Genomic DNA, 115343 nt, shown 5'->3' with positions numbered 1-115343 from the left:
TTCCCGGCGCCGAATCCGAACAATGAAGGCATCTGGGTTGCCGGATTCTCGAATGCCAAACCGAGCGATCTTCCGGTGGGACATGACATAGCCGTTCTCGGGTATTTCGAATTGGTCGATCCTCAGAACAAGGAGATTGGCGCGATTCACAAGAAGGCGTATCAGGTGACGGGATATTGCATAGCAAATGCTACGTCGCAAATGGGTATTTACGCGACCGAAGGCACGAGCCAATGCCTGCAGTGGCAAAATGGAATGATTCCGACGCTGGCTGTGGATAGTACGCGAATCAAAGCGGTGAAGCCGGTCATCAAGAAGTAGTAGTCGGAATATCAATAGTATGAGAAACGGCGCGAGAATCGCGCCGTTTTTGTTTGTGTGACAAGTCGCAAGTTACATTTTAAGGAAGGTCTCAAAGCCGCCGACGACCATGCGTTTTACGTCGAAGAGCGGTTTGGCTTTCATCATCTTCTGCATTCGCGGATCGGCCATCACTGCCTTGTTGACCTTGTCGCGGTGTTTGCGTGAACTATACTCCACTGCTGACGAGATTAATACTTCGCCCTTCTTGAGTTTGTAGACGTCTGGAAAGCCAAGACAGAAGCTGTTTTTGAGGTCCTCGCCGAGGAACTCACGGTATTCCAATGCGCCGTGATCTTTCATAAGCTTGGCAAAAAGGCTGGCGGTCTTGCGATAGGCGGGCAGATTCTTTTTCGGAATCGCCAAGAGGAAAAGGTCGATGTATCCTTTCATGTTTTCTCCATACCGACTACGCCGGTTGATAGTATAGTTTTATGTTGCCGCATTTGAAGGCGACGGAGTTGACTAGTTTCAAGTTTAGTTTTTCGCTACCGACTTTGAAGAGCGGTTTTCCGGAACCGAGGACTACGGGGTTGACGATTAGTTGGTACTCATCGATCAGTCCGAGGTTCATCAAAGTATGTGCTGCCCTTGCTCCACCAAAGACTACAATGTCTTTGCCACTCTGCAACTTGAGGTGATTGATTTTGCCCGCAATGTCACCATTGAGAATCTGTGAATTCCATATTGGAGTTTGCAGGGTATTGGACAGAATCAGTTTTGGCAGAGTGTTCATTTGCGGTGCGATGCTATCGGTTGCGTTGGGCCAATACGAGATCATCAGTTCATAGGCAACGCGTCCGAAGATCATGGTATCGACGGTAGTGAAGAACTGCGTCATGTGTTGTTCGAGTTCGTCATCCCAGACGTGCCAATCCAATTCCTTGTTAGCGCCTTCGATGTAGCCGTCAACCGAAACCATCATTGAGAGAATTAGTCTTCGCATCTTAGTTCGCTGCCTTGTGATGTGCCAACAATTGCTCCAAGTGTTTAATCATCTGACACCTCAGGTTTGGCTCGGAAGTGACTTGTTGCGGCGGTTCTTGATTAAGCGATCGAGGCTCCAATCACCGCCACCATAGGCCGCCATGAATAAAAAGATGAAGCAGAACAGGACTGCCGGGACACCGTGATTGATTACTGGCCAGGTACCATTCGGGGCATGAAACTGCCAGTATGCGACTGCCATTTCACCGGACAAGATAAACGCAGTAACCCTCGTCCCTAAGCCCAACACTATCAGGATGCCACCGAAGACTTCCATCCAGGCACCGATCCCGATTTGTGACATCAACTCGACGGTCTCGCCCGGTTGGCCCGGCATTCCACCAAACCACGCAAAAGTCTTAACGCAACCTGCTTGAAAGAACAGCAGGCCGGTAACGACGCGGAGCAGCAGGAATGCAATTTGAATTGTATTTTCTCTGTTCATAGTTCCTCGCATAATAAAATTGAATTGCGTTCCAAGGCAAGATTTCGAAGTGCACTCACTTCGATTTCCTTGCTTCATTCTCCTTGATTCGCGCCTTGACCAATTTCTTCACGAGCGCTGTCGGCAATGGATGCTCAGGTGTGAAGTGAAGTGTCGCTTTCGCTGTGCTGAACGGCGCCAATTCTTTCGCGAACTGCTCCATCAAGGGCGGACTCATCACGAAGAATGAGCAGTGCTTGGCAAATGCGGCGTAGGCCACCAGCGAGCCTTGCAGTTTGAAAGTCGGAATCTGATAGCTGATAACCTCGGTTGCAGTAGGCGCGGCTGACTTGATGATGCTGCGCAATTTTTCAAGCGCATCACGCATGGCTTTCGGTTGCGCAGCAAGGTAGGCCTCGACATCTGCAGCTCCGGTTCTCTTGACGCCAGTCTTAGGTTTTGAGACTGCCTTCTTCATATTGATTTCCCTATTGTAGAGCTTCTGCGAACTTATCAAGCGTCTCGTTCCAACCTGCGCCGGCCATGTCGTCCATCTGGCCTGCAGGAAGTCCGGAATGGCGCAAAGTTAACTTGGTTTTGCCACCGAGATCTTCAAAGGTGACGGTGACCAACATCTCGTCCGGCCAATCTTCACCCATGCCGTAAGCTGACGCATGTACGATGTTGCCGTGTTCATCCGAGAAGCTGTCCGTGCAGACGATTCGCTCCATCGGAATGATTTCTTTGTAGGTGCCGGTGCTCCAGTATTCTTTGCCGTCTTCGGCTCTCATGCAGCCGAGGAATTTGCCGCCGACGCGGAAGTCGATTTTGATCACTGGCGCGGTGAAGGCTCTTGGTCCCCACCAACGTTTGACGTGCTCCGGATCGGTCCATGTCTTCCAGACCAACTCGCGCGGCGCGTCGAAGACTCGTGTTATGACGAGGTCAGGTCCTATAGTGATTTTATCACCTTCTGCCACTTTTCCTCCGCTTCGCGGCGACAGTGGTCGTCCGCGACTTCTTGATAAGAGAATTGCTTTTTGTACTCTCTTGCGATTGGAGCTCGCGCAGGTAGTCGTCGAGACGGTCGAAACTCGCCTCCCAGAAGATGCGGTAACGCTCCAGCCAGTCTGAGACTTCTTTCAACGGGCGCGCGCTCAATCGGCACGGTCGCCACTGAGCGGAACGGCTGCGTTCGATGAGACCCGCCCTTTCCAAAACTTTCAGGTGTTTGGAAAATCCCGGAAGGGTCATTGCGTATGGCGCTGCGAGTTTCTGCACCGATGCCTCCCCTGCCATTAACGTGGCGAGTATGCCGCGGCGAGTCGGGTCGGCCAAGGCGGAGAAAGTGGCGCTGAGTCGGTCTTGCGATATCATATATTGAACCTCGTGGTTACTTAACCTGCTGGTAATATACGAGCGAGGCTGTCAAGAGTCAAGCATAAATATGCATAACATGGATTCGTTATGTCTATCACTTTTACAAATTTGGCGGGACACGGATGCCTGCTTGCGTCGAATGACTGGAAATTGCATAATATGTGCTATGCAGAATTTGCTTCTTACAGGAACGAATGTCCGGCTTACCGATATGACAGAGGCGGATGTCATTCAGTTCTATGAGTGGTTTTGGAATTCGCCGCCGGAACGGATGACGTGTTGGCCGGTCGAACCGATGACGCTTGAGGAGACGCTGGAGCGATTTCGGGCACCAGCGATACCCAATGCCCCGAAACGGCTGGCGGTTCGCCGGATTGCGGACGACATCTTCGTTGGCCGTATCAGCTATTTCAATGTCAACACGCGCAACCAGTCTGCAGAGATTGGTTATTTGATTGGTCCCGACTTTCGCGGCAAAGGTTATGCCTCGGAGGCTCTGGGATTGCTGGTGCGGTATCTCTTCGAGGAGCTCAACATGAATCGCATTCATGCCCAAACCGGCGCGTTCAATACGTCATCGATTGCGCTTTTGGAGTCGCACGGTTTTGCGCTGGAGGCGCGGCTGAGACAACACCATAAGGTTGAAGACGTTTTCCATGACGATCTGATTTATGGCATTTTGGCCAGTGAGTATCCACTTCGAAAGAGCAACAAATAGTCACTTCGGAATAAATCACTTCTTAACATTCATCGCTGGTTTTCTGCGGAGTCGGGTGTCCAAGTCTTGTGGTAGGCGCTGGATCACGAACAAGGAGTATTGCCGTATGTTGAAAGTCTTGATGTTGTTGCTGACTCTGCCGTTTTTTGCGAACGCTGTTGCTGAGGATGTGAAGTCGGTTTGGATGCAGGCAGTTCCGACGGTTGACGGCGACGGCGATGAGTGGCGGGATATTGCGTTCAACTATTTTGACGACGATAGGACCGCGATTGCAGTTTCAAATGACTCGGCGGCAATCTACTTGATGATCATTTCGAAGAGCGAGGCGACCATAACCCAACTGGAACGAAGCGGAGTGGTGGTTTGGCTGAACGGAGACGGCAAAAAGAAGCGGGATTATGGGCTCCGGTATCGCGCGGGTCGATTGTCCGATACCGAAAGAAAGATGCCGGAAGGAATGCACTTCGGCGCGGAAATGGAAGATCAGCGCGAAAAGATGAAAGAAGAGCAGGCGCGGTTACGACGGCTGATTACAGTCATTGAGAAGAAGGAATCATCGGAGATACCGTCCAATGGCGACAATGGGCCAGCGGCTGCGGCGACATTCGGCAAAGAGATCTACGCGATTGAATTCAAGGTTCCGATTGTTGAAGAAGCTGGGTCGGGATATGGCATAGCGCCGAAAGCCAACTCCGAGTTGATGATCGGAATTGAAACTGGATATATGTCCGACGCTGATAAGAAGAAGATGCAGGAACGGATGCGTCCGCCGGATGGCGACGGACAAGGCGGAGGAATGGGAGGACCACCTCCCGGTGGCGGAATGGGCGGTGGAATGGGTGCCGGCGGAGGTATGGGAAATCGCGGTGGTGGTAAAGGCGGACCTGGCGGGATGCGCGATTCGGGAAAAAAGGAATTTTGGCTGAAGTTTGAGTTAGCTTCGGCGAAGTCGAGTTGACCTCACAGTGGAGGGCGACATTAGTGTCGCCCTCTTCTTAGTTCTACTGACAATCTCCAAATGGCGCGGCAAGAAGTTCGTGCGCATAAACTACTATTCCCTATTTTGGTGGTACCTACAATCTCTAATCGAAAGGATAGCCGTATGCCGGAAATGTTCGACAAGGCGATTCGCCACCAAAGTCTGATCTTCGTCAGTCCAGAAAGGGTCTATGACACGATAACCTCCGGCGAAGGTTGGAATGCGTTTTTCACCAGCGACAGTGAAGTCGATCCGAAGCCGGGCGGTCGAATCGTGTTCCGGTGGAAGGATTGGGGACCGCAGAACTACACAGTCAGCGCCGAGGGCAAGGTTCATCGCGCTGAACGACCAAATCTTTTCGTGTTCGAGTGGTATCCAGTTGGCAAGGACCACCCGACGGTCATCACTTTTGAGCTGACACCGAAGGACGGTGCGACGGTCGTTGCTGTTTCGGAAGATGGATATCCCAACACTCCAGACGGGCGCGCCATGATTCTCGAATGTGCAACCGGCTGGGGCGAGGCAGTCACACTGCTCAAATTCTATCTCGAGCACGGTGTAACGTATAACCAGGCGCGACCACGGTAAAATTCGTTTACGGATACTCTCTTACGGCCAGCGGTCTGCAACTTCGAGAGGCAGATTGCGTATGATAACTCAATCGCAGTTATTTAGGTAATCACTTACCTAATGAACCGGCCCTTCATCTGAGAGAGGATTCGAGCATGAACTTCAGAAGACATCTGATTATCGCACTAATAGTCGCGTCAATATCGATGCCGTTGATGGCGGCAACTAATCCGGGGGCGAGCATTGACTCGATTTGTGCGCCCTATTCTGCCTCTGGGAGTCCCGGTTGCGTGATTGCAGTAGTGAAAGACGGCAAGACGATCTTTGCCAAGGGTTACGGGTTGGCCGATCTGGACAATGATGTGCCGATGACTGTCAACTCGGTACTTGATATCGGTTCCAATACCAAGCAGTTCACCGTGACTTCGATATTGCTGCTTGAAGAGCAAGGCAAGCTCTCACTTGATGACGACCTACGCAAGCATATCCCAGAATTTCCACAGTATCCGTGGAAGATAACGTTGCGACATCTGGCGCAGCACACTTCCGGTATCCGGGATTATTTTGACCTGTTGACACTCAAGGGCATGGGGATCGGCAACAACTATCCGGATGAGGAGTATTTCAAACTGATCTACAGCCAAAGCGAATTGAACTTCCCGCCCGGCGAACAACACATGTACAGCAATTCAGGGTTTATCCTGCTCGCTGAAGTGGTTCGACGTGTCAGCGGAATGCCGATGGCACAATTCGCGCAGGAAAACATACTCGATGCTCTTGGAATGAAGAACGCGGTTTTCTTCGATGACCCCTATCGCATCGTCAAGCACCGTACTTCGAGTTACGGTCCGTTTCCTGACGGCGGTTACTGGAGCGGCGCTTCAATTGCGACTAATATCGGCGATGGCGGTATACTCTCGGATGTTGGGGATCTGGCAATTTGGGATGCGAACTTCTACGAGAACAAGCTGGGCAAGAAAGATCCCAACTTGATGCGAAAGCTGGAGACACGCACTGTCCTGAACAATGGCGACACTATGGTCTGGGCTCTGGGACTGCGACATGACGAAAACAACGGACATCACGTGATCCGGCACGGTGGAGCATACTTTGGGTTTAGGTCGGAGATTGCGCGGTTTCCCGAACAGCATCTGACTGTCATTGTGCTTGCGAATCTTGCGACCATCGAAGCGACAGGACTTGCCTATCAAGTTGCCGATCTGTACCTGCCGCGAGCTCTACCAAAGGAGTTGGCAGATACGAGTCCGGCAAAATTTGTTACGCTTTCGCGCCCGGCGCTTGAAGCGAAAGCGGGCGCATTTCGAAATCCGAACACTGGGACTATCTGGACGATCACGCCGAATGACACGGCGTTGTCGGTGGCGACGTCGACAGGTTTCAACTTTGACTTAATGCCGATTAGTGACAATGAATTTCTTCCGACCGGAATTGCGCTGCAAGGAACTGTAGCATACCAGAAGTTGCCATCGGGAGAGTTGACGATTGAGTTGGCTATTGCGGGTCAACAAACAGCGCGGTTCCAGCCCTTCAGGGTGGATACGATGCCACCGAATCTCGACCAGTACGTTGGCGAGTATCGATGCAGGGAGCTTGAGCTGACATTCGTGCTATCACTTGAGGGTGATGTATTGCGATTCGCCGAAAAAGGAACAACGGGACAGATTCCGGCGCAACCGACGATCAAGGATGAATTCGTTGCACAGGGCGGGCAGACGCAGATTCGGTTTGAACGGGATGAAAATGATCGCATTCACGCGATGAGGCTGAGTTTGCCAAGAGCGAAGAATATTCTGTTTGAGCGTGCGTCTTCTTGAGGACTACTGATCTGAGAAATTGACGCGATTGTGGCTGCCGTCGCAAAACGGCTTTGCGCCGGAAGCGCCACAACGGCAGAATGCCGGACTATTCGCTTGCGACTTGTTTGCTCCGCTGGAATCGATGATGGTAACGTCGCCGTCGATTAGAAGCGGTCCATTGGGCGAAGGTTGAATTCGCAGTTTGGGATGAATTGCAGGATCATCTGCGTCTTGTTGTACGAACTTGATAGCACCCGAGTCTTTGAAGCCGGACTTGCGGTGCGCGTTGTCACAGAGTGGCTTTGTCTTGGAGGCGCCGCAGCGACACAAAGCGATGCGGGTGTCTTTGAGTATCACTTCCCCGCCGGCGTCGAGAATCTCGAGATCGCCAGTTAGATAAATCGGCCCATCCTTGGCCAGCACTGCAACATTTTCGGACGGGGTTGATTCATCGAGAGCGGTATCGACATGACGGTAATGCAACGCTCCGGTTGGGCAGCGCCGGACAATTTCGGCGACCTTGTCTGATGCGGCGGCATCGGGTAGGACCCAAGGTGTTCGAGACGTATCAAAAACCAGAGGCAATCCACGGACGCACTCGGCTGAGTGAATGCAACGCTTGGCATCGAAAGTGACTTCTATTTCCTTGCCGCGATACTTGTGAAGTTTGTCTGCCATCTGATTCTCCTGTGTGTAGTCCGCTTTGAATTAACAAGAATCGTCCGCTATTGTTCGTGGCCAAAGAAAATATCCTCAATCGGTCTGGCAAACAATCGTGAAATCTTGAATGCAAGCGGCAAACTCGGGTCATACTTGCCGGTCTCAATTGCGTTGATTGTCTGCCGGGAGACGCCGAGCTTTTCGGCTAAGTCGGCCTGAGACCAGTCCCGTTCGGCGCGCAGAACTTTCAGAGTGGTTCTCATTCGTACCTCCGTTTTGCGACGAAGAGGCCGAGGAAATAGAACGCAGGCATGTAGTACCAAAGGTGTTTCAGCCCGAAGTTTTCATAGCTCAAACCGATGGCAATATCGAGCAGTCCGAGGGTCATAAGGAAGACCATCATTACCGGATAGGCAATCGCGAGAGCCTCAAGCTGGATCCTCTTCTGAAGCTCGTCAAGACTGGCGATTCCGGCGATGAATTTCCACAGCATCCAGCAAAAAGGACCAATTGGCAACAGCGCAAGTAACACTCTAGTTGTGTCACTTAAACCATTCTGGTTCAATAGCCCACGAGCAGCTATTGATGCGAGCAAGAACAGCGCGATTGAGATTATCATGGCCCCCCATCCTGATTTTTGGCTGTCTAATTTCATAGAACCTCTCCTGCAGTGATAAGTATGTTTTCCATAAAGTAATCCGTAGTTGGCAATATGTCAAGCAACATTTACATATTGTAACGCACACTTAACAAATTATGTTGCAGATTTTCTCAAGATTTTTCTGGAAAGCGGTGCGGCTGAACAGTAATGCGCTGTACTACAATAATTTAACGCTATCGGTTAACTAAATCCATTCGAGGTTGTCAACCGTCTTTTCATTGGTCACGTTACCGGTGTTGAGAGTTGTCTTTGGCTCAAACAACATGATGTGACATTCCGGTTCCGCTATCGGGTTGTGCTCGACGCCGCGTGGGACAATGAAGAACTCACCTTCATCGAGGATCACGTCGCCGGTTCTAAGCTGCATTCTGAGTCTCCCCTGAACAACCAGAAACAGCTCGTCCTCGTTCTCATGGGAGTGCCAGACGAATGGTCCTTTGAGCTTCGAGAGTTTCACATACTGACCGTTGAGTTCACCTACGATTTTGGGGGATTCGTATTCGTCGATTAGATTGAATTTCTCACGTAGATTGACTTTGCGCATGATTCAGCTCTCCCACTCGTTTCTTCACTTGGTCCATTTCGTTTTAACGGTCGTTGATAGTTCCATTTCTATAGGTTGTACGATAATTTCAGCCGGAGTTGGAATCAAGAGCAAGTTTCGCTTCTTTGGATTTTGCTGTCGCTTAAACAACCAGACGAATTGGCCGATGAATAATAGGTATGGTATCTATCAGAGATAAGCAGGCAGGTTTCACGCTGATTGAGATCGTGATTATCATTGTTGTGTTGGGGATTTTGTCCACCTTTGCGATTGCGAAGTATCAGGATTTGACGCTCGACGCCAGGCGCAGTGCGTGCAAAGCGGCACTGGGCGGCATCCGCGGTGGATTGAGCACCTGGCAGTCGCAGAATATTGTAAAGCGAGGCTCGGCGGCATTTCCTCCGATCGATACGCTTCGTACGGTTGGACGGGTCATGGAGCAAAAGATGCCACCGAATCCATTTCAGACGAATGCTCCAGACTCAATCGTGACTGGTGTCACAAAAGGCGTCGTTGTCGGCACTCGCGGCGGCTGGGCATACAAGGCCTCGACCGGCGAGGTTTGGGCGAATTCGAACACGGTACTTGATGCCGGTTCCGGCTGTTCGGGCAGTGGGACAACTGTCGGCGAAAATTCCTGGTAGCATACCGCAAGACCACGTTACATTTCTCTCTTCCAACTCGTATATTAAGCTCACAGAATTGAGTCGCGGCATATTGCTTTACGCGACATCTACGAAGTCTGGCCATTCACCGAGGAGCAAGTGTAAGTATGAAGGTGCCGATTCGAATCGTTGACGCTTTTGCGGAGAAGGCATTTGGCGGAAATTCCGCCGGCGTGTGTCTACTTGATGCTGCTATTGATGAATCACTGATGCAGAAGATTGCGGCTGAAGTTAACTCGGCGGAGACGGCATTTCTTGTCGGCAGCGGCAATCGCTTTCGTCTTCGCTGGTTCACACCGGCCGTTGAGATCGATTTGTGCGGGCACGCAACACTTGCATCGGCTCATGTGTTGTGGACTGAGAAGCTGGTCCAAGGCGGCGAGACGATTCGATTCGATACCAATAGCGGCGAGTTGACGGCGAAACAACTTGCGGACGGCTGGATTCAGCTCGATTTTCCGGCGATACCTTCGAATCCTTATGAGAATCGAGACCTCGCCAGCGCCATCGGCGCGACTCCGACTTTGGTTGCGATGACACACCACACGATTATTGCTGAATTATCATCGGAACAAGAAGTGCGGGAACTGAAACCTGACATTGCGGCAATTTTGGCTCTTGGAGTACATGGTGTGATCGTCACTGCAAAGGGAGCTGATAAGTACGATTTCGTATCGCGGTTCTTTGCACCCGCGGTCGGGATTAATGAGGATCCAGTGACTGGCTCGGCGCATTGCGCACTTGGACCCTACTGGCAGAAACGGCTTGGGCAGGACACATTCGTCGCGTATCAAGCATCGGCCAGAGGCGGCGTGATGCGAGTGACCGTTGCCGGCAATCGCGCACTGCTTGAAGGCAAGGCGGTGACGACATTGTCGGGGGAGATGAATTTCTAGGTCGACGTCCTTAACTGTCAGGTCGACCCGCTCAACATGGCCAATCCCGGGCTTGTAATTCATCTTTCGCGCCTCGTGTTATGGTGGTTTTGATCAAGACTACCAATCCTACCCGAATCTGGCAACTATCAACCACAACGAGTTGCACGACTATGGGCGTGCCGCGAGTGCAATTTTATCGTCGCTCAAACAATTTACTCAATTTGGGGTCTTCGCGGGTCGATAATATCCACACATGCTACAACAAACATTACCCAAGATATCCCACGCACCCCGAGATCCACATAGCCGGCTGTACGACGATATTGCGCTGCTCGGGCAATTTTTGGAAGAGGTCATTCGCGATCAGGTCGGTGAACAGGCGCTCGATCGAATTGAGACCATCCGAAGCCTGGCAGAGAGTGCACATCGAGATGGCGGCGAAAACGCTGAGCGACTTGTTCGCATTCTAACTGGACTCGCTCCTGATGATCTGCTCATGCTCACTCGCGCTTTTTCTCAATTCTTAAATCTGGCCAACATTGCTGAGCAATATCACCGGATTCGTCGTCGCCGAAGTTACCAGACACTTCTGGAGCCGCGCCCGCAAGGCGGATCGCTCGAGGAGCTTCTACCTCGTTTGACTAAGGCCGGTCACGAGCCATCTGCAATCCTAAATGCATTGAGTGAACTGCGAATTGAATTCGTGTTGACTGCGCATCCGACCGAGGTTTGTCGCCGAACAATCATTAACAAGCATGATGGAATAGCAAAATCGCTTGAGCTGTTGGATCGCAGCGACCTGTCACCGGTTAAACGAAACGAAATTCATCGGCAGCTGCGAAGATTGATCCTGGCAGCGTGGCATACTCCGGATGTTCGCGACACTCAACCGACGCCGCTCGATGAAGCCCGCTGGGGCGCAAATGTCATTGAGCGTTATCTCTGGCAAGCGGTACCGCGTTTTTTGCGAGAGCTTGAGGGCACTGTCCAGCGCAGTACCGGAGAGGCTCTTCCGGTTGGCTGTTCACCCGTACATTTTGCTTCATGGATGGGAGGAGATCGCGACGGGAATCCATACGTTACGGCCGCGGTTACCGAGCGGGTAATCCTGATGAACCGCTGGACGGCAGCAAATCTATTCCTTCGAGACATCGAGCATCTATATGCAGATTTGTCAATGTCAAAATGCAGTTCCGAATTTCGCGCCTATGTCGGCGACTCGAATGAACCTTATCGCACCGTGTTGGCACAGGTTCGTAGCCGTCTTTCGGCAACACGCGACTGGGCTCTGGGTAGACTGCAAGGGCTCTCAGTGGAAGACAGTAATGTCTACACAAATAGCGACGAAATACTTGCACCGCTGATGATGTGCTATCGCTCGTTGGTAGAAAGCAAATTGGGTTCAATAGCAAGAGGTGAGTTGAGCGACACGATTCGCCGACTCGCATGTTTCGGAATATCATTACTGCGGCTTGACATTCGTCAAGAATCAAGCCGACATACCGACGCACTAAGTGCGGTAACCGAACAAATGGGGCTCGGAATTTACCGGGAATGGGATGAGGCGCAGCGGCAATCATTTCTACTACGGTACCTCAGCGTTCCTGAAGATGAACTACCAGCAGTTTCAAGCTCGATTCCGGAGATTGGCGAAGTTTTCGAGACTATGGCCGTAATCGCCAGACAACCGAGTGCATCACTTGGCGCGTACGTAATCTCGATGGCGTCATCACCGTCCGATGTGCTCGCGGTTTACCTGTTACAGCGATTGGCAGGAGTCCGTACACCGATGAGAGTTGTGCCGCTATTCGAGACGCTCACTGATCTTAAAGGCGCCGCAGCGACGATAGAATTGCTATTGCGCGAGGAATCGTACCGACAGCAAATTGGCAATCATCAGGAAGTCATGATTGGCTACTCGGACTCGGCAAAAGATGGCGGCTATTTGGCAGCAGCTTGGGCACTGTACAACACTCAGGAACAGATTGGCGCCGTTTGTAATAAATACGGTGTGACGCTGACCCTATTTCACGGTCGAGGCGGATCTGTCAGTCGCGGCGGCGCTCCGGCTCACAAGGCTCTGCTTTCGCAGCCGCCGGGGACTGTCGGAAACTCCCTGCGTATTACCGCGCAAGGTGAAGTTATTCGCGCGCAATTTGGAATGGTAGGAATTGCTGTCCGTACTATCGAACTGTATACGTCTGCTGTTCTTGAAGCGTCGCTTCTGCCACCGCCGGAACCACAACCGGAATGGCGCAGTGCGATGGATGAATTGGCAGCTGAATCACTGGCGAGCTACCGGTCGACAGTCCGCGACAATGCGACTTTCATAGATTATTTTTCTGCCGCGACTCCAGTTAACGAACTGCAGAAGTTGCCGCTTGGAAGTCGCCCGGCAAGACGCAGGCAGGTAACTTCAATCGATAGTTTGCGCGCAATTCCCTGGGTTTTCGCCTGGGCGCAAGTTCGGTTTCCGCTCACAGCTTGGTTGGGAATTTCCGCTTCGCTTGAGTCCGCACTGCACAATGGACACCGCCAGCGGTTGTTGGAAATGGCGCACGCGTGGCCATTCTTCCGGTCAATTCTCGATATGTTGGAGATGGTGTTGGCAAAAACTGAACCATTGATACTGTCACACTACGAGACAACACTTGTTCCGGAGGAACTACACAACGTCGGCAACAGTCTGCGCGACGAACTTGCGCGAGTTTCGTCAAGCGTGAGACAGCTGACCGGACATTCGGAAATGCTTCAAGAAGATTCGGTCATTGCCCGCTCTTTGAGAGTGAGAACGCCTTACACTTTTCCGTTAAGCTTACTTCAGGTAGAACTACTGCGACGTTCCCGTAATGAGAGTACTCCCGATGCACAATTGGTGCAGGCTCTTATGGGCAGTATTGCTGGCATTGCCGCGGGCATGCGCAATACCGGTTGATCGAATTGCCACGCAACAAATCAAATTGCCGCGACGATTCAGAGAGTCGTCGCGGCGATTTTTTTCTAATCTAAATTCGAGATTACTTCTGCGAATGCAGCGCGACCTTGTTGCCTTCGGAATCAATAAACATCGCGAAGAATCCGATTTCAGGAGTGATTTCGGTTTTGGGAACGATCACCTGACCGCCGGCTTTGCCGATGCGGTCGAGGATTGTCGTGAGATCGGGATTGGCGTTGAGATAGACAGTTGTACCGTCGGCACTCGGTTTCATCATGGCATGATGAGTCACTGCGCCGCCGACTTTGCCTTCATCCATCGGGAAGAAAGCCATCTGGTAGTCGCCCATGGTAGTTGCGTGCAATTCGGCGCCAAGAATGGTCTCGTAGAATTTCTTTGCGCGCTGAAAGTCGCTGGAAGGAATTTCGAACCAATTTAGCGCATTGCGTTTTCCGTCGGACATGATGAAGTCTCCTTTCGATGGTAGCTAAAGTGATTATGGTCAAGGTAGGTATACGATATCAGCACGCGTGAGTTGCGTCAATCACATTTGAAAACTGTCGTGGTGAAATTGGCGAAGAAAGCAAACCGGCAGAGGCTGATTTCCTCTGCCGGAGAGCATTGTAGGAAATCTACTTGGTGTCGGCTTTTGGAGCAGGCATTTTAGCGTACTCCTCGTTGTTCTTCTTTGCCCACTTGTGCATATCAGCAACGAGAGCCGGATCGGAAGAGGTCATCAGCATGACCATGCCTTCCTTGAGCCAGACTTCTTCCATAGCAGCACCGCGCATAAACAGGCCGCCCATGGCTTCGCAGCTACCGCACATGTGAACGGGTTCGCCTTTGCCGGCTTTGGCGCCGATTTCGTTCATCATCGCGCTGGTCTTCTTGAATTCGTCCATGCGCTTCGCCGGGCAAGTCATGACGGTCATGACGCCGGTCTTGGTGGCGACCATTTCGTGGGTCATATCGTTCATGAGACCGGTCGACATCCACGGCTTGCAGAAATCGCAATTGGTGAAGTCGAGCCACGGCTTTTCATCGGCGGCGACGACGAACGCAGTCGTGAGTGCGAGCATTGCAAGGACCACGATTAGTGATAGTTTCTTGATCATTTGTTCTCCTTTCAAGAGATACTTTGCCGGAGCCGCAATACATCAAAATGGAATCATCCTTGATCACAGCACCGACGGATTTGCAGTTACCAACTAGTCATCAATAATAGACAAAGATAGTAGACACAAACTCTGAGCGCAATACCCAAGTTGAAGCGATTGGATTTTCTTGTCGCGCGCTCAACTTTCTTCATTGCAGGAAGTTATCGCGAATATTTGATGCAGTAAATGAGAAGCGACTTGCTTCTCGAGACGGAAAATCTCTTGTAACAGAACTTGGCAAGTAGTAGTTTGCGGAATGGTTGAAACGCCAAAGCCAGAAAGATTCGCATCCAAACGACTCGTTGCGGGTTTCGTCGTAGCCCTAATTGCGGTCGGAGCATATTGGTGGCCGCCATCCTACAGCGAGATTCAAGTGATTCCGAGCTGGTGGGTGTTTGCACTGATATCGGTTGCGGCTGCGATGATTTTTGCCTCACGGGTCCTCAGACAATCGATGATGATCGGCGCTTCGGTTGCGGTTGGAGCGATGGCGGCGATAGTCGTTCGTGTGATTTTCGATGTCATTGCTGATCCCACGAGCCACAATCTGTGGCCATTTGAGTTGGTGATTGCGAGTTTGTTTATCGTTCCGTCGGCGCTGCTTGGCGCGGCAGTCGGCGTTGTTGTTCGTAGACTCGTCCCACGCAACTGATCCAAATTGACGGAGACTCTCCCCTTCACTCACTTTCGACTTGAATGAAACCTTTCATTTGATATTATTGGGTCCATGAAGTCAAGTCGACTCGAAGCATTCAGCGATGGCGTATTGGCCATTATCATTACCATCATGGTTCTTGAGCTCAAGGCACCACACAGCGCCGATATCGATGCGCTGCGGCCTTTGGTGCCATCCCTTTTGACCTATTTGTTAAGTTTCATCTACATCGGCATCTACTGGAATAACCATCATCATTTGCTTCATGCAACTCCGCGAGTCAATGGAGCGATTATGTGGGCGAATTTGAATCTGCTGTTTTGGCTTTCACTGGTGCCGTTCTTTACAGCCTGGCTGGGTGAAAACCACAGCGCTCCGTGGCCGGCTGCACTTTATGGCGGTGTATTGCTGATGGCGGCGATTTCGTACACAATCCTGCAGGCCACGATCGTTGCCCATTTGGGCAGCGATTCCAAGCTGGCGCAATCTCTGGGTTCCGACCTCAAGGGCAGGCTCTCGATTTTGTTGTATATTGCGGGAATTGGATTAGCCTGGCTCCATCCGACAATATCTGACCTTCTATATATCGGCGTTGCTTTGATGTGGGTGATTCCGGATCGACGGGCGCGTGTTGCTGCAGAGGAATAACATGGTAGAAGAGTCCGCATAGTTTGCCATTTCCTACGTCAGTGCCAAGCTTCGGAGTTTACCCACGCCAATGTTTATAACGTTCACGGATGCTGGTAACAACTTAAATCGAAAGTCGCAGGCGATAGAATTTTGTGTCTGCCAACGGATAATCGCCGCCTTCGTATTGGGCGTAGTCGAAATTCAAGTCAACGCGACGCAGGACTTCGCCACGTTGCAGGACATTTCGCGACTCCAGCCATGTCAATAGCCCGCCGAAACTGACTCCGAATCCGAAAGTGTAAGGATGCAATTCGCCCCAGTCATCGTCGAGTTTTCCTAGGCGCGCATAAAATACGTCGTAGAGGCCGAGTTCCACACCACGTCTGTTGGATTTACGGTCATCGTTGTACAGTTCTTTCTCGGACTCGTAGACAAGCAACAATGTAGCAAGAGGCAATTGATCGCGTTTGACGCCGGTTTTCAAGGCGATGCCGGTTTTGCTTGTTGTCGGCAATGACTCATTCACAAATACACCAGAGTATTTAAAACCATCGCCGTCGTTAGCTTTGACGTAGGCGATGGAAGGAGTGAACTCAAACTCGACCGCGCCGGTTTGGGGACTGCCGATATCATCAGTGCGCCTGAGTATCTCCGCAATCGGTAACTCTACAAGAATGCCGTAGTCAGAAACGTCGGCAGTGCCCACCATGCTATAGAATGGTACTGATAGGTCGGATTTTATGGTCTTGTGGGTGTAGCCAAAACCAGCACGAAGGTAGTATTCGAATCCCGCGGCAATGGTGTAGCCGTCGGCCTTGTCGTATTGCGAAGTGGATTGGCTATCGTCAATCGGAAATGTGCCGTAATCGAGCTTGAATCGTGAATAGGCTGCAGCCAAGGCAATTCTCGGGCGATGGAAGTTGGACTTGTCGCCAAAGGAAAGAGCGTAGCCGGCGCTTACGCTGAATTTGGCCAATTCCAAATCCGATGTCGGCATTTCCGGCAGCCACTTTGTGCTGTTGGGAGATGTGACGGCGAAGTACTTGTGCAAATGGAAAATTCCAACTGCCCCGGGGCTGTAGTGCGGAGCTTCCTCATCGACGAGATGTACAACTGCGCCGCCGAGTGCAACTGCTCTGGCGGAGTTAACGATTCGCAGTGATATCACTCCCGCATCGTCAAGGCTCGATGCGCTCAGCGGACTCGCGAGACTGAGTGCCGCCAACAGACAAGCCGCCAGACAAATGAATTTCTGCATTTGTGATCCCTTTCTTGCCGAAGTTTCGGATTTTGTAGAACGATGACTTTGATGCCCACTTTGGTTATACACTTCGGTTCCAAAAGTGGATGGACATCTTTTCCGATCTACGACGAGAGTGTTACCGTGCGCTCTCCAAGAAAGCCTGCAGTGAAATTGGCTCGCATTCGCAATCATGTTTAGCGAGTTCTTCGATCATGCCTTTGGTATGGCCCATGCCAAAGCGGATCAGAATGCAGCCATTCTCGGGAACGATGTATTCGATAGCAGCTTGTGTCATAAGTTCGTTGCGCACGTCGATGATGCCGGATCTGGGTTGGTCCTCTATTCTCTTTTGGAATGCAAGTGTGTCCACGCCAAATTGCGAAAGCATTTTCATCAACCCCTTGTAAACGCCCTCAGGATTGTCAAGAAACTTCTTCATCATCTGTTTGACAACGGCGTTTTGAGGTGAAGCCGGCGCTCCGAGTACGGCGGTAGCGACTTCAAGTCCTTCCTTTTCTGACGGGGTGATTCCCGCGTGAATGCCTGTAGTAGAGTCGATTTGCTCGAGCCAGACGACCGGTATCTCCCGGGCTTCTGCGAGCCGAGATAGTTCTGGTTCCCCGTAACCGATCTGACCAAAGAAATCCCTTCTAGCGTCGCTGTGCTTTTTGAACACCTCTTTTTGTGAAGAATCGACTCCCTCACTCAGAAACAGTCTCGGCTGTAGGATTGCAAGTAGAGTATCGGCATATCGTGAAGTCGGTTTGTTGTAAACGTGGATTTCGCCGACAAGGTAGAATCCCTGCTTGCGGCCATCCTGGTGTGTGCGAGTGCAGTGATGGAGTTCGAGATTGACGCTGTCGAGCCAGGCGTAGTCGATGGCGATTTGAGGCACGGTTGACTGTACCGGAGCCTGCTGAATTGGGGTTGATGTCTGCTTGGTGGCGCACGAGAGAAGCGCAAGTACGGCGAAGATGGCAAGAATTACCGCAATGCGACTGATTGCAGGTGTGATTGATTTGTTGGCGGTCATGGTTTGCAGCCCTCCGACGGTTTGGTTGTGATGAATGTGGAAGAAAGATAATATGTTCAATACGTCGTGTCAAGGGAGCTGCAGTAGAATCACTCGATGACCGCGATTGCTTCGATTTCGATCAGGAAGTCGGGGCTCGCCAATGCCGGCACGCCAATCCAGGTGCTAGTCGGCAGTTTGTCTTCCGGGAAGAATGCGAGTAAACCCTCACGGACGCCGCGCGAATTGTGGATCCACTGGCCAACGATGTAGATGCGTAAAGAGACGACGTCCTCGATCTTGCCGCCGGCGGCCTGAACTGCGATTTCGAGGTTGCGAAGCGCGCCGAGGGTTTGGCCGGCAAGATCGTGCTCTTCGCCGACGTGCTGCTGAACGTCCCAGGCGGTTTGGCCGGAGATATAGACGGTTTTGCCGCCGCTGCTGGTGACTATTTGCGAAAAGCCGAACTGCTGGCTCTGGAACAGTGTGGGCGGGTTGATGTATTCTTTGGGCATGGGCGTTCTCCTGTTGTGACTATCGGCGGCAATGTTCTCATATCAATGCATACGACTCCTATTGTCAAGACGATGGCCTCCGCACGTCTCGCCCAAAGTACGGACTGCGCGTGATTAGCAAGATTACGGAGAATTTCGGGTGAAGACGTCTCAATACAAAATTCTAATTGACAAACATTCAGCCTTCTTAGATTATGGAGTCACATTAACATGAAGAAGAATATTAACATCGGCATGATTGCCCTTGGCGCGATAATTCTGCTTATGGGCGCTGAGATCATTTACCTGACGTATCAGAACCGCCAACTCAAGGCGATGCTTGATGATCCGTCACGTTTCTTTGAAAAGACCTTACAAGCTGGCGATTCGGTTCCTGCGGTGCGCGCCAGGATATCAACGGAAACGAATTCAGCCTGACATATTCTGATACGGCACCGTACACTCTGATTCTGTGGTTCTCCCCTGCTTGCTCGTCATGCGAAGACAACATTGGGCTTTGGAATAATATCTATCGAGCGCATGTCCCGGAAAAGCTTCGCATTGTCGGATTCTGCGCCTGCGCCGCTGCAGAAGGTCGTGAAGCCTTACAGCCAACGCGCTGCAATTCCCTGTACTAGCCGTCACTGAGCAATCCATCGTCGACATGTACAAGGGAAATTTGCTTCCGCAAACCGTACTGATTGCGCCCAGCGGACAGATCATACAGGTTTGGCCCGGAGCTCTCTTGGATAGACAGAAGAATGAAGTCTTAGCGAGTTTGAGATCGATTGGAACCATCAAGATGGAAGGAGGTGAATGATTATGATGGCTTTGCGTAAAATGAAAGCAGTGTTTGTTCTCTTCGCGTTGGCGATTCTGTTGGTCGGTGCTTTCTCGATTGTCTCGACCGATACCGCCACAGCAAAACCAAAATGCTGTATTTGGGTAATGTATTGCACCACCACGCCGCCGATCGTTTGTTGGGCAGTTTGCAAGACTGTTCCCTGCCCGTAGACTCTGCCAGAATTCTGACAACTTAGTTTGTAGGTCCGAACCACTGCGGTTCGGACCTTAACTGTGCGTGATTATCTCGGTATCAATCCCAATTGCTGCATGAATTCGAGGTTGTCGAAGAAGTCCTGCTCTTCGGCAATTTTGTCGCCTTCCATACGGACGAGCGTGACGCCTTCGAGTTTGATGGTTTTGCCGGTGGCTGGTATGCCGAAGAATACACCGGTGTGGATGCCTTCGAACGCCCAATGCTTGGCGATCTTGTTGCCCTGGCCGAAGCAGTCCTTTACAGTGAACTTGATGTTGGAAAAGCCCGTCACGTAGTTGGCGTAATAATCTCTGGCTGCTTTCAGACCGACGACGTCTTGCGGAGCTGTATGAATCACGACATTTGGTGTGAAGTTTGAGTCATTGAAGAGCTCGAGTTTTCCCTTGTTGATAATCTCGTCCCAGACATTGACATACTTCTTGATTTTGGCATCGATGGAATTGTCGGCCTTTTGCGCAAAGCCGGACACGGTCAGAAGCAGGAGTGCGGCGGTTGTCGCCAGCAAGAATTTCATAGACATTATGGTTCCTCGATTACTGGTTTAGGTTTTGGGACAGGATGCGAAAGTTGAGATTGAAGGGCAAGCGGAAAAGCCCGGGAGAAATACGTGTCGGGTTGATCCTGAAAGAGATTGGTGCGTCGTATGAGAGTTTGCATATTGGTCAACCGGATGCTAATTGTCAGAAATGACATTATGAATGGACATGCAGGATGGGTGAAAAGATAGGTCCGATTCGAGTAGCGGTGACTGGAGGGCCGGGCGCCGGCAAGACTTCCCTTCTTCAGGGACTCAAGCAGCGCGGGTACGCAGTGATCCCGGAGGTGGCTCGCGAGATCATCGCTGAACGCAATAGTGAAGGGCTCAGTCCCAGACCCTCGCCGATGGAATTTGCTAAGGCGATCATGGACCGCGATATAGCTCAGTATGAGTTAACGCGAAGTTCCAACGGGATCATTTTCTTCGATCGTAGTTTGCTCGACTCGCTCGGGATGCTGGCCGAGTTGGGTCAGCTCTCTGATATCGAGCGACGAAGGCTACTCGAGCAGTACCCTTATCATTCTACCGCCTTCATCTTGCCGCCGTGGCATGAAATCTACCGCACGGATTCCGAGCGAGACCAGAGTTTCGAGGATGCAGAGCGTGTTTACTTGGCGCTTCGAGATTGGTATACACGGTGTCACTTCAACGTAATCGATGTACCAACTGGGACTATTGATGAACGGTGCGACTTCGTAGTGCTAGAGCTTGGAGAGCGCCTACATTTCTGACGCAGCTGCCAGTTGGCAATTCTATGCATATTGTGACTGAATCAGACTAAGGCAGTAAACAGCAGAGCCGTTGATACGCAGAGTTTCGAAGCTACTCAACCGCTGGATTGAACGTCAGTTATCTTTGGAAGATAAACTCATTTTCTTCAACGATGATTCTGGTTGCGTATTCGGGTGAACAATTCATGGACTTCTAAGTAGTTATTGCATTGCGACGGCTCGTATCATAGATTGCTCTATCCAATATCGGAATTTTCTGACGTGACGACACATACTGGTATTCCTTTACACTTGCTTCTGAGGAGGAGCGTTATGACGTGGAGAGTACTTAGACACCTTTCGACCGCGCTAGCAGTGACAGCGCTTTTGCTGTTTGCCGCAAGTTGCAGCGATGATGACGGAGACGGACCAAACGAACCAACTGTGAGCTGGAGTGAAATGACGAGCGGCACCACTGTTTCGCTTCCTGCTATCTGGGGCAGCTCGGGTAGCAACGTGTTTGCTGTGGGAGACAACGGCACAATTTTGCACTACGACGGAACGGCTTGGAGTGCGATGACGAGTGGCTCGACCACATTTCTTCAAGCTGTTTGGGGTGCTTCCGGAAGCGACGTTTTCTCGGTCGGGTACGGCGTGAACGGAACGATTTTGCATTACAACGGCACGGCCTGGAGTGATATGACACCAGGTACAATTGCCAATGTCATTTGCGTCTGGGGCAGTTCAGGGAGCGATGTCTTTGCCGCCGGCTACAGTGGCACGATTTTGCATTACAATGGTACGGCCTGGAGCCCCATGACCAGTGGATTCACCGGCACGCTTTCTGGAATTTGGGGAAGTTCGGCGAGCGATGTCTTTGTGGTTGGAGATGGTGGCGCCGTCTTGCACTACAACGGCACAAACTGGAGCGCGATGACGAGCGGATCAACTTCCCTGCTCAAGTGCGTGTGGGGCACGGCAAGCAATAATGTCTTCGCGGCGGGAGACAACGGTACGATTCTCCGCTACAACGGCACGGCGTGGAGTGCCATGACGAGCGGTACCACCGCTTCGATTCCCGGACTCTGGGGCAGTTCAGGCAACGATGTCTACGCTGCCGGATACGGCGGCACAGCCGGAACGGTTTTGCACTATGATGGAACAAGTTGGAGCAGTGTAAAGAGCAGTCCCGGCAAGTGGCTATACAGCGTGTGGGGCACATCAGCAAGCAACGTATTTGTGTCTGGCGGCGTAGGAGCGATTCTCCACTACAGCACGTGATGAATACATTGCGTTGAGTTCAAAGGTCCGGAGTGCTACACTTCGGACCTTTTTAATTTGATTCCGTGTACTTTTTGAAGTTGTTCAGGATTGCCTGCCAGCCCTCGCGCTGCATATCGATAGGGTTCTCGGATTCGGCATCGAAGACCGTTACGATTTTGGTGGAGTTGGCGTTCGCTGTGAAAGTGGTGTCGACTTTGCGACCGTCAGACATGGTATAGGCGATCTGTTTGTTGGAGATGACGATGTCATAGACTCCCTCAAAGTCAAAACCGAAGCTTCCGTCTTTGGCTTCCATGCGGATATTGAATCGGCCGCCGACCTTGAGATCGTTTTCGGCGCGGGGTGAATGCCAGTCAGACGAGGCGGCGTTCCATTGTGTAATGTGCTTGGGTGCGGTCCAGTAGTTCCAGACTTTGTCGATTGGCGCGTTGACGGTAGCTTCGATGGTGACGGTTTGGGTGTTGGTTGGCGGCATGATGTGACTCCTTTCGATTTCGATTCGTAGCTTATTGTTGTACGAAAAGATGGGGGATTTTTGTGGAGGAATGAGATTGGCGCGCACACGAGGACGCGTGCCGCGCACTGAATCAAGAGTCCGAACCACAGGGGTTCGGACCTACTCTACTGCACGCCAAGTGCGCGGTGGTCGTCTACGCCCGCCGCGCCCAAACGCGCCCGACGTGGACGGCGGGCGCGCACGATCGTGATTATTCAACAGTCTCAATGCGGTGGGATCGTTGTGAAATCACTTCGTCGTCACGGCGCCTTCCTGGATGCCGAGCTTTTCATATTCGATGTCGTTGGGTTCCCACAGTTCGATCTTGTTGCCCTCAAGATCCATAATGTGAACGAATTTCCCGTAATCATAGGTCTCAATGGTGTCGGTGACAACCACCGAATCTCTTTTCAGTTCTGCAACAAGCGCTTCGAGATCGGCAACGCGGTAGTTGATCATGAACTCCTTTGTTGACGGCTCGAAGTACTTTGTCTTTTCGCCAAACGGACTCCACTGCGAAAAGCCCTTCTTCGTTGAGTCATCAGCCTGCCGCCATTCGAAGACAGTGCCGTATTGATTCACGTTTAATCCCAGATGAGTTTGATACCACGCTCGCACGGCTTTGGGGTCTTTGCATTTGAAGAAGATGCCGCCGATGCCGGTGACTTTCTTGATGGGTGCGCTGCCAGCGGAATCGTCAGCGATTATGGCGTTGAAAGCAAAGCCGAGGAAGAATGATGCTGCGATCACCAGAGTCGTTAGGGCTGTTTTTTTCATAGTGTGTAGCCTTATTGTAAATGAGTTGTTTGCGTGTTCAGATGAAGTAAGATAGTCTAAAGAGAGCGATAATGCAAGATTGTAGGTCGGGTTCCTAGTGAAACGTGGAACCTGGACAGGGGAGATTAGAAATGTCGGGTTCGACGCTCCGCTGCGAACCCGACCTACGAGCCTTTTTTTCATAGTGTATGGCCTTATTGTAAATGAGTTTGTTGCGTGTTGAAGGAGTCAAGTTAGCGTGCTGGAGGTGATTTGGCAAGGGTGTAGGTTTAGACCTGCACTCGGAGGCTGAATCTGGAGTGGAAGATAGCGGGACTATCAGTTACCCACCGTTCCGGTGGGGGACTGGGGCCCCTAATCGAAAACTGGACAGAACACAGTATTAGGAGATCCAGCTCATGACGGAAGACTTGATCTTCCAGCCTTCCCCCTTTCTGCATTAGGTAGTAGGTCCCGGATCCCCGAGTCCTCCGAACTGCCTCTGGTACAGCAAGACTGCAAATTCTTCCGACTTATCGAACCCTACCGGACTTAGCCAAACCAATCCGTCGGCTTCGGGAAACTTCTCATAGAAAGTATTCCATCCGTCCAGATCAAAAATGGCATCCAACTCTCCCTTCGGAATCAATCTGACGTCAAGAGTGCTGTCGAATTTGTCTGCTGCCATTTTACAGTTTGTTGCGTTCTTGTTGTTGTAGTCTTCAACAATCGATTTGTCCGGTAACTTGCCGATCTCCCTCTTGATATATGCAAGTGTACTAGCATCAATCGAATCTTGGGCTACTTCCATCTCCATGATAATGTAGCCGGAGGCGCCACCGCCCAAAGACCGTTCCCACATTGACTGCGCCCATTCACGCACGGAGTCACCGTGGTCTTCGTGTAATTGGGGATCGCCCTTTGTCCACTTCCGTGCTGGAGGACCTTTCCGCCAGCTGTTTCAGGAGAGCGTTGTAGACGACATATTCGTCATTGTTGGGACACTGGCATTGACCAGAAGCAGAAAGGAGTAACGTCACTATGCTGGCAACTGCCAGGAATAGTGTTGGATTTGTCAAAAGTGTCATGATTGCACCTCCTGTTTTGTAGACGCACTAGTCGGCGATACGTTTACAAACATGATCAAATGTTCCGCCATGCGTGAAATACCGGTTCCAATCGTCGGTATTTCAGTTGGTGCAGAGATTAAGCCCGCCGCATACTTCTTCTTCGCGGCTTCAATGCTTTTCTTGACTTTTTCAATTCGTGCTGTTTGGAACGACTTAACAAACTCTTTGTGTTTATCTGGAAGACTCTTCCAGGCGGTCAATATCTTTAGGGATCTCCCAAAGTTCTTCGAGCAAAGTTAGATTCAGGAAGGCCAATCGATCAAGATCGTATCGTTGATAATTTGAAGAATCGCGTGAACGCTCCGGATTTCGAATAATCCCAGAAAACGAGTATGTGGATGCATTGCCGGTTTCAATTCCGGGCGAAGAACATAGAAAATACTTATTGTCTGATCAATTCCAATCGTCTTTATCGAATTTGATCTCAGCATATCCCAATAGAGTCGCCAATTGAAGTCGCTTGGCAGACTCTGTGGCGAAGCGAATAACATCTTAAACTCACTGGCACCGGCATCAAATAACATGCCGAAGCTTTTCTTGGCGATGTAGGATTTGAGCATTAGTTCGACCGAGATCGAGAGATTGCCCAATGCAACCTGAAAGTGTCTTGACCCGATTGACGCTCGTAAAGCAGCTTCATCCCGATTTCAAAGTAGTCGAGGCCAATACTGAGCTAGGCGCGAACTGTACGTATCGATAAGTTCGTCGACTCTTTCTTGAGCTTCTCATTCACGGGACTTGGCCTCGAAATTGAATAAGGTGCTGCGATCGTGAAGGGCTCATAGACAAGTCCGAACAACGACTGTTCAGACGCAGGAACTCTAGCTAATTTCGTTATGTTGTGTCACCGGCTTTCTTAGGAGAACGAATCATTATCGAGCACAAACTCTAGATGAAGATTCTGGTCATGGTTTCTTCTGTACCTCCTTGTCAAGGGAACGAGGATGGGACTACATATCGATCATCCGTGAGTTGGGGGCTTCACAGGCCAAATATGCCCCAATCTTGGTATGTAATTATTTCGTTACATCGATGGTTGGGCACCTCGACAGTAACGACGGTCACGTACACTGCCAATGCCATAGGTCGCCGGGCTTCACTGCAATACTCATCCACAAAGAATCAAGAAATTGCAGGAACCGAGAATCTTCTACCAGATCTTGGGCAATTGCCTTTGATATTCCGGAGATCGCTCGCTAAACTCGCCACGTGCGCCCCTTGTAAGGTGAGGCAACAGAAATTATTGCCCTAATCTTGACGTTTCGTCGGACAGTTTGGTTTGAACCACCATAAGGCGCGCAATCCCTCCCGGCTATGACCGACAATGAATATTCGAACATAGCGATCTAAATACCCCTGGAATTCAGCTGAGCTAGTAGCCAGACGGTCAACTGATCGGTGTGAGACTTCTTCTAAGCTGAAATGTTGGATAGTCCACGGCTGTGAGGTCGCATCTGTTGAATCTTGGGTCACTCAAGAGACTATCGGGAAATGATCCCAGGTGGCCTCGCTAGCCCCTTTCCACCCATGCAACATGCAATTTAGGTCCGTGTTTTCAGGTTTGCTCGCAGTGGTCTCGGCAGATGCAGTCGAGCAGTCCGCGGTATATTCTTCAGGAGTCCAAGAAGATATGAAAATGGTGTTAACAAGATCAGAACCCAACTCACTTGTACTGAGGCAACGGCAATCGGTGAGTGAGTACGAGCTGCACCAGCGGTGCTATGCGACGAACATAAAAATCGAATGCGCGAGCACCCATCGTTAGTTGATCAACGAATCCGCCGAGTGATGTGTACTTTCTGTGGATTGAATTCAGCTCTTCACTTTGGTCCGGCATACCACCTCCAATGTCTGTCTTTCAGGAACGTTGATTAGCATGTCCAGTATAAACACCTGAACGGGAATTTCAACCAACCAAAAAAAATCCCCTGCCATTGCTGACAGGGGACTTTATATCCAAGAAATAGTGTGCTAATTGAGATGCTCGTTTTGTCCTTTGATCTTTGATTTCCGCTTTCGCGGGAATGACAGACTGGTTTCTAAGCCAGATGCCAATCAAAGTAAGATACGTCGACATGGACATGTACAGTATCAAATTTTGCCGTGTGATACTGTAACACTACCGTGCTCCTTAGAAAGGAGGTGATCCAGCCGCAGCTTCCGCTACGGCTACCTTGTTACGACTTAGCCCCAGTCACCGATTTTACCTTAGACGCCATCCTCCTTACGGTTAGATAAACGGCTTCGGGTACCCCCGGCTTCCATGGCTTGACGGGCGGTGTGTACAAGGCCCGGGAACGTATTCACCGCAGCGTGCTGATCTGCGATTACTAGCAATTCCACCTTCATGAAGTCGAGTTGCAGACTTCAATCTGAACTGAGGCCGGTTTTTGGGATTAGCTCCACCTCGCGGTCTTGCAACCTTCTGTACCGACCATTGTAGTACGTGTGTAGCCCTGGATGTAAGGGCCATGAGGACTTGACGTCATCCCCACCTTCCTCCGGGTTGTCCCCGGCAGTCTCCTTAGGGTTCCGCCTTTCGGCATGGCAACTAAGGACGAGGGTTGCGCTCGTTGCGGGACTTAACCCAACACCTCACGGCACGAGCTGACGACAGCCATGCAGCACCTGTGCAGCGGCGACCGAAGCCGAGGCTACATCTCTGTAGCTTTCCCCTGCATGTCAAACCCAGGTAAGGTTCTTCGCGTTGCGTCGAATTAAACCACATACTCCACTGCTTGTGCGGGCCCCCGTCAATTCCTTTGAGTTTCACTCTTGCGAGCGTACTCCCCAGGCGGGATACTTAATGCGTTAGCTGCGGCACTGGAGGAGTCGATACCTCCAACACCTAGTATCCATCGTTTACTGCAAGGACTACCAGGGTATCTAATCCTGTTTGCTCCCCTTGCCTTCGCACATGAGCGTCAGTATCGGGCCAGATGGCCGCCTTCGCCACCGGTGTTCTTCTTGATATCTACGCATTTCACCGCTACACCAAGAATTCCGCCATCCTCTCCCGTACTCAAGAGAAACAGTATCAAATGCAGGCCCAGAGTTAAGCTATGGGTTTTCACATCTGACTTGTCTCCCCGCCTGCGTGCCCTTTACGCCCAGTAAATCCGAACAACGCTCGTTCCCCCCGTATTACCGCGGCTGCTGGCACGGAGTTGGCCGGAACTTCCTCTGCGGGTACAGTCAGGCCCGGGTCATTTCCTACCCGGACGTTTCGTCCCCACTGACAGGATTTTACACTCCAAAAAGCTTCATCATCCACGCGGCGTTGCTGGATCAGGGTTTCCCCCATTGTCCAATATTCCCTACTGCTGCCTCCCGTAGGAGTCTGGGCCGTGTCTCAGTCCCAGTGTGGCCGGTCACCCTCTCAGGTCGGCTACCCATCGGAGCCTTGGTGGTCCATTACACCGCCAACTAGCTAATGGGCCGCGAGACAATCCCTATACGACGGCATAGACTCAACCGCCTTTAATCATCGAACCATGCGATCCAATGACAACATCCGGTATTAGACCCGCTTTCGCAGGCTTATCCCCGATATAGGGGCATGTTCCTCACGTGTTACGCACCCGTGCGCCACTTTACTAACCCAACCGAAGCCGGGCTTTCTCGTTCGACTTGCATGTATGAGGCACGCCGCCAGCGTTCGTTCTGAGCCAGGATCAAACTCTCCAAAAAAAAATTTGATTGCTCAATTTATCGCTAATCTGAAGTTCTACAGCACAAGACTTGTGTCTCGTACTGTGCGTTCGGACTTGCTTTACTTTTTTATGACAGGGCGATTAAACATTTCTGTTTTCTCACCTTGCCCGTATCACAAGCATTTCAATTCTTACACACTATTTACTTGTCAAAGATCATTATGATTCCCTTGCGAGAACCCGAGTCGCCTTGCGGCTACTCTTTTCGCTACCAAGGCTTTTAGTATTTCTTTTGTTAAAGAGCAACTGCCTGAACAGCGGACGACCAATATACGTATGGCAAGTCCTATGTCAAGGGGATTATCGAATTATTTTGAGAAAATTTGCGAATTATTTGGATGTGCCACTTCCCTAACGAATTAGGGGGATTTGGTGAAGGAGTGGGTGAGGAATTGCTGGTTAGGAATGGGAAAGTTAGCCGGATTGTCAGAAACTCACCGTTCCGGTGGGCGACAGAGGCCGCAGCACACCAAATACCCTTGACTAACATAGACGTTTGCATACATTTACAGGACATCATTTTTTCTTAAACGCCAGCATTCCAGAGTCTGACATGGGCATGTCTGATCGTTGAAAGTCAGAGACCAAAGGGAGAGTCTTCGAATACCGTCAAATGATTTCTTCGCGCTGTTAGTCAAGATTTGAGATTGATTGACCTTGATAGGAGGTAACATGAAAAGCAAACTGCTTCTGGCATTGGTTGCCGTTTTTCTTTCGCTGCCGCTGATTACTGCGTTTGGTGAATGCGATGTAGATCCTGGTGTAAGAGACACTGTCCGAATAGGGAAAGTTGTCATTCATGAAGTGGTCCCGGGGCAATTTATCGATATGCCGGTTTATGTATATGCTGATGAAGATTTAGGTGCAGTATCCCTTGGGTTCAAATGGAGCAGTCCCAATATTCGTTACGCCTCTGTTTCACTGAGTCAAGAAGTAATCGACATGGGCTTTACAATACTTTGGCACCGAAAAGACACATTGAAGAACATAATCGGTGTCGGGACTATCAACTTTTCAGGTGGCGCAATTCCCGCGAGTAGTACAGCAAGGCTGATATTCACGATTAGATTCATGACCAAGACCGGTGCTGTGCCGAGCCTGATCACAATTGATTCTACTTTCTTCGGGGTGGCTGGATTGTTTACACTAATTCCGGCCGGTGGTGGAACAGCCGATGGTATTTGCCCGGAGTACGTACATTCGGCTTTTGATATCTCTCTCGGTTTAGTACCCGGAGATGCGGACGGCAGCGGAACAGTCAGTATTACAGACGTTGTGTTTCTGGTTAACTACATCTTCTCAGATGGTCCGTCCCCTACTCCACTTTTGTCTGGCGACGCCGACTGCGGTGGCACAATCAACATTTCGGATGCGGTGTATTTGGTTCGCTACATCTTCGGAGAAGGGGCAGCGCCGTGCGAGTAGGAGGCTGTGTGAAGAGGGAACATAGCTGGAGTCTCAATAACCCACCGTGCCGGTGGGGGAGATTGCGATCATTCAAGGTGGGTAAGTCGCCAAAGGACGTATGCGACAAGGGCAACCATCAGGATTGCTGTTACTGCCGTCTGCTTCCAACCACGTTTGCTACTTTCCGCACTCTGAACTCCAGACAATCTCTGCGATGCGGAGCTGTCAAGCCTGTCAACTCCGATTTTGCTTTGAATCAGCGGCCACAACTGTGCCTCTTCCGACTCGGAAAGCAGGCTCAGGCGCATTATTGTTTTGAGTTTCGTCTGAAGAAGTTTATTCCCCGCCATTGAGGATCATGCAGACACTAATCACTTCGGAATAGAGTGACGATTTCAAGGACAGCATCCAGCTCTTCGTAAGGCGGCTGCCTTGACAATGCTCTCCCGAAAGGAGATAGGCGCCACGGTTGCGGTTGTAATACCAGACGAGAATGCAACTGCCAGAAGCGGCAAAAACGGCGGCAGATACGACGACTCCGATAACTCGCGCCATGCCCGGGTGCCCGCCTGTCTCCACCCCTGTCTGCCTATAAAAGATCAACGCACAACTAAGTACCATTGTCGTGGAAACAATTCCGCCTCCGCGATCAGTGTTGGGCGTGAGGTGAACGTGACAGGTTCCTCATTGTCGGGAATTCTTGAGAAGAATTTCTTACCAATGTAGTCGCTTTGGTGGTTCATCCACTTCCCTTTCGTGAATTGTCATCACAGAATAGTGAACGTGGAGTCTCCGGTCAATATGGAATTTCCGTGCGCAGCATACGATTTGCAGTTCCCCGTAGAGTCTGTGGGCAGCAAACATTCAGAAGGATGTCAGGACTGGGGCTCCTGACCTTTCACCTCCCGCCCATCCTCACCGCCTACACGGCGCGGGACCTCCAGCGAAGATGTATCTGATTAAATAGACAGCGTCCGATATCGTCACTGTTCTTGTGCAGTCGGCGTCGCCGAGGTCAATCGGATCTGGAGACGGTCCGCCAGAGAAAACGTAGTTGATTAGATATACGGCATCAGAGATTGTCAGCTGTCCGTTTCCGTCCGCATCCCCTACTACCGCGACTGGACCCTTCAAGAACCAAACTTTGGAATAGTCGCTCGTCTTGAAGTACTGCTCAAGAAGGTTCGCCACCTTTGCTCTGCCACTTGTGTCGGGATGGGTCCCATCGACAGTGATAAAATCGGAACAGAACCACTGCAGCGAATCGAGAGCCCGCGGAACAACTCCATCGGCCCACAGATAGGGTCCCCAAGCCAACCACGGAGAATTCACTACACCCAGCGCCGGATCAAAGTTGACTGAATCATTGCCGCTGATTTGCGCCTCGATCAGCCAACGCACAGCAAACGCGGATTCATAGGCATAAGGCTCGGGGTTCAGCCCAGTCGAGGCGTACCCGGCGTAAGTTCGCGAAGATGCAAACAACTGTTTGGAATTAGGAAACTTGGACTTGATCACCTGCGCGATCTTAACAAACTCATCACGAAGTATGTTCGCGTGCACCGGAAATGCCGCCGAAGGACTGGCATCAGCTTCTTTGAACCAGATTGCCTGCACCTGTTTGCGCGTGAATCCCGCTGTCGCCAGCTTGGTATCGATGTTGTTCCAGAAGGATGCCGTATCATGCTGAATTTTGAATGCAGTCTGCCCGCCCTGCGCACCGTCGACGATGCGAAGTCTCGGATGCAAGGTTGTATCGCCAACGAGGCCCGCCATAAAAGTCGTGAACTCTTGCGTGCAGTTCGACATGCCTACCGAGAGAAGCACCCACACGCCGTTGACGGGGTCGATAACGCCGGCTGTATCGAGCGGAAGAAACTGTAGCGAAATCGCTTTGCCGGCCGAGTCGTGCGCGGCCGGTGGAACATTTAAGCCCGCCGGATACAGACCGCCGAGTTGGCCGAGATAGGTACCAGTCAGTTCCGTCAGCGGGACAAGTCCCAATGTTGAGTCGGTGCAATCAGAGCCAAATGTTAATCTGTTTGAGCTAACGACTAACAGCATTAGAAATGTGATAACAATTCTGGCGCTCATGAGAATTCCTCCGTTGGCAAACGCTCGTGCCGACTATGATTGTGGTTGGGAGTAAGCTACGATATTGGACCGATTTCGTCAAGGATTAGTGGGGGGAGTTGGCAGGTCTCTGAGGAGACCTGCCCTACGAGACTTGGTAGTTAGAGCAGCGTCAGGTCACAATTTTGCGCTTTGGTGCAGTGATGAATCACTATATCGTTGCAAAGATCGCGCAAAATCAAGACCTGCCACAACCCTCTGAATGCGTTGACAGACAAGAATGGCTGTCCTACCAAGACAAACGACGCGGCAGGCGTGACGACTGCCGCGCACATGGTGTTCGGTTCGGATACTCTCAGATGTAGTCGCGTCAGCTTCGGAGACGGCCGAAGATTATCAGCGCGACTCCGGCGACCAGAGACGCGCCACCGGCGACCGGTGGAATCGGGATGCGTTTGTCGTTGTCGACCTGGACTTCGACAGGGCCGGCATCGATGACCTTGTCTTTTTTGGTGTAGGTGATTCCACCGTAAGCAAGGCCAATGACGCCGGCAACTATCAAAATCAATCCGATTGTGGTGAGGGGCTTCATGGTTTGTCCTTTCATCGTGAGGTGATGACGCGGCAGGCGTGAAGAGCTGCCGCGCACAAAGGCATTTTGAGAAACTGCTCGATGACAAACAAGAATGTCTGTCCTACCGTGACAAATGACGCGACAGGCGTGCAGGGGCTGTCCCAGAAGTCTGATTCAGCAATCCCACCGCAAGCGGTGGGGCACCAGCGTTCGCCGGAATGACGGGCGAGGGGACCTCGCCCCTACGATGAATTCGTGCATCCCACGGATGCGCAATGCTCAGAGCGGTTTGCGTCCCGAGATGATGCGCAACAGAATCACTATGATCGCGAGTGCAAGCAGAATGTGGATGAACCCGCCGATCGTGTAGCTGCTGACGATTCCGAGCAACCACAAGATTACCAGAATTACTGCGATGGTCCAGAGCATGGTGTCTCCTTTCGATTGTGGAAACACGCGGCAGTTTCGAGATGGGTAATCCCACGCGAGAAACTGCGGCGCGGATCCTCGGGTTTGGTAGACGATCAAGATTAACGCATGCGCAAAACGGTCAAGATGTGCTGAGTAAGCGCGAACTCGTGCAAACTGTGATTTAGCTGAAGCTGCTAACTTCTCATTCAATCGCGCTTGTTACTTTTACTCTCAATTTGCATTTGCGACTCAGAAAAATTTGGACTTTATGGATACATGATATGCATTGTGGGGTGCGGCATTTTCGACTTTGCATCGAGCGCAACTATGACGTAATTTCAGCGTACATTATCAGAATCTAATTTAGGAGATCAGAGAATGAAATTGACTATCGCTGTGATTACTCTGTCGCTGGCATTCGCGAGTGCGACTTCCCTTGCGGCGGACTCGGTGAAAACGATTGTGCCGAAGCCGAAGATTGTGGACTTCGAGGTGAAGAAGACACCGATGGAATTTTATTGGATCGGTGTTTCGGATACGATGATGCAGGGCAAGTCCACCGTTACCGCAACGATAGCCGCTGATGGCGCCGCCGGAAGCAAGCAGTCGCTCAAGTTTATCGGAAGTATCGTGGTCGGGACAAATCCGTATATCATGTTCGCCGGTGTCGCAACGCGATTTGAGGGCGAGAAGGCCAACTATGATGTGACCTCGTACACGGGTATCAAATTCTGGGCGAAAGGCGACGGCAACACGTACAGGATTGATCTTCCGACAGCGGCGGTGACTGACTACATGTTCCACTACGCGCCGTTCACTCCACCGACCGGCGAATGGAAAGAGTACAAGGTGCCCTTTGCGGACTTGAAGCAGATGCCATACGGCAAGAAGGTCGTCTGGACAGGGACGGATGTTCAGGGTGTGCAGTTCTTCCCGGTAGGCGGGCCGATAGAGAAGTTTACGCTTCAGGTGGACGAGATAGAGTTTTACAAATAGCGCGTCACACAACGAAACGGGTTGCCGCGGAGTTAACGCAGCAACCCGTTACGGTCAGAAATTTCCAAAGCAGAATTACTTCAGCAGAATCATCTTCCGCACATCAGAAAATTCTCCGGCTTTCAGAGAATAGAAATAGACGCCTGACGGCACAGCTTTGCCGGAGCGGTCGGTACCGCGCCATTCGACAACATGGCGGCCTGCGGTTAAGACTTCATCCAGAAGCGTAGCCACAGTCTCGCCAAGGACGTTGGTAACGCGAATAGTCGCTTTCTCGGAGCGCGGTAGTTCAAACTCTATCCGGGTTGTCGGATTGAATGGATTGGGATAGTTCTGCGCTAACGAAAACGACAATGGCAGTATTGAGCCGGGTGCGTCTTCGACATCGGTCGCTGTGCCGGTCACGCTGAAGGAGTACAATTTGCCAAACTCTGATTGGGTGGTTGGTTTCACGCGCCAGAAGTATGCGGTTGTATCGGGGTAACCGAGATCGCTTGAGAATGGCAGGTTGTTGCCCGAGACGGTCTGTTGATGCACGATGTTCTCGAAAAGAATGTCAGTCGCCAATTGGAAATTAAACTGGCCACTTCCCTGCCACTGGAAACTGCCGATCGTAGCGTTGACAAAACTTCCCGGCTGCGGTTCGACGGCATTGGCATCGAGCGGGACACCGAATTCAAAGCCGCCTTCACGCATCGGGCAGTTCTTTGCCAGGCTGAAATGATGTCCACTGAAGGAGTATTCGAGACTGAAAGTTGTGGTCGTCGGTTGGTCGGGTTTGGGAAGCGCTTTGATGATGTACTCGCCGCTCTCGACGACGCCGAGGCAAGCGTAGCCATCGAGCAAGTCATTGTTGTTGAGATCGCGTTTGTACATTGATGCGGCTGGGATCGAGTTGGAAACATCAGTCAATTGACTGCCGCCTGGCGCCATCACAGCGATCTGGGCATTGTCGGCGACGCTGACCTCGAATTGTCCGGCAGAAAATCCGGGGGGATTGTTTTCGTTGGTCAGGAGGAAGAACGCGTTGTCACCAATACTTCCTGCCGCGGAGACGATCAGATCAAGATCGCCGTCGAGATCGTAGTCGAGTCAATCGATCAGCCGAGGATTCAAATCCGGGATTGATACCTGATTTCGCTATCGAAATTGCCATTGCCATCGCCGAAGATGATCCCAACGTAACGCGACGAACCGTTGACGAAGGCGATGTCAAGTTCAGTGTCATTGTTGAAATCACCGACGCAAGTAGCGAGGATTTGACCATTGATTTCGCGAATCTCAGTCTGATTGAAGGTGCCGTCGCCGTTGCCGTAGTAGATCATCATCTTGCTCTTGGCGCCGCCAACCGAGGGCGAGGCAATGCAGAGGTCGAATTTGCCGTCGCTGTTGAAATCGCTGCCGGAGTTGGTGATATCAAGATCGACGGAGCCATAGTCTTGCGGATAGGTGGCGACTGGGACAAATGTCTGCTTGCCGGTCTGGCGATAGATTTTCAGACCCCGCTTTGTGCCGAGCGCGAGATCATCGCGACCGTCTAAGTTGAAGTCAGCAGAGTTGAGTGAGATCGCGGTGTCGGGAACGGAAATTGCTGTCGGGTTCGAGAATGTGCCGTCACCATCCGATTCGAAAATGATCAGTGAATTTCGGGAGGCGATGGCGTAGTCGATATGGCTATCGCCGGTGAATTCGCCGAGCGTAGCGCTTTTGCCAAATATGTACTCCATTTCTTCTCTGTACGTTGAATGTGCCGCCTTCACCTAAATAGGTTTGAATCATCATTTCAAACTGGTACCCAACTCCCCATCCTGTCGTTACAACATCAAGATGCGAATCAGAATCGAGGTAACCAGCGCGAGCACCAGACTTGTGCGACTCAAGATCGTACGAATATGTGTATTCAAAACCGCTTTCATTAATATCGAAAAGATAGGCACGCGGAGCTACTGAATTCACCACTCGTGACAAAGAGTTCCGATGCCGGATCGGTGTCGAAGTTGCCTACGGCCAAAGAAGTTGCAGTAATCTCGGTTGGGTTGGCCAATGTCGCGAAAGGCACGAGTTGTTCCGGCGAATCCACCAATTGAACCTCAATGCGCATTGGCTAATTTGATTATTGGAGTCGGTCACTCTGAGTTTGAGCCGCCAGACTTGGATGTCAGATTGCGAAGTCGCCCATTCGATTCTTGGTGAATCTTCGGTGAAGATTACAGGTGAATTAGCAGGGACCGTCTGGCTATCGTCGACACCGACTATCGATTCAATCGCAGCCGCAGTTTCGAGACCCAATGAGGAGCCAAAAGCGATTGGAATCTGAATGGTCGAACCGGCCACAGCTCTGACTACTGTCTCTTCGAGCGCAATGAACGGAGGAGCGGATTGCTCGATGATTTCCACAACGAAAGTTCGTTGAGCTATTCTGACAGCACTGCCCCCAGGGACTCCAGCAATAAAAACGCCGGAACGATCACCATTGAAAGCGGTATAGGGCAGTATCGGCATACGTCCGAGAGACAAGCCAGTGAAGTACATTAAGAAAACAGGCGTGTTCCCAATCGATAGGTTTTCATCGCCAGCTTTGAATGCCACGATTGCGAAGCTATCGGTTGGTATTCCGTCAACATGCAGATATCGGAGTCGAATGCCAAGCACGGTCGGATCAGCCATACGGTTTACATAAGACGATAGAGTCGAGCTTGGCAAAACCACCGTTCTGTGTCATCATTTTCGTTTGCACAATGATTCCATCGAGCTCTTCATCGTTTTTGATGGTAAAGGACAACGGCACTGATTTTCCGAAGACCAGCGGTCCGCCGGAAATGAGTATTGAATCGGGAACGCCCGGGTCAATTTGAGCAAAGGCGGATTTGCTGCAGGCTGCAACAAACAGCAGCAACAACAATGGAAGGATTGTTCTTCTCATGTTAGATCCCTTTCTAAACTGGAAGACACACCAACAAATTTCCCATTTCGTAGACTCCCTTTCCTGGAGCCACTCTCAAAACGACGATTATTCGTCTTGTCCGATAGGAGAGTCGGAGTTTTTCGCTTTTTTGGCGGTGCAGACTGCGGCTGAAAGCCTCTTCCCATTAGAAATAACGCGCCAGCTCCCAATTCATGCAACAGTTATTTTGGGAGAAAAGGCGAGTCAGAGTAATGTAACTCCTTTCGAAGCAAAGCAGACCGCTTAAGTCTTACTTGGAGGCGAATTATTTGAGAAAGTGAAAAAATAATCTTGCATCTTGGGAGTACTTCACGTTATAATTGTGGCGCAAAATTGCTGGAAGTGAAAAGACCTTCCAGACCCAAGTTTGGGGAAGAGGCACGCGTTCCCTGAGAGTTTCCTAGCCCCCTCTCTCAGGACGGCTTCTTCCCCTCTTTTTTTCCCCTCTTTGCCTGCACCCCGTAGCCCCGGTTGCCCCCCTAATGAGGCACCGTCGCCGAGATGTTTCCTGTCGCCCACTATAGTATCGTATATGGCACTGTCAGAACGTGACAGTACAAATTAACTTTTTTTCAGAAATCTCAACTTTTTTTCATTCAAATTCGATATCGACTATGTCTGCGAGTCTGATCAGATGGCGTTTGCTGTCGATTTCGGTTGAGAGTTTCCATTCTTTTTCGAACTGCAAAGTCGGGCGGTTGAATTCGGAGATTTGGATTCCGGTAGTTGAATCTGAGTGATATAGTCGCACTTTGAGATTTTGGAGTTGCGCAACTTTGAGCAGCGAGATTATCAAGTGCTCCCGCAGAGTACGCGAATCATCGGTCTTGGCGACCGCTTGTACAAGCGTGTTGAGTTCTTGCCGGACTTCGGCGGTTACATAGGATTCAAGCTTGAGTTTGACGCGGCGAAAGACCTCAAGTTGTTCAGCACCGAGAACTGATTCGAGCATCTCGACGCCGAGATAGACGGCGCTGAGTTCTGATGGTGACAGCGTTGACAAGGCACCAGTTCGGCTCAGAAGGCGATAGCCGGAGTTTTCCCTTTCGAGCGGGAATCCAGCGGCTTCCAGCGAACCGATATACCGAAACGCGGTACGTTGGCTGACTTTGCACTCCTTGACGATGAGGTCGAGCGTCACCATGCGACGCGCCATCAGTAGATGCAGGACCATGAGTAGATTTTCGATTTTTGCCATTTTTCCTCGCGGCGAGGTCTCCCCCGCCGCTCTCCTCTAATTGGTCAGAGTTGACGTTACTTCGCGTTATCTAGAAGATCGTTTCGAAATAGAGTCCGATCATCTCAAAGAAACTGATGTTGTCCGGCTGTAGGCTTGGCTCTGGAATACCGAGTGTATCTTCGCCGCCTCCGTTTGGTGGATAGATCGGCCCCCCTCCTTCGGCAACGACAGTTGGACCGACAATCGAAAACAACGCAAGAATAAGTGTGAGAAAGAGAACGAACCATTTTGAGCCACCAGCGATTGACCGTTTGGATATTGACATTAACTCCTCCTGAGTTTGAATTGGCATCCAGCCTTCAGGAGTTGGTTATGTCAAAGCGCGTGCCGAAAGGTCCGCCAGGCCCTCCGTCGACGTAACGTGTTGTCGTACATAGCGATCTAGGTCGCCGAGAAAGGCGCGTAAAACAAGAAAAGCGCTCCGATTAACCGTTTTCGGTTAACCGTGCGCTAACGAACGCCACAACTGCCTTTGCCTCAATAGCTTATCAATTTGCCCGAAAATGGGTAGAATGATATGGCAATGTGGGAGGCCTTACTAGCGGCGTTTACGCGGGACTCTGATTTTGAGGTTCTTGATTTTGCGTTGAAGGGTTGAGAACGGAATTCCAAGGCGGCGAGCAGTCTCTGATTGATTGCCCTGGCATTCCGCAAGTGTCTTTGTGATGAGGGCCTTCTCCGAATCACTGACATGAGACCGAAGGTGAGTCTCTTTCGGGCGTGGTTTTGCACCGAGTATTTCCGAGGAAAGTAGCGACTCGTTGATGACGTCGGAGTTGCTGTGAATTTTGAGGCGCTCGACGAGATGCCGCACTTCGCGGACATTGCCGGGCCAATGGTAGTCGTTGAGAAGTTTCCAGCAAGAACGGGTAAATTTGAATCTTCGGCCAGGGCAGTAGATCTGCGTGAAGTGATCAATCAGAAGTTCGAGATCCTCGATACGTTCGCGCAATGGCGGCAAAACGATTTCGACCGTGTTGATTCGATAATATAAATCTGAGCGAAATCGCTCGTTAGCCATCATTGCAACAAGGTCACGATTTGTCGCCGCGATCAGACGAAAGTCGACTTTACGCGATTGGCGCTCGCCTATCATCTGCACTTCCCTGGTTTCGAGCACACGGAGCAACTTAATCTGTGTTGCAATCGGCATATCGCCAATTTCATCTAAGAACAATGTACCGCCATCGGCAGACTGGATTTTGCCTTCACGGCGAATCACTCCAGTAGCAATGCCTTTGCCGATACCGAAGAGCTCGCTCTCGAGTATTTCGCCAGCGGCACCAGCGCAATTGATAGGAATCAGTGGCCCGTTATGATAAGGGCTCTTCTGGTGGATGATGTTTGCGAGAACGTCCTTGCCGGTACCGCTTTCGCCGAGCAGGAGAATAGCTGCGCGAGAATCTGCTATTTGGGGAAGACGGTCAATGAGCTTGGCAAGACTGGCATTCTTGGTGATGAAGGAGACGCCGGCATCGTTCGAGGCGCCGCGCAGTTCGAGAGCGTGAGTTTGTCTTCGAGAGAGGTCGTATTGGCGAGCACGCGACAAAGCGACTCCGATGAAGTTAGCGACAGCAGTGACCAGTTTGTACTCGTCTTCGGAGAACACACTGGGGAGGCTGTGGTGATCGAGATACAAGACGCCGATAATCCCCCCTGCGGACATAAGCGGCACACAAGCGATTGAATAGATATTGTGCTTGATGACGCTTCGATACTCGCGCGTGATCGAGTTGGTTTGGGCGTCGGTGACAATGAGAGCTTCGTTCTTGTCGAAAACGGCTTTCATAACACTCTTACTCATGGTGAGAATGTCGTCGCGGCTGATCTTGTCGCAGTCGATTGCTGATTCGATACGCAGATCGGCTCCGCCTTCGGTTGCGAGCAGAAGCGCTGCGCGCTCCGCACCCGTCTGTTCAACCGCAAAGGTCAGCAGTTTGCTGGTCGTAGTAGAATAGTCCTCGAACGAATTGAGCAATTCGGAGACTTCCAGCATCGATTTATATCTGGCGGCCACGGAGTTGCCGGCTTCGTCGAGAGCGTCGAGTTGAGACTTTGCAATGTCTGTTCGTACACGATTGCCGACGATGGTATATAGTCGAGCAGCTTCTGCGAAAAAGCCGCGTGCGAGTTGGGCTTTTCCAAGGTTGCGATATAGCTCGCCGAGCTGATTGGCAATATTGGCGGCATGATAGAAGTAACCGTATTTGCGGTAGAAAAGGAGAGTCTCTCGCATCGGGGCGAGCTGGACGTTGTCACCCCCCTTGGCGGCGGTCTTGCTGGACTTAAGATGCAGAAGCAACGCTTTGCCGATGATCGCGCCGGAATCGCGGCAATAGGCATGGAATGATTCGTCTTGCGTGACAATGGAGTCTACGACGGCGTATTCTCCATCTAACAGCAGTAAACTGGCAGTAAACGCAGCACCCAGGTAGCTCCGGCGCGACACGTAGTCGTTGATAATGTCGACAGCTTCAGCGACATCGACCTTTGCTCCAGCCTCGTACTCAATGTGAAGAGCGAACTGCCGCGCGTCGAGTGCATCGATTGGCTCGGAGTGTTCGGACAGGATCGCCGCAGAGCGTTGAATGAGATTTCTCGCAATATCGATTTGCCCCCGCCAACCAAGAAGTAGTGACAGAAACATGTGAGTCTTGGCGAGTTCAATTTTGTTGCCCATTTCCTGATAGGAGTCGGCCGCCGATCGAAATCGGTCGCGAGACTCGTTGTATCTGCCGCTGCGAAGATACAACCATCCAAGCTCAAACGAGTGGTATGCCACTGCGGCCGCATCGTTGCTTGCAAGTGCCGACTCCAAGAGTTTGTTGGCTGTGAATTCAGCTGACTGGTAGTCGCCAATAATCCCTGCAATAGTCGTCATATGCAGGTAGGGGCGCAGCCTTCGACGAACATCTCGCTTAGTCGACGGAAGAAGAAGGTACTTTTCCGTTTCCTTATATGCTTCGTGATATCGACCAGTATCTGACAATGGAACGACCAATCCGGCGCGTACCGAGGCAGAAGCAAGACTATCAACCTTGCCATATACTTCCAGTGCCTTAGTAAATGTTTTGACGGCAGCATCCGGATTTCCCATTCGGTATTCAATTTGGCCAAGCATACTTCCCGCGGTCAATCGAAATGTCCGTGATTGGTTTGACATAAGAAATTGCTCGATTTTGCGGAGTCGCCGGTAGGCATTCTCGATTCGAGTTCTACTATCGAGTCGCCAAGTCATGTTGAGGACAATTTGTAGGCGCCCCAAGTCGAACTTCCGTTTACGGTATATTCCGTATATTTGTCCGAGAATCGAATAGAGACGCTTACGATCAATCGAAAATCTGTACAGATCGACCAGGCCGCGCATTGCAACTGCGCGATATCGTGGAAGTAGTTCCTTGTCTTCCAGTAGTACGCGATACCGTGAGTCGGCTTCGTCGTAGAATCGGGCGACCTGCAGAAGGTGCGCAATCTTCAACTGTATCACTACGCCCAGTGCAGATTTCTCCTGATCGGGAAGACTGTCAAGAAATCGTTCCAGCCAAAGAGCTGCAAACAACAGGTTGCCGGATGTTTCCAGGTTAATTGCACGCCGAAGCAGCGCACGGCGTGAAAGACTTTGTACTTCGAGTGTGACGTTGACGCCTGATTCGACTAATAGCTGTTCGACTGTTAAACGCGCAGTCCCTACCGGAACAAGCAGGTTCCATCTACCGGCGTTGACTGCGATTGCAGAATTATCTGCTACCTCCTTGAGGAGTCGGTACTGAATTTTCGGTTTGGAGCCAAGATCTTTGGCCAGCGTTGATAGGATTTCGTCCGGTATGCCGAAGAGCCGTTGATTGGAGCGGACGAAATCGGCTGGAGAACTCTTTCCACGAGGATTTTCGGCCAAGTAGCGTCGATAGCTGGAGCGAAGATCATGTAGAAATAGCGAGCGCTCCAGCGTACTGCGATCAGGCCAAAGTCTGGGATTGAGTTTCGTGAGCAACGGCAACAGCGCCGGTGGTCGAAGCTGGTAATGTCTTACAAGCAGTTCGGACACTACTGGCGCTAGCCATTTCAGGTCATCAACGAAATCACATTCAGCCTCGGTGATGCCGGCAAGCTCCTGTTTCGCACTCTCGCCGGAGAGTCGTTCTCGCAGAGATTGATCGCGGTGGCAAAGTAAAAAGAGAATTACCCCCAAGGAATAATAGTCCGACTGGGCGACAAAAATGTCGTCTTCGAGAACCTCCGGCGCCATAAAAGGCCGCGTACCCACGATCTTTCCGAGCGGTTTGGATCCAATAGGTCGAACAAGATCAAGATCAGTAATGAGTAGGCGCAGCTTGCCATCGGACCGAACAACAAAGATGTTTTCGGGCTTCAGATCGCAGTGGACAAATCTCATTAAGTGAATAAAATCGATGGCAGAAAACAATTGCGGGAGGATCTCCTCGGCATGTCGGAGCAGCAAGTCAGATGTCAGCGATGAGCGATGATCATCATTTATGTAACGCAATGCGATTTCGAACGCGCCGTCGTGATCATAGCCCGCAAACGGAACCAAGATTCCGGGATGTTTCCAATAGCGGGTGGCTTCAAAGCTACTGCGGAGAATACTGCTTAAGTCGCTTTGAGGAATTTCGCGATCGGGCTGAGGGCGTTTGAGAACTACCGGTTTGCTGTTTTGTTGATCGCGGGCAAGCAGCGTCTGAAACAATAGTCCATCCGAAATCACTCTTTCGGATACGAGGCGGTCCCTTAAATTCCCTTTATTCAACATTGACGAATCCAAGCACGGCTTTCATTATTCGTAATGCCCTTCCGGCACCAGCCAGAAGCGCGCCACAAGAAGCTCCAGACGCAACGCCGGGAGTAAGAAGTCTTCAAGAGGCGTCTTCTCCCCTATCAAATCAATAAACGCAAAAAAGACCAGAAGTCAAGGCTTCGGCGAGGGAGACGACTGTGTGGCGGGCTCGCCGTTTTTGAGGATGATCAGGGCTAGATTACAAGTTTCAGATTAGCAGCCGGCGCAAGAAGACTGTCCGCCGCCAAAAATGTAGTTAATCAGGTAGACTACATCAGAGATGGTGACGATTCCACTGCAATCGACATCTGCTGCTTGGAGCGGGTTTGGCGCTGCGCCGCCGAAGAAGATGAAGTTGATTAGGTTCACGACATCGGAGACCGTAACAACCCCGGATCGATCGACATCGCCGCAGATGAATGCTACTGCAGTCGGGCTGAGAACAAAGGAGCGCGGTGAGGTGAAATTCGAGAACATGAAGTCGTCGTGCGAACGTGCCCGCCAGTGGTAGGTTGCTCCGGCGGTGAGAGTGGGGCTTACAACCCAAGTGGTTGTACCCATGCTTCCCTGTGCTTGGTCGGATGTCTCGGCGACAATGTTGGAGAAACTCGAATTTGTAGATACCTGGAAATTGTATTTCACAGGTGTGCCTTCGGAATCAAAGGAATTACCGAGAGTAACCGATGGCGAGAGTGTGTTGAGTAGACTGCCATCCGCCGGGCTCGACAACTGAGGCTGGCTCGGTGCCGTGTTCACCAATCCAAATATGTCGAGTTCGCTTATCCACAGGACTGACGAGTAAGTCGTTGGTCCCATGTTTGCGGGCTGATAATACCTGATACGCGTGGTTGTTGTGGCAGGTATTGAAAAGAAGGAGCAGCTGTCGGCAGTAGCGCTGTTGACGGTTGCGACATCGGCAAATGCCTGGCCGTTCCATGTCTGAATGCGGAAGTTCTGAGAAGTCATCCAACGCGATTGCGTGGAGTTCCACGCCCAATAGATTACTACGCGCTTGACGACACGGCTTGATCCGAAGTCGACCTCGACCCAGTGAGGCAAGAGAGAACTCTCGGTTGCAGCCCAGGTAGTTGAAGTACCGCCGTAAGGATTCAGCACATCGTCGGTAATTCGCGAAGGCGAGTAACCAGCAAAGCTGCTTGAAACTGTCGGCTGGATTCCGCTATCGAGATCGATCAAGGGCTCAGTTGTCATCAAAACGTAACTACTGCTGACGGATTCATTGCCATTGGCATCGCGCGAACGGACCCGGAAATAGTAGGTAGTAAATTGAGACAGACCGGAGATCGCCTGAGAGTGAGTTGTCGAAAGGTTCGAATTGAGCACTGTAGTGGAGCCGTAGTTAGTCGTAATTCCGTAGTCAATTTGCGTGGTGGCAGCCTCGTTGGTAGTCCATGTGATCAAAGCGCTGTTGGATGTGATATTCTTGGCAGTAACCCCGGAAATGACCGGCGGGGTTGCGTCGCCGCCCGCTGTCGTGAATGTACGGTTCACACTCCAACTTCCCCATCCACATATGTTTTGTGCCCGCGTGCGCCAAAAGAAGAGCGTTCCTGAACTGAGTCCACCGGCTGAGTACGCAGACGTAGTTGTTTGTTGACTGATGTTCGGACTTGAAAAATCGGAATTGTTGTCTACTTGAACTTCATAGAGCAACGCATCGGTGACGTTTGCCCAATCGAGTGCAACCGGTTGGGCCATATTCGTTGCGCCGAGCGATGGTGAAAGGAGAGTCGGCGCTGCCGTTGTTGGGCAAAGGACAATGAACACTCGTGAACTACTCCAGCTGCCGGAGCCGCAGCCGTTTTGGGCACGGACGCGCCAGTATAGTGAGATACCCGAACTCAGGGACGTAGCTTGGTAGGTCGAGACGCCAGTCGTCTGTGTCAGGATCGGGCTCGAAAAATCTGCATTGTCGTCAATTTGCAGTTGGTAGGAAGTTGCTGTCGCGACATCGCTCCAGTCGATGACTAACGGCAGGAGCAAGCCGGTAGCGGCGTTTATCGGCGCTACGAGTGATGGCACGCCGGGCACAGTGCACGGGCCGCTGGGCGGCTGCCATGCGCCGTAGCGGGTCCAGGTCTTACCGCCGTAGGTGCGGTTCATTTCCTGGGAGGAGGATGGCCGTGAAAAGTCTCTGTTGCCGGGATCGGCGAGATTTGGGTTCGCCCAAGTGCCGCGAGCATCAAAACCGGCATTCCGCCATCCAGTCCAGTTTACAGCTCCCGTTTTGAGGCGGCCAGAAAACGAATTTGACGGATCGAACCAGATATTGGAATCGACTGTGACTTTGTCATCAGTAGTGTGGCCGGGACGGGTCAATGTCATGAAGTAGTTTTCATTTGAAGGATTATACTCCATGTCGTAGATGACATTGTAGAGGAAGACGCCTTTGAGACTGTCATCCGGATCCCGGTATTGGGCGGCAATATTGCAGCGATAGAATGTATTGTTTGCGATGAAATGATAGCCCCAGTCAGATGGATCGACTTCGCCACCACCGATTTGAATGCCCGCATATTCATTGTTAATAAAGGTATTGCCGTATATGGAATCGCGATAGTTGCCAGTGTAAATGTCCACTCCGAAACCCTCGATATTCTCAAAGGTACAGTGCCGCACAACATTGAATTCACCGTGTGCGCTTGTGGGATCGGTGTAGGATAATTTGAACATCACACCGTCACCAGGCAGTTGGTAGAAAACGCAGGAATCAAAGACTGCTCTATCCTGATCATAGAGGATCGCTCCGGATCCGTTGTGCTGGTACACACCTGACTGTTCAGCGGAAGCGACGCTTACCGAGCACGAAGTGAATGAATTGAATCTTCCCCACAGATTTCGCGAGCTTTGACTGTAGTTGGAGACGAAGTGACTCGACATAATCACTGCCGCATTTGCCAGTTCCAGATTGGCTGTTCTACTCAGGTTGCAGTGAGAGAAAGCAATACTGTCGGCGCCAGCGCGCCAGACTATGGTCCCCTGCTTACCCATTCGGAAATCGAGCCCGAAAAACAAAACGTGATCCTGATTTTCGCTTTCGAATATCACCGGAGGTTTGCATGAACAGAGCATTTCGGAAGAATTCGGATTGACATTGCCAAATGGCCACGCATAAATCGTGTTAGTTGAGAGGTTGTGAAAGAATTTACCTGCTGCATTTACGCCGGCAAGACTTGACATCGGCTCGAACAATTGGTCATTTTGAGTTAATGTGTAGGATTTACCGCCATCGCCCGGATCAAAACAAGAACTCCCTGACCAAGTCGCCCGCCAGATGTTTCCACTGTGTGCTGTCCAGTTTGTCACCGGTTCGGCACCACTGATGATCGCGGAATTCTTTGTCGCAACTGTTAGAGTTGAGCAGGCATAAACTGTTCGTCTCGAAGATGCCCCTCCGGTTGGTGCCACTATCTGCGAGTTTAACCAGCGACCAGAGCCAAACAAAACCGTATCACCGGCGGCGATTCGACCATTTGTGTAGCTGGGAGTTGCCCAGGCCGTCGACCAGCTGAGTCCACTGGCTGAATTGCTTCCGCCAACGCGGACGTAGTATGTCCTTGCCTGAGCGCTTGAGCAGAACAGGATCGAAACAGCCGTCATGCAAAAGACAAATAAGATATTTCGTGCGCTGTTCAGATAAGTCCTTTCCTGCTGTGAAATCACTCAACGCAGTGAAGTAAGACTAGAATTGATCAGTAAAATGAACGCAAGAATGCGTTGAAGTAAAATCCATGCGGGTTCGGGCTAGCAAGCGACTAGGTAGATTGGAAGTCCCTGTTCCTTCGCATGTACAACAAACGTTCATCAGAATTGACAGCTCCAACGAGTCGGTCGTCCGTGATTCGATGCCAATGAGTGGCTACTTACGGCATTGAATTTCACCTGTCAGGACGTCTCAACACTTTGGAGCAAACTTGGCCTGCCCTTTGTACAAACTTGCACCAAAAGTGTCCCATAAAAAAAGCCACCCATCGGAGTCGAACCGACGACCTGCTGATTACGAATCAGCTGCTCTACCAACTGAGCTAGGGTGGCGTAAAGACTACCTAGGGTTTGGCATCAAAAGTGGCGCCCCCCAGAATCGAACTGGGGACACGCAGATTTTCAGTCTGCTGCTCTACCAACTGAGCTAGGGCGCCAGCTTCTAAAGGCGAGTAATCTATTTATTCATTTGCAATTGTCAACGATTTTTGCGGAGAGATTGAGACATTCGGCAAATCTTTCGTTGCACACGATTGCCGCACCGGGAATCAGAAGAAATGAATGGGGAGAAAAGCTGCGATTATGAATGGACGAAATTAGTATTTCCGACTATCGAGCTGGCCGAACGCCCAGTCGAATAGCTTCTGTGTCTGGCGAAAACGCTGGGTATTGGAGTTGGCGCCGAGGACCACGGCAGTCAAGTCGTGCCCGTGGCGATCATTCACACGAGCTACAAAGCACCAGCCGGACTCGTCGATGTAGCCAGTCTTTCCGCCCTCGACGTCCCAACGACCACTGAGAAGACGGTTCGTATTGCCGAAGGTATATTGGCGTTTGCGATTTACGGAAGAGAAGCTATAGCTTTTCATCTGCAGCACCGAGCCGATATTCTTGTTGTTGGCGGCGGCGTTCATAAGTCGCGCAACATCAGCGGCGCTTGCAACGTTCTGTTCTGACAGTCCGGTTGGTTCCTCGACACTTAGCGTCATCAAGCCAAGATCGTCAGCCGTCTTGTTCATACAGACAACAAAGCTGTCCATCGAAACGCCTGTCGATCGTGCCAGTGCACGCGTGGCGCGATTATCGGAACCCATCAGGCTGGCATGAAAGAGATCGTCGACGCGGTACGTGTGTCCAGCGCGCAAGACGGAGCGAGATGAGTTCTCAACATCTTCCATAGTCATTTCGACCGTCTTAGCCCATTTGACGTTGAACTTGAGAAACGTCAATGCGGTCAGAGCTTTGTGATACTGGCAATCGGACGGACATCGTATTCGTCCTTGCCGTATAACTTGATCTTTGAAGCGTTGTCAAACAAGTAGGCTGATTCACAAGCCAGTAACGGCGCCTTGTTTTCGAGGATGACCTTTGGTGGTGCGGGAGGACCAATATAGCCGTTGCAGATAGCGAGATTGGCCGGCGAGGATGTGGCAATCGCCAGAGTGACCCAGAATATCGCGAAAAACACCAAGAGCCGACGCAATACCTTAAGTATCAAGACACAGCTCCTGCGAATGTTGGTTAGTCATCTCATCAGCCACAATCTGTTACAGATCAATCACTACTATAAAGTCAGAACTTCCGGCATGTCGGACACAGATGTCTCGAACTGAATCACCGCCCTATACCTAATTATCGGCACAGACGCGTTAAAATCTGACCTTTCTTACCAGTTATCCGATTACTGCCAAAATCAGCAACCATTTGATTTGTCGTCCGTACAAGTCGAAATTCCCCATCGACGACGGACACCCCTGCCCCTGTCAATCTCCAAACAAGTTAGACGTTGTTTCTAACTCGAATATTATAGAATAGTAATTTGAAAATCTGCTGCAAGTATTAAACGAGTTGCAGTACGAGGGCGGCATTAAGTCTCACATTGCGAGACCAGCGCATGCCGTTGCAGCACAACAAAATACGAAATCGCTGCACGGCCGGATTAGTCGAGTTTTTTTGCCTGCTGGAATCGAACTCCGCCACATTTCGGGCGATCCATTTCCGCTGTTTGTGGTACGACCGCTTCTCCTCCTTCATTTTCACTTTGCAGCGTCGGCAATTCATAGGATTCTCAGGAAGTCGCCGAGCAGAAACTCGAGTCGTCCGATGAGTAAAGTCAATCGCGAGGTGACTGTATAGCCGAAAGTGGCGCCGAAGAATATCATCATGAAATAGACACCGATGGTACTGATTGCCCTGACCGGGCGGGTGTCTGGACGAGTATAGAAGAAATAGATCATGACGGTGACACAACCAATCAGTCCGACAAGCGCTTCAATAATCGCCATACCAGAAACAGACGTCGTTTCGCCAAGCGCTGCGAACGGCTCGATTGTGGCGGAGATTTGTTTGAGGATGCGGGCATCGAACATCGCGGGAATCGAGACACCCGCTCCCGCCCCGACAACGAAGGCAAGAACAGGCTTGCTAAGGTGACTCCATGCGGATCTTAGGCGCAAAAGCATTAGCAGTGAAAGTGCAAGCGGGATCAGTGCGAAGAAGTCGCCTTCAACGAACAGCGGTGTCAGTATTTTTGGTTTGAGGACGGAGTTCCAAAGCAAGACGATTGTGAAGCCGACGGAGAGTCCCATCAGCAGGTGCTCGGCGGCGCGATACAATGGATTATCGCGATACAGAAATGAGAAGATGGCAATGGTCACAAGACCTGCCGCGAGAGTTCCGAAGCTAATCACGACGCCTCCGCCATCGTTCAATTACATTTCCGGCGATGATGAGCAAGACGATAGCGAATTGCGATACCGATTGCGCAAAGAGACCGCGCGCACCGGCACCATCGCGACCGAGAAGTGATTCATATTCGGAAGCACCCTTAAGTCCGGCGGCGATTCCGGCGATCTGTCCGGAAGCAAGATAGGGATAGAATGATGTCGCCATTGTGGCCGTGAGAACTGACTGGAACTTGACGTGGTGCGGCGTGACGGCGTACTCGACCCAGAACGTCGGCATGGAGCCGTCCGCTACGGAAGTGATCAAAGAGATTTCGCTGTAAGTATCGACATCGGACATCAACGGCAAGGCAATTGTCGGATCGCCGTAATAGTCGAGGGGAAACTCGGTTTTGATTGACTCGCCCATTGCGAGGATTGCGGCCTGATACTGCGGACGAAATCCAAGATAGACGTAGTCGACGCCATAGACTTTGCCATTATCTTGCGCCAACTTCGTAAGCAATTGCTCCCCTAATGCGGCGCCCTCGGCGAAAAGCGATAGTGCGACGATTCTGAGGTTTTTGTCGAAGGCGTGCTTAACGATGACATCAGCAAGAGGGCGAACTTCGGCAAAAGAGGACGCTTCGAAATCGAATGAGACCATGACAACCGCGCCCGGCGGGAGCGAGTCGATATTGGAAAATACCTGGCGAGTCTCCGGAGTGACGGTTCCACCCAATCGAATGTTGAAGATAATCGGCAAGGCTACAGCGATGCCGACTATGATGAAGATGATATGACGGGCGGAGCTTTTCATCTTGGCATTCTCACATGTAACTTCTTTCTACACCAAGAATGACCCGCAGTGCGGTGGCGACCGAGCCGAGTCCGACACCGATCAAGATTCCACGTTTTGCCGCCGATGATGGATGGTTAAAGACCCAGCCAGCCAGTTCGGGGAGTCGATCCGAGATGATATCGCCGAATACGCTCTTCCCTACTAAGATGATTACAGCCGTAAGGGCGAGCACGAGCGCAGGCTTGCTGCGAATGCGAAAACCGCGATATGCCGCGGATGCCACAAAGAAAGCCAGTAACGAGAACATGGTGGCTTGCATTGGCGCCTGCAGATTATTGAAAGCCCACTGGTATGGAGAGTCGACACCGGTGCCAAAGATAGCAGCGGCGACAACCATGAAAAGTACGCCGGCGACGGTAATCATATTGTATACCATTCCCTCTCGTCGCGATGTGATTCGAGCGGAGTGGTGCTTGAGCAGGCTGATGCCACCGATTAACATCGTCACAGCGAATATGATCTGATAATAGTCAAGGATGGAGCGATAGATGACATTCGTAAAGTCCGTCTTGAAGAAGTATTGCGCCGCCATGAAGAGACCGGCAAGAAATGCGACGATGGCGGCAATACGGGCGGTCATGGAAGAATACTCCGGTGCCAGTTGAATCCGAGTAACGCGGCGATCGGCAGGGTCAATAGCAATATCAACATCAGAGCCCGCAAAGCGTCCTGCGCAAGCATCGAAGCTTTGATACGTTTGTCGTCACTCAAGTATGCGGACGCGGTATACAATTCTTCGCCGATTAATGTGTAGTCACATGCGACCATGAAGAATGAAAGTTGAATTGTCGAATCGGTGCCGGCAATCTGAAGTGCGCCGGTCATGTTGCCGGTTTCGGCAAGAATGAGTGCTTCGCCCTCGAAGGTGCCGAGCAGAAACAGCGCACCCGGTTGAGATCGAGTTATGATGCCGTCGACACCGGCGGCATAACCGAATTGAGACGGAGAGACAAAGACGACATCCGACTCACGAAACAGGTCGGACTGCCCCTGTTCGGCGTAAGCACCTTTGATGATCTCTCGCGCAGTCTCGGCAATAATCGGATCGTGGGTTGGAAATATGATGCGTGTGCCATAGGAAGCAGCTTTTGCTGCGACGAAGCGAAGGAGATTCAGTGCCGCGAGTGTCGTTGGGCGCTGAATGTCACCTCCCCAACCGGTGGTGAATACCATGGGCTTACCCAGCTCGGTGGAACGACCGACGGCTTCTTCGATAGCTTTGAGTCCCGGGATGAGCCGGAGTTGTCGTTGCCAGCGACTCGAGCGCAATGTGAAGAAAATCACGGCGGCGCTTGACAGAATTACCCAGCACAACAACACAATGTTAGAATGTGACACGTTTGGATTCATCCCGGCGGTTAATGGTAAACCAATTTTGCGAGCTGTGACAATCTGCGTTAATGGCGGTCTTGGTCAACTAAAACTTGGCGGGAGCGGAGTTGTTTTAGTTGATTCAAATGCTGGTGATCTCCATTGTAATGAGGATGAAACGAATGAGATTTGGATTTGCGATCCTGGCACTGATAGTTGCTGGGTGCGCGTCGGGACCAAAGACAAATGTTCCATTAGTCTGGTGGCAATTTTGGACGAACCCGGAAGTGCGGCCAGTCATAACGCAGTTGGCGAGTAGTTTCGAAACTGCGACACAAAACAAAGTCGAGCTGGGCGATTTGACGTGGTCGGATGGTCACGAGAAAATCGCGATTGCTCTTTCGACGGGCGGCGGACCTGACGTCATCGAACTCGGATCGGACTGGGTTGCCGAATTCGCGGCCAGCGGGCGATTGCTCGATCTCACTGATCAACTTGGCGGCCTCCGTGATAGCTTATTGATGTGGGAACCGGGCATTTATCGCGACCGAATGTACGCGGTGCCGTGGATGCTGAGAACACGCATGCTATTTTGCAACCGTACATTGTTGGACAGCGCGGGATATCCAGCCGATTTCGTACCGACTACCTGGTCGGAGTTGCTGGAGGCGTCGCGGCGGATTGACAAGCTTGGCGAAGATGTCTATGGGTTTGGATCAAACTCCGCCGAACGGCATCGGCTGTATAAAAAGTATCTTCCCTTCTTCTGGTCGGCTGGCGGTGAAGTTTTCAACGCTAATGCGACACAGACGCAGTTCGGCACGATTGCCGGTCGCGCGAGTCTCGACTTCTATCTTCTGTTGTCCGCTAATGGCATTGTGGAAACGCAATCGCGTATCGAAGAGTACTTTGCCGGCGGCAAGGTCGGATTCGTCATTTCCGGGGAATGGCTGGTTGGAAAGTTGAACCGAGCGGAATTGCCGTTTGAGTACTTTGTCACGGTGATGCCGTCGGTTGAGCCAGGCGGCACGGGAATTTCGTTTGCTGGCGGCGAGTACCTTGTGGTTAATCAGTCATCGCAAAACCCCGGTGCGGCGGTTGCATTACTGCGTCATTTAACGATGCCGGAGAATGACCGCTTGTTTACAACCGCGACCGGAAGTTACACTCCGGTAAATCGCTTCACGGCATTCACGACCGATTCGGCACTTGCAACAACGGCGGCAGTGTTCCAACGGCAGATCGGAGACTCGCGTTCGACACCTGTTCATCCGGCGTGGGTTGCGATTGAAGAGATTCTTGAGCGAGGCATTGAGCAAGCGCTATACAACAAAATGTCTTCGCAGGAAGCACTTGACATGATCGACCGCGAAACGGCGCCGATATTGCAGAAGTATGCGAGGCGTTAGCACAGGGCGATTCCGCGGCAGCGATTTGCTGATGCTCTCGCCGTGGCTGGCTACGCTGCTGTTGTTCTGGTTGTTTCCAGTGGCTGCGTCGCTGGTGCTCAGTTTCACAGATTATCAGCTTCTTTCAGGTCAAGGCGGATTCGTAGGCTTTGACAATTTCACTGCACTTTTTTCAGATCAGACTTTTGTCCGGGCTGTGATCAATACCCTGCTTTTTACAGTCGGCACACTTCCCTTCACAATTGCGTTTGCGATTCTGTTGGCGATCTTTGTGAATCGTAATTTGCCTTTCAAGACATTTTTCCAGTCAGTCTATTTCTTTCCATCGATTGTGTCGTTGGTGGTTGTGGCGTTGATCTACTCCACACTGTACGCGCGCGGCGGATACATACAGATGATCTTAGGAATGCTCGGTATTCCATATCCGGCTGAAGGATTCTTGTTTTCCGAGGCGACGGCGCTTCCGGCAATCATGGCGATGGATGTCTGGATGTCGACTGGGTACTATATGCTCTTGTTTGTCGCGGCTCTGCAATCAATTCCACAGGAATTGTATGATGCGGCGGCGCTTGAAGGAGCCGGCGCGTGGCACAGGCTGAAGGCGATTACACTTCCCCATCTCAAACCGATGCTGTTGTTCGTGCTCGTGCTGAACACGATCAAGTCATTTCAGATTTTCGTGGAAGTGTTCGTGATGACAAAGGGCGGTCCGTTGAATTCCACGATGACGATTGTTTACTTCGTGTATGAAGAAGGTCTGCACAAGTTCAATATCGGATACGGCGCAGCAGCGGCGAATATACTCTTCATATTGATTGCGATTATTGCATGGATGGAAATGAAGCTGGTGCAGGAACGGCAGGCATGATAGCACGTTCGCAATCCAAGGCGCGGATACTACGACTCGCTGTGGCAGTCGGTATTGCCGGTGTTTTCTTGGCGCCGTTTGTTTATCTTTTGCTTGGCTCACTGGCAAAGAATTTCAATCTTGCCGGGACTCTGGACCTTGCAAACTACAGTTTCACGCTGGCAAACTACAGCAGTCTGTTTACGCAAGCCGGGTTGTACCGACCGTTGATCAATTCCATTATCGTAGCATTGATAGTGACGCTGGGCAATGTGCTGTTCTGCACTCTCTGCGGTTATGTGCTGGCGCGGCGCAGATTCAAGGGCAAGAATCTGGTGATGTTGAGCGTCGTGATGGTGTTGATGATACCGACTCATGTCGTGATAATACCGATGTATCTGCTGACGAATTGGCTTGGTATTTTTGATTCATATCTTGCATTGATATTGCCATTCCTGGTGACACCACTCGGAGTGTTCCTGATGCGGCAATACATTTCGACGCTGCCTGCCGACATGGAAGAATCCGCGCGTCTCGAAGGCGCAAGCGAGTGGACAATTGTCTGGAAGATCGTGATGCCGCTTTGCAAACCGGCGTTAGCAGTGCTGAGTGTGCAGGTGTTTCTCGTCAATTGGAATTCGTTTATCTACCCGTTTATCTTGACTTCATCCGAATCGATGCGAACGCTACCGGTGGCGTTGGCATTATTGCAGGGGTACCAGAGTATCAACATACCGCAGTTGTTTGCGGCTTCGATGATATCAGCTTTGCCGACAACGATTTTGTTTATCGTATTTTCACGCCGGATTACCGAGGGGATTATTTCTGGAGCGCTAAAAGGTTAGCGATTCTCGCGCGAGCGTTCACTTTCCTTTTCCACAAAATCAAGGACGCCATCGCATATCGCGCGGGCGATCTTGCCGCGGAACTCCTCCGTTTGTAGTGCCATTTCCTGTTCGGGAATCATCATAAATGCACACTCGACCAAGATCGAGAGATACTCAGTTGGTCGAATAACCGCGAAGTTGCCGTGATAGAGTCCGTAGTCATTGAGTTCAGTTGCCGGAACCATGCGACGATGTACCAATGTCGCCAATTCCTGAGACTGCGGATGGTAGTAGAATGTTGATGTGCCATTGTTGGCAAGTGGATTAACGCCATCTGGAACCGCGTTGTTGTGGATGGAGATGAAGATATCGGCGTCGAAGCCTTGCGCCAACACGGGCCGCTCGTAAAGCGGAAGCGGCGTGTCGCCGGAGCGGGTCATGAAAACGGTAGCCTCTTCCTTCTCGAGTAGTTCCTTGAGCTGAAGAGCGATGGCAAGATTGGCATCTTTTTCCTTGTAGCCAGTCGGACCGCTTGCGCCGGGATCGGGAGAGTGGCCGGGATCGACGACGATCTTGATACCACGCAACGTGTTTGAGAGCTGCGGCCGGCGATTGAGTTTGAGGATAAACTGGTTGCCGTCATAACTGCAGTTGTAGCCCCATAGTGTTTCGTTGAGATCAATCTTGAGCCGCACCACACCGACCTGCAGTTGTTCAAAATCGATAGCCGCGATCATACTGTCGGTGGCGTCGTAGCGAATCCAATCGATAGAGGAGGTGCAATTGAAGACGTCGAGAACAAGCTGATGTCGCAGTGGATCGTAGTCGACATCAAACGGCAGTTGAGCGCCGGGGGTGAACGTGATGGTCACGCCGTCATCGACGCGACGTGTGCGAATGAGTGCAAATTCGCCGCTGGGAATGCGAGAGCCTTCGGGGAGCAATCTGATACTGCTGTCGGAAACCCAGACATCCTGATTTTCAACGAGGCGGGCACGATAATGATTGTTTGCAAATCCGGTGACTCTCACGCGCAAGCCCCGTGGCTGGAATACTGAGAAGTAACCCTTGCGAGGACCAACGCGTAACGTCTGAGTCGAGTCTGTCAGCTCGCCGACGACAACTTTGCTTTTTGGCCAGACAGTGACGCGAGCGTCGTTTCTTCGTACAGTGCATTTGCAGCTATCAAGCTGGCGTGGGAATTGGCGGTCACGGGAATCCCAGAGGCGCAGCGGTTTGCGGCAGAGATAGTACGTGATTTCGGCAGTGTCACCGATGTGCGTATTGTCCAATTGCAAATTGCCGTTGTAGCTTCCCTTGACAAGAAGAGAGTCGGGAAAGTCGCCTTCCCCAAACACTGCTTGTGCCCAGTAACTCTGAGGCACGGGTGGGGATTCGGTCATTGGCACCAGCGTCTTTTTAGTAGAGACCAAAAAGTATCCGTGTAGTCCGGGTGTCCCGCGAAAACCGGTAGACCAGAGATCGCCCTCCATGAGTGTGACATCCGAGGATGGCGACATGTATCCTTTCACAATAGCGAGCGATTCGGGGACGATGTAGGGTTCAGGAACTTCGAGAGGAATTTCCTTAAGTGTCTTCTGATTTCTGAGTTTTGCTTCGAGAGCAAATGCGAATTTGCCTGACTTGATCGGAAGAAACGCCAGAAATGCGCCGTTGGGATGCACCGTAACTGGAGTCTTGTTGATGGTCAACTCCGAACCGGGAGTGACATTGCCAAAGATGAACGTCGAATCAACAGCAGTGATGCGCTGATTCGGTGTTGGATAGATAACTTCGATCTTCGGTATATCCTGTGCCATTGCAGAAACAGAACAGGCGAGAAGAATAGTCAATATCGCAATCATGGTCCTAAGCAAATGTCGCCTCCTCGGATGTGATGCCTATTCCTGATCCCTCCCGGAAGTACCAGCATGTCGGCATCAAAGTGGGCGCCCCAGTACGGATCGTTTTCGGTCAGCATAATCGCGTCGAGATCGAAGTAGTCAAACAACGACGACAAATGCAGCGCAGCGGTAATCCCGACGGCGGATTCGATCATGCAGCCCAGCATCAATTTTAGTTTGTGTTCGCGGGCAAGTTCGGCCAGTGCTACCACACTACCGATTCCGCCGCATTTGGATAGTTTCAAATTCACTCCGTCGACAACTTTGTGATAGCGCTCAATATCCTTGCGCGCTTTGATGGACTCGTCGAGAAAGATGCGACATTCGACTTTGGTCTTGATACGGTCGAGTTCGCGAACCGTTGGATCGGAAAGCGGTTGTTCGAAGAATTCGATAGGATAGCCGGCAAGGGCTTTGATTCGTTCAATTGCAGTATCACGTTCCCAGCCGCCGTTGGCATCAAGGTAGAGGCGCTTCTCGCCGAACTTTAGCACGAAGTCGATGAATTTGAGATCGCCGTCAAAGCCGACTTTCAATTTGAGATTTCGAAACGCCGATGCCGATTCGAGCTGGCGACGGATGTCGTCATCGCTCGTGCGAGTGATGGTGAATGCGCTGGCTACTGATTTGGGTGTCGGCAGGCGCAGATAGGTATAGAGCGGGAGTTCGACCTCTTTGGCGAGATGATCGAGCAATGCCATTTCGATGGCGCAACGGGCGACGTTCAATGAAGGCGGCAACGATTCGGTGAATTCGCGGACTGCGACGACATTCCAATCGTCGTGAAATCTTTTCAGTCGCAATTCAGCGAGCTTGAGACACTCCTCGGATGATGCACCGTAGTGAATCGAGGATGAACCTTCACCGATGCCGCGCTTATAGCGGGCTATCAGCGTCTGTTTGCGCTCGGCGCTGGCTTTGGAGAGGTTGAAGGCGTGTTTGAGGCGCAATTCAACGAGCTTTAGCTTGATGTGCGGGTCAGCCAACGGTGACCTCCTGCAGGAGGGTTAACGAGCGCGACTCGGTATCAAGGCGTGCTTTGGCGCCTACGGGAATCGTGATTGACTTGTCGCAATGTCCATAGCGAACGCCGGTGATGACCGGGATCTCGCGACGGAAGATTGTCTTGATGCGTTCGCGGAAAAGGGCATCGTGCTTCTTTTTCGATGTAAGCGGTGAAGTTTCGTGCCAGTCCGTGTCACCGATCACGACACCAAGAACGCCGTAGAGTTGTCCAGCAAGCTTGAGGTGCGAAAGGAAGCTGTCGAGGTGGTCGACCGTTTCGTTGACATCCTCGAAGAAGAGAATCACGTTTTCGAATCGCGGCATGAATCCCGTAGCGAACAACTGCACTAAGGAATATAGGTTTCCGCCCATAAGAATCCCTTCGGCGGAACCCGGATTAATCACCTGCACATCTTCCCGATTGTTGGCGGGTATCAACTCGCGGCTTGAAGTATCGGAGCAGAGCAACGGCAATAGCGCGTCGCGACCGGCTGCGTCCATTGTTGCCAACATGGGTCCGGAGAAGCTCACGAGACCGGTCTTGGCATAGACGGCAGTTTGGAGAATTGTCAAATCGGAAAAGCCAATCAACGGCTTGGGATGCTGTTTGATCAGATCGAAGTCGATGAGATTGAGCAGGCGCAATGAACCATAACCGCCGCGACCAGCGATGAGGCCGTGAATCTTCGGATTTCGAAATGCGTCATTGATTTCTTGTGCGCGTGCATCATCTGTGCCGGCAAAGCCATTGACATCGGAATCTATCAGGCGGGAGCCTTCAAGCTGGAAGTACTTTTCCAAAAGTGAGACTCCGTGATTGTAATAGCGCGTCATTCCCTTACCGCTCCTGAGTGAGCTGGCGGGAAAGATAATCTTGAGGTTGCTTTCGCGATTAAGTCGCTTGGCGAGCAGCATCAGGGCGCTCTCCTGATTGTGGTGATTTTGCCGTCGAGATCGCTGCGGAAGTGTCGATGTCCGGCTTCAAGCGATTCGATGGCTACCACGCCACGGAGTCGCGACGCATGGAGAATATCTTTGTCGCCCAAGTGTATCGCGACATGACCGGGAAAGAAAATCAAATCACCGACGAGCGATTCATCGAGTGTGACTTCCCTGCCGAATTGCGATTGGTCTTTGCTGTCTCTTGGAAGTCGTATCCCGGCGCGACGATAGACAGCTTGGGTGAAACCGGAGCAATCATAGCCAAAGGTTGAAGATCCGCCCCATAAGTATGGCACGGACAGCAGCGACCGGGCTTCTTCAATTGCACGGCTCAATGGGATTGGCTCATCAATATTGACACGGCCGAATACAAGCGCGAATTCGGATCCATCGAGGTCGTGGAAGAGCTCTCCTCCGGCCGAGACGATAAGTGCTCCGTACGGCAAGGTTAGTCTACCTCCGCTGTCTGTGCGATCAAATACGGCGAATAGTGATGTGACCACGCAGACGTTGTTGGTGGCCTGAGGCGCTGTCACAAGGTAGGAATGCCCAATCCAGCCGTTGTAGCCATCAGCAGACTCGCAACGGACAAACTCGCTGTTATCTTCGATTGACCTTACTGAATGCCCATAGAGAGCCTGTGACACACGTTGGGAGCGGTGATCGGCGTCTTGGCGCATGTCAGCGACTGGAATGGCGACTGTGAGATTTTCCACACATGGAATCTGCCAGATTCGACAGCGAGATTCAACAAAAAGTGGCAGTGAAATCGCTGTCACAAAAAAAGCCGGCGGAGCGAACTCCGCCGGCTTGAAAAAACGAACTAACTCGTTTAGAACGCGAATTTCACGGTGAAGTACTGATTATCGTCGAAGCCGTTGACATCAACCTGCTGCCACGAGTAATCAAGACTTACAGCGGAGCCGCCCCAATGGAACTTCACGCCAGCGCCGAATGAGGCGCCATAAGTGAATTCATCCTGGCTTGAGCCGACAAAGCCGCCGCGCAGGAAGAAGAGATCATTGTAGCCGTACTCGGCACCGCCCTTGAATTCGTCTTGCGAGAAGTTGTTGCTCTGGAAGGTTCCGGACAACTCGAGATTATTCATCTCATTGTTCTGGAGGGCATTCCATGCAACACCAAATTGAATCGAAGACGGAAGGTCGAAGCCTTCGCTTTCGGTGCGCACCGTTTTGTTAGCGGAGTTCGGATCGTTGGTCGTCGGAATGACTTTGATGTCAAAACCGGAGCCGGTGAACTTCATCTGAGGTCCAACGTGCTTAACCACGACGCCAAACTTAAGTCCGCGCCAATTCGGGACGTAGGTAAAACCGAAGTCGAACGCTACGCCACGGGCAGAAACCTGCTCAACGCGCTCATTTACGAAGTAAGTGGTCGCGCCAAACGACACGCGATCAGTAAACTGACGCGCGTAGGTTATCCCGAGGACGGAAAAAGTAGGACTGAAGGTTTCACCGCTTGAACCCTGCTGGTCGTCCCAGGTCGTCTTAAGAATGTCGCCAATTGACAACACCTTGATAGACGCACCGAGCGTTCCAAAGCCTTCGAGTTCAGTAGTAATACCTACATATTCAAGATTCATATCAGCGAAGTACTCGAGATGCGAAAACATCGCTTCGGTACCTGACTGATTGGCTGCTCCAGCCGGATTCCAGAACAAGGCTTCGGCGCCATAGGAATTGGCGATCATTGCACCGCCAAGCGCCGATCCACGGGAACCAACCGGGATACGCAATTCTTGCGCGCCCGCGGTTCCGATTTTGATCTCATTGCCGGCGAGGAGCATCGCGCTCATGAGTACCACCAGCGCCGACGAAAGTAATAGTAGCTTTTTCATCGTATTCACTCCTCTCCTTAGAATGTATCCAGTTGTTCGACTTCAGGGAAGATCGCCATTTTGCCGAACGTAGTTCCCAAGCCATCGGCTTCGATGACCCAAACGTAAATACCGGATGCGACCCAAAGGCCAGCAGCGGTTTTCAGATCCCACTCAAATTCGGGATTCGTGGTATTGCCCGGACGCTCCAAGGTGCGGAGCAGGTCGCCAGCAATATTGTAGATCTTGATCTTCATCGCCTTGTTCGGAGGAAGATTAATGAACTTGACGATACGATCAAACTGATCGGTTTCTTCCGGATAGAAAGCGTAGTACGGATTCGGAACCGTCTTCACATTGCTGAGGTCGTTGCCAATGACAACATCCTCACCAGTGGCCTCTTCCGGCTTAGTCGTGGAGAATGTGTACTTCACGCCCGGATTGTTCGGATTGTTCTTTCTGATGATCAGTTTCTGACCGTCAGCAAGTTCATCCGCGGGCACGTGTCCAGGACGGATACGCGGCCAAAGGGCGTACAACACATCCATATCACCGGCATCGTTAAGCATGTTTTGGGATGCATAGCCGGCGTCCTCTGTACCCGTGTATGTGCTGTTGGTGACGAAGATATACTCGCGCCCAGCACCATCTTCATCGCACGGGAGCCACGTTGAGTCGAAGCATACATTGCCGAATTGTTCTGCGATCAACACGTTTAGTTGCCGTTCCGGGCTGGTACTTACGTCCCACGCCGTAAACGGAACATCGAAGAAACCACTGTAGCAATAGCTGCTTCCGCAAACCGAAGTACCGGTTCGGACGTAAAAATGACCCTTTTGGGTCGTCGTGAAGCTCCAACGGATTTCAACGTTTTTGTAATCCAATGGACCGACATTAGAGCCAAAGAAATCGGCAGCATTACCAAGTGCACCAAAGAACAAAGGCAAGCCAGCATCAACACCACTAATCCAGCGATCGCCAACCCATTCATATTCTTTGGCACCCGGAGCCGGACCAACGACGCGCACCTGGATGCCTTCGGCAACCGGATAACCGTAGTCATCCGCCTGCGTCACGACGCTGTCCAAGATAGTCTCGCCAGTCGCAAGATTCGTAAGATTCCAAGTCAAATCATCATTGAAATTGACTTCGTAATCATCTCCGGTAACTTGATCCGGATAGATGTACTCGACATAAGTTACGCCATCGCTGCTTCCGGCCGGAACCTGTGTCGCCACCTGCGAAACTGAGCCGGCGAAAGTGAACGGTTTGACTGAATACGGTACGATCGGACTTTCCAAGGTCTCAGTGATGTAGCCGAGGAAGTTGCCGCCCGGATCGTTAAATGGCGTAATGTTGAGATAGTCGTAAGAATAGGCTGTAACCGCAAAATAGTACGGCTGGTTGTTTTTCAGCGGCACACCAGTGATTTGACTCGCCGTTATGGTCTGGTTGTAAACCAATCCGGAATTTGAGCCTTTCTGGAGAATGATGCTCTGGTACCACCAGCGGCGGCATCGACAACGTCGCCATAGATCAGAGAGACTGGTTCATCCTGATCATCGTGGTCGACATCGTAAGTAGCAAACTTCGTCCAAGGACCATTAGCCGACTCACCTTGATACAGGTTGTAGCCTTCAAAATGGAATTCTTGCGCGAGTTTCTCGTTCTCTTCGATGTTTCCGACCGGCTCGGTACCCCAAATGATATCGACCGCACCATCAAGGCCGCGCAGGAAAACTGACGGCGAAGGCGGAGGCGACGGAATATCGAAATTGAGATCGAACACGGCCTGAGCGGCGACGTCCGCTGCCTTCAAGGCAGAAATTGAAGAAAGAGGATTGGTTCCCTGAGCCACGATTACTGCGGCGACGACTTCTTGAGTATCGCCAGGGGCCATTGTAAATGGTCCTGCCGACATCATATAGCGACGGTCAGCCGCGGCGGCATCGATCCAGCCCGTTTGGTCGACCGGGTTACCTGATACAGCGTAGGTCGTAACAAGTCCCGTGACCGGGTTGACATTGTCAACCATTTCGCCAGAGATCGGATCCTTGGTCAGACCCTTCATGTAGCCGTAGGTCTCTACACGACTAGCAGGGTCAGTACCATTGATGTACTTGTTGAACGAGGCCATCGGCAGGTTCTTGAAACCGTGACGGTATTCGCCATTAACCAGAGCCGAGTCCTCCGGCAGACCCGGGACAATCGGTCCCTGGAAGAAATCGAATCCAACTGCCGGCGGGGCTGATCCGTAAATAGCATCCGCACCCTGATTGTAGCAGTAGCCTAAGGAAAGCACTGTGTCGCAACCGACGAGATCGCTTGCAGCGTCACCGAGATCCGGGTCAGCCCAAAGCGAAACAAAGGTTGAATCGAGAGTGTTGGTTCCCTTATTGATGATGACGTACTTGAAGAACACAGTGTTCCCAAGCGCGCCGCCACGGGCGAAACCAAAGGCCGACATTTGGACTTCGAGTCCAAGCGGGGCCGTGCTTGCGGCATCGTTGACGTGATTGGTCGGGTCAGCGTCGTTAAACACAGACCAAGCCATTTGATCGCCAAATATGCGCGGGTTGCCCAGCGAATCCACCGGTGCACCTTGGGTTACCGGCCATGCGGAGTAATCTGGATTCGAAGTGGGTGTGTCAGCTTTGTTTAGTTTATACACCCGAAATGCTGCGTTGTCGGGAACGTATGTACCACCCACCATCGGACCGGGTGTGAACTCCGAAGAGAACTCAGCGATCGAGAGGCGAATGTCATTGTTGACTTTGGCGCCGACCCAAAGACCGGCGGAATAGATAACAGTCTTCTTCGTCCCCTGCGGGAAGTAAAGACCGTCAGTTTTGCCCAGCACGTTGGCATTATCGTAGGCAAAGTTACCGTCGTTATAGACGAACATTAAGAGATTGTTCACATCTATATAGGTATCCGTGTCCTCGATAAGCGCAGTCTGCGAGCCATGCCACTTCCCTGTCACGTTGCTGACGCCCCACGCCATCGTGGTCATCGTCAGGAACATCAGCAGGGAATAGAATAATCTCGTTTTTTTCATCAGCTTCCTCCTGAAGCGTTCAGGTTCATTCACCTTAGAACATTAACCGCAGGCCGAGACGGACCTGACGCGGGGTATCGTAACTTCCTGGATTGGCTTGCTTGAAATTGTACTTCGCCACACCATCGGCTCCGTATCTATCAGCAAAAGCCTCTCCATCAGCAGTCGCGAGCCAACCGGTATTGTCGGCACGACCCGTACCCTCGTAAACATCCAATGCGTTCTCTGTATCAAAGATGTTGATAACCCAAAGGTAAACGTCCCAATTAAGTCGCGCGATCTGGAAGTTCTTGTTGGCCTTCATGTCGACTCTGTAAGTCCACGGACCAGTGCGCGAGTTGATCTTGCCGATCGGATTCGGCGTGACCGAAGCCAATGAGATTTCGTTGTACACGTTCATTGGCGTGTAAGGAGTACCTGAACCGGCGCGGAATACAAAGTTGATGCCGGCATTTTCGAACGGGCGCACGTTACCCAGCTTCGGACCCATACCGTCAGCGGCACGGACATCGATGATGGCCGTGATTTTGTGACGCTGGTCGTAATCAAGCGGGGATACACGAATCGGACGCTCGGCATTGGTCCAGGCGATATTACCCTGCGATGTCGCATACGAACCAGTACCGGCCGCATAGGATATCGAGTAGTTCAATTCGGCTGCGACCGTACGGGTACGGCGCATCTTAAGCGAGAAATCAAGACCCTTGATCGTACCGAAGTCGTGGTTGCGATAGGTCGCAAACGCGTTCGGCGATGAAGGCTGATTGATAACTTCCGTCAAACCGTTCACGTCTTTGTAGTAAGCAGTGACGTTGAAGCTGGTGAAATCACCAAGCTGGTGCGCCAAGCCGACTTCATAGGCTGTAGTTTCTTCCGGTTCAAGGTTCGGGTTGCCGATTGGCGAATAGTACGGTGCGTCCTTTACCATACGCTGAAGGAACTGAGTACCGACATAGAGGTACTGAAGTTCGGGGCGCTGGAAGAACTTGCCATAGTTCACGTGGAACACGGTGCGATCAGAAACCGGGAAACCAACGCCGAGACGCGGAGAGATCTTCTGTTCGGCCTTCGCCGGTTCGAAGTCACCATCGTCAAGAAGTGTGGCATTCAGGACTTCCTGATCGGTGTAATCTTCCGGATTGGCAAGGACGTTATTCGGATCAAGCGGACGCTCTTCGTTCTTGAGACGATCGGTATTGGCATTCAGATAGTCGTACCGAAGGCCGGCGTTGACGACCAATCCTTCGAACTCGAACTTATCCTGAAGATAGAGCGCGAACATATACGGCTTCTTTGCGCCATCGGGACCATCATCAACATTGTTTTCGCCGGTCTTATCATAGCCGAAGAAGTTGGCATCGTTCCATGCGGCGCGATCAAATTCTTCCGGGTCGGCAATGGTAGTGTCAATGCGGGTCGGATCCAGGTGATTGTAATACCGAAGCGCGTGGCGTTCAAATTCAGCGCCGAACTGGACTTCGTTAAACTCGTTCACCTGACTCGTCATGTCGAAATTTACGCCAATATAGGAAGAACTGCGTCTAAGGATGTCTTCCCAAACGTGGCCCTCGTCAACATCGGTAGTGCTCAGATCGTCGCCGATCCAGAACAAGTTGGTGTTGTCGAAAGTCGGATTGCCATTGGGGCGGCCATAAGCATAGACGTCATCCCAATGGGTTTCATCGCCACGGAGTCTCTTGGTGAGATAATAAGTACCGCCAAGTTCGAAGAAGGTCTTCGGCGAAAGCGTACTCGTCCACTTGGCATAATATGAGTAGTTCTCATCCAGATAACGCGGGGCATGCGTTCCGTTGAAGTAATAGTTCATGCGGAACTCGCGCCACTCTTCGTAGCTGCCCAACGAACCCAAGCGGAGAACGTTCTTCTGGTTGATGTCATAGCGCAACTTGCCCTGCCAGCTCCAACCGGAAAGGTCGTTGTGGGGGAGTCTGCCGTCAGCGGTCGCACGCGGCGTGCGATCACCAAGACGACGGCGTTCCATCGAAACAAAGAAGCTCATCTTGTTGTTATTCGGAACGATCGGACCGTCGAGATTGAAGGCCAAAACGTTGTAGTTGAAGCGGCCATCCGAGCCCATGAATTCGTCGGTTGAGGCTTCAACGGCACCAGAGTATTCTTTGGCGCCTTCCTTGGTAGTAACGTTGATCGCACCGGAGGAAATCCAGCCGTATTCAGCGCTAAAACCACCGGTCGAAATCGAGATTTCCTCGATCGCGTTGTTGTTGATAGCGGTAGTTGACATATTGGTCAGCGGGTCCTGCTGAGAGAAACCGTCGACAAAATATGCGACATCGCCTTGACGGCCACCACGGATGTTGAGCGAGGGCTGGTTGCTTTGTTCGCGACCGCCACGGGTTCCCACCGCAGAAGCTTCAACGTTTTCCGAATAGGCAACAACGCCGGCGCTGAGACCGACAACGTCGGTATAACCACGCGTGGGCAGTTGTTGAATTTCTTCGCCGGAGACGATTTTCAGCGACTTGGTCTGATCGAGAATGATGAGCGGGCGCTCAGCAATAACGACCTGCAATTCGCCGGTAAGCGTCTTGGAAGACATTTGGAAATCCGCCAAAGTAGTCAAATCGACAGAGACACCAAGTCCCTGCAATTCGACCGGCGCGTATCCAATGAGTTCTGCCTTCAAAGTAAAAGTACCGACCGGAACGTTAAGTATGAAATACTTGCCTTCCATATCGGTCAGCGCGCCCATCGAGGTGCCGGCAATACTAACGGCGACACCTGGAAGCGCGGAACCCGTTTCTTTGTCTGTCACCTTGCCAGAGATCTTGCCGACGGTAGCCGCCTGGGCAAAAGCACATAGCATCAAGACAAGAATCAGGATCAGAGCGACTTTTGGTTTAAGATTCAAAACCAAACCTCCTGTTAATGAATTGAATTCGTACGCAAAAGTGCGGATTTGTTAGCATTTCGATTCAGTTTCCTACCTCCTGTAAGAGTTGTGGGTTCATACTTCAAAAGATTCTTACCTCCAATAGAAATAGACGCGCAAAGCACAACTTCGTGTATCCCCTTATCCGAGCAGGCATGATGGAGTCAATAAGATCGCGGTGATTTGCATTCCTTCTCGGTCGGTTCCGTTACCGCGAAAAATGTGGTTGACCCCGACGTTCCTTGCCGGAGTTGGAATAGAGCCCTGCTTAAGTCTTGGAAAGAAAATTCGTTTGTCCTTACATATTGTCAACATAAAACTTTTCGCTAACTGCAAGCCACATCAAGGCTTTAGTCAATTTGTCGACTTGTGGGGAGAAATGCTTTAGCAGGGATTGAACAGAATTGTCACTTTTTTGAACACAAATGTTCACTAAATTTGCCGCCCATTTTCGTCCAAAGCTGTGATTTGGAGCGTCTTAGAGGACGAGTTTTACTTCAAATACTTGTTCAATAGCATTGGTTAACTGGAAGAATACCTTGGCTTTATCGGTAGGCTGCCCAGACAACTGTTCGAGGCTGGTTACAGAGTCCGGGGCAAAGCCGCATGGGTTAATGAGTTGGAAGAAATTCAGGTCGGTGGCGAGATTGAGTGCCAGACCGTGATAGCTGACCCAGCGTTTCACGGCGATGCCGATAGCGCAGATTTTCTTATCGCCTACCCAGACGCCGGTTTTCCCGACCGAGCGTTCGCCGATGATGTCGTAGTTCTTGAGGAAAACTATCACGACTTCTTCGAGGTCCCGAAGGAATTTGTGAAGATCTCTTCCCCGCTGGTCGAGATCGACAATCGGGTAAATCACCTGCTGGCCGGGTCCGTGGAATGTAACGTCGCCGCCGCGTTCGATCTCGAATTTCTTCACGCCGCGTTGAGCAAGAATCTCATCGGCGACCAGAATGTTCTCATTGCCGCCACCGCGTCCCACGGTAATCGTTGGCGGATGCGAGGTAAAAATAAAGGTGTCCTGCGACTCGCCGGCTATGCGCTTGTCGACCATCTGCAATTGCAATTGGTGAGCTTTGTCGTAGTCAGACAAGCCAAGGTCGAAGATGCGGGCTTTGGTGGTGGCAATATTCATGGATAGCAGGCGCCCTCACCCCTTCCCCTCTCCCATTGGGGAGAGGGGAAAGAGAATGTGGCAATTTGTCTTTCTACATCAACAGCAGTTCAGGTTCTTCGATGTAGCCGATGAGCGTGCGCAGGAACTGGACTGCGTAGTGACCGTCGATCAGGCGGTGGTCAAATGACAATCCCATGTTCATCATCTCACGAATGACGATTTGGTTATCGCGCACCACTGGTCGTTTCTGGATCGCGTGGATGCCGAGAATTGCAACCTGCGGTTGGCTGATGATCGGAGTCGAATTTAATGCGCCGTATCCGCCGGCATTTGTCAGAGAGAAAGTGCCGTCCTCGATGTCGGCAGGCATCAGACGTTCGCTTCGGGCTTTGTCACCGAGATCTTTGAGGTCCTTCATGATCTGGATGATGCCCTTCTGGTCGGCAGCTTTGATAACCGGAACGATGAGGCCGGACTCGCGTGCAACGGCGATACCGATATTGTAGTAGTGCTTAACAATAACTTTGTCGCTTGTCATCGAGGCATTCATTAACGGGTATTCTTTGAGAGCCTTCACAGCGGCTACTACGATGAACGGCATAAATGTGACGCGGACGCCTTTTTCCTTTTCGATGCGGTCGGCGTGCTTGGCGCGGAACTCGACCAAGCGCGTGAAATCGCATTCGTCAAAGGTCGTTACGTGCGGCGAGGTCTGTACCGACTTCACCATGTGGTCGGAGATAAGTTTGCGAACGCGCGTAAGCGGGAATTCTTCGATGCGCTTGGTTGTGTCGTAAACTTGCTGTGGTGCTGCGGCAGGAGTGTGTGCCGGAGATGAAGCGGCCGTCGGAGCGCTTGCTGCGCCACCCTTTGATGCAAGGAAGTCCTCGACATCTTTCTGAGTGACTCTTCCACCGCCGCCGGTTCCACGAAGGAGACTTACATCAATACCGTGCTCTTTGATCAGTCTGCGTACGACCGGAGATAGCTTAATTGGTCCAGTCTGGGCGGCAGGTGCGCTCACGGGAGCTGCCGGAGCAGGAGCGGCCTTGGCGGCCACCGGAGTTGAAGCGGTTTTTGCCGGGGCCGCTTCAGGAGCAGGAGCGCTGCTGGCCTTTTCGCCGGGCGTGCCAATAACAGCGATTTCCCTGCCGACAGGTACGACATCGCCAACCTTGGCTTTGATTTCAAGCAATACGCCGTCGGCCTCAGCCGGGACAGAGACGTTGACTTTATCGGTCAGCAATTCGACCAGAGGTTGATCTTTCTTGATGACATCGCCGACTTTGACGAACCACTGATTGATCGTTCCTTCGACAACTGATTCCCCCATAACGGGGACTTTCATGACATAAGCCATTATCCAAACTCCTTAAATACGGAAACTATTCTCAATGCAAAAATCGAGTCCCAAACTCGACGATTCAGCAAGTTGCCCCGAATCAAAATTCGATAATAACATCATTAACCAGTGATGGCAAGCATTCTTTCCAAGGCAATGCGCGCGTATGCCTTAACGTCCGGCGGCACCGACATTGGCTTGATTGTCTCGAGATTATCCAAGGTGTATGCGAGGTCGTTCAGCGTCGTGCGATACATGTTGACACACATGGCACAGGTGTTCCCTGCCAACTCCAAGATCTTCTTATCAGGGTACATATGGGAGAGACGGTCGATCAGGTTGAGCTCGGTTCCTATCGCGATCGTAGCACCTGCCGGTTGTTCGGCGACGTACTTGACGATATGACTGGTTGATCCGACCGAATCGGCGACTGCAACCAATTCTTCAGTACACTCGGGATGAACGACAATCTTGATGCCGGGATGCTCTTGTCGCATTTGTTGAATATGGTGCGGCTGAAACACTGAGTGTACGTGGCAATAGCCCTTCCAGAGAATCACACGAGCGCGTTTGAGTGCTTTTACGTCGCGCTTTGCGGGGTCGAGATTAAAATCCCATACAAAGAGTTGGTCTTTGGGGATACCGTAGGCATTTGCTGTGTTGCGACCCAAGTGTTCATCGGGAAAGAAGAATATCCGTTCGCCTTGTTCGAAAGCCCAGTCGAAAGTCTTGCGGGCATTAGATGATGTGCAGATGACGCCGTTGTTCTTTCCGCAGAAAGCCTTGAGGTCAGCGGCGGAATTCATGTAAGAAATCGGGATGATTTTTGTGTCGGGCAGGTGATGGGCGATTTCGTCCCAGGCGGCGAAGACTGCATCGATTGCGGCCATATCCGCCATCGGGCATCCGGCAAGCGGATTTGGCAAGAACACTTTCTGCTCTGGTCGTGCGAGAATTACTGCGCTTTCAGCCATGAAGTGAACGCCGCAAAACGCGATGAACTCTGCGTCTAGTTCCGCACCAATTTTACAAAGAGCATAGGAATCGCCCTGATAGTCTCCAAATTCCACGACTCCACGGCGCTGGTAATGATGAGTCATCACGACGAGGTTCTTGCCGTAGTGTTTCTTCTTTGCGCTGATACGCTCACGAAGTTCGTCATCGGGCATTGCGCGATAGTTGTCGGGAGTTCTCGTGTAGGCGGATGGCATCATTTTATCGGTAACCTCGGAACGCAGACTCGGGCATCAAATAGATCATTACAACACGTACGGTGAGGCGATTGGCCATCTTTGAAAAATCGATGTTACGACGCGTCGTCCTCGCCATTGGGTTTTTCTATGCCATACTCCTTCATCTTCTGACGCAGTGTATTGCGGTGAATTCCAAGGATATCGGAACTTTTCTGGAGACTGAATTCGTTAGCTTTGAGAACGTTTTCGATGTGCTCTTTTTCTAGGTCACGCAGCGGCATATCTAAGGGCGTGGTCGTAGAGCCCGCTTCCGAGCCCTCGCGACGAAGTTGAGCGAAGTCGACGGCATCCAAGGTATCGGTGCGACTGAGAACAGTTGCACGCTCAATGACGTTGGCAAGTTCGCGGACATTGCCAGGCCAGTCGTAGGCGATTAGAAGGTCTTTCGCAGCGGGAGTGATATTACGGCGAGGTCGATTGGTTTTTGTCGCCGACAGTTTGAGGAAATGATCGACGAGCGGCATGATGTCTTCGCGCCGTTCACGCAGCGGCGGGATATGCAAATGGACGACATTGATTCGGAAATAAAGGTCCTCGCGAAAACGGCCGGATTTGACTTCGTCAACGAGATTGCGATTGGTTGCTGCAATCAGACGAATGTCCGCGATAACCTCCTCTTCCCCACCCAGACGCTCGAAACGACGTTCTTCGAGCAATCGTAGAAGCTTCACCTGAATCGAAAGCGGCAACTCACCGATTTCGTCGAGGAGAATTGTCCCGCCTTTGGCTAACTCAAACCGACCGAGCCGACGTTTTTCGGCGCCGGTAAATGCTCCGCGCTCATGGCCGAGCAGTTCCGATTCGATGAGTGTCTCGGGAATTGCGGCACAGCTGACTGCTACAAATCGACCTTTATTTCGGGAGGACAATTGATGGATGCTTCTCGCAAGCAGTTCCTTTCCGGTACCGGATTCGCCGGTAATCAGAACGGTCGCTTCGGTAGGAGCGACACGTGCGACCTCGGACAGGAGGGACTTGATTCGATTCGATACACCTACTATTTCATCGAGTTCGAGCGATTCGAGTCGTTCGCGCAGCTGGCGATTTTCGGCGAGCAAGTAGTGGCGCTCACCTGCCTTGGAAATCAATTCTTGCAGTTCCCCGAGGTTTACTGGTTTGCTGATGTAGTGGAATACACCGGCACGCATTGCTTCAACGGCTGACTCGACATTTCCGAACGCGGTGATCAAAATCACCTGCATTTCGGGGTCACGCGTATGGACCTGCTGAAACAACTCCAGTCCGGAAATTCCGGACATCTTCATGTCAAAGAGTCCGATTTCGAACGAAGATGTGCTCAATATTACGAGAGCAGCCTCGGCGGATTCGGCGGTGGTGACTTTGTGGCCAATTTTGCGCAGGAATCCGGCCAGCATTTCCCGCTGATTGCTCTCGTCGTCAACTATGAGAATTCGCAATTGAATCATTCGGTTGGATGTTATCGCCTGGAGTCAGGAAATGCAATATAATTTGGGTCGTCAAGGTGTTCTGTTCTAACGATATCCGGGGGCGGATTGCCCTCTTTCCGGGCGCAAAATGGCTCCCGAGTACTCCGATACCGTGTTTCCACGGCTTCAACCTTGTCCAGGCCAGAAAAAATGAATTGACAGTATGGAGGTCGGGGTTTACATTGAAAACAGTAACTCGAAAACAATTTGATTTGTCTACCGCGCGAGTGACCTTGGGTGAGTGATCGACTTCGCGCAATTTCAAGCAGGTTCGAAAAGTACTACTAACCCGGGCTAATTCGAGCCGATTTCTGCTGTTCGATCACGCTCCATCCTCTTCGTTGCGATAAAAATCGACTAAATTGGCTACTTCTGACGGTCGCCTGTCGGAAGAGTCCCGTATCTGGCAATCGAGATTGCTTGTTAGATTCGAATTCCGAGGGAGGTGATTGCACACCAAGAGCATCTTCGTTTCTATTCACCCGTTAATGGTATAATTGCAACGTTTTCGTCCTCACACTGGAAGGAGCGACTTGAAATGAAAAAATTCACAATGCTTGCCCTGAGTATTGCATACGTGATTCTCCTGTTCTCGGTTTCAGCATTTGCTGCAAAGGCAACGAGTGCGATCGAGGCGGGAATTGATCCGCGCGATGTCGTGGCTGAGAGCTCGAAGCATCCTCTCACAGACGTCCAGCTGGAACAATTGAATCGCAATGTTTCGAAACCAAGCGGTTCATCACAAGCCGCACTGGGTTTCCTTGCGTCGCCGGGCATCAACATCGGTAATACCGGTTATGACATCCAGCACAACAGCCGCATGGGCCGTCAAATTGTGCAAGGTCCAAACGGCCGTGTACACATGATCTGGACCCACAAACTTGCGGGTGTCGCGGCAACGGAACGCGAAATTCGCTACGGTTCATATGTACCGAACACCGGTCTGTTTGATCTTCCGGGCGGACTGGTGATTTCTGACGGTCGTGAAGGCCATATGTGCTCGCTTGATCACTTCAATAGCTCGGCACTTGCTGCGTGGCGTTATGGAGCGGCATTTGCGGCATATCGTACGACGACAGCTCTTGACTTTGCATCAGGAGCGGCAAGCTTCTCGATCATTGACGCTCCTTCGGCGGCTGTGAGCTGCGAAGGTACGTTTAGCGGCGCTGTTTCTGAACCATACATTTGGCCGATGATAGTAGGCGACAATGACGGCGGCGGAACGCCGATTGTACACGTCGTGGCGATGGAAGGCAATACCGGTTCTGACTACTCGGCGATGGTTTACTTTCGCGGTACCGGAGCTTTCACCAATTACGGCACTTGCGGCAAGTTCATCGACTCAACAACTGCAATCAGCTATACTGTTGCTCAAGATCCAAACTCGAACAAAGTCGCGATCGCCTATACAAAGGCACGCACAGCGGCGACCTCGCGCGAAAACAATGACGTTGCCTATCGCATGTCGAATGACCTCGGCGTAACATGGGGTCCGATTGTAAATGTGACGAACTATGCATCATCAGCAAAAGAGCGCGCTTCACAGGAAACGTCTACCCTCTTCGATGCCGACGGTTGCTATCACATTCTCTATGTAGCGGCGTTCTATGATTCAGCTGCTTCGCAGCTTGCCGATCAGGAAGCCAAGCTCTATCACTGGGACGACTGCAACAATTGCAGATCGTTGGTTCTTGACGCGAATAACGTGCACGCCAACTGCACCATGAAGGCGTTTGAACACAATGTGGCCCGCGTCAGCATTACGGAGTGTACGGTTGGAGCGACAAAGACCATCTATGCAATTTATACTCGCTACGTAGGCGACACTAATCCGTCGACCCCGGCGCTGACAGACTGCTCAAATGGCCAGTTCCCGAACGGCGAAATCTTTGCGTCTGCGTCGTCAACCGGCGGCGAGACTTGGGGACCTCCGGTCAATTTGACGAATTCACGCACCGACAATTGCGCATCGGGTACCTGCGATGATGACAACTTCTCGAGTTCAGCCATGTATAGCACGGACTCTCTGCGCATTCAGTACATCAACGATAAGGACGCCGGTTCCGGCGTTGGCAATGATGGTACCGCGGAAACCTACAGCCCGGTAATGTTCCTCAGCCATCCTTGCTTCGCGATGGACACCTATCGCAGTGTGACTTCGACTCCAGCTGGAATTCTTTATCCGTTCCATGCCACGACAGCGCAAGTTGCCAATACTTCCATTACGCTGACAAATGCCGGCAACACGACTGCTAATTGGACCCGGACCATTGCTTACAATGTCGGATCGAATTGGCTGACAGTCCCGGCTTCCGGAGCAGTGACTGCCGGTTGCACAAACTCGCAAGTTCTTGCTATTAGCGCGGGACCACTTGCGACAGAGGGTTTGTACACGGCTACGATTACTTTCAGCTACGAAGGCCCGTCGACATTCCAGGTGCCGGTCGAATTTTACGTTTTCGACAGCTTCTTCCTGCCGCAGGATCAGGCGATTCATACCGCATTGGTGCGCATGAACGTCAACCAGGCGGGTCGTAATTCCCATCAGGAAGTCGGCAGAATGTTCTACAACTTCGTAGATCAGCAGGAGCCGATCTATGATGGTTCGCTGGTGCTCGGAAATTCAGCCACGAGCTTAAGCTGGTTGATTTTTGAAGGCGGCGGCAACGTGCCGACCGTTTCCAACCCGTTTGGTCCGCTATATGCCAAGTCGAATACGGCGATAGACTCGACCGGAAATCCGCTCTTCAGCTTCGCTTCCGGTAAGGGTGCAAATCGCGATTCGACACTTGGTTTCGATGTTACCTGGTATGCGCCGAAGCATTCTGATTCTTCGACGTTTATCATTGCCTCGTACTCGCTGTACAAAGGCACGAAGAATCCTGCCGGCAGTGTGACTGGCTTGACAGTCGCGTATGCCGCCGACATCGACGTACCGGATGATAGCTCCGACAACGTCGGCGGATTTGACACTGCCCGCGAGACGATATATCAGCGCGGCCGCTATGCTCCGGATGATTTGCGTTTTGCAGGTCTTCGCGGCGTCTTGAAAGATGGCGGTAATGTGACCGGCGGCTTCGCTTGGGAAAACGATGTCACCGTCTATCCGTTGGGCGGATACGAAAATGATTCTCTGTGGAACAAGCTGCAGGCAACTGTCGGATTTGCAACCACGGATTCGTTGGAAGATCTGAACTCGGTATTGACTCTTGCTCGCAACGCCACAATAAATGGCGCGGCAAATGATACACTGCACTTTGCGGTCATGTTTGTCGGCACCAATGGCGTTCAGAACCTGACCAATTTCCAGACTCAGTTAGACAAAGCCCGTGCGTGGCTCTGTCTGCACGTCTACAACGGTTCAGATGCTTGCGCCAATTGTCTGTGCGGCGATGCCAATAACAGCGGCGGCTTTAGTATTTCTGACGCTGTGTTTATCATTGCTCACATCTTTGGCGGTGGCCCGGCACCGGCTCAGCCGTGCTTAGGCGATGCCAATGGCAGCGGCGGTATCAGCATTTCTGATGCCGTGTATTTGATTGCGCACATTTTCGGCGGCGGCCCTGCGCCGTTCTGCCCCTAATCAGTAGAGTGAATCTGAAGTAATAATCTTGCTTCAGATCGTTTGCAACAAAGCCGCACTTGACATCGGTCAAGTGCGGCTTTATTGTTTTTGGATGTTGTCTGTCGTAGTTAATTGAATTGATTGCGCATTATGGAAACCGAATCGTCATATAGTCTAATGAGGATGTATTGAAGCTGTTTGTTCGAAATCTAATCTGGCTGGTGGTTGCCACTGCGGCACTTTGCGTGACGGCTGCTGCGACCGAATTATCTGGTCAGGACGACCCGCTTGACTATGAGCGAGCACTCAAGCAGCATCACTTGAAATTGTCGCGCTATGTTGGGGCTTTGTCGAGTCATGTGCCTTCTGCGAATCAGAATCAGTATGATGTTACATTCTACCATTTGAGTTTTTCGATTGATGCAGATCAAAAGTTGCTCACTGGAAAAGTCGAAGTGCACGGACAGGCGCTGGAGCCGTTGACTTCAGTCGAACTTGATCTCGCAGCAAACATGGTAGTCGATTCCGTATTCACAGGCTCTGTAAGGGGGTCTTTTGAGCGCAGAGGCGCGATTGTGACAATCTTGACAGCAGCGATTGCGCAAAGCGAAGAATTCGATGTCACAGTTTTCTATTCAGGTTCACCGATTGCCGATGGATTTGGGTCATTCTCTTTTGCGACTCACAATGGACTGCCGCTGGTGTCGACCTTGTCTGAACCGTTTTTTGCCCGCAATTGGTGGCCCTGTAAGGACCACCCATCCGACAAGGCGGATTCGGTTGATCTGCGAGTGACTATCGACAACAGGCTCAAAGTCGCATCAAATGGTACGCTGAAGAACATAATCAACAATGGCGACGGCACGAATACGACTCATTGGCACGAATCGTATCCGATAGCAACCTATCTTGTGAGTCTGGCAATCGCCGATTACGAGCACTACGCCGATACGTTCTATCACGACAATGGCGCGATGCCGGTTGATTTCTACATACTCTCTGGAAACGTGGAGCGACTGCGAGCTAACAACGATCTCGTGGTGAGAATGTTGGAGTATTTCACGGACGTGTATACGGCGAGTATCCTTTTATTCGCGAGAAGTACGGGCATGCACAATTCCTGTTTGGTGGCGGCATGGAACATCAGACGTGTTCGTCAATGGGCGCGTTTCATGATTGGGTCATAGCTCATGAACTTGCCCACCAATGGTGGGGTGACATGATTACGTGCGGCACATGGCACGATATCTGGCTTAATGAGGGTTTCGCACGGTACTCTGAAGCGCTGTGGATCTATCACACAAATGGCGCGGCGGCTTATCACCAATACATGAATTCACTCATTCGGATTGACCAGCAAGTTTATGTCGAAGACACCACAGAGACGTATGTGATTTTCGACCGCGTCGTTTACGACAAAGGCGCGCTTGTGCTGCATATGCTCCGGTATCTTGTCGGAGAGGATACGTTTTTTGCGATTTTGCGCACGTATGCCGAGTCGAAGCACAAATATGGCACGGCAACTACCGAAGACTTTCGAGTAATCTGCGAGCAAGTGTCGGGACGCGATCTAGATTACTTTTTTCAGCAATGGGTTTATCAGCCGACCATCCCTGACTACCATTTCGGATTCGATTCATTCGAAACTGATTCCGGCTGGGTGACGGATTTGCAGCTCAAGCAGGTTCAATCGGTATATCCCCTATTTCAAACCGACATCGATGTTCGCTTCGTATCCGAGAGTGACAGCACGACTTTTCGGCTGACGAATGATCGGAAGACCCAGAATTATCGATTCGTCCTACCATACAAGCCAACTGAGTGCAAGCTCGATCCTGAGAACTGGATTGTGAATCAGTATACACAAGTCGAACTTGCTCTCCAATCGCAAGTCGATACGCTGCCAACCGCGGCAGTCGGGCAGGGATACAGTGTTCAATTGACCGCTATCGGAGGGCAACCTCCGTTTACGTGGTCGGCCTATTCGATTACAAAGCCTGACGAGTTTACATTATCAGAGTCGGGAATGCTCAGTGGCATCCCAGCCGACACCGGCACTTGGGAAATTGGCGTACGAATGATTGATTCCAGCATACCGGTGCGGGAAGGCTCGTCGGTGATTGTGCTTGATGTTCGTCAACAGCGCGGTGATATCGATTCACGGCTTGGCATGACGCTGACCGACATTCTGTTCTTCGTCCGATACCTATATCTCGGCGGTCCGACTCCGGACGACAGCACACTCGCCGATGCCGACTGTGACGGCGCGGTCGACATCGTCGATCTGGTCACGGTATTGAACTATTTGTATCAGCAGGGACCACCTCCCTGTTTCGTGCCATAGTCGTCGTCACAATCCAAGGTATCATGACGCTGCCGGAAGTGTCCCTCGCCGCGGCGCACCATCTCGTCCATCATTTCCTTCTTAGCCTTCCACACTGCTTCAAGCACCGGCAGCATAATTCGGATCGACACTCTCACAAGGTCTGCCATGTTGACGTCACACTCGCGTGCGAGAGAGTTGAGGCTTCGTTTCATTTCCGAAGGAATGGTGATGTTAAGTGTGTTATCGAATCGTTTTCGCATAACAGTTACTCCTGGTTTAGTGGTACTTGCGGTGGCTGACAATTGTCATAACTGAGACTATTGAAACGCCAAATCGCATCTTGATTTCGCGCATTTCATTCTGGTAGCGATCCCCATCAACGTGGTGGGCGAGGAACTCGTCAATTTCGGATCGGTAAGGCGAGGAGCAAATCACGCACTTGGTCGATGTTTGCGGTATCCTGAATTCCGATGCGGCAAATGCGGCAAGCAAACTTCGAAGCTTACGCAGTGCGCGGCTGTGCCGTTTTGCCACGGTGTCAAATGAGCAGCCTTGCTCGTCGGCGATTTCGAGAATGGACGCACCGTCAAAGTGGTATCGTTTGATAATGTATTGGTCGCCCTCTGAGAGCTTGGCAAGCGCAGCCAAAACGGCGATTCTGATTCTCTCTTTCTTCTTGACGCTATTTGGGTTGATGGCAGTGTCGCCCCAGATAGCCTCATAAGCAGCGTACATTTTCTTGTTGCTGTAAATGATGATCCTCATTGCGTTCTCCTTTCGGGCGCAATTAGGCACGAATTGGGAGAGACGTAAATCAGGTGATTATCGCATTTGGAGTCGCATAAAGGGCGATTGGGCAATTTCAATTGCGATTGAGCTTGGATTCAGTTAGAATAAGAATGAAGCTAATTCACAAGTTACGCCGGAGAGCACTATGCAGGAAGTTGATACTGACAAGAAGACGTCGCATTCGTACAACCTCACCGGAGGATTGATTGTGTTAGGGATTGGGATATTCTTCTTGCTGGTGAACCTCGATATCCTACCTCCTGTGCATGAATCATGGCCCCTGATACTGATACTGGTGGGAGTGGCGCTGATCGTTTCGAAGATCCGCCGCTAGACCATTCAAGCATATCGACCCAGCCGGAGCAGCCGCGCCCGACTCTGATCAGCTACCTCGTGTTGGGATTGCTGGTTATTGTCTGGCCCGTGAGCGCTTTCTATTTTCTCGATTCACAACACGACCTCGCTACCGACGTCGTGTCGCCGATACTTGAGATTTATCTCCCGACAATCCTCGTCCAACTGCTGATAGTCGGTATGATCGCCGTCGCCATGAAGTCGGAACACGCACGAAGCGGGAATATCGGACTTAAGAATTTCACGCGCTGGTCGGTACCGCTGGCGATTGGATTCTTGCTGATGGCGAACATTGCGCTGGCTTCCCTGCAGGCGATGATCGCAACCGGATCGCCGGAGAGCTTCGTAGAATTCGGCGCGCTGCTGCCAAAGACCGTAGCTGAGAAATTGACGTGGGTCTTGCTATGCGCAGTGGTTGCAGTCTGCGAAGAGGTGACATTTCGGGGTTATGTGATGACGCGGGTTACACAGATTGCCAATGGGCGAATGTGGTTGGGAGTGTTGGTTTCTACGCTGTCATTTGCAAGCGGGCATCTGTATCAAGGCCTTGGCGGCTTCGCAATCATTTTCGTCTATGGACTGATGTTCTGCGCTTTGTGTCTCTACTCGGGTTCGCTGTATCCGGCGATAATCGCGCACTTCCTGCAGGATGTGATGGTGCTGTTCATTCCGGAGTCGATGCGTTAGCGACTTAGCCCTTCGCAATAACTACTCTTTTTCTAATTCATCGAGAAGTTCGACCGCACGGCGCAGATGCGGGATCACAATGGAACCGCCGACGACGAGCGCCACATTGAATATCTCGAAGAATTCCGCTCGATTCACGCCTTCCTGTTTTGACTGAATCACATGATAGGCGATGCAGTCATCGCAGCGAAGGACCATTGACGCTACGAGCCCGAGCATCTCTTTGGTGCGTGAGTCCAGCGTGCCGTTTTCATAGGTTCGTGTGTCAAGGGCAAAGAAGCGATTGATCTGTTGGTGCTTTTCATCGAGGATGCGTTCATTCATTTTCTCGCGATACTTGCGGAATTGTTCAAGACGATCCGACATGGCTTACTCCTGAGTCGAGGTTGGCATATATTTGTCAGTAAGAGATTGAAATACTATCGGCTAATGTAGTCGCGGATGCGGCGAACGCCTTCGCGTAGGTTCTCAGGCGAGTTTGCATAGCTCAGGCGCAGGAATCCTTCGCCGTGCTCACCGAATGCGGTGCCGGAAAGAACGGCGACGCCGGCGTCTTCAAGTAGGCGTTCGGCGAGGTCGCGCGATTTCTTGCCGGTCTTGGTGATATTCGGAAACGCATAGAAGGCGCCGCGCGGAGACCGGCACGAGAATCCGGGCAGTGTGTTCAGTTCGGCAACCAACATGTCGCGACGGCTGCGGAATTCGGCGACCATTTTTTCTGTAGGCTCCTGAGTTCCCTGCAAGGCGGCGATGATTGCCCGCTGGGAAAATGACGCAGTACAGGAGTTGCTATTGGTCATCAAGCGACTCACGAGGAATGCCAGGTCGTTCGGCATGACGCCGTAACCAAGCCGCCAACCGGTCATAGCGTAGGCTTTTGATAGGCCGTCGAGAATGATCGTCCGGTCAATCAGACCTTCAAATTGCGTGATTGATTCATGCTTGTCGTCGTAGACAATGCGGCCATAGATTTCATCGGATAGAACCCAAAGGTCGTGCTTGACAGCTAACTCGGCAATTTCGCGAAGTTGCTCATGGCTCAACACGCCGCCGGTCGGATTGCCGGGTGAGTTGATGATGATCATGCGAGTCTTGGAGGTGATGATTCGACGCAGTTCATCGATGTCTATCTGGAAGTCGTTACTCTCGCGCAGCGGAATCGGCACTGCTTTTCCACCGACAAAGCTGATCACCGATTCATAAATTGGAAATCCGGGGTCAGGATAGATGACTTCGTCGCCGGTTTCAATTGCGGCAAGAGCCGTGAAGAACAGAATCGGTTTGGCGCCGGGAGTGACGACTACGTGATGCGGTCCGAGATTCAGGCCGCGGCTGCGGTTGACCTCGTCGATGATTACTTGTCGTACTTCGGGGAGACCGGATGATGGTCCGTAGTGAGTGTACCCTTCTTTGAGTGCTTGAACACCGGCTTCGACGATATGGGCTGGAGTATCGAAATCGGGCTCGCCGATCTCAAGATGGATAATATGCCTCCCTTGACTCTCCAATTCGCGCGCACGCGCTAATACTTCGAAGGCCGTCTCGGTACCGAGACGCCCCATGCGACTGGCAAACTTCACGATGTAACTTTGACCCAGTTTGAGTTCGTTGCGATTCTATTCCCCTTCAAGACAGGGGCGGGAATTCAAATTCCCAACGGACACTAAGTTACTTTTTGCGCTTCAACACACGCTTCACAGCAGCGATGTGATCCTTGGACTTCAGTCCAAAAGCCGCCATCAATTCGTCAGGCTTACCGGACTGGCCGAAACGATCCATTACCGCCACAAATTCCATCGGCACCGGGTGCTGTGAAACGACGACTTCGGCGACAGCGCCGCCGAGCCCGCCCATAACTTGATGTTCTTCGGCAGTAACAATGGCGCCGCATTCGCGAGCTGCTTTGAGAATTGCCTCGCGATCAATCGGTTTAATGGTGTGCATGTCAATCACCCGGCAGCTGATACCTTCGCTTGCCAATGCATCTGCGGCGACCAGGGCTTCATATACCTGCGTACCGCAGGCAATAATTGCCACGTCGGTGCCTTCGCGATAGACGTTCGCTTTGCCCAAGACAAATGGTGTCGACTCATCTGTAACCACCGGGACCGGTTCGCGCCCGAAGCGGATATATACAGGTCCCTCAACGGCGGCCGCGGCCAAGGTCGCTTTGCGCGTTTCCCAGTAGTCGCAGGGCACTATCAAACGCATGTTGGGAATAGAGCGAAGAATCGAAATCTCTTCCATTGCCTGATGGGTTGCGCCATCGGGGCCAACGGAAATTCCACCATGTGCGCCGCCGATTTTGACATTGGCATTGGAATAGCAAAGCGTGATGCGAATCATATCGAGGCAGCGATAGGCGGCAAATGCGCCGTAGGTCGAGAAGAACGGAATCTTGCCGATTAGCGAAAGTCCCGCGGCAATGAGCGCCATGTTCTGTTCGGCAACGCCGACCTGGATAAATCGGCTCGGATACTTTTCAGCGAAGAAGTTGACATTAGTCGATTCCATCAGGTCGCCGACTAACACCACGATTCGTTCGTCTTTATCGCCCAAGTCCACTAACCCGTGTCCAAATCCGACGCGGGTCTTTTCCATTTTTACTTCAGTCATTTCTTTTATCATATCCTATCCTGCCATGAGGCGGGCTGACCATTCCGCGTAGTTTGTGCCAAGTTCCTTGAGCGCCAATTCACCCTCGTCCATTTTGGGCGGTTTGCCGTGCCATTGGTATTTGCCGCGCATGAAAGACACGCCCTCGCCCATGAGAGTATTGGCGATGATTACAGTGGGCTTGCCCTTGAATTTCAACATTGATTCAAACGCATCGACGATGGCTTGCATGTTGTGTCCATCAATTTCAATGACGTTCCAGTTGAATGCGCGCCATTTGTCGGCAAGCGGTGCGATATCCATAATGTCCGCAACGACGCCGTCAATCTGCGCTTTGTTGTAGTCGACGATAACGCCGAGATTGTCAAGCTTGTAGTGGCCGGCGAACATAGCCGATTCCCAGCAGGAGCCTTCTTGAAGTTCGCCATCGCCCATGATGCAAAATACGCGGCGCGGATGATTGTCAATCTTCGATCCCTTGGCAACTCCGCAAGCTGTGCCGAGACCCTGGCCGAGCGAGCCGGAAGAGATTTCGATTCCGGGTGTATCGAGCCGGTGTGGGTGTCCCTGCAGATGGCCGTCGAATTTGCGGAATTTCATCAGGTCACGCTTCGGGAAGTAGCCACATTCTGCCAGTGTTGAGTAATTGATCGGGGTAACATGCCCGATTGAGTAAAACACAAAATCGCGATCAGCCCATTTGGGATCCTCGGGTTTGTGATTGAGAATCCGGAAGTACAGCGCTGTGGCGAAATCGGTGCATGACAGCGGTCCGCCGGTGTGACCGGATTTTGCTTCGATCAGCATAGTGATAATATCGCGCCGGATTTCGAGCGCTTTCGCTTTAAGCTGGTCTATTGAGTAATTGAAAGGATTCAACTTTCCTCCCGCCAAGGGTTCTTGTGAAGCGTGAACATAAGCCAAAACCAAATGAAGTCAATCAAATTTCTGTCCGGAATGTTGCACCAATCGGGCATAGAGACGCCAGGTTCTGTGCACCAATTGGTCGGGCGTGCCATTATTGTGAATGACAGCATCGGCCAACTGCCGCAAACGGTTCTTGGGAATCTGCCTCTTGATTCGCTGTAACGCTTCGCGGCGCCCGATTCCCTGCTTTTCCAAACGCGACAATTGGTTCGGCCGAGTGCTGTCGACAACGATGACGACATCCAGTTCCCGGTCTAGTTTCCAGTCGAAGATCAAAGCCGCGTCGACGACGAGCAAACGGGTCTTGCCGCCCTTACGGTGTTTGGTGATTTGTTTGCGAAGTCGTGCGAGCAGAGCCGGGTGGACTATGCGATTGAGCTTGAGAGTGTTCTCGTCGGACGCGAAGGCTTTGGCGCCAAGTTTCCGGCGGTCCAGCTTGCCAGCGGGAGAGACAATATCCTTGCCGAAGATAGATTTGAGTTTGCGGACAACTGCTGTGTCTTGTTCGACGACTTCCCTCCCGATGTCATCGGCATTGATAACTACCGCGCCGAGTTTCTGAAGTTCGCGCGCGACACTGCTTTTGCCGCAAGCGATTTGCCCCGTGAGTCCGACTGTGTACATCACCGTCGCGCGAAGTTGTCCGCCAAGGTCTTGCCCTCTTCGCCGGCGCGGACGTAGTCTTCCGACTTGAGGCCCTTTAAGAACACGAGATTCATGTCCGCGGTGTACTTGTCCTTTGCGGGGTATTCAAATGTCTTCGCCAGATTCCCAGCGGCCATGAAGTACTTGCGGGCATTGAAATGATCCTGTTGAAGACGATAGGTTGCCGCCAGATCATTGAGGTTGTCGATGACATCCACTACGCTGCGGAGTCCCTGCCAAGTCGCGAGCGATTGTGAAAGCCGGGTCACTGCCGAATCAAGCTGACCGGAATCGCGTAGTACTCTGCCGAGAATATGCAGCGCATAGGCAGCCGTGCCATCGGCGGCATCGCTATTGATGACGTGATCTAGCCGATGCAGGATCACGCGCGCTGAGTCGTTCATGCGAGAGCGGTGATAATAATCGGCAAGGCCCGTGTTAGCTACATCATGGAAACTCGCTGCGGCTTCGCCATTATATCCCAGTAAGTCCTCGAAGACATCGCGCGCAAATGAGAGACTGTCCAATCGGATTGCGGCAAAACCTAACCCAGCCCTGACAAGTGCAATGTGGAATGTGTCGTTCAGGGCCTCGGCAGCATCCAACGCTTCGTTGCCGATGAAGAATGCCGAGTCCTGCATCTCTTCAGTACGGTAATACGTTGCCAAGACGAGATCAGCAGCCAGAAGCGCAGTTGTGTCAGAGGTTGCCATTGCCTGCGTCCGCGCTGCGACGGCCTGAGCCTGCATTCCGGCGACGTCACCGCGCAGTTCCAAAGCCTGGGCGACGTTGACCTTGGCGATCAATGAGTTGGGAAACTCGGTTAACAGTTGTTGAGCCGCAGCATGAAATAGTTCAACCGAACTTCCGCGCGACATGTTGTCGCGGGATCGCGCAAGGAAATGCTCACGCTGGATCATCTTGTCGTCAGGATCGGCGTTGAGAGCTTTGTGATAGTTTAGTACGGCCTTGTCATATTCCCCCTGATACATCGCGTTTCTCGCCAGGGTGACGTACTCGTCTTTTGTGAGGGTTGCGCCCCAGTTGACGACGAGATGATATCCGCCGTAGAGAACAGAGATACCGACGACTACGGCGATGGCATAGATCAGTCCCTTATGTATTTGGTTCTTGTTATGCCGATAGAAGCGGCCAAAATTGAAACCCTGCGGTTGCTGTTGCGGTCGGGCTGATTGTTTGCGGGATTTTTTCTTAGCCATAGTCTTCTGCTACTTGCTTTCGAGCCAGTTGTCGCCAACGCCCATTTCCACGGTGATCGGGACTTTCAATTTGACACAATTCTCCATGCGGTCGCGAACGAGCGATTTCATTGTGTCAATCTCGTCGGCATGCACGTCGAATACTAACTCGTCGTGTACCTGCATGATCATTTGCGATTTCATGCCTTCCATTTTACGGTCGATTTCGATCATCGCAATCTTGATCATGTCGGCGGCGGTGCCTTGAATAATCGTATTGACAGCGGTGCGTTCAGCGAATTGCCGCAATGAGACATTCGAAGAATTTATCTCCGGAAAGTAACGACGGCGACCGAACAAAGTCGTGACGTAGCCCTCAGCGCGCGCACGGGCAATGGTGTCGTCAATGAATTTGCGAATCATCGGGTAACGGGCGAAGTAGATGTCGATGAATTCTTTGGCCTCGGGCACACTCATATCGGACTGCTGTGACAAGCCGAACGCGGTTACGCCATAGATGACGGCAAAATTCGCGGTCTTAGCCATACGCCGCATCTGAGGAGTGACATCCTTGAGGTCGACGCCATAGACCTCGGACGCTGTGCGCGAGTGAATATCTTCCAGATTTTGAAACGACTTAATCAGCGGCGATTCTTCAGCGAAATGTGCCAACACTCGCAGTTCGATTTGCGAATAGTCCGCAGTGAGAATCTTGCGCGAGGTGTCTGCCGGCACGAATGCTTTGCGAATCTGACTTCCCTCTTCGGTCTTGATGGGAATGTTTTGCAGGTTCGGGTCGGTAGAGGAAAGTCTTCCGGTAGCCGCAACTGCCTGATTGTAAGACGTGTGACCGCGCCCATTCGCGGGACTTACCAGAACCGGCAGTGCATCGACATAGGTTGATTTGAGCTTCTGCAATTTGCGATAGTCAAGAATTCGCCGCGGCAGATCGTGTACTTTCGCAAGTTCGGTTAGGACATTGACGTCGGTGGAGAATCCGGTCTTCTTGGCGGTCTTTCGCATCGGTGTCAGCTTGAGTTGATTGAAAAGAATGTCCGATAACTGCGCCGTTGAGTTGATGTTGAATTCCTTGCCGGCGAGCGTGTATATATCGTGAGTGATTTTCTCCAATTCAGCGGCTAGAAAGCGTCGAGACCGTGCTGCCCGGCAGGATCGGCAACATAGCTTGCAAGCATTGGATCGTAGTCGAAAGAGGAAATCTCGTAGCCTGCCTGCGTGAGAATGTGGTAATCGAATTTGAAATTCTGAGCGACGCGCGTCAACTTGGGGTCGGAAAGAACCGGATTCAGTATCTGGCGGCACTTTTCCGGATCGAGATTCTTCCCTTCCGCATGTGCGAGCGGGATGTAATAAGCCTCTCCTTCGGCGACGGCAATCGAAATACCGACGAGCGTGCATGTCAGCCAATCGAGCCCGGTCGTTTCAGTGTCGAAGGCGAAAACGCCGGCTTCGCGAATGCGCTTCACCAGTGATTTAAGGTCGGCTTCGTTATCGATAGTCTTGTAGACCTGTTCAGATTGCGTCCTAGATTCTTGCGGCGGTGCTTCTTCGGTGAACAGCGATGTTTGACCTAATGACCGCAGCAGCGATGTAAACTCGAGTTCAAGAAAGAGGCTGCGCAGTTCGACGGTGTCGAGCGCAGGCACGGAAAGTTTCTGAAGGTCGTGCTCAAAGTCTGCGTGGTACTCAAGTGTCACAAGCTGCTTTGTGAGGGCGGCACGGTCGCGAAACGCAATCAGCGACTCGCGCAATTTCGGTTTGGTGATCTTCTCTGCATTTGCCAGAACGGCTTCAAACGAACCGTATTCTTCGAGCAGTTTGATCGCAGTCTTGGGACCGACACCTTCGACGCCGGGAACGTTGTCGGAAGTATCACCCATCAGGGCGAGGAGATCGACGATGCGTTCCGGGTAGACACCCATCTTCTCTTTGACGGCTTCACGGTCGTACCACTCGCCTTCTTCTGAGAGTTTTTTCAGATTCCAGATTCTGGTTTTCTCATTAACGAGCTGCATCAGATCTTTGTCGCTCGTGATGATCACCACTTCCCAACCGGCTTCTTCCGCCTCGCGGGTAAGAGTCGCAATGATGTCATCCGCTTCGTAGCCGGGTTTCCGCAAATGTGCGACCCGCATAGTGGAAAGCAGATGGTCCAATCTTGGCAGTTGTTCCACCATCTCTTCCGGCATCGCGGTGCGATTGGCTTTGTAGTCATCGTAAAGGTCTTTGCGGAAGCTGGGCTCTTTGGTGTCGAGAATAACGGCGAGATGCGAGGGTCGTTCTTTGGTGAGAATGCGCATAATGGTCGCAGCGAATCCGAAAACGACCGAGGTGTGTTCACCGCGTTTGGTGCGGAGCGGGCTGGCAGCAAAGGCGAAATATGAGCGATACGCCAGCGCCGAGCCGTCGATTAGAAATAGTCGATTATTAGCCATCAATCCTCGCAATAGAGCCGATTGGCCTCAATATATGCGATTACTGCGTCCGGCACAAGAAAACGAACCGAAAGACCGGAGCGGATGCTATTACGAAGTTCGGTTGCGGAGATGTTGATTTCCGGCATTTCGAGGCGAACAAAGGGATATACGCTCTGATGGGTATGGCCGGCGCGACCGGCTACCGCGACTCGCGCCAGTTTGAAGATTTTATCCGGTTGGTACCATGAGTCGATTTGTGCCAGGCTGTCGGCGCCAATCAACAACGTGAAGGCCGCATCTTTGTGCTGCTGCTTTAGCTTTTCGAGCATGCTTACAGTGTAGGTGGGCGGCTCTATTTCGGCTTCGACACGCGAAAGCTCGCGTCTCTCCAGATCGGCGATTGCGAGATTGATCATGGAACAACGATGTTCGAATGGGGTCCGAATTACCTTGTGCGCTCCGGGAGGTACAAAAGTCGGGACAAAGAGAATTTTGTCGAGCGCGAACTGCTCAAGGGCGCTTTGTGCGATTGTAAGATGTCCGAGATGGATCGGATCGAAGGCGCCCCCAAGTATTCCGTAATTTTCACTCACCTTTTGGGCCGCTAAGTTGTGCTTCTGACGAATCGCTGACTGCCTCGGCGATTTTGGCGTCCATCTTGGCCTTCATTTTGGCAGCTTTGGGAGCAAAGGTTGAGTTCGGGAAAGTGGCGACCAAATTGTTGAGCTTGTCTCTGGCATCGATGTACTTAGCGTCCTTTTCATCGAGTTGCGCCAAATAGTACAAGGCTTCGGGAGTATAGCCCGATTCGGGATATTCGGTGATTAGACTTTCGAAGTAGATTCGTGCTGAGGTCCGGTTACCCATCTTGAAGTACTGGCGAGCGGCGCGAAACTGCTTCTCGACCATCCGTTCGATGGCACGAGACAACATTAGTTCGCCCTCGGTCCTGCGATCAGAGTTGGGATAATCCTGGACAAATTCTTTGAACTCGCGAATTGCGTTTTCGGTATCGGATTGATCAAGGCCGACGTTCTTCGGTGCAGCATCGAAGTATGACTTTCCAACCATAAACTGCGCGTCATCAACCAACGCCGATCTCGGAAAACTCTGGATCAGTCGGCGAAACTCCGCCACTCCAAGGTGATAATCAGCATTTCCATAGTAGGACATTGCGAAGTAATACTGAACGCTATCGATGTAGCTCAAGCCGGGACTGCTGAAGACGATTCTTTGCAGCAGATTCTGGGCTTGCGTGAACTTTCCGTCTTCGACGTTTTTCTTTGCCTCTTCGTAAGCCAGCCGGGGATCCAAAGTCGAAGTCGAATTCTTAGCTGCACACCCGGCAAGCATTGCTGCAGCAAGAACAATCAGTATCAAACAGAAAACTTTCTTCATCCACTTCCTCACTAATAGCGGCTACCGCGATGCAAAAAACAAATATACAAGAATTCCGGTGATTCCGGCAATAATTCCCGGTTCGACCAATCTTTGAAAAGTCGTTGGCGGAAGTCCCGGCGCATAAAAAGCGTCTTCACCCCGAACCCGACGAGCCTGATCAAAGGTAAGAGTGTCGCTCAAAATGAACGATTGCGCGTCCAATGTACGGACGAGCTTGCCATCGTCGGCGAGCAATCGCGATTGCGACAAAATCGCAAATTCGCGCACGACTTTTCCCTGACGGAAAACGCCCCCGCCGGTACCGATGTATTTGAGACTATAATCGTTGATCGTGCTCTGTAAAAGGAATTTTCCGCTCGAATCGGTATCGTTCGGCGTCAGGTAGGCACTTATTCCCTTTTTCAGCAAGTTGGCCGCCAATCGGCCGCGCAGGGTCTCGCCAAATCGTCCATCTACAGGTGATACAATCATGTTGGGAAATTCGACCGAATTGAGGTCTTTAACTGAGACTGCCGCAAGGCTGTCAATTCCTGATACGACAAAGTCGTGATTGGCAGGCACAGCTAACAAACTGCCTGATGCAACTATTAAGGATGTCAGAAGGACCAGTAAAGACGGTCTAACCATGAGGATATTTTTCACACAGCTCTTTATATCGCTCCATTACCTTGCGGAGATACTGCTGGGGCATCTTCTCGCCGGTAATAAGCCGGTTGCGAAGTCTTGTTTCGCCGACATTATAAGCAACCAAAGCCTTCTTGACATCGCCAAATTTTAGGATCAACTCGAAAAGGTATAGACTTCCGAGACGGACATTGTAGGCCGGATCAAAAAGTGAGAGTTCCTCGGAATACTCCAGACCGTTACGCATTGCCACACCCCTGGCTACAAATGGCCGCATCTGCATCAGGCCATGCGCACCGGAGTCGGAGACTTGGCCCTTGCGCATTGAGCTTTCGGTGAGAATCACCGCCAGAAGCAGTCGCGGATCATAGCCGTATTTCTTACTTTCATCGTGGATTACATTCGCAAGAGCGCCGACTTCCTTCTGGTCAAATCCTACCTGAAAGTCATTGATAATATCGAGCACCTTGAGCTTCTCTTCAAGCTCGGTGATGGTCTTCTGTTGGTAGAATATCGTCTGCTGATTGTCATAGTATTGATAGACGAAGTAGATGAGCACGGATGATTGAATCAGATAGATCATGAAGAACAAGTAGGCAATCGGCCGCGACAACATCACGCCAAGCTTACGTTCAAAACTCATGTTCGACCTCCACTCACAACTATGGGAACGAATTCGCCGACAAAGCCGTCGGAGGCTGTGTCGACAATGCGAACCTGATGAAATCCGAGCGGCTGTGCTTTGCCGCACGGCACGCGGATTGTGAAATCAATTTCCGGCGCGTCGCAGAAGAGTCTGCCGGTGACTTCCAAAGCTTCGCTGTCGAATTCTTCGACGATCATCTTCATTTGTTTGCCGACCAACGAAGAATTGTAGTCGTCGGCATTTTCGTTGATTATGCGAGTCAGCTCTTCCTGGCGCGACTTGATCGTTGCCTGCGTGTGGACGTTCTTGTAGCGGAATGAAGCTGTTCCCTCTTCGTGGCTGTATCCGAAGACACCGGCACGATGGATGTTCTGTTCGGCAACGAAGGTGCAAAGTTCGTCGAAGTCCTTTTGGGTCTCGCCGGGAAATCCGACGATAAATGTCGTCCGCCAAACCGTATCCGGCAACTTGGCGCGCAGTCGAGCGACCATATCGTAGACGTGGTCGCGATCGTAACCGCGATTCATGCGCTTAAGCTGCGAAGATGAAATATGCTGAATCGGGCTTTCGAGATAACCGCAATACTTTTTGGACGAAGCGAAGAAATCGAGAATCTCATCGCTCATATGTTTGGGGTGCAAGTAGAATGGACGAACCCAGAAATCGCCGGGTTTGTCCTCGAGCATGCGCAGCAAGTCCAATGGACCTTTGCCCAAGTCGAGTCCATAATAGGCAACATCCTGAGCAATCAAGTCAAACTCGACCACGCCGTGTTCCAGCAATCGATCAACATCGGATGAAATGGCATCCAATTTCCGTGAGCGGAAGTCGCCGCGCATCATCGGGATGGCACAGTATGAGCACCGGCAGTCGCAGCCATCGGCAATTTTGAGATATGCAAACGGGCGCTCGCGCAGAATCTGAACTGCGTGGGCTTCTTTGTAGAGGCTCGGAGGCCTGGTGATATATGCTGAGTCGGTGTCGAGCAATGTGCCGATTTTGTCGTACTCGTCGATTCCGATCATTCCGTCGATTTCACCGATTTGGGTCAGCAGTTCGTTGGGGTATCTCTGCGATAGGCAACCCGAAACCAAGAGTCTCTGCTTCTTGCCGGTGGAACCCTTCACTGCCGCCAGTTTCAGAATCTCTTCGATTGATTCTTCCTTGGCGGATTGGATGAAGGCGCAGGTATTGACAAGCAGGTAGTCGGCATCTTCTGCGGACTCCGTCATTTCGATGCCGCGCTGTTTCAGGTAGCCGAGAATGACGTCGCCATCGACCTCGTTCTTCGGACAACCCAGACCTTTGAAGAAGACTGTCTTCTTGACGTTATCGCTCAAGGTACACGAACCTCCTCAACACCGGACGGGGTTCTAAATCTAAACTCCTTAGGGTCGATTTCGGCACCAAGTTTCCAATCGGCGAAGTCCAAAGTGATGTTGTTGTCGTTTAGATCGCGATAGATCACGCGACGCACGAGTGACGTCTCCATGTCAATAAACACTTTCATTGATCGCACGTATTCATTGTCATTCTTGGACTTGAGCGACAGCTTATGGCAAGAGCGCTTTGCTATCGTTTCAGTAGAATCGTAAGTCAGGTCGTAATGCTCCTTAAAGCGGAATAGATAGTCTGCCGGTGTTACGACATCCTCGAGCCCAATCATTGACTCAATCGTAACTTGTTTGTTTTCAACGGAGTACGTCCAAAGAGAATCGCCATCCGAGGTCAAAGTTTGCTCCGGAGTCTCGACTCGGAACTTATTCGGATATGACAACAACATGGTACCTGAAGTCTTGTCATCGTCGAAAAAATCGCCGGCTGAGACGGTCTGAGTGAATTTGACTGAGAATGTCTTGTTCTTTGCATAGATTGCTTCGGTCTTTTCGACAATCTCATGGGCGGTTGTCGCGAAGGTCGCACCGACCGCAATTAGGCATATAGAGATAATTCGTAGAAGCATATTGACTTATACTATCACTTTAAGCTGATGGTTTATCTTTTTTCATCATCTGGTCGAGGTATGATTTGTCGACCAGGACTTCGCGGGCTTTGGATCCGTCATAAGGTCCGACGATTCCGGTGGCTTCAAGCTGATCCATAATACGTGCGGCTCTTTGGTAGCCGATTCCTAACCGGCGTTGAAGCAGCGAAACAGAACCCTGCTTGTGGCGAATAACCAATTCGGTAGCTTCGGGCAGAAGCACGTCGTGGTTGTTGCGTTCGACGAGGGCTTTTTCGTTTTCCTCGGAGAATGCCTGAAGCGGTTGAATCTCGGGGGCGGTTTCTTTGAAGAATCCGACCAGCGATTCAGTCTCCTGCGAAGAGACGTAAGCACCGTGGATGCGCAGCGGCTCCGGCTCACCGGCCAAAAGCAGCAACATATCGCCGTTACCGAGGAGTTTCTCGGCACCGTTGGCATCGAGAATAGTCCGGCTGTCAACCTTGGATGCAACCTGGAAGGCAATTCGCGACGAGAAGTTGGCTTTGATCAAACCGGTAATGACGTCCACCGACGGTCTCTGAGTAGCGAGAATCAAGTGGATTCCGACTGCGCGAGCCATCTGTGCGAGACGGGTAATCAGAAGCTCTATCTTGCCGGCAGAACCGGACATCATCATATCTGCCAATTCGTCGACGACGATCAGCAAGTACGGTAGTCTGTCGGCTTCCGGAACTTTGGCGTTGTAGTCGTCGAGCGAACGCACTGACTGCGTTGCAAGACGTTTGTAGCGCTCTTCCATCTCATTGACAGCTCCGGCAAGAACTGACTCCGCCATTTTGGGCTTGGTCACGACCGGACGAGCGAGGAACGGAATTTCGCCGTAGACTGACAATTCGAGAATTTTCGGATCGATGAAGATGAAGCGCAATGTTTTTGGCGTGTGCTTATAGATCAAACTTGTGATGACTGTATTTAAGCAGACCGATTTGCCTGAGCCGGTGGAACCCGCTATCAGAAGATGCGGCATCCGCGCCAAGTCGACTACGAACGGCTGTCCCATGGTGGTCTTGCCGAGAGCCAAGGGGAGTTTGTATTTTCCGCGCTGGTAGGCGTCAGACTGCAATATCTCGCGGATATAGACTTTCTGCGCCTTGCGGTTGGGAATCTCAACACCGACAGCCGACTTGCCGGGTACCGGAGCGATGATTCGAATACGCGATGCTTTGAGCGCCAGTGCCAAATCGTCGGCGAGGTTGACAATCTGGTTGATCTTGATGCCCGGCGCAGGCTTGAATTCGAAGCGCGTGATAATTGGCCCGGGGTACTTCTCCAAGCTGCCGGGAATCACTTCGACATCGAATGTATTCAAAGTCGATAGCAGGGCGGCGGCTGTTTCTTCCAAATCGGCGGGTGAGACCGTCGGTTCATTCGAAGGCGGAACCTGCAATATGTCCAGGGCTGGAAATGTGTAGCCGTCTTTCGTTACTCGCGACGCTTTGCTGGTGAAGCGAAGTTTGCCGCGCTTTTCTTGCACGTCATCGAGCGAAAGCGGCAACTGCTCAGGTTCCTTGCGTTGAGCCTTGACTATCTTCGACTCTGCCTGTTGAAGTTGTTCGTCGAAGTCTACTTCAGGTTGAGCAGGAGCAGGCTTGACTTGCTTGGTTTCTTCCGGCTCTGCGTCATATACTTTGGGCTCACGATGGAAGAGAGCCTTGAGGCTCGGCCACCAGCTCCGGGATTGCTCATGGAGATGGACGGCGGCGGTCTTGGAGGAACGCCCAGCGACTGCAACGGTAGTATCGATGCCTTTGCGTATCGATCCAGGTCGGAACGGAATTATTGTGAATAGAAGAAATATCGCGGCGGCGCCCAAAATGGCGAATCCACCTGCAACTGCAAAGAGAGAGCGAGATACTTTTGCCAAAGTCCAGCCGATGCTGCCGGCGAGGCTTTCGGTTAACGTAGAACTGATTTGCGGGTTGTCCAGATCGAACAGGCTGAAAATCGTGCCGATTACAAAGACAAAAAGGAATACTTCAAGCAACTTGTTTCGCAGCCAGTTGTTTTCATATTGGAATAGCAAGCGCCAGCCGATGACCATCAGCACGAGTGTCAGGATGAATGAACTTCGGCCCAGTATGCGAAGGACATACTCAGAAACTCCGGCGCCGACCAAGCCTGCCTGATTTTCGACATGGACATCGAGAAGCTCAGAGAATGATAGACTGCGGTCGTATTCGACCGGCTCAGTTGTACCATCTTCATTGACAACTTCTTCTTCGTTGAGATAGTCACCCTCGCTGATCAAATAGTCGGGACTTTCTTCGACTACCGGGCGCTCAAATTTGGTGATATCGAGCTTATCGTGGCTCGCCAGCGAAATAAACACAAAAACGGCGAACACGATGATCATGAAGCCGAGTATTTCCTTGCGGGAACCTTCCTGGAAGTAGGACTTTACACCCATACAGCGAATTTAGGGCTGATTAAGCCTTAGGTCAACAATAATAAAATCAAGGTTTTTCGTGTGTTTGCCTTGTTTTGACTAATGAATGACGACTTCCCTGTTGGCTGTGATCCTACCGGGCATGAGTTCGGGAGAGACCATCCAGATTACTGCTGGAAGGCGGAGATTCCGCCAAACAAGGCATCGCGAATTCCGCTTTCCGACTTCTCGAACTTGATGTCGGGTAGCTGTTTGACGCTTAACTTGAAGTAGTAACCTTGCCGAGAACCGTCGGGAATCCAGGTAAAAGTGCCTTCCCAGCAGTGTAGGTCGCGGTGAAGTTCAACGACTTTTTCGGTGCTTTCGCGCTCGCGCACATTGTAATTCTGGCGATAGCTGATACGCCAGTTCTTGGTAATTGAGAATTGCGCTGCAAAATCGACCCAGTTGGATATTGTCGTCCGCGTCGATGTGCGTGTCTCAGTGTAACGCTGAGAAATCGTGTACTGCACTAACCGGCGACCAATGCTGGAGCCGGTTTCTTCATCGACCGCATCAGTTGGTTTCCCAACTGGAATACTGAATGAGCCGCTGTAGCCAGTGTTGATGCTCATGCTCTTCAAATACGGACTCCACCAACGCAATTCGCCGGTCGATGGATTGTAGAGGTCATGTGTCATGGATATTTGGAGCGTGAGGTTTTTGACCGTCGGCGCACGAAGACTGGAGCTGACATCAGACCAGCGGCGTTCGTCGCGAACGAAATCGTAGCTCGCTGAGACATCGTAGTTGAGGAATGTAACTTTCTGTTCTTTTTCGTCCTTCAGATACTTCATCTGGAATTGATTTGCTAATCGGAAGCTGACGTTCTTCGATTCACCCCCGGAGCTGCCAAAACCGGTGAAAGATGCATACTCCCGGTTGCGGTTGATTTCGGGCTGGTAATTGAAGCTGGCAGAAGGCGTAATCACATGGCGTAATCCGGTGATCGCAAGGACATTTGGTGCAACTGTGCCATACAAATTGGTTGAGAGTCCGATAGCGGCGTTCCAAGTCTGGCGGCTATGAAGTGAATTGGTCTGTAAGTCGAGACTGTCGGCTTGATCGGAGTACGGCAAGTAGTACCAGTCATCGCGAAGAGAAACCGAAGGTGACACCGTGAAAATTCCACCTGCCTTGAGCGGAGCATTGAACCTCAAATTCTGGTCGAATGCTGCATACTTTCGCCGGGTTGCTGCGCCGCTGCTAAGTACCGACTTGCTCTGCGAGTTTATGAGCGAGTTGTCGTATGACACGTAAATGTCGTGGAACCAGCGCTTGTCGAGCGCTTTGACAGGTGTGCCGAAGAGCGGTCGCTGCGGTCGCGAAAAGCGTAACGACGGCAGACGTTCCGAATGGGCGTTGTTGTCCAAATCCTTGGTCTGGTCGACTGCCGCTGTAAACGAAGCGGATTCCCATCGCTTGGAGATGCTGAACTGTGAACGAAGTTGACGGTCGAGTCGCTCGTCCAAATCAGTTGAGAAGTCGGTGAAGTAGCTCTTGTCCGACACAAAGGTGCCGCTTCCCGACATGGTTAGAGTTGGATCTATTGTGTGGCTGTGAGTAAATGATAATTGTCCACGCGTCCGGCGTCCGCGGTTGATTCCGGAATAGACCGTCTCGCGCGCATACGATGCTGACACCGAACCGGCTAACTTGTATCGCAACGCATAGCGCACACCGGAGTTGAATTTGAGGCCGATATCGGAAATGTCCATCGAGGTTTTCAAGTCCCAATAGTCATTTACCGCCCAATAATAGCCTACGTTATTTACGAAACGCGAACCGCGCTCGAAATTACCGAACTGCAGTGGCAGGAATCCGGAGTGTCGTTCTTTCTTGATCGAAAACACAAAATACGGCAATGCCAAGACCGGCAAGGATTCTATGTACAGCACGACAGGTCTCGCGAAAACCTTGTCGTTAGTCACCAACTTCATACTGGAAGACTGGAAGTGAAAATGCGGGTCCGGGTCCTCGCAAGTCGTGTAAGTGCCGTCCTTGACAAGCAGTTCGTCTTCTTCCTCTTTGCGCAGGACATTGCTGGAGTAAAATGCCTGCTCCAACTTGGTTCGGCTTTTTTTGATTTTGCCGCGGCGGTCGCTGAGATTGTAAACCAGTTCCTCGCCGGTGATAGCTTCAGTGCGATCAGTTAAGGTGAGCGGTTTGAATTTCCCGGGAATGGTGTCGGGTTCGGCGTAGGCGAAGACAATTTTGGTGTTGAGGTCATAGTCAATCTTGTGGGCATCGAGCGTGATTGTCTGCTGTTTGACCTGCGCGGTCTGTTCGAGTTTGATTAGTCGCTCGGCGATTTTGAAATGTATGCGATCAGCTTTGTAAGCAATTGTATCAATCAGGGCGACGGTGCCGGTCGAATCAAATCCGACGGGATTCATGTAGATGCCTTCTGCCGAAGTGACGACTTTGACTTCGGATAATTCCGCATTTAGAAACAACAGCGTGGTTGAATCACCGGAGGCAATATTGGTGCCGCTGGCGGTTGTATCTTCGGGAGCAGGAGTGTAGTAAGTGTAGCTGTTGCCCTGCGCTTTGATCAGATGGAGCAGGTCATTGGCGAAGAAGAAGTCGATGCGGTCAGCGGTCAATCTGCTTTCGTTGAAGATCAACGAGTCGTTTTCGAAACTGGTCTTCGCCAGTTGCCGGAAGACTGCTTCGCCGCCGCCATATACTTCGATTTTCTCGAGATTCTTTTCCTGCGATTTGATAATCATCTGTTTGCCGGTCAGTTCGGAATTGTGCTGGGAGGCGCGGACATTGCCAAACAACGAGATTTCTTCACCGCCGGAGAAAACCTCAGCGGAATCCGATTCGGCATTGAGACTTCCCTGCTTGATGATGACGTTGCTGACAGCAATGACCTGATCAGCGGCAGCGAAGAACTGGATAGTGTCGGCATTGATGATTGTCGGTATGCGCTGCATGTCATAGTCGACGATCAACTGCGGGGCTCCGGTCATGAACATGGCTTCTTCCTTTTCAAGAAAGATACCCTGTGTACCCGTTACGCGGACATGGCGCTGTTGGTCTTCGACAACAACCTGTCCCCAGGCTTTGGTGATCTCGGTTTTCTGATCGAAGTGCAGGCTATCGGCGCCTAGAGTCTGTTGGGGCTGGCGTATGCGGACATTGCCAAGAAGGCGAACGAATTGCTTTGATTCATAGAGGACGGCATAGTCGGAAGACAGATTACTGGAATCTTTGACGAACCGGACATTGCCGATGAACTCGATAATCGTGCCATCGGGAGTTTGCGAGGACTTGAGCTGGTCGGAGCCTTCGTAGCGGATTCGTCCGGCATTGGCGCCGGAAATTCCGCTGAACAGAATAAGCAGAAATAGAATGAAGTGCGCGTGTTTCACAGCAGACAGTTAATAACTCTCTTGGCTAATTCGCAAGGATTCAGATAATGCCGCGGTCTGTCGCAATAGCCTGCGAGACATAGATGTTACGAATCGAGCTTGGCGTAGTTCCGCAGTATTCCAATGCCTTCAACTTCGATTTCGACTGTTGCGCCGTCTGACATCGGACCCACACCTTCCGGTGTACCGGTCACGATCAGATCGCCCGGATTGAGCGTCATCACGTGGTTCATGAACGAAACAAGTTGAGGAATCGCGAATATCATGTTCTTGCTATTTGAGGACTGCCGTGTTTCGCCGTTGAGCCGCGAGGAGACATTCAATGACAGGTAGTCCAAGTCGGTCACCAGGTACGGACCGACGGGACAGAATGTATCGAACCCTTTGCCGCGAGTCCACTGGACATCCTTCTTCTGAAGATCGCGAGCGGTGACATCGTTGACGCAAGTAACGCCGAAGATATTTTCCGCAATCTGTTCCGGAGAGAGTTTGCGACAAGTCTTGGCAATAACAACTCCGATTTCACCTTCGTAATCCACGCGCTTGCTGGCCAGCGGCATGCGAATTATATCCTCGGGGCCGATCAATGCAGTGAGCGGTTTCATGAATGTTACAGGCTCTTCGGGGATGGCATTGGCTGACTGGCTCTCTTTGACATGATCGGCATAGTTCAACCCGACGCAGACGATCTTGGTTGGTGTTACCGGTGCCAGAAGTCGCGCACCCGCGAGCGGCACGGTTTTCTTGGTTACAGTGTGGGTCGAAAATAGATCGCCTTCGATGATGACAATTTGATCACCTTCGACCAATCCCCAAGTCGGTTTGCCGTCGACTGCGATGCGACAGAATTTCTTACTCATTCAATAGTCCTTTCAGATGCTCGCATCCGGAACGTGCAAGCGCGTCAAGATCATATCCGCCCTCAAGAAACGAGACGATTCGGCCAGCGCAATGTTTATTCAGGATAGAACGGCCATTGGTGAATGCTTGTGAAATGAACGCCTGGGTCATCGTAGAACGAGTCCTGCGTGCCATTGCCGTGGTGAACATCGAAGTCGATGATCGCGACTCGTGTTACCCCGCAATGTTGGCGTGCGAATCGGGCTGCACCGGCAATGTTGTTGAATAGGCAGAACCCCATCGAACGATCGCGCAAAGCGTGGTGCCCCGGCGGCCGGACACAGCAAAAGGCGCGGTCAAATTCGCCTTTGGTTACAAGCTCTACTGCCTGCAGACCTGCACCATAAGCGAGCATTGCTGCATTTGCTGAGTCGCGATTGATGTATGTATCGGCATCAAGCAGGCGCAATCCTTCGGGTTTGAGACGCAGAACTGATCTTACGTAGTCGTGATCGTGGTTTAGCTCAAGCTCTTCCACTGTAGCCGGGCGCGGTTCAAGTTCTGTGAGGCTTTTGATTAGTCCGGTTGCATAGATGGCTTTGTCGAGCGCGAGCATACGCTGTGCGTTTTCAGGGTGGCCGTCGCAGGTGTGAAGCAGGCAATCTTTGTGGGTTATGTATGCGACCTTCTTCATAGGGCAAACTCGATATGCGTCTAGCCTTGCTGGAGGGCGTCAGTACTTGCACTAACGCGAATCTGTTTGGACTTCCATTTTCCACGGCTGAACCAGATTAACAGCGCGATTCCTTTGACAATGGTCGTCAAGGTGATTGACCACCACACACCGTTGACTCCGACGCCGAGGTCATGACAAATATATAACGCCAATGGGAAGCGCGCAAACGATCCGACCAGCGAGACGATCATCGCGGGCAGAGTATTCCCTGCGCCGGTAAACGCGCCCTCCATCACTATCTCAATCGCCATGAAGGTCTGCGAGAGCGCGAGAATCATCAAGTAGTCTGACGCGATGACAATGACTTTAGGATCGTTGATAAAGCCAGAGGCGATGACATGAGGAATCATCAGGAATGCCAGGGAGATTACGCCGGTAGAAATGCCGGTGAATAGGAGCGCATACCAAACCGACTTGGCGGCGCGTTCCGGTTTCCCTGCGCCGAGGTTCTGGCCGACCAATGTCGATACAGCGAGCGAGAACCCGAAACAAGTAAGATATGAGATCGATTCGCAGCGGTTGCCAATTCCAAGCGCGGCGATTGCTTCGGTACCGAAACTGGCGGTAATTCGATTCATGAACAAGTAGACGACTGAAAAGGTCACACCGGCGGCGGCGAGCGGTGAGCCGATCTTGATTAGTTCGCCGATCATTCTTCCGTCAGGACGGACGAACCGCGAGAAATTGAACTTGAATGTGAGGCGTCCGCCGCGAATCAGAACAATGAAAAGCGACAAACCAACGACCCATGAAAATACTGTCGCCAGCGCGGCTCCGGGCACACCAATTTGCGGGAACGGACCGATTCCGAAAATAAGAAGCGGGTCGAGAATGATATTGGTAAATGTGACAACGGTCGAGATCATTAGCGGAGTTTTGGTATCGCCGGTAGCGCGAAATATCGACGCAAACAGTTCGGGCAGCATCATCAGGACAGACGCACCGAAGAGAATCTGTAAGTAGCTCGTGCCTAAGTCAGAAACGATCTTGTCGGTGTGCATAATCGCAAACATGTCGCCGGCAAAAATACAGCCGAGTATGGAAATGGGAATCGCCGCCGCGACACCCGTGATAATTGCCTGGCGCGCCGCATGCGAGACTGTGTCGAATTGGCGGGCGCCATAGAAACGGGAAACAACTGCGACTGCTCCGGTCCAAACAATGTCGTAGAGGCTGAAGAGAATCCAGATGACGAACATCGAACTTATGACCGCGGCCATTTCATTCGATCCGAGTCGACCAACCCAAACTGCATTGACGATTGTCAATGCGGTGCGGAAGAACATCGCGCTGACAGCCGGCCATGCGAGCCGAATCACCTGACGCGGGATTGAACCCTCGGTGATATTAATGATTTTGTCTGTCATGGAATACCTGGACGGTGTGATTCCTCAAGGGCGAGTTGTGACCAAGTCGACCAGTCGGTCGAAGTTTGCGCCCCAACGTGCGCTGGCGGTAGATAGGTCGTCGACTTCCAGCTTGGATACCGTTCCGAGTGTTGCTGCCGCTGCCATGAGAGAACAGACTGGGTCTTGGTTGGTTTTGATTGCTTCAGGTGAGAGTTGCTCGCGGCCCTCGAGCACCACGCCATCACCAATTTCGGCGACCTTGACGCCAAGACTGCGAATCAAACTGCAGATGCTCTTGCGGCGCGCTTCCTCGCGGTCAGTATTAAAAGGAGATGAGCGGATGACGGCTGTTCCGCCGGTTCGAGAATTCGCCAGAGCGATAGCGCCGACGGCATCCGGGTAGTCGTGCATCTGGTCATAGCTCACTGAGCGAGATTTGACGTTTGAGTGTCCAATGACGAGGTTAGCGATCTTGCCATCTTTCACCATAGAGACTTCGACACCCATGCGGCGTAGCTGCGCCAATGGTGTGAAGGAAATGTCGTCGGTGTGAATGTTCTTAAGCACAAGGCGTCCCTTGCCGTGGCTAATGACTGCGGCGGCTAAGTAGGCTGCGAATTCGGAATCTGGTCTCAATGAGACTGCGGATTCCTCGTTCTTGATTCCGCCTGCAACTCTTACACGTGATTTGAATTCAGCGACCTTCGGAGCCTTCTTTGCCAATCGGCGTTCCAGTTCGTCGTTCGGATCAATCTTGATCAGGTTCTCGCGCGAAAACCCGCCGATGAAGTGCTCAAAGAGATAGTCAAAGCGACTGCCCTCGAACAGGTCGAGCAGTTCCGACTCTCCGCCCTGAGCAGCCATTGCAATCAACAATTGCGGAACGATCTTGGCATTCTCGCGCTTGAGGTGATACTTGATTTCCCTGCTGATTGCAGTCTGGACAATAAGGTGAGGTTGTTGGCCATTGAAGAATTCGATTTCTGCACCCATGCGACGCAATGCCAGAACAATCATCTGTACTGTGTTGTCCAACTCGTTCACGATGGATATCCGGCTTCCCTGCCTCGTTGCCGCCAAAACCAGAAGGTACTTGAACATGTCATAGTCGGCGATTGGTTCGAGATAGTCGAATGGCTTACTTGAGTCTGCTTTGACGGTTACCGAATCCTCATTCCAAGTCAACGTAGTACCGGCGGAAGCAAGAATCGGTTCTATCGGCGCAAGAAGGCTCGTCCGCTCGATATTGTTCAGGACTGTCGCCGTGTTTTTGAGCGAAGCCAGTGAGATCGCTGTTAAGGCCGTCGTATAGTCGGTCGTTGTATCGATAACCAATTCGTATTCTTTCGGTCTTGTCAGCAGCATATTACATCTTCTCCAAAGGTTCGATTCCCAAGACGCGCAGACCATTCGCCAGCACGATTCGTACCGCGTACGCCATTTGCATACGCGCTTTTGTCAAAGCCGCATCGTCGGTGATGATGCGAATTCTTTGCCAGTAACTGTTAAAGGCACCCGCGAGATTCAAAAGGAAGTCCGCCAAACCGGAGGTCTCATACGATTCCGCAGCCTGGCGGAGTCTTTCCGGATAAATCTCGAACCACTTGATGACGTTCTTCTCTTCTTCGCCAAGCAGTGATAAGTCGGCATCGGCTTCGGGCAGTGTCTTGCCGTACTTCTGAATCAACGATGACAGCCTCGCGTGCGTGTACTGCAAGTATGGGCCGGTTTCACCCTTGAACGAAAGTGCCTCTTCCCAAACAAAGTTCACGTCCTTGTTGCGGCGGACGCGCAACTGCGTGAAAATCAGCGCCGCCACGGCAACGCGTTCGGCAGTCCAGTCGGCGTCAGCGACATCCGGGTTCTCAGCATTGATGATTTCGCGAGATAGCGCTTTGGCTTGCGTGATGACATCCTCAAAGAATATCAGGGTACCGCTGCGGGTAGACATCGCCTGTTCGCCGAACTTAACCCAGCCGAATTCGACATGGATGGCATTCTTGACCCAATCGTTACCCATCAATTCGGCGACTTTGAAGAATTGCTGGAAATGCAATTTCTGCGACGAGCCGACCACGTACAGGATCTTGTCGAACTTGAAGTGCTCTTTGCGGTAAAGCAAAGCTGTCAAGTCGCGGGTTGCGTAGAGGGTTGATTCGTCTGACTTTTTGATCAAGCATGGCGGCAAACCGAATTCCTCGAGATCGACAATTGTTGCGCCGTCGCTCTGCATGAGGAGCTTTTTGTCTTCGAGCTGTTTAATGACAGCGTCCATCTTGTCGCGGTAGAACGATTCGCCGGTGTAATAGTCAAACTCGACATTGAGCATATGGTAGACGCGGCTAAAATCGATCATGCTGTACTCGATGAAGCGTTCCCACAGATCGTGATTCTCTTTGTCGCCCTGCTCGAGTTTGCGAAACTCATCGCGCCCCTTGTCGACAAGTGAAGCGTCTTCCTTTGCGGCGGCGTGATAGCGCACATACAGTTGATAGAGGTCCTTGATGGGATTCTCGGCGAACTTGTACTCACTTCCCCACATCCGGTAGGCGGCGATCAAATTGCCGAACTGCGTTCCCCAGTCACCGAGATGATTGATCCGGACTGTCTCATAGCCAAGTTTGGCATAGATTCGAGCCAGCGCAGCACCGAGAATGGTTGTGCGCAAATGTCCGACTCCGAAAGGTTTGGCAATATTGACGGATGAGAACTCGACGAGGACCTTTTTGCCGTTGCCTTCAGACGTGTTGCCGAAGTTGTTGCCAGCGAGGAGAACAGCCTTTAAGCGATCGGCCAGTGCTGAGCCGGTGTCGAGGGTGAAATTCAGATATCCGCCCATCGGTTCGATTCGTGAGACACCATTCGGGAGCGATCCGCCAAAGCTCTGATCAAAGATCTCTTTGGCAATCACGGGCGGTGCTTTGCGCATCTGCTTGGCGAAACGGAAGCAGGGCAAAGCCAAGTCGCCATGTTCCGGTTGTTTGGGCAACTCGAACATTCCGGCGATCTCTTCGGCGGAAACACCGACTTGCGGCGAGACTAATTCAGCGATGCGATTCTTTATATCCAGAGTACTCAATCTAACTACCTGCAGTATGTGTTTCTCAATCGGCACACACCCTATGTGGTGACCCGATGGCGATGATATATAGTGATTTTAGGCGCGTAAACAATAACATTTAGCGAATTGCGGCATGGTCAATCCGGATCGTTTCGCCGGAGCGAATCTCGCACTTGGAGAAGTAATAGAAGTAGCTGAAAGCCGACGCCAGATAAAGTCCAATGGCCCAATAGAATGAGGTTTCAAACCCGCTTTTTTCGATGATTGTACCGCCAATTTGCGTTGAAATTGCCGATGCGACTGTCCAGGACATGCTCGAAAACGAATTGACGATGCCGTGCATTTCGGACGGGACGGCTTCCATCATAAACCCGGTCGTTACCGGACTGCCCATATTCATCAATGCACCGCGAAACAGGAACGCCCAAAATGCCATGGAGAGGTCGTTGGTGAGGCAAAGGACGAGCATAAATGGAATTGACAGCAGCTCGGTCATAACAACAGTTTTGATAAATCCGAGCCGCTTCTTCAGAATCGGCACCAACATCACGGCGAACAGCATCACGATACTCAATATCGAAAAATAGACGCCAATTTGATTGGCATTGAGTGCAAATCGTTCGCGAAAATAGAGGTTTAGAAAAGGGATGATCAGCCCGGCACCGGTACCGAGAAGCATGAATGGTACATTCAACTTGAACAACAGGCGCCAGTTGGCTTTGAAGACCTTCCACGAGAATGCTCGCGCTAATTCCTCCGGTTCAGGGCGTTTCGCCTTGATGAACATGAATGGGAAGATAGCCGTCAAGCCGATCACGGTCGTAACCAGCATCGCATAGCGATAGGCGTAGATTTCGAGTTCGGCTGTGGGGACGCTGCCTTCGAAGTAAACCAGGAAGTAGTCGTGCAGCCAGCCGCCGAGATAGGAACCGACAATTGCCGCTACCATCCAAAGCGAGTAGTTAGCGGTGAACACCAACATTCGCTCCCGCTCGCTGCTGTTGCGCATGATAAACGGTGCAGCAATGATGCCGCGGATGGTCGAGAAGAAGCCAAACAGCAAACCAGCGATCAGGATAATCGCCTGCGACTCGGCATGTCCCATTGCGAAGAATGTCAATGCCATGAAGATGGTGGCGACAATCAATATCGGCTTGATATGAAAACGTGCGGCAAGATATGCAGCCGGCAGTGCGGCAAGTACTCCACCCAAGGCATTGAACGAAAGTGTGCGACCGATAAACGATTCGCCGAAGCCCATGTCTTTGAGATAGAGATTCATTAGCAGTTGCATCGAGGCAACGAGCAGCCCCATCAAGAGACCGCCAAAGAGGAAGAGATGGATATTGCGAGTAATGAGCTTGATATCGATGATATAATCAGCGATGATTTTTCGCATTGCGCATAAACCAGTACCCCCCGGTAGCAATGTATGTCGATGGCCCGGTGATCTTGATTGGTCCGTCAAGTGAGTCAATACGAATCTGCAGCTTGCCCGCAGGCTCATGTACGGCAACATCGTTGTCCAACAGGCCGTTAATGATTCCGGCGGCAACCGTCGAGGCAGCTCCGCTTCCGGATGCCGAAGTTTCTCCTACTCCACGCTCCCAGATTCGGTGTTCGATGCGCTTGCGCGATTTGACGACGGCAAACTCAACGTTAGTTTTCTGCGGGAATCTCTTGTCAGACTCGACCTCGCGACCAAAGCTGCGCCAGTCGAAGTCAAAGTTGTCGACGAAGAACACAATATGCGGATTGCCGACATTGACTGCAGTTCCGAGCAATTCACCGGAGGCAGTCTTGAAGCGCTGGTGGATGAAGAACTGCGACTTCATTTTCATCGGGATTTTCTTGACACGAAACTCCGGCGGCGTGATCGTCACACTGCTGACGACTTGTTCTGATTTTTCGGAGATTATGACGACATCATTCTTGCCGGTGACTGATTCAATGGAAAAGCGTTTCTGCTTGATCTCGGCGCAAGAGTAGATGTGATGCGCGAGAATGCGAAGTCCATTTCCGGAAATCTCTGCCTCTCCCCCATCGGCATTAAAGATGCGCATGATAATCTTGCCGCGAGCTTCATCATAGATGACAACTCCATCGGCGCCGACGCCGCTGTGGCGGTCGCAAATAGCCTTGACCATCTTCGGGATTTGGGCGGTTGTCAATTTGGATAAGCGCCGGTGGACGACGATGAAGTCGTTGCCGAGCGCGTGATATTTATGAAATGGTACTAACACTATCAAGACTCCTTCGTTCAAGACATCAGGAGTATACGAATATTGTGGAAGTTGTGGAAACCAGAATTGATGGGAGATTACTTAGCAATACTGCGATAGGACCCGCGCGAGGCGCTTGATGCCTTCGACTAAGTCTTCGGGAGTCGACGAGGCGAAGTTCAGTCGCATCGTGTTGTCGCCACTACCGTCGGGATGGAAAGGACGGCCATGGATAAACGCTACGCCTTGATGGACCGCCTGTTGGAACACCATCGAGGCCGAGACGTTTTCCGGTAATTGCAGCCACAGGAACAGGCCGCCATCTGGGTGCGGCCAACGAATCGACGGCGGGAAGTATTCCTTCATTGCCGCAATCATTGTATCGCGTTTAATCGCGTAGGCTGTGCGAATCTGTTCGATGTGCGGATCGAGGTAGCCACGCTTCAGGAATTCGGCGGCAATAAATTGGGTGAAAGTCGACGAATGCAGGTCAACCGCCTGTTTTGCTTTTTCAATTATCTTGATCGCAGAAACCGGAGCGCAAATCCAACCGACGCGCAGACCGGGAGATATCAATTTGGAGAAAGTGCCAAGTTGGATGACGGCGTCGCCGCCAAGGCCGCGCAACGAAGGCAGCGGTGTCCCCGAGTACCGGAGTTCGCCGTAGGGATTGTCATCGATCATGGCGATCTGGTGACGGAAGACGAGATTCATAAGGGCTTTGCGGCGCTGATACGAAAGGGTGATTCCCGAGGGGTTCTGAAAATTGGGTACGACGTAAATCATCTTGGGCTTGAACTCTTTGATCTTTTCTTCAAGGAGCTCGATTATCATTCCGTCATCGTCCATCGGCACAGGCGCATAACGGGCTTGATAGAAATTGAAAGCTTGCAGAGCGCCCAAGTATGTCGGCAATTCAGTGATGACATAGTCGCCGGCTTCGATGAAGACTCTTCCGATCAGGTCGAGTCCTTGTTGTGAACCGGTTGTGATCAAAATGTTGTCGGCTGTCACTGGAAGTCCCTGGCGGGAGATTCGATGGGCGATTAGTTCGCGCAGAACCGGAACGCCTTGAGAAATCGAGTATTGAAGCGCCTGTGCAGCGTGGTCGGTTAAGACACTATCGACACACTCTTGAATTTGATCAACGGGGAGAAGTTCAGAAGCAGGAAGACCGCCGGCAAAATTGATTATGCCAGGTTTGCTGGAAATCTTCAGCGTTTCGCGGATGACGGAAGCTTCGAGCGAATTTGCTATTTTGGTAAACGGCCAATTGAACACAGGTGTCGCTCTCTCCTTCTCGTCCAGAAACGTAACCATGTCATCAATTTAGCATACATGGACAGTTCTGTCAAACAATAACTGCTCGGGCGGCTAATCGTCGTCATGCGAACGAAGCCCGCCTGCCCTCTTGATTATATTATCGCCAAACTTGGCTCTAAGGTTGTGTATTGAACGATTCAAATGCTCCTGACGATGTTTCTCATCAGCAAACAGCTCTAGTTGTGCCAATTCGGTGGCATGGACGAGGTTTGACGTTCGCACTCCAATCAATCTAACTCCCTTGTTGACAACTTGTTCGTTGGGAACAAGCGATGATGCGGTGCTGAGGATTTCGGCATAGTCAACGGAAGGCGCAGGCAGGGTTTTGTCGCGGGTAATGGTCTTGAAGTCCGGATAACGCATCCGGATACCCACGGTGCGGGCCAGCCATTCGCCACGATACAGCCGGATAACGACCTTTTCGGCAAGCCAGGCCATTAGGGAATGAATGTGATCAGGGTCATGCGAGTTTTGCCCCAGCGTCGTTTCGTGCGACATCGACTTCTCGAAATGCGCCTCGTCGTGGTCTGGAACGTGGCGATCGTCCTCGCCGCGTGCGCGTGCGGCTAATGTATGTCCGTGATCGCCGAGCAGGAGTTTGAGCGAGGCCGCGTTTAGCGTAGCCAGATCGCCAATCGTCTTGACACCGTTCTTGAGAAGGCGTTCGTAGGTTACCGGACCAACTCCCCAGAGCTTGTCTACCGGCAATGGATAGACCATCGACTCGACGCGATCAGCCTCGATTACAGTCAGGCCGTCAGGCTTGTTGAGACCGCTTCCCAGTTTCGCGAGCAACTTATTTGGCGCAATGCCGACCGTACAGGTGATCCCGATTTCGTCACGAACTGCCTGCTTGACTCGCAAGGCGACTTGCTCGGCGGGGCCGTGGACGCGTTCGGTTCCGGTGAGGTCGAGGAAGGCTTCGTCAATCGAGATCATCTCAACCGCAGGAGAAAATCGAAGAAGGATCTGCTCGATCAAATGCGATGCGTGGTGGTACGATGAGAAGTCGCCATGGACGAAGATCGCTTCACGACAGCGGCGATAAGCCTCACCGGCAGGCATTGCGGAATGAATCCCGAACTTACGCGCTTCGTACGATGCCGTCGAGACAACACCGCGACCACCGGGACTACCGCCGACAACGACAGGCTTGCCGCGCAAGTGAGGGTTGTTGCGTTGTTCGATGGCTGCAAAGAATGCATCCATATCGACGTGCGCGATAACGCGATGACCTGACATAGCTCCGCTTCTGCCCCGGTGTTAGATTAGGAGGATTGTTTGATCGCGTCAATCGCTTTGGGGCTTGTCAGCAACCCCCCCCCTCCCCCCCCCCCCCCCCCCCCCCCCCCCCCCCCCCCCCCCCCCCCCCCCCCCCCCCCCCCCCCCCCCCCCCCCCCCCCCCCCCCCCCCCCCCTCTCTTGGTGGCCCACACCACCACCCACGGGCCCCCCCCGCCCCCCCACCCCCCCCCCCCCCCCCCCCCCCCCCCCCCCCCCCCCCCCCCCCCCCCCCCCCCCCCCCCCCCCCCCCCCCCCCCCCCCCCCCCCCACCCCCCCCCCCCCCCCCCCCCCCGCCCCCCCCCCCCCCCGACCACCCCCCCCCCCCCCCCCCCCCCGCTTCTCTTGGCTCGATTTTGATATCAAGTAGTCAAGGTCACAGTTTTAATCTGAGATTGATGAAATAGCAATCGAACGCCTTGAGTTCGTTGGCAAGACTCGGCTTGATGAGGTACAGCAGATCGTACAATGTTGTTCCGGCACCGAGAAACACCTGCGATTGCGCCTCGCCGTGTTGGTCATACTCGATGCCATAGCCAAGCCCGATCGATACAGTTTTGGGAGTGTAAGTTGCCCACCAGATGAAGTTGGCGAACTCCTCGTTTTTGCTGGCGAGGAACTTGTTGTCGAATTTCCATGGCGGCTGTTTGAGGGAGAACTTCATGTCGAATTTATTCGGATACTTGGCATCGAGCAGTGCATATCCGATACCTGCATAGTCGAGAACGAAATCGCTGACGCCGAACCCTTGATCGGGATTGAAAGCATCCATGGGGACTTCGACCAGGGTGAGGATGATCGCCGCTTGCAGAGCGCCATACTTGAGTTGTTTCTCTTCGGGCATTTTCAACATGCGGAAGAACCAGCGAAAACCATCGGTGAGTTTGTAACCCGCGTAGAAATGGCTGATTTCGTCGGTGAATGCGACGTTGTCGTGAAGCTCATCCTTGAAGTGAAACTTCCCGCTCGGTGCACCCCAGGTGTTTTCGAAATAGAAGTAGGCGCCGGTTCCTACCACCAGATTGCCAAGCAGCATATTGCGGTTAACATGCGACTTCCCTGATCGGGTTGAGTCATGATCAAGCGTCGTCGCTGTTGCGCTCGCAATCGTCACACAGATCACGGCGGCAACCAAGAGTGCGAGTGTTCGGACCGGCAATATCATTGCGCAGAACCACATGGCAAAGGTGCTTGAAGATACAGGTAGTTGACGAAGGACAGAAGGTCTGTCAAGCTGAAGCGGAAATCACAAGTCGCATCAATTTGTCTGATCGGAGTCGTAATCGGTTCATCGCGGTAGAGGATTCGCACCATTCGCAGAAGGTCTGTGAATGTCAGCTCGCCATCGTTATCGACGTCGCCAGCGACAGAGAGTGTTGCGGGTTGAACAAAAATCGGTAGGTGACGAACGGCATCGTTATAGCCGCGGCTGTGAATTGCGACCTCGTAGTCCTGATCGGCTTCGAAAGGCGCGGTCGAGAACAATGAGACATATCGACTCTCACCTATTCCAAGGTCGAAACTTGCGTTGGAGAAATTGATTTGCGTTGGGTCGTTCGAGATCAAGTCAAGGCGCTGAACGAATTGTGAAGTATTCGTAATCTTTAGGGTGAACTCAGTCGGCGCTTCGCTTTTGGGTTCGGAGATACCAAGATAGTCCGCCAGCGAGCCAAATTCGGCATTCATTAGACTTCCGTCAAAGGTGATTTCGGTGCCTGCGATATCATTTTGGCTTTGGTCAAGCTGGATGGCGTAAGTGAGGTGATCCGAAAGAGTCGCAAGATTTCTGCCTATTGCCCAATCAATTGGTAAGGAGAAATCGAGATTGGTCAAAATGAGCGGATCGAGCTTGCCGCTTGCATTGCTGGTCTGACCATCGTTGTCGATGTCGAGAACGATGCACTGCTGCCGTGCGCCCTCGATAGTGAGACCTACACCCGAGTTTGCATCTGTCTTTCCCGCATACTCGAAGTGCGAGCCATTAGGAATGAAGCGCAGAAGTGTCTGCCCGCCAGCTTTTCCAATCGACAGCGTCGGAGGAGTTGTCTCAATTGAACTGCTACCGAAGCCAAGGTAGCGACTCGCCAAATCAGCACCGCCGCCGAGATAGCGTCCGCCCCAATCTCTTCCGATCACGCGACGACCACTGACCGATACAGCATTTTCTACCGAGATTGAAAATTGCGGCGTTAGTGTGTCAGACCGTTCAAGCTCGCGAAGCATTGCTGCCGTCTCCAAGAAGCGGCGGACGCCGTCCTTGGTGCTCGTGCCTTTAGCGACGACCAATGCAGCTTTGAACTTGATGCTATCCCCTACCGGCAGATTTTTCGGCAGAGTATTGAGAATGAAACGATAGTCACGCGACAAGTCAGCCAGCCAGCCGGTGCTGTCGTAGGGATTGCCATCGAAGGGAAACGTCGTTGGAAAGGTCGTGATCGGATTGAAGTATGGCTGCCCATTCGGACGTAGGCCCCGGATCAGATTCAGCAGTTTTGGGAGGGTATCAATGGGAACACATTCCGGATAGAATCGAGCGCACGGATAGTAATAGTTCATCGACCCGGCGAGATTCTTTAGTACTACAACACCCACAACAGGCGGGGCATTGCCGAGGTCAGAGTCATAATTTGATTCGTTGTACACGTAGGCAGATTGCAGTTCCGCCTTTGAACCGACACGATCATTGCCCGAGAATCCGATGTCAGGATCGGCAAAGAGAGTGACGATGTATGAGTCGATCGCGCCATCACCAACATTCGTGATCGTGTAGTCAAGATAAACAACTTGAGTCAGCACCGTGTCAAAGAATTGATAATCTTCGTCCCAGGTGTGTGCGTACATTTTGACTTCGACACCCAATGGCAACGTTCCGGAGAAACCGGTGAAAATGTGCGAGGCGGAATCAAGATCGTTGAATAATGCAAGTATCGATTGCGCCCCGCGAATCAATGGACGACCGAAGGCATCGAGCGGTGCACCAAGCGAGGACGGCCAGTCGCGATAGTCGTCGTTTTGGAGATAGTCTTCGCCGCGTGTGATTTTGAAGAGGCCGAGAGTCGTGTCCGCGGGTTCACCGTTTGCGCCTACCGGACCCGGAACAAACTCGCTTTCGTCGCCGGAAACGGTGACACGCCAGTCGCCGTCCTTTTTGCCCGCGACCCAGATTCCGCCGCCAGCCATGAGGGAGTTATGCGTTTCTTTCGGGTAGTACAGCCCGGCAAGGCCGTCGCGAGTTCGATTCGGGTCGACACCGAAACTGCCGGTATTCAGGATGAAGAATGTGAGGCGGCCATCATCGATGGTTTTCGCCTGCGGAAACACCGCATAGGCAATATCAAAGACAAAAAGCAGAAGTGCAATTGCGATAAGGATTCGATTCATGTCAGAGGAATATACGTATCACCACTCACTGTGCAAAACGGTGATTTGAATGAATAGGAGAAACTATTGCGGAGGAAACTATTTGAGCAGTACGATTTTCGTAATCAATGAATGCCCTGCGGCACGAAGACGAACAAAGTAAATGCCTGTTCCCTGCTCTTTGCCGCTGTCGTCAAGTCCGTCCCAGGTTGCGAAGTATTTGCCGACAAACTGGTAGCCGGAGTGGATCGATTTGACTTTTTGACCGAGGATATTGAGAACTTCGAGAGTAACCTCGCCGGATGAAGCCAGCGCGTACGGAATGTAGGTCGTCGCATTGAACGGGTTGGGATAATTCTGTTCGAGTACAAACTCAGTCGGAATGATCGGACTCTCGACCGGATAAACTGGTGTCGCCGGACCGACCGCAATGGATCCGCCAATAGTATGCGCAGGAAATGCGAAATGCGTCGAGTCGGTGACCAATGCGGTTGAGGTGATCGGATACTCGCCTTCGGAAGCAGTTCCGTCAACTGTGAGATAGATGTTGGCAATCGGCCCGTTCCCTGCTGGAATTGCCGAAGAGTAATCATCAGTAGCAATCGCGATTTCGGTCATGCCGAGAGATTGAGAAGACACGATATTGAAACCCAACTTGCCAATAGCCCGTCCTGCCGCTGTAACAGAATCAACGCGCAATGCGGCATCATCGAACGCGACTGCGATGGCAAGGCTGTCTACCGGCAGGTAGCTGCGCAACGAAAACTGCATTTCTGTCGTGCTGCCGGGGAATGCGTTGGCATAGGACAAACTCAACGTATCGACCGGCATCACAGTCAAACTCAGAGGCAATACAAACGGTGAGTTGGCTGCCTCATTCGATGTGAAAGTTACTTGTGCAGTGTGATTTCCCAAGCTCAAGGCCGTCGGATCAACAATGACCATAATCTCCGAACTGTCGCCGCCGTTAGAGGGCGAAACAGTGAGCCAGGACTGATTTGTTGTCGCGGACCAATTCAATCCGGCGGCGCCGCAGTTCTGAACCACGAGATTAAGTGTATCAACTGTTGCGACACCTTCGCGAGTCAGCGCTGTAATCATCTGCGGTATTGCGCAAAGGGTCGGTGGCGGTGCAGCCACTGAAGCATGCACCGTCACTGCCTTGGGGGAGTTGTACGCGTTCGGATCAATAATTGACAATGTCGTATAGTGGTCGCCGATTTCGAGTATGCCGGGCGAGATACCGATGTTTACTACCGCATCGCCCAGACCGTCATCGCTACTTATGGTAACCCACGTTGCATCGGCGACAATGTTCCAATCAATGGACTCGGCTCCGGAGTTGTAGATCACTAACTCTGAGGTCGGGATAGTTTCTGCATTTGCGGCAAAGCTGAAATGCAGAGTGTCGGGATCGACGGAGATGATTGGAACATCAGTGGTGTGCTGAAGATTGACCACAAATTGTTGTGGCGAGTTAACTGCTTGCGCAGAAGTGATACTCAGGTTTGCCGTGTAACTGCCGGTACCGGGTAAAGAATCAGTAAAGAATTCCAGATCGACTGCCGATGGCGCCGTTCCCGCTGATTGCGAAAGCCCAAGCCAATTCGGCTTGCCGGTGATGGTCCAGTTGATCGTGCCGGAGCCGGAATTCTCGATCATAAAATATTTGTCATCCGGCGGCGGTACGCCGAGACCTGTTTCTACTGTTACTGAGCCGGGTGTGAGTTTCAAGGTCGGCGCGGTGATGTTTAACGTCACGACTATCGTACGTGAGCTGTCGCGTCCAGCGGCATCCGCAATGGTGATTCTTCCGGTGTGTTCCCCAAAAGCAAGACCTGCGATGTTGATGGAGACTGTCGCGGTGTCAGGCGCGGTGCCTGAAGATGGCGTCACTGTCAGCCATGATTGATTGTCGGTGGCGGTCCAGTTGAGAATGCCGTAGCCGGTGTTGTTGATGAGCAAACTTTGCGAAGCGGGGTTGCTTCCGCCCAGTTGTGCACTGAACTGAAACGCTGTCGGCGAAATGACAATCGCCGGCGCGCCGTATTCGGTTATTCTTGCCCAAATGTCGAAACTGCCGTTGCGGTCGTCAGTCCAGGTATAGTAGATGTTGATCCCATCCATTGTGACATTCGGGAATGACTGCGTGGTCGTGGTTTGGTCGGTGTTGACGCGATAGTTCCCGCCCAGCACTGTGCAGTCGGCACGATAGTATTGCGCCCAAATATCGTTGTTACCCTGCCGGTCGTCGCGCCACGCCGTGATGAAATTGCCGAAGTAGTCCATGCCGATGACAGCTTCCGCCTGAGAGCCGTTGGAACCATCAGTGTTGATGCGATAGTTCGCACTTCGGCTCGAGCCGTTTGCCCAATAGTTGCGACCATAGACGTCGGGATTGTTCGGATAGGTGCCGTTGCGGTAGTCGATCCAGATAACTGTGAAATTGCCCGCGTAGTCGCAAGCGACATCGGGCATCACGCACTTATTGCCGGTGAGATTATCACTGATCAAGAAATTCGTACCTTGCACCACGCCGGAAGCGTTGTATCGCTGGCCCATGATGAGATCAAGGCCCTGACGATTGTCATACCAGACTACGACAAAATCGCCGTCGCCATCGACTGCGATTTTCGGGTTGTGCTGATAGGAAGTGCCGGCGTCATCGTTGATGCGGAAATTCGTACCGAGTTTGGTGCCTGATTTGTGATAGCGCTGGCCATAGACATCGTAGTTGCCGTTGCGGTTGTCCTCCCAGACGAGGACATAGTTGCCGAAGTCGTCGGTGTCGATATCCTGCCATCCTTGGGTCTCCACGCCGAAGTCGTCGTTGATCTTCGAATTCGTCGAGGCTGCCGAGCCGTCGGTGTTGTAGCGCTGACCGTAGATGTCGGCATTAAACGGATAGCCGGTGATGCGATAGTCCTGCCACGCCACGACGAACTTGCCGAGCTGGTCCTTCATCATTGAGGGCCGGAATTGCTCGTTGCCGACAGGGTCATCATTGACGCGGCGGTTGCCGGCTTGGCGCGTGCCGAAGCGGTCAAAAAGCTGGATGTAAATATCGTTGTCGCCGTTGCGCTTGTCGTACCAGCAAACCACGAAGTTGCCCTCGAGGTCGGTCGCGATATTGGAGTAACCTTGATAGGTCGTTCCGAAATCGTCATTGACGCGGAAGTCCGGGACGTTGCCGGCGTTGCCGTCAATGAACCAGAGAATACAGGTCAAAAAGAAGCATAGTACTGCCAAACGCGCTTTCATGCGGGTTACAGGTGTTCAAATTTTGTGCCGGAAAGTGGAAGTGGTTGTGGGAGTGCGAGGTAGGGATTTGAGTGGTGTTGTAAGTTTGGGGGAAAGCGGAAGATGTTTCCGAGTCGTATGGAAGAAAGGCATGCAACAGACACGTCACGCACAGAGCAGTTGTTGGCATTCTCGATGAAGAGAAGGCGACAACTTTTGGATGTGGTCAAGCTCATTGAATCCCACTGCAGAGGCGGCACGCAATTCAGAATCTATTCATATTTGGATTCGGAATCTCGGTAGGTTGAATCAACCCTCTCATAGCCCTCGGGCGCGGAGACCGCGCCCCTACTCTTGGTTATCCAAGTTCACGACAATCTTCTTAGCGAGTACGCACAATGGCGCGGCGCTAATTTCACTTTTTGAATCTAATCTACATTTAGTGTCAGTGACCGGGTAAGACACCGACGAGTTATTCGTACGTAATCTATTCTCGGAGTAACTATTGCTCCGTAAGTAATGTCTTCAACAATGCTGAACCGCCACATTC

The 115343-nt window shown here is 51.8% G+C and carries 109 protein-coding genes, 2 tRNA genes and 1 rRNA gene (2 of these 112 only partly in view); 25 read left to right on the top strand and 87 right to left on the bottom strand.

From position 1 onward, the window contains the following. A protein-coding gene (locus IPH59_01565) for a hypothetical protein (protein MBK7090402.1) crosses the window boundary here: on the top strand, positions 1-321 show its 3' portion. It extends 222 nt beyond the left edge of the window; 321 of the gene's 543 nt are visible here — the last part of the coding sequence; its start codon lies off the left edge, out of view; it ends in the stop codon at positions 319-321. A 72-nt stretch (positions 322-393) separates the two neighbouring features. On the opposite strand, the gene IPH59_01560 is transcribed toward IPH59_01565, so the two are convergent. From IPH59_01560 to IPH59_01535, 6 genes are read right to left on the bottom strand one after another with little or no spacing between them, the layout of a single operon-like run. Then, positions 394-753, bottom strand: a complete 360-nt coding sequence (locus IPH59_01560) for a DUF1428 domain-containing protein (protein MBK7090401.1) — start codon at positions 751-753, stop codon at positions 394-396. Positions 754-769: 16 nt separating this feature from the next. Next, positions 770-1306, bottom strand: a complete 537-nt coding sequence (locus IPH59_01555; GenBank protein ID MBK7090400.1) for a dihydrofolate reductase — start codon at positions 1304-1306, stop codon at positions 770-772. A gap of 60 nt (positions 1307-1366) precedes the next feature. Then, positions 1367-1792 (bottom strand): DoxX family protein, encoded by a 426-nt coding sequence (locus tag IPH59_01550; GenBank protein ID MBK7090399.1) that lies wholly within the window; start codon positions 1790-1792, stop codon positions 1367-1369. A 55-nt stretch (positions 1793-1847) separates the two neighbouring features. Then, positions 1848-2249, bottom strand: a complete 402-nt coding sequence (locus IPH59_01545) for a DUF1801 domain-containing protein (protein ID MBK7090398.1) — start codon at positions 2247-2249, stop codon at positions 1848-1850. A 10-nt stretch (positions 2250-2259) separates the two neighbouring features. Then, positions 2260-2733 (bottom strand): SRPBCC domain-containing protein, encoded by a 474-nt coding sequence (locus IPH59_01540; protein ID MBK7090397.1) that lies wholly within the window; start codon positions 2731-2733, stop codon positions 2260-2262. Between the two features lie 4 nt (positions 2734-2737). Further along, positions 2738-3148 (bottom strand): helix-turn-helix transcriptional regulator, encoded by a 411-nt coding sequence (locus IPH59_01535; protein ID MBK7090396.1) that lies wholly within the window; start codon positions 3146-3148, stop codon positions 2738-2740. A 169-nt stretch (positions 3149-3317) separates the two neighbouring features. Here IPH59_01535 and IPH59_01530 point away from each other — a divergent pair, with 169 nt between their 5' ends. The 4 genes from IPH59_01530 (at position 3318) to IPH59_01515 (ending at position 7253) form a co-directional block, all read left to right on the top strand. Next, positions 3318-3869, top strand: a complete 552-nt coding sequence (locus IPH59_01530; GenBank protein MBK7090395.1) for a GNAT family N-acetyltransferase — start codon at positions 3318-3320, stop codon at positions 3867-3869. A 106-nt stretch (positions 3870-3975) separates the two neighbouring features. Beyond that, positions 3976-4827: a hypothetical protein gene (locus tag IPH59_01525; protein ID MBK7090394.1), complete on the top strand. Its 852-nt coding sequence runs from the start codon at positions 3976-3978 to the stop codon at positions 4825-4827. Positions 4828-4971: 144 nt separating this feature from the next. Continuing rightward, a complete protein-coding gene (locus IPH59_01520) occupies positions 4972-5436 on the top strand; it encodes an SRPBCC domain-containing protein (GenBank protein MBK7090393.1) in 465 nt (154 codons plus the stop codon). Positions 5437-5573: 137 nt separating this feature from the next. Beyond that, positions 5574-7253, top strand: coding sequence for a serine hydrolase (locus tag IPH59_01515; GenBank protein MBK7090392.1), 1680 nt, complete (start codon positions 5574-5576; stop codon positions 7251-7253). A gap of 3 nt (positions 7254-7256) precedes the next feature. Here the strand turns inward: IPH59_01515 and IPH59_01510 are convergent, their stop codons facing one another. The 4 genes from IPH59_01510 to IPH59_01495 all read right to left on the bottom strand — a co-directional run bounded on the left by IPH59_01510 (position 7257) and on the right by IPH59_01495 (position 9100). Then, positions 7257-7913, bottom strand: coding sequence for a CDGSH iron-sulfur domain-containing protein (locus tag IPH59_01510; GenBank protein ID MBK7090391.1), 657 nt, complete (start codon positions 7911-7913; stop codon positions 7257-7259). Between the two features lie 47 nt (positions 7914-7960). Continuing rightward, positions 7961-8158: a helix-turn-helix transcriptional regulator gene (locus IPH59_01505; GenBank protein MBK7090390.1), complete on the bottom strand. Its 198-nt coding sequence runs from the start codon at positions 8156-8158 to the stop codon at positions 7961-7963. Continuing rightward, entirely contained in the window at positions 8155-8514 is a 360-nt protein-coding gene (locus tag IPH59_01500) for a hypothetical protein (GenBank protein MBK7090389.1), read from the bottom strand. The genes IPH59_01505 and IPH59_01500 overlap by 4 nt, the downstream gene beginning before the upstream one ends. 226 nt (positions 8515-8740) lie before the next feature. Further along, the gene (locus IPH59_01495) at positions 8741-9100 is read right to left on the bottom strand and encodes a cupin domain-containing protein (GenBank protein ID MBK7090388.1); all 360 of its coding nucleotides are present in this window, start codon (positions 9098-9100) and stop codon (positions 8741-8743) included. A gap of 179 nt (positions 9101-9279) precedes the next feature. On the opposite strand from IPH59_01495, the gene IPH59_01490 reads away from it, so the two are divergent. From IPH59_01490 to ppc, 3 genes are all read left to right on the top strand, one after another. Then, on the top strand, positions 9280-9744 hold the full coding sequence (locus IPH59_01490; GenBank protein ID MBK7090387.1) for a prepilin-type N-terminal cleavage/methylation domain-containing protein: 465 nt from the start codon (positions 9280-9282) through the stop codon (positions 9742-9744). 128 nt (positions 9745-9872) lie between these two features. Next, positions 9873-10661, top strand: coding sequence for a PhzF family phenazine biosynthesis protein (locus tag IPH59_01485; GenBank protein ID MBK7090386.1), 789 nt, complete (start codon positions 9873-9875; stop codon positions 10659-10661). Between the two features lie 235 nt (positions 10662-10896). After that, entirely contained in the window at positions 10897-13578 is a 2682-nt protein-coding gene (gene ppc / locus IPH59_01480) for a phosphoenolpyruvate carboxylase (protein MBK7090385.1), read from the top strand. Between the two features lie 82 nt (positions 13579-13660). Here the strand turns inward: ppc and IPH59_01475 are convergent, their stop codons facing one another. Both IPH59_01475 and IPH59_01470 read right to left on the bottom strand, forming a co-directional pair. Beyond that, the gene (locus IPH59_01475; GenBank protein MBK7090384.1) at positions 13661-14041 is read right to left on the bottom strand and encodes a VOC family protein; all 381 of its coding nucleotides are present in this window, start codon (positions 14039-14041) and stop codon (positions 13661-13663) included. Between the two features lie 169 nt (positions 14042-14210). Continuing rightward, entirely contained in the window at positions 14211-14693 is a 483-nt protein-coding gene (locus IPH59_01470; protein MBK7090383.1) for a hypothetical protein, read from the bottom strand. A 298-nt stretch (positions 14694-14991) separates the two neighbouring features. Here IPH59_01470 and IPH59_01465 point away from each other — a divergent pair, with 298 nt between their 5' ends. Both IPH59_01465 and IPH59_01460 read left to right on the top strand, forming a co-directional pair. Then, positions 14992-15387: a hypothetical protein gene (locus tag IPH59_01465; protein MBK7090382.1), complete on the top strand. Its 396-nt coding sequence runs from the start codon at positions 14992-14994 to the stop codon at positions 15385-15387. A 75-nt stretch (positions 15388-15462) separates the two neighbouring features. Next, positions 15463-16038 (top strand): DUF1211 domain-containing protein, encoded by a 576-nt coding sequence (locus IPH59_01460; protein MBK7090381.1) that lies wholly within the window; start codon positions 15463-15465, stop codon positions 16036-16038. Positions 16039-16141: 103 nt separating this feature from the next. On the opposite strand, the gene IPH59_01455 is transcribed toward IPH59_01460, so the two are convergent. The 3 genes from IPH59_01455 to IPH59_01445 all read right to left on the bottom strand — a co-directional run bounded on the left by IPH59_01455 (position 16142) and on the right by IPH59_01445 (position 18790). Further along, entirely contained in the window at positions 16142-17278 is a 1137-nt protein-coding gene (locus IPH59_01455) for a hypothetical protein (GenBank protein ID MBK7090380.1), read from the bottom strand. 121 nt (positions 17279-17399) lie between these two features. After that, on the bottom strand, positions 17400-18296 hold the full coding sequence (locus IPH59_01450; protein ID MBK7090379.1) for a hypothetical protein: 897 nt from the start codon (positions 18294-18296) through the stop codon (positions 17400-17402). 89 nt (positions 18297-18385) lie between these two features. Further along, positions 18386-18790 (bottom strand): RidA family protein, encoded by a 405-nt coding sequence (locus IPH59_01445; protein ID MBK7090378.1) that lies wholly within the window; start codon positions 18788-18790, stop codon positions 18386-18388. Positions 18791-19000: 210 nt separating this feature from the next. Between IPH59_01445 and IPH59_01440 the strand changes: the two genes are divergently transcribed. Together IPH59_01440 and IPH59_01435 are read left to right on the top strand one after the other, a co-directional pair. After that, the gene (locus tag IPH59_01440; GenBank protein ID MBK7090377.1) at positions 19001-19207 is read left to right on the top strand and encodes a hypothetical protein; all 207 of its coding nucleotides are present in this window, start codon (positions 19001-19003) and stop codon (positions 19205-19207) included. Positions 19208-19591: 384 nt separating this feature from the next. Next, positions 19592-19783, top strand: coding sequence for a hypothetical protein (locus tag IPH59_01435; protein ID MBK7090376.1), 192 nt, complete (start codon positions 19592-19594; stop codon positions 19781-19783). 71 nt (positions 19784-19854) lie between these two features. Here the strand turns inward: IPH59_01435 and IPH59_01430 are convergent, their stop codons facing one another. Then, positions 19855-20349, bottom strand: coding sequence for an ester cyclase (locus IPH59_01430; GenBank protein MBK7090375.1), 495 nt, complete (start codon positions 20347-20349; stop codon positions 19855-19857). Between the two features lie 191 nt (positions 20350-20540). Here IPH59_01430 and IPH59_01425 point away from each other — a divergent pair, with 191 nt between their 5' ends. Then, on the top strand, positions 20541-21098 hold the full coding sequence (locus IPH59_01425) for an AAA family ATPase (GenBank protein MBK7090374.1): 558 nt from the start codon (positions 20541-20543) through the stop codon (positions 21096-21098). A 312-nt stretch (positions 21099-21410) separates the two neighbouring features. Further along, positions 21411-22358 (top strand): hypothetical protein, encoded by a 948-nt coding sequence (locus IPH59_01420; GenBank protein ID MBK7090373.1) that lies wholly within the window; start codon positions 21411-21413, stop codon positions 22356-22358. 52 nt (positions 22359-22410) lie between these two features. Here the strand turns inward: IPH59_01420 and IPH59_01415 are convergent, their stop codons facing one another. The 7 genes from IPH59_01415 to IPH59_01385 all read right to left on the bottom strand — a co-directional run bounded on the left by IPH59_01415 (position 22411) and on the right by IPH59_01385 (position 28433). Then, on the bottom strand, positions 22411-22836 hold the full coding sequence (locus IPH59_01415) for an SRPBCC family protein (GenBank protein MBK7090372.1): 426 nt from the start codon (positions 22834-22836) through the stop codon (positions 22411-22413). Positions 22837-23106: 270 nt separating this feature from the next. Beyond that, positions 23107-23532, bottom strand: a complete 426-nt coding sequence (locus IPH59_01410; protein MBK7090371.1) for a VOC family protein — start codon at positions 23530-23532, stop codon at positions 23107-23109. A gap of 541 nt (positions 23533-24073) precedes the next feature. After that, positions 24074-24475: a hypothetical protein gene (locus IPH59_01405; protein MBK7090370.1), complete on the bottom strand. Its 402-nt coding sequence runs from the start codon at positions 24473-24475 to the stop codon at positions 24074-24076. 222 nt (positions 24476-24697) lie between these two features. Further along, complete coding sequence (locus IPH59_01400) at positions 24698-24943, bottom strand: hypothetical protein (protein ID MBK7090369.1); 246 nt, start codon at positions 24941-24943, stop codon at positions 24698-24700. A 42-nt stretch (positions 24944-24985) separates the two neighbouring features. After that, entirely contained in the window at positions 24986-25303 is a 318-nt protein-coding gene (locus IPH59_01395) for a hypothetical protein (GenBank protein ID MBK7090368.1), read from the bottom strand. 1103 nt (positions 25304-26406) lie between these two features. Continuing rightward, complete coding sequence (locus tag IPH59_01390; GenBank protein MBK7090367.1) at positions 26407-26580, bottom strand: hypothetical protein; 174 nt, start codon at positions 26578-26580, stop codon at positions 26407-26409. A gap of 298 nt (positions 26581-26878) precedes the next feature. Beyond that, positions 26879-28433 (bottom strand): 16S ribosomal RNA (locus IPH59_01385). A gap of 695 nt (positions 28434-29128) precedes the next feature. Here IPH59_01385 and IPH59_01380 point away from each other — a divergent pair. Next, the gene (locus IPH59_01380) at positions 29129-29881 is read left to right on the top strand and encodes a dockerin type I repeat-containing protein (GenBank protein ID MBK7090366.1); all 753 of its coding nucleotides are present in this window, start codon (positions 29129-29131) and stop codon (positions 29879-29881) included. 68 nt (positions 29882-29949) lie between these two features. Here IPH59_01380 and IPH59_01375 read toward each other — a convergent pair whose 3' ends face one another. The 5 genes from IPH59_01375 to IPH59_01355 all read right to left on the bottom strand — a co-directional run bounded on the left by IPH59_01375 (position 29950) and on the right by IPH59_01355 (position 32939). Then, positions 29950-30213 carry a hypothetical protein gene (locus IPH59_01375; protein MBK7090365.1) on the bottom strand — a complete coding sequence of 88 codons (264 nt, stop codon included), beginning with the start codon at positions 30211-30213 and terminating at the stop codon, positions 29950-29952. Then, positions 30200-30418, bottom strand: a complete 219-nt coding sequence (locus tag IPH59_01370; protein ID MBK7090364.1) for a hypothetical protein — start codon at positions 30416-30418, stop codon at positions 30200-30202. The genes IPH59_01375 and IPH59_01370 overlap by 14 nt, the downstream gene beginning before the upstream one ends. Positions 30419-30778: 360 nt before the next feature. Then, a complete protein-coding gene (locus IPH59_01365; protein ID MBK7090363.1) occupies positions 30779-31957 on the bottom strand; it encodes a dockerin type I repeat-containing protein in 1179 nt (392 codons plus the stop codon). A 349-nt stretch (positions 31958-32306) separates the two neighbouring features. Continuing rightward, positions 32307-32543: a DUF3185 domain-containing protein gene (locus IPH59_01360; GenBank protein MBK7090362.1), complete on the bottom strand. Its 237-nt coding sequence runs from the start codon at positions 32541-32543 to the stop codon at positions 32307-32309. A gap of 246 nt (positions 32544-32789) precedes the next feature. Next, positions 32790-32939 (bottom strand): lmo0937 family membrane protein, encoded by a 150-nt coding sequence (locus tag IPH59_01355; protein MBK7090361.1) that lies wholly within the window; start codon positions 32937-32939, stop codon positions 32790-32792. Positions 32940-33299: 360 nt separating this feature from the next. On the opposite strand from IPH59_01355, the gene IPH59_01350 reads away from it, so the two are divergent. Beyond that, positions 33300-33917, top strand: a complete 618-nt coding sequence (locus tag IPH59_01350; protein ID MBK7090360.1) for a CIA30 family protein — start codon at positions 33300-33302, stop codon at positions 33915-33917. Positions 33918-33992: 75 nt separating this feature from the next. Here the strand turns inward: IPH59_01350 and IPH59_01345 are convergent, their stop codons facing one another. Further along, positions 33993-34829: a T9SS type A sorting domain-containing protein gene (locus tag IPH59_01345; GenBank protein ID MBK7090359.1), complete on the bottom strand. Its 837-nt coding sequence runs from the start codon at positions 34827-34829 to the stop codon at positions 33993-33995. Between IPH59_01345 and IPH59_01340 the strand changes: the two genes are divergently transcribed. Further along, entirely contained in the window at positions 34830-35045 is a 216-nt protein-coding gene (locus tag IPH59_01340; GenBank protein ID MBK7090358.1) for a hypothetical protein, read from the top strand. On the opposite strand, the gene IPH59_01335 is transcribed toward IPH59_01340, so the two are convergent. The 15 genes from IPH59_01335 to IPH59_01265 form a co-directional block, all read right to left on the bottom strand. Then, positions 35030-35644 (bottom strand): VCBS repeat-containing protein, encoded by a 615-nt coding sequence (locus IPH59_01335; protein MBK7090357.1) that lies wholly within the window; start codon positions 35642-35644, stop codon positions 35030-35032. The genes IPH59_01340 and IPH59_01335 overlap by 16 nt on opposite strands. A gap of 274 nt (positions 35645-35918) precedes the next feature. After that, positions 35919-36584, bottom strand: coding sequence for a hypothetical protein (locus IPH59_01330; protein ID MBK7090356.1), 666 nt, complete (start codon positions 36582-36584; stop codon positions 35919-35921). Then, entirely contained in the window at positions 36577-36840 is a 264-nt protein-coding gene (locus IPH59_01325) for a hypothetical protein (protein MBK7090355.1), read from the bottom strand. Before IPH59_01325 ends, IPH59_01330 begins: the two co-directional genes overlap by 8 nt. Positions 36841-37453: 613 nt before the next feature. Then, entirely contained in the window at positions 37454-38059 is a 606-nt protein-coding gene (locus tag IPH59_01320; protein ID MBK7090354.1) for an HTH domain-containing protein, read from the bottom strand. Between the two features lie 70 nt (positions 38060-38129). Then, complete coding sequence (locus IPH59_01315) at positions 38130-38366, bottom strand: hypothetical protein (protein ID MBK7090353.1); 237 nt, start codon at positions 38364-38366, stop codon at positions 38130-38132. Between the two features lie 273 nt (positions 38367-38639). Next, positions 38640-42806 (bottom strand): sigma 54-interacting transcriptional regulator, encoded by a 4167-nt coding sequence (locus IPH59_01310; GenBank protein ID MBK7090352.1) that lies wholly within the window; start codon positions 42804-42806, stop codon positions 38640-38642. A 300-nt stretch (positions 42807-43106) separates the two neighbouring features. Beyond that, positions 43107-46514, bottom strand: coding sequence for a right-handed parallel beta-helix repeat-containing protein (locus IPH59_01305; protein ID MBK7090351.1), 3408 nt, complete (start codon positions 46512-46514; stop codon positions 43107-43109). A 362-nt stretch (positions 46515-46876) separates the two neighbouring features. Next, positions 46877-46949 (bottom strand) — tRNA-Thr (locus IPH59_01300). Positions 46950-46980: 31 nt separating this feature from the next. Next, positions 46981-47053 (bottom strand) — tRNA-Phe (locus IPH59_01295). 159 nt (positions 47054-47212) lie between these two features. After that, positions 47213-47800: a D-alanyl-D-alanine carboxypeptidase gene (locus tag IPH59_01290; protein ID MBK7090350.1), complete on the bottom strand. Its 588-nt coding sequence runs from the start codon at positions 47798-47800 to the stop codon at positions 47213-47215. 50 nt (positions 47801-47850) lie between these two features. Then, a complete protein-coding gene (locus tag IPH59_01285; protein MBK7090349.1) occupies positions 47851-48114 on the bottom strand; it encodes a hypothetical protein in 264 nt (87 codons plus the stop codon). Between the two features lie 559 nt (positions 48115-48673). Then, on the bottom strand, positions 48674-49327 hold the full coding sequence (locus tag IPH59_01280; GenBank protein MBK7090348.1) for a hypothetical protein: 654 nt from the start codon (positions 49325-49327) through the stop codon (positions 48674-48676). Continuing rightward, complete coding sequence (locus IPH59_01275) at positions 49299-50099, bottom strand: hypothetical protein (GenBank protein ID MBK7090347.1); 801 nt, start codon at positions 50097-50099, stop codon at positions 49299-49301. The genes IPH59_01280 and IPH59_01275 overlap by 29 nt, the downstream gene beginning before the upstream one ends. A 10-nt stretch (positions 50100-50109) precedes the next feature. Beyond that, positions 50110-50721 (bottom strand): hypothetical protein, encoded by a 612-nt coding sequence (locus IPH59_01270; protein ID MBK7090346.1) that lies wholly within the window; start codon positions 50719-50721, stop codon positions 50110-50112. After that, positions 50718-51479 (bottom strand): hypothetical protein, encoded by a 762-nt coding sequence (locus tag IPH59_01265; protein MBK7090345.1) that lies wholly within the window; start codon positions 51477-51479, stop codon positions 50718-50720. The genes IPH59_01270 and IPH59_01265 overlap by 4 nt, the downstream gene beginning before the upstream one ends. A gap of 155 nt (positions 51480-51634) precedes the next feature. Between IPH59_01265 and IPH59_01260 the strand changes: the two genes are divergently transcribed. From IPH59_01260 to IPH59_01250, 3 genes are read left to right on the top strand one after another with little or no spacing between them, the layout of a single operon-like run. Next, positions 51635-52861, top strand: a complete 1227-nt coding sequence (locus IPH59_01260) for an extracellular solute-binding protein (protein ID MBK7090344.1) — start codon at positions 51635-51637, stop codon at positions 52859-52861. Continuing rightward, complete coding sequence (locus IPH59_01255) at positions 52848-53729, top strand: sugar ABC transporter permease (protein ID MBK7090343.1); 882 nt, start codon at positions 52848-52850, stop codon at positions 53727-53729. The genes IPH59_01260 and IPH59_01255 overlap by 14 nt, the downstream gene beginning before the upstream one ends. Further along, positions 53690-54553, top strand: coding sequence for a carbohydrate ABC transporter permease (locus tag IPH59_01250; GenBank protein ID MBK7090342.1), 864 nt, complete (start codon positions 53690-53692; stop codon positions 54551-54553). Before IPH59_01255 ends, IPH59_01250 begins: the two co-directional genes overlap by 40 nt. Here IPH59_01250 and IPH59_01245 read toward each other — a convergent pair. From IPH59_01245 to IPH59_01190, 12 genes are all read right to left on the bottom strand, one after another. Further along, a complete protein-coding gene (locus IPH59_01245) occupies positions 54550-56412 on the bottom strand; it encodes an N-acetylmuramoyl-L-alanine amidase (GenBank protein ID MBK7090341.1) in 1863 nt (620 codons plus the stop codon). The genes IPH59_01250 and IPH59_01245 overlap by 4 nt on opposite strands. Beyond that, positions 56397-57425 carry a hypothetical protein gene (locus tag IPH59_01240; GenBank protein ID MBK7090340.1) on the bottom strand — a complete coding sequence of 343 codons (1029 nt, stop codon included), beginning with the start codon at positions 57423-57425 and terminating at the stop codon, positions 56397-56399. The genes IPH59_01245 and IPH59_01240 overlap by 16 nt, the downstream gene beginning before the upstream one ends. Beyond that, the gene (locus tag IPH59_01235; GenBank protein ID MBK7090339.1) at positions 57418-58359 is read right to left on the bottom strand and encodes an LD-carboxypeptidase; all 942 of its coding nucleotides are present in this window, start codon (positions 58357-58359) and stop codon (positions 57418-57420) included. The genes IPH59_01240 and IPH59_01235 overlap by 8 nt, the downstream gene beginning before the upstream one ends. Then, entirely contained in the window at positions 58359-59102 is a 744-nt protein-coding gene (locus IPH59_01230) for a C40 family peptidase (GenBank protein MBK7090338.1), read from the bottom strand. The genes IPH59_01235 and IPH59_01230 overlap by 1 nt, the downstream gene beginning before the upstream one ends. A 116-nt stretch (positions 59103-59218) precedes the next feature. Next, entirely contained in the window at positions 59219-60244 is a 1026-nt protein-coding gene (locus tag IPH59_01225; GenBank protein MBK7090337.1) for a PorV/PorQ family protein, read from the bottom strand. 17 nt (positions 60245-60261) lie between these two features. Then, positions 60262-61644, bottom strand: coding sequence for a hypothetical protein (locus tag IPH59_01220; GenBank protein MBK7090336.1), 1383 nt, complete (start codon positions 61642-61644; stop codon positions 60262-60264). 20 nt (positions 61645-61664) lie between these two features. Then, positions 61665-63281, bottom strand: coding sequence for a hypothetical protein (locus IPH59_01215; GenBank protein ID MBK7090335.1), 1617 nt, complete (start codon positions 63279-63281; stop codon positions 61665-61667). 34 nt (positions 63282-63315) lie between these two features. Beyond that, positions 63316-66171 carry a TonB-dependent receptor gene (locus IPH59_01210; protein MBK7090334.1) on the bottom strand — a complete coding sequence of 952 codons (2856 nt, stop codon included), beginning with the start codon at positions 66169-66171 and terminating at the stop codon, positions 63316-63318. Between the two features lie 499 nt (positions 66172-66670). Beyond that, positions 66671-67330, bottom strand: a complete 660-nt coding sequence (gene lipB, locus IPH59_01205) for a lipoyl(octanoyl) transferase LipB (GenBank protein ID MBK7090333.1) — start codon at positions 67328-67330, stop codon at positions 66671-66673. Between the two features lie 73 nt (positions 67331-67403). Continuing rightward, positions 67404-68672, bottom strand: coding sequence for a 2-oxo acid dehydrogenase subunit E2 (locus tag IPH59_01200; GenBank protein ID MBK7090332.1), 1269 nt, complete (start codon positions 68670-68672; stop codon positions 67404-67406). A gap of 104 nt (positions 68673-68776) precedes the next feature. Next, the gene (gene nadA / locus IPH59_01195) at positions 68777-69868 is read right to left on the bottom strand and encodes a quinolinate synthase NadA (GenBank protein ID MBK7090331.1); all 1092 of its coding nucleotides are present in this window, start codon (positions 69866-69868) and stop codon (positions 68777-68779) included. A gap of 92 nt (positions 69869-69960) precedes the next feature. Continuing rightward, on the bottom strand, positions 69961-71334 hold the full coding sequence (locus IPH59_01190; GenBank protein ID MBK7090330.1) for a sigma-54-dependent Fis family transcriptional regulator: 1374 nt from the start codon (positions 71332-71334) through the stop codon (positions 69961-69963). A 559-nt stretch (positions 71335-71893) separates the two neighbouring features. On the opposite strand from IPH59_01190, the gene IPH59_01185 reads away from it, so the two are divergent. From IPH59_01185 to IPH59_01175, 3 genes are all read left to right on the top strand, one after another. Then, on the top strand, positions 71894-74938 hold the full coding sequence (locus tag IPH59_01185; protein MBK7090329.1) for a dockerin type I repeat-containing protein: 3045 nt from the start codon (positions 71894-71896) through the stop codon (positions 74936-74938). A 170-nt stretch (positions 74939-75108) separates the two neighbouring features. Next, on the top strand, positions 75109-76107 hold the full coding sequence (locus tag IPH59_01180) for a hypothetical protein (protein ID MBK7090328.1): 999 nt from the start codon (positions 75109-75111) through the stop codon (positions 76105-76107). Then, positions 76056-77264, top strand: coding sequence for a hypothetical protein (locus IPH59_01175; GenBank protein MBK7090327.1), 1209 nt, complete (start codon positions 76056-76058; stop codon positions 77262-77264). Before IPH59_01180 ends, IPH59_01175 begins: the two co-directional genes overlap by 52 nt. On the opposite strand, the gene IPH59_01170 is transcribed toward IPH59_01175, so the two are convergent. Both IPH59_01170 and IPH59_01165 read right to left on the bottom strand, forming a co-directional pair. Further along, positions 77231-77506 carry a ribbon-helix-helix protein, CopG family gene (locus IPH59_01170; GenBank protein MBK7090326.1) on the bottom strand — a complete coding sequence of 92 codons (276 nt, stop codon included), beginning with the start codon at positions 77504-77506 and terminating at the stop codon, positions 77231-77233. The two genes, IPH59_01175 and IPH59_01170, sit on opposite strands and share 34 nt — an antisense overlap. 16 nt (positions 77507-77522) lie before the next feature. Continuing rightward, a complete protein-coding gene (locus IPH59_01165; protein ID MBK7090325.1) occupies positions 77523-78011 on the bottom strand; it encodes a sigma-70 family RNA polymerase sigma factor in 489 nt (162 codons plus the stop codon). Between the two features lie 169 nt (positions 78012-78180). Between IPH59_01165 and IPH59_01160 the strand changes: the two genes are divergently transcribed. Further along, entirely contained in the window at positions 78181-78369 is a 189-nt protein-coding gene (locus IPH59_01160; protein ID MBK7090324.1) for a hypothetical protein, read from the top strand. Continuing rightward, positions 78309-79076 (top strand): CPBP family intramembrane metalloprotease, encoded by a 768-nt coding sequence (locus IPH59_01155; protein MBK7090323.1) that lies wholly within the window; start codon positions 78309-78311, stop codon positions 79074-79076. The genes IPH59_01160 and IPH59_01155 overlap by 61 nt, the downstream gene beginning before the upstream one ends. Before the next feature lie 21 nt (positions 79077-79097). Here IPH59_01155 and IPH59_01150 read toward each other — a convergent pair whose 3' ends face one another. The 29 genes from IPH59_01150 to IPH59_01010 form a co-directional block, all read right to left on the bottom strand. Further along, positions 79098-79442 (bottom strand): carboxymuconolactone decarboxylase family protein, encoded by a 345-nt coding sequence (locus tag IPH59_01150; GenBank protein MBK7090322.1) that lies wholly within the window; start codon positions 79440-79442, stop codon positions 79098-79100. Between the two features lie 53 nt (positions 79443-79495). Then, on the bottom strand, positions 79496-80656 hold the full coding sequence (locus IPH59_01145; protein ID MBK7090321.1) for a pyridoxal phosphate-dependent aminotransferase: 1161 nt from the start codon (positions 80654-80656) through the stop codon (positions 79496-79498). An 88-nt stretch (positions 80657-80744) separates the two neighbouring features. After that, positions 80745-81677 carry a transketolase family protein gene (locus tag IPH59_01140; protein MBK7090320.1) on the bottom strand — a complete coding sequence of 311 codons (933 nt, stop codon included), beginning with the start codon at positions 81675-81677 and terminating at the stop codon, positions 80745-80747. Between the two features lie 30 nt (positions 81678-81707). After that, positions 81708-82571 (bottom strand): transketolase, encoded by an 864-nt coding sequence (locus IPH59_01135; protein MBK7090319.1) that lies wholly within the window; start codon positions 82569-82571, stop codon positions 81708-81710. Positions 82572-82628: 57 nt separating this feature from the next. Continuing rightward, on the bottom strand, positions 82629-83246 hold the full coding sequence (locus IPH59_01130; GenBank protein MBK7090318.1) for a dephospho-CoA kinase: 618 nt from the start codon (positions 83244-83246) through the stop codon (positions 82629-82631). Next, a complete protein-coding gene (locus IPH59_01125; protein ID MBK7090317.1) occupies positions 83243-84484 on the bottom strand; it encodes a hypothetical protein in 1242 nt (413 codons plus the stop codon). The genes IPH59_01130 and IPH59_01125 overlap by 4 nt, the downstream gene beginning before the upstream one ends. A 9-nt stretch (positions 84485-84493) precedes the next feature. Beyond that, positions 84494-85594 carry a hypothetical protein gene (locus tag IPH59_01120; GenBank protein ID MBK7090316.1) on the bottom strand — a complete coding sequence of 367 codons (1101 nt, stop codon included), beginning with the start codon at positions 85592-85594 and terminating at the stop codon, positions 84494-84496. 8 nt (positions 85595-85602) lie between these two features. Continuing rightward, complete coding sequence (locus IPH59_01115; GenBank protein ID MBK7090315.1) at positions 85603-86919, bottom strand: hypothetical protein; 1317 nt, start codon at positions 86917-86919, stop codon at positions 85603-85605. Further along, on the bottom strand, positions 86919-87494 hold the full coding sequence (gene nadD / locus IPH59_01110) for a nicotinate (nicotinamide) nucleotide adenylyltransferase (protein ID MBK7090314.1): 576 nt from the start codon (positions 87492-87494) through the stop codon (positions 86919-86921). The genes IPH59_01115 and nadD overlap by 1 nt, the downstream gene beginning before the upstream one ends. Then, on the bottom strand, positions 87487-88299 hold the full coding sequence (gene bamD, locus IPH59_01105; GenBank protein ID MBK7090313.1) for an outer membrane protein assembly factor BamD: 813 nt from the start codon (positions 88297-88299) through the stop codon (positions 87487-87489). The genes nadD and bamD overlap by 8 nt, the downstream gene beginning before the upstream one ends. Before the next feature lie 21 nt (positions 88300-88320). Further along, complete coding sequence (locus tag IPH59_01100; protein MBK7090312.1) at positions 88321-88929, bottom strand: hypothetical protein; 609 nt, start codon at positions 88927-88929, stop codon at positions 88321-88323. Continuing rightward, entirely contained in the window at positions 88922-89569 is a 648-nt protein-coding gene (locus tag IPH59_01095; GenBank protein ID MBK7090311.1) for a transglycosylase SLT domain-containing protein, read from the bottom strand. Before IPH59_01095 ends, IPH59_01100 begins: the two co-directional genes overlap by 8 nt. Continuing rightward, positions 89566-90912: a 30S ribosomal protein S12 methylthiotransferase RimO gene (gene rimO, locus IPH59_01090; protein ID MBK7090310.1), complete on the bottom strand. Its 1347-nt coding sequence runs from the start codon at positions 90910-90912 to the stop codon at positions 89566-89568. Before rimO ends, IPH59_01095 begins: the two co-directional genes overlap by 4 nt. Further along, positions 90909-91535 carry an outer membrane lipoprotein carrier protein LolA gene (locus tag IPH59_01085; GenBank protein ID MBK7090309.1) on the bottom strand — a complete coding sequence of 209 codons (627 nt, stop codon included), beginning with the start codon at positions 91533-91535 and terminating at the stop codon, positions 90909-90911. Before IPH59_01085 ends, rimO begins: the two co-directional genes overlap by 4 nt. 19 nt (positions 91536-91554) lie before the next feature. Next, the gene (locus IPH59_01080; GenBank protein ID MBK7090308.1) at positions 91555-93984 is read right to left on the bottom strand and encodes a DNA translocase FtsK 4TM domain-containing protein; all 2430 of its coding nucleotides are present in this window, start codon (positions 93982-93984) and stop codon (positions 91555-91557) included. Between the two features lie 146 nt (positions 93985-94130). Further along, the gene (lptD, locus tag IPH59_01075; protein MBK7090307.1) at positions 94131-97382 is read right to left on the bottom strand and encodes an LPS assembly protein LptD; all 3252 of its coding nucleotides are present in this window, start codon (positions 97380-97382) and stop codon (positions 94131-94133) included. A gap of 86 nt (positions 97383-97468) precedes the next feature. Further along, positions 97469-98242 carry a fumarylacetoacetate hydrolase family protein gene (locus IPH59_01070; protein ID MBK7090306.1) on the bottom strand — a complete coding sequence of 258 codons (774 nt, stop codon included), beginning with the start codon at positions 98240-98242 and terminating at the stop codon, positions 97469-97471. A gap of 95 nt (positions 98243-98337) precedes the next feature. Next, on the bottom strand, positions 98338-98916 hold the full coding sequence (locus IPH59_01065; GenBank protein MBK7090305.1) for a histone deacetylase: 579 nt from the start codon (positions 98914-98916) through the stop codon (positions 98338-98340). A gap of 20 nt (positions 98917-98936) precedes the next feature. Further along, positions 98937-100325 carry an MATE family efflux transporter gene (locus IPH59_01060; protein MBK7090304.1) on the bottom strand — a complete coding sequence of 463 codons (1389 nt, stop codon included), beginning with the start codon at positions 100323-100325 and terminating at the stop codon, positions 98937-98939. A 24-nt stretch (positions 100326-100349) separates the two neighbouring features. After that, positions 100350-101672, bottom strand: a complete 1323-nt coding sequence (locus IPH59_01055; GenBank protein MBK7090303.1) for a hypothetical protein — start codon at positions 101670-101672, stop codon at positions 100350-100352. 1 nt (position 101673) lies between these two features. Further along, a complete protein-coding gene (gene argS / locus IPH59_01050; protein MBK7090302.1) occupies positions 101674-103386 on the bottom strand; it encodes an arginine--tRNA ligase in 1713 nt (570 codons plus the stop codon). 100 nt (positions 103387-103486) lie between these two features. Then, positions 103487-104767, bottom strand: a complete 1281-nt coding sequence (locus IPH59_01045) for an MFS transporter (protein MBK7090301.1) — start codon at positions 104765-104767, stop codon at positions 103487-103489. Beyond that, positions 104748-105611, bottom strand: a complete 864-nt coding sequence (dapF, locus tag IPH59_01040) for a diaminopimelate epimerase (GenBank protein ID MBK7090300.1) — start codon at positions 105609-105611, stop codon at positions 104748-104750. The genes IPH59_01045 and dapF overlap by 20 nt, the downstream gene beginning before the upstream one ends. 81 nt (positions 105612-105692) lie before the next feature. Continuing rightward, complete coding sequence (locus tag IPH59_01035) at positions 105693-106910, bottom strand: PLP-dependent aminotransferase family protein (GenBank protein ID MBK7090299.1); 1218 nt, start codon at positions 106908-106910, stop codon at positions 105693-105695. 54 nt (positions 106911-106964) lie between these two features. After that, on the bottom strand, positions 106965-108155 hold the full coding sequence (dinB, locus tag IPH59_01030; protein MBK7090298.1) for a DNA polymerase IV: 1191 nt from the start codon (positions 108153-108155) through the stop codon (positions 106965-106967). 414 nt (positions 108156-108569) lie between these two features. Next, positions 108570-109358, bottom strand: a complete 789-nt coding sequence (locus IPH59_01025) for a DUF2279 domain-containing protein (GenBank protein ID MBK7090297.1) — start codon at positions 109356-109358, stop codon at positions 108570-108572. Then, positions 109355-111574 (bottom strand): EF-hand domain-containing protein, encoded by a 2220-nt coding sequence (locus IPH59_01020; protein ID MBK7090296.1) that lies wholly within the window; start codon positions 111572-111574, stop codon positions 109355-109357. The genes IPH59_01025 and IPH59_01020 overlap by 4 nt, the downstream gene beginning before the upstream one ends. A 78-nt stretch (positions 111575-111652) precedes the next feature. Next, entirely contained in the window at positions 111653-114814 is a 3162-nt protein-coding gene (locus IPH59_01015; protein ID MBK7090295.1) for a T9SS type A sorting domain-containing protein, read from the bottom strand. A gap of 504 nt (positions 114815-115318) precedes the next feature. Next, positions 115319-115343, bottom strand: the end of a protein-coding gene (locus tag IPH59_01010; GenBank protein MBK7090294.1) for a DUF892 family protein. 506 nt of this gene lie beyond the right edge of the window; 25 of the gene's 531 nt are visible here — the last part of the coding sequence; its start codon lies off the right edge, out of view — the gene reads right to left on this strand; the stop codon is at positions 115319-115321.

The organism is bacterium, from assembly GCA_016708315.1.
GTDB lineage: Bacteria > Zixibacteria > MSB-5A5 > CAIYYT01 > CAIYYT01 > JADJGC01.
The sequence above is the reverse complement of the archived record's forward strand: the minus strand, read 5'-3'. Positions and strand labels throughout refer to the sequence as shown.

Bases quoted from the DNA above. Each gene is read 5' to 3' on its own strand.
- IPH59_01560 (MBK7090401.1), bottom strand. From the start codon at position 753: ATGAAAGGATACATCGACCTTTTCCTCTTGGCGATTCCGAAAAAGAAT.
- IPH59_01555 (MBK7090400.1), bottom strand. From the start codon at position 1,306: ATGCGAAGACTAATTCTCTCAATGATGGTTTCGGTTGACGGCTACATC.
- IPH59_01550 (MBK7090399.1), bottom strand. From the start codon at position 1,792: ATGAACAGAGAAAATACAATTCAAATTGCATTCCTGCTGCTCCGCGTC.
- IPH59_01545 (MBK7090398.1), bottom strand. From the start codon at position 2,249: ATGAAGAAGGCAGTCTCAAAACCTAAGACTGGCGTCAAGAGAACCGGA.
- IPH59_01535 (MBK7090396.1), bottom strand. From the start codon at position 3,148: ATGATATCGCAAGACCGACTCAGCGCCACTTTCTCCGCCTTGGCCGAC.
- IPH59_01530 (MBK7090395.1), top strand. From the start codon at position 3,318: ATGCAGAATTTGCTTCTTACAGGAACGAATGTCCGGCTTACCGATATG.
- IPH59_01525 (MBK7090394.1), top strand. From the start codon at position 3,976: ATGTTGAAAGTCTTGATGTTGTTGCTGACTCTGCCGTTTTTTGCGAAC.
- IPH59_01520 (MBK7090393.1), top strand. From the start codon at position 4,972: ATGCCGGAAATGTTCGACAAGGCGATTCGCCACCAAAGTCTGATCTTC.
- IPH59_01515 (MBK7090392.1), top strand. From the start codon at position 5,574: ATGAACTTCAGAAGACATCTGATTATCGCACTAATAGTCGCGTCAATA.
- IPH59_01510 (MBK7090391.1), bottom strand. From the start codon at position 7,913: ATGGCAGACAAACTTCACAAGTATCGCGGCAAGGAAATAGAAGTCACT.
- IPH59_01505 (MBK7090390.1), bottom strand. From the start codon at position 8,158: ATGAGAACCACTCTGAAAGTTCTGCGCGCCGAACGGGACTGGTCTCAG.
- IPH59_01500 (MBK7090389.1), bottom strand. From the start codon at position 8,514: ATGATAATCTCAATCGCGCTGTTCTTGCTCGCATCAATAGCTGCTCGT.
- IPH59_01495 (MBK7090388.1), bottom strand. From the start codon at position 9,100: ATGCGCAAAGTCAATCTACGTGAGAAATTCAATCTAATCGACGAATAC.
- IPH59_01490 (MBK7090387.1), top strand. From the start codon at position 9,280: ATGGTATCTATCAGAGATAAGCAGGCAGGTTTCACGCTGATTGAGATC.
- IPH59_01485 (MBK7090386.1), top strand. From the start codon at position 9,873: ATGAAGGTGCCGATTCGAATCGTTGACGCTTTTGCGGAGAAGGCATTT.
- ppc (MBK7090385.1), top strand. From the start codon at position 10,897: ATGCTACAACAAACATTACCCAAGATATCCCACGCACCCCGAGATCCA.
- IPH59_01475 (MBK7090384.1), bottom strand. From the start codon at position 14,041: ATGTCCGACGGAAAACGCAATGCGCTAAATTGGTTCGAAATTCCTTCC.
- IPH59_01470 (MBK7090383.1), bottom strand. From the start codon at position 14,693: ATGATCAAGAAACTATCACTAATCGTGGTCCTTGCAATGCTCGCACTC.
- IPH59_01465 (MBK7090382.1), top strand. From the start codon at position 14,992: ATGGTTGAAACGCCAAAGCCAGAAAGATTCGCATCCAAACGACTCGTT.
- IPH59_01460 (MBK7090381.1), top strand. From the start codon at position 15,463: ATGAAGTCAAGTCGACTCGAAGCATTCAGCGATGGCGTATTGGCCATT.
- IPH59_01455 (MBK7090380.1), bottom strand. From the start codon at position 17,278: ATGCAGAAATTCATTTGTCTGGCGGCTTGTCTGTTGGCGGCACTCAGT.
- IPH59_01450 (MBK7090379.1), bottom strand. From the start codon at position 18,296: ATGACCGCCAACAAATCAATCACACCTGCAATCAGTCGCATTGCGGTA.
- IPH59_01445 (MBK7090378.1), bottom strand. From the start codon at position 18,790: ATGCCCAAAGAATACATCAACCCGCCCACACTGTTCCAGAGCCAGCAG.
- IPH59_01440 (MBK7090377.1), top strand. From the start codon at position 19,001: ATGAAGAAGAATATTAACATCGGCATGATTGCCCTTGGCGCGATAATT.
- IPH59_01435 (MBK7090376.1), top strand. From the start codon at position 19,592: ATGATGGCTTTGCGTAAAATGAAAGCAGTGTTTGTTCTCTTCGCGTTG.
- IPH59_01430 (MBK7090375.1), bottom strand. From the start codon at position 20,349: ATGTCTATGAAATTCTTGCTGGCGACAACCGCCGCACTCCTGCTTCTG.
- IPH59_01425 (MBK7090374.1), top strand. From the start codon at position 20,541: ATGGGTGAAAAGATAGGTCCGATTCGAGTAGCGGTGACTGGAGGGCCG.
- IPH59_01420 (MBK7090373.1), top strand. From the start codon at position 21,411: ATGACGTGGAGAGTACTTAGACACCTTTCGACCGCGCTAGCAGTGACA.
- IPH59_01415 (MBK7090372.1), bottom strand. From the start codon at position 22,836: ATGCCGCCAACCAACACCCAAACCGTCACCATCGAAGCTACCGTCAAC.
- IPH59_01405 (MBK7090370.1), bottom strand. From the start codon at position 24,475: ATGTGGGAACGGTCTTTGGGCGGTGGCGCCTCCGGCTACATTATCATG.
- IPH59_01395 (MBK7090368.1), bottom strand. From the start codon at position 25,303: ATGCTCAAATCCTACATCGCCAAGAAAAGCTTCGGCATGTTATTTGAT.
- IPH59_01390 (MBK7090367.1), bottom strand. From the start codon at position 26,580: ATGCCGGACCAAAGTGAAGAGCTGAATTCAATCCACAGAAAGTACACA.
- IPH59_01380 (MBK7090366.1), top strand. From the start codon at position 29,129: ATGAAAAGCAAACTGCTTCTGGCATTGGTTGCCGTTTTTCTTTCGCTG.
- IPH59_01375 (MBK7090365.1), bottom strand. From the start codon at position 30,213: ATGGCGGGGAATAAACTTCTTCAGACGAAACTCAAAACAATAATGCGC.
- IPH59_01370 (MBK7090364.1), bottom strand. From the start codon at position 30,418: ATGGCGCGAGTTATCGGAGTCGTCGTATCTGCCGCCGTTTTTGCCGCT.
- IPH59_01365 (MBK7090363.1), bottom strand. From the start codon at position 31,957: ATGAGCGCCAGAATTGTTATCACATTTCTAATGCTGTTAGTCGTTAGC.
- IPH59_01360 (MBK7090362.1), bottom strand. From the start codon at position 32,543: ATGAAAGGACAAACCATGAAGCCCCTCACCACAATCGGATTGATTTTG.
- IPH59_01355 (MBK7090361.1), bottom strand. From the start codon at position 32,939: ATGCTCTGGACCATCGCAGTAATTCTGGTAATCTTGTGGTTGCTCGGA.
- IPH59_01350 (MBK7090360.1), top strand. From the start codon at position 33,300: ATGAAATTGACTATCGCTGTGATTACTCTGTCGCTGGCATTCGCGAGT.
- IPH59_01335 (MBK7090357.1), bottom strand. From the start codon at position 35,644: ATGGAGTACATATTTGGCAAAAGCGCTACGCTCGGCGAATTCACCGGC.
- IPH59_01330 (MBK7090356.1), bottom strand. From the start codon at position 36,584: ATGGCTGATCCGACCGTGCTTGGCATTCGACTCCGATATCTGCATGTT.
- IPH59_01325 (MBK7090355.1), bottom strand. From the start codon at position 36,840: ATGAGAAGAACAATCCTTCCATTGTTGTTGCTGCTGTTTGTTGCAGCC.
- IPH59_01320 (MBK7090354.1), bottom strand. From the start codon at position 38,059: ATGGCAAAAATCGAAAATCTACTCATGGTCCTGCATCTACTGATGGCG.
- IPH59_01315 (MBK7090353.1), bottom strand. From the start codon at position 38,366: ATGTCAATATCCAAACGGTCAATCGCTGGTGGCTCAAAATGGTTCGTT.
- IPH59_01305 (MBK7090351.1), bottom strand. From the start codon at position 46,514: ATGACGGCTGTTTCGATCCTGTTCTGCTCAAGCGCTCAGGCAAGGACA.
- IPH59_01290 (MBK7090350.1), bottom strand. From the start codon at position 47,800: ATGACTATGGAAGATGTTGAGAACTCATCTCGCTCCGTCTTGCGCGCT.
- IPH59_01275 (MBK7090347.1), bottom strand. From the start codon at position 50,099: ATGAAAAGCTCCGCCCGTCATATCATCTTCATCATAGTCGGCATCGCT.
- IPH59_01270 (MBK7090346.1), bottom strand. From the start codon at position 50,721: ATGACCGCCCGTATTGCCGCCATCGTCGCATTTCTTGCCGGTCTCTTC.
- IPH59_01260 (MBK7090344.1), top strand. From the start codon at position 51,635: ATGAGATTTGGATTTGCGATCCTGGCACTGATAGTTGCTGGGTGCGCG.
- IPH59_01255 (MBK7090343.1), top strand. From the start codon at position 52,848: ATGCGAGGCGTTAGCACAGGGCGATTCCGCGGCAGCGATTTGCTGATG.
- IPH59_01250 (MBK7090342.1), top strand. From the start codon at position 53,690: ATGGATGGAAATGAAGCTGGTGCAGGAACGGCAGGCATGATAGCACGT.
- IPH59_01235 (MBK7090339.1), bottom strand. From the start codon at position 58,359: ATGCTGCTCGCCAAGCGACTTAATCGCGAAAGCAACCTCAAGATTATC.
- IPH59_01225 (MBK7090337.1), bottom strand. From the start codon at position 60,244: ATGAAAAAGCTACTATTACTTTCGTCGGCGCTGGTGGTACTCATGAGC.
- IPH59_01215 (MBK7090335.1), bottom strand. From the start codon at position 63,281: ATGAAAAAAACGAGATTATTCTATTCCCTGCTGATGTTCCTGACGATG.
- lipB (MBK7090333.1), bottom strand. From the start codon at position 67,330: ATGAATATTGCCACCACCAAAGCCCGCATCTTCGACCTTGGCTTGTCT.
- IPH59_01200 (MBK7090332.1), bottom strand. From the start codon at position 68,672: ATGGCTTATGTCATGAAAGTCCCCGTTATGGGGGAATCAGTTGTCGAA.
- nadA (MBK7090331.1), bottom strand. From the start codon at position 69,868: ATGATGCCATCCGCCTACACGAGAACTCCCGACAACTATCGCGCAATG.
- IPH59_01190 (MBK7090330.1), bottom strand. From the start codon at position 71,334: ATGATTCAATTGCGAATTCTCATAGTTGACGACGAGAGCAATCAGCGG.
- IPH59_01185 (MBK7090329.1), top strand. From the start codon at position 71,894: ATGAAAAAATTCACAATGCTTGCCCTGAGTATTGCATACGTGATTCTC.
- IPH59_01175 (MBK7090327.1), top strand. From the start codon at position 76,056: ATGGAACATCAGACGTGTTCGTCAATGGGCGCGTTTCATGATTGGGTC.
- IPH59_01170 (MBK7090326.1), bottom strand. From the start codon at position 77,506: ATGCGAAAACGATTCGATAACACACTTAACATCACCATTCCTTCGGAA.
- IPH59_01165 (MBK7090325.1), bottom strand. From the start codon at position 78,011: ATGAGGATCATCATTTACAGCAACAAGAAAATGTACGCTGCTTATGAG.
- IPH59_01160 (MBK7090324.1), top strand. From the start codon at position 78,181: ATGCAGGAAGTTGATACTGACAAGAAGACGTCGCATTCGTACAACCTC.
- IPH59_01155 (MBK7090323.1), top strand. From the start codon at position 78,309: ATGGCCCCTGATACTGATACTGGTGGGAGTGGCGCTGATCGTTTCGAA.
- IPH59_01150 (MBK7090322.1), bottom strand. From the start codon at position 79,442: ATGTCGGATCGTCTTGAACAATTCCGCAAGTATCGCGAGAAAATGAAT.
- IPH59_01140 (MBK7090320.1), bottom strand. From the start codon at position 81,677: ATGGAAAAGACCCGCGTCGGATTTGGACACGGGTTAGTGGACTTGGGC.
- IPH59_01125 (MBK7090317.1), bottom strand. From the start codon at position 84,484: ATGGCTAAGAAAAAATCCCGCAAACAATCAGCCCGACCGCAACAGCAA.
- IPH59_01115 (MBK7090315.1), bottom strand. From the start codon at position 86,919: ATGGCTAATAATCGACTATTTCTAATCGACGGCTCGGCGCTGGCGTAT.
- bamD (MBK7090313.1), bottom strand. From the start codon at position 88,299: ATGAAGAAAGTTTTCTGTTTGATACTGATTGTTCTTGCTGCAGCAATG.
- IPH59_01100 (MBK7090312.1), bottom strand. From the start codon at position 88,929: ATGGTTAGACCGTCTTTACTGGTCCTTCTGACATCCTTAATAGTTGCA.
- IPH59_01095 (MBK7090311.1), bottom strand. From the start codon at position 89,569: ATGAGTTTTGAACGTAAGCTTGGCGTGATGTTGTCGCGGCCGATTGCC.
- IPH59_01085 (MBK7090309.1), bottom strand. From the start codon at position 91,535: ATGCTTCTACGAATTATCTCTATATGCCTAATTGCGGTCGGTGCGACC.
- IPH59_01080 (MBK7090308.1), bottom strand. From the start codon at position 93,984: ATGGGTGTAAAGTCCTACTTCCAGGAAGGTTCCCGCAAGGAAATACTC.
- IPH59_01070 (MBK7090306.1), bottom strand. From the start codon at position 98,242: ATGAGTAAGAAATTCTGTCGCATCGCAGTCGACGGCAAACCGACTTGG.
- IPH59_01065 (MBK7090305.1), bottom strand. From the start codon at position 98,916: ATGAAGAAGGTCGCATACATAACCCACAAAGATTGCCTGCTTCACACC.
- IPH59_01060 (MBK7090304.1), bottom strand. From the start codon at position 100,325: ATGACAGACAAAATCATTAATATCACCGAGGGTTCAATCCCGCGTCAG.
- IPH59_01055 (MBK7090303.1), bottom strand. From the start codon at position 101,672: ATGCTGCTGACAAGACCGAAAGAATACGAATTGGTTATCGATACAACG.
- IPH59_01045 (MBK7090301.1), bottom strand. From the start codon at position 104,767: ATGCGAAAAATCATCGCTGATTATATCATCGATATCAAGCTCATTACT.
- IPH59_01035 (MBK7090299.1), bottom strand. From the start codon at position 106,910: ATGGTTACGTTTCTGGACGAGAAGGAGAGAGCGACACCTGTGTTCAAT.
- dinB (MBK7090298.1), bottom strand. From the start codon at position 108,155: ATGTCAGGTCATCGCGTTATCGCGCACGTCGATATGGATGCATTCTTT.
- IPH59_01025 (MBK7090297.1), bottom strand. From the start codon at position 109,358: ATGATATTGCCGGTCCGAACACTCGCACTCTTGGTTGCCGCCGTGATC.
- IPH59_01020 (MBK7090296.1), bottom strand. From the start codon at position 111,574: ATGAATCGAATCCTTATCGCAATTGCACTTCTGCTTTTTGTCTTTGAT.
- IPH59_01015 (MBK7090295.1), bottom strand. From the start codon at position 114,814: ATGAAAGCGCGTTTGGCAGTACTATGCTTCTTTTTGACCTGTATTCTC.